Origin of the sequence: Micromonospora sp. NPDC048868 (genome assembly GCF_043198195.1) — a bacterium.
GTDB lineage: Bacteria > Actinomycetota > Actinomycetes > Mycobacteriales > Micromonosporaceae > Micromonospora > Micromonospora reichwaldensis.
This window is the reverse complement of record NZ_JBICUN010000002.1, coordinates 209,083-322,981: the sequence shown is the minus strand read 5'-3', so window position 1 is coordinate 322,981 and position 113,899 is coordinate 209,083. Positions and strand designations below refer to the sequence as shown.

The window sequence follows — 113,899 nt, the reverse complement described above, 5'->3', positions numbered from 1 at the left end:
ACCGTCACGTCCGCCCCGGCCAGCGGGCTGCCGCCGGAGGTGACCCGACCGCCCAGCGCGCCGAGGGCGCCCCGGGGGGTGGCGTCGACCGCCGCGTACGCGTCGAGCCGGCCCTCGCCGAAGACGTTGTTGTCGTCGACGGTGCCGCCGCAGGTGAGCGCGTCGACGTCGATCGCGGTGTCGTCGAGGATGCGCTTGGTCTCGGCGACGTCGCCCTGCAGGGCCGGCGAGGCCGACCACATCAGGGCCACGGTCGCCGCGGTGTGCGGGGAGGCCATCGACGTGCCGCTGAGCGCCGAGTAGCCGCCCGGCACCGAGGAGCGGACGTTGGCGCCCGGCGCGGCGATGTTCGGCTTGATGTCGCCGTTCTCGCCGGTGCCCCGGCTGGAGAAGCTGGCGATCGCGTTGTTCACGTCGAAGGCGCCGGAGCTGTAGCTGATCGTGTACGACCCGGGGCTGCCCGAGGTGTTGCAGCTCGGGCCGCTGTTGCCGTTGGAGAAGGCCGGGAAGATGCCGGCGGCCACCCACGACGAGACGATCTCGGTGTACCACGGGTCGTAGGCGCTGGAGCCCCAGGAGTTGTTCACGACGTCCGGGGCGAGGTCCGGGCGCGGGTTGGCGCCGTTGAGGTCGGTGGGGGCGACGATCCACTGGCCGGAGGCGAGCAGCGACGCCCGCGAGCAGCCGCTGGTCTCGCAGCCCTTGGCGGCGATCCACCGGGCGCCCGGGGCCACGCCGATCACGTTGGCGCCGTCCGAGCCGACCATCGTGCCCATGGTGTGCGTGCCGTGGTTGTTGTTGTCGCACGGGGCGTCGGTGGGGCAGATGTCGGCCGGGTCGAACCAGTTGTAGTTGTGGTCGAGGGTGCCGTCACCGTTGCGCCCCCGGTAGCTGGCCGCCACGGCGGGGTGGGTGACGTCGACGCCGCTGTCGATGTTGGCGACCACGATGCCCTCGCCACGTACGTTCAGCTCGTTCCAGACCCGCGGCGCGTTGATCCGGTCGATGTTCCACTCGGTGGCGTTGGTGGTGGGGACGGTCTCGCCGGGCAGCGGCTTCGGGATCTCGACCGGCTCGTCGGCGAGGATCTCGGCGACGTCGGTGCGCACGGCGAGGTCACCGAGCAACTCGGCGTCGCCGGTCACCCTGATCGCGTTGACCAGCCAGAACGGGGTGAAATCCGCGCCCTCGCGGGTCAGCATGGCGCGCAGGCCGGCCTGGCTGCGTTCGGCGTGGGCGGTCTTGGTGCCGTGGACGTGGGCGGCCTTCTCCGTCTTGCCGCGCAGGCTGGCCGCGCCGGACAGGTCGGCCTTGCTGTCCAGGAAGACCCAGTAGCTGGCACTGCCCTCGCGGGCGAGCCGGGTGGTGACCTTCCTGTCGACCTTCGCGGCCACCGCCCTGACCTTCGTGTCGGCGGAGTCCGGTTTGGCGGCGGCTGGCGCCGCGGCGCCGATCGGCAGGGTGAGGCCGACCGCCAGGCCGACCGCGGCCATTCGCCATCGTCGTGGTGACACTGTCCCGACGCTCCTTTTGGGGTGAGGCGACACTGTGGACGCCCGTGTCCGGGCGCCTGGGAGCATCCTGGTGACGAAGGATCTCTTCATCAAGACATGCGTAAATAGAGAAATCTGTCAATCGACCATTCGTGTCACCCGGTGGCGTCAGGGCTACGCAGTGGAGTCGAGGGCGGCTGCGCCGAGTGGGGCCGGGCGCGGCCGGCGGACCGCGCATCCGCTGCACCCGGGCGTTCCCGACCCGTGTCGACCGGGAAGAATGACGGGCGGACCGCCCCCTTTGCGCGCAGACGGAGGACGCATGGCCTGGCACGTACGCGGCGTGGTGCTGCCCGACGACGAGGTCCGTGACCTGTGGCTGGTCGGCGACCGGGTCACCTTCACCCCGGTCCCCGGCGCGGAGACCATCGCCGACGGCGGGTTCGTGCTGCCCGGCCTGATCGACGCGCACTGCCACATCGGCATCGCCCGCGGCGGCGCCCCCGTCACCTCCCTCGACCAGGCCCGCGAGCTGGCCCGCGTCGATCGGGACGCCGGGGTCCTCGCCATCCGCGACGCCGGGTCGCCGTACCCGTACCCCGAACTCGACGACGAGCCCGACCTGCCGCGGCTGGCGCGCGCCGGCCGGCACGTCGCGCCGCCGAAGCGCTACCTGCGCGACATCGGCGTCGAGGTGGGGGCTGCGGAGGTGGCGGCGACGGTGGCCGCGCAGGCGCGCGCCGGCAACGGTTGGGTGAAGCTGGTCGGCGACTGGATCGACCGGGGGGTCGGCGACCTGGCCCCGGCGTGGGACGCCGACACCATGACGGCCGCCGTCCAGGCCGCGCACGCCGCCGGCGTACGCGCCGCCGTGCACACCTTCTCCGAGTCGGCCGTGGAGATCATGGTGCGCGCCGGGGTGGACTCGGTGGAGCACGGCACCGGCCTCAGCCTGGACCTGATCGACGAGATGGCCCGCCGGGGCACCGCCCTCGTCCCCACGATGATCAACATCCGGACGTTCGGCGGGATCGCCGAGCAGGCCCGGGAGAAGTTCCCCGGCTACGCCGAGCACATGCTCGCCCTGCGCGACCGGTTCCCCGAGGTGGTCCGTTCGGCGCACGAGGCCGGCGTGCCGATCTTCGTGGGCACCGACGCCGGCGGCGGCATCGACCACGGCCTCGCCGCGGAGGAGATGCTGCTGCTGCACGAGCAGGCCGGCATGTCCACCACGGAGGTGCTCGCCGCCGCGTCCTGGCGGGCCCGCGAGTGGCTCGGCTTCCCCGGGCTGGTCGAGGGCGGCCTGGCGGACCTCGTGGTCTACGCCGAGGATCCGCGCGCCGACCTGCGCGCCGTACGCAGCCCTGCCCGCATCGTGCTGCGCGGCCGCGTCGTGCGCTGACCCGGCGGCCGGTCAGCCGGTCCCGTCGCCCCGGGTGAGCGCGTGCGCGAGCAGGAACACCGCCAGGTCGGCGAGGGCGGCGGCGGTCTGCGCGACGGGGGCGCCGGGCAGGACGATGTGGCTGATCACCAACCGGACGACCGAGTCCGTGGCGAACGCGACGGCGTCGCGGTCGGCGCCCGGCAGCACGCCGTCGGCCCACTCCAGCAGCACCTCGGTGGCCTCGGTCAGGACCAGCTCCGACCGGGTGGTGAGGTAGGGCAGCAGGTCGTCCGAGCCGCCCCGGGAGCTGGTCAGGACGGCCTTGATCAGCGGGTCGTCGGCCGCCTGCGTGAGGGTGTGCGAGATGGTGGCGTGCGCGGCGGCCCGCACGTCGTCGCCGTGGGCGCGCAGCAGGGCACGTACGTCGCCGACGAACCGGTCGACCTCCCGCCGGGCGAGCGCCTCGGCCAGCCCCGCCTTGGTGCCGAACTCGTTGTAGACCGTCTGCCGGCTGACCCCCGCAGTGCGCGCGACGGCACCCATCCGGACGCCGTCCCAGCCGGTCGCGATGGTCAATGCCCGGGCGGCCTCGACGATCGCGTCCCGGGAACGGGTGCCGTCCCTCACCTCACCCATGGTGGTCGAATCCTAGCCCGGCCGCACCGACCGGCACGGCGGAGACCGCCGACGTCGCGCCCGATGACGTCGTCCCTTCGGCCGACGCATAGGATGTGCGGTCATGGCACGCGTGCTCACTCCCCGTGCGGAGGACTTTCCCCGCTGGTACCAGGACCTGATCGCCAAGGCGAAGCTGGCCGACAACGGCCCGGTCCGGGGGACCATGGTCATCCGCCCGGCCGGCTACGCCATCTGGGAGCGGATGCAGGCCGAGATGGACGCCCGGATCAAGGCGGCGGGCGCGGAGAACGCGTACTTCCCGCTCTTCATTCCGGAGAGCTACCTCAAGCGCGAGGCCGAGCACGTCGAGGGCTTCTCGCCGGAGCTGGCGGTGGTCACCCACGGCGGTGGCAAGCAGCTCGCCGAGCCGGTGGTGGTGCGCCCCACCAGCGAGACCGTCATCGGCGAGTTCATGGCCAAGTGGATCGACTCCTACCGGGACCTGCCGCTGCTGCTCAACCAGTGGGCCAACGTGGTCCGCTGGGAGCTGCGCCCCCGGATCTTCCTGCGCACCAGCGAGTTCCTCTGGCAGGAGGGGCACACCGCGCACGCGACCCGCGAGGACGCCCGCGCCTACGCCCGCCGGATCCTGCACGAGGCGTACGAGGACCTGATGGTCAACGTGCTCGGCATCCCGGTGGTCGTCGGCCTGAAGACGGCCCGCGAGCGCTTCGCCGGCGCCACCGCCACCTACACCTGCGAAGGCATGATGGGTGACGGCAAGGCCCTCCAGCTCGGCACCAGCCACGAGCTGGGGCAGAACTTCGCCAAGGCCTTCGACATCAGCTACTCGTCGGCCGAGGGCGGCCGGGAGCACGCCTGGACGACCTCCTGGGGCACCTCGACCCGGATGCTCGGCGGCCTGATCATGTGCCACGGCGACGACAACGGCCTGCGCGTGCCGCCGAAGCTGGCGCCCGTGCAGGCGTACGTCATGGTGGTCAAGGACGGCGAGGGCGTCGGTGAGGCGGCGGCCAAGCTGCGCGACGCGTTGCGCGACGCGGGCGTCCGGGTCGCGCTCGACGACCGCACCGACACCCCGTTCGGCCGCCGGGCCGTCGACGCCGAGCTGCGCGGCTATCCCGTACGCGTCGAGGTCGGCCCCCGCGACCTGGCCGCCGGCAACGCGGTCGTGGTCCGGCGCACGGACGGCTCGAAGTCCCCGACGCCGGTGGCCGACGTGGTGACCGCCGTGCTGGCCGCCCTCGACGCCGACCAGCGGGCCCTGCACGACCAGGCGCTGGCCCACCGGAAGTCCCGCACGGTCGAGGTGTCGACCCTCGCCGAGGCGATCGAGGCGGCGGCCACCGGCTGGGCCATGGTGCCGTGGTCGGCGGTCGGCGTGCAGGGCGAGGCGGAGGCGAACGGCCAGGGCGTCACCGTGCGCTGCCTGCTGCGCGCCGACGGCTCGGTGCCCGACTCCGAGGACGAGCCCGACCTGGTCGCCATCCTGGCCCGCGCGTACTGAGTCCCGTCGCACCCCTCAGGTGTCGCGGCAGCTCGCTCAGGCGTCAGGAAGGGACCCTTCCTGACGCCTGAGGTAGCGGAAGGGTCCCTTCCTCGCACCTCGGAGCGGTGGGCGGGAGCGGGGGGCCTGGGCCGGTAGGGTCGGTCCGTGAGATTCGAACCTGGGCGGCTGATCGTGCACCGCAACGTGCGCCGGGGCCGGATCGGCTGGGTACGCACCGCGCGGGTGGTCAGCGACGACGACCGGGGCCTGCTGCTCTGGGTGCCCCGCGACTCCCCGGTCGCGAGCGAGGTCACCGAGGCCGGGCTGGGCATGCGGGCGGTGCCGTTCAGCGAGTGGATCTCCTCGTCGTACCGCCTGGCCACCGGCCGGTGGGACGGCCCCTCCGTGCTCAAGTTCCTGCCCACCGGGGCGGCCCACTCCGTGTGGTGGTTCCGCGACGCGCACGACCGCTTCGCCACCTGGTACGTCAACCTGGAGGAGCCCGGGGTGCGCTGGGACGACGGCACGCTCGCCGGCGTCGACATGGTGGACCAGGACCTCGACGTGGTCGTCCGCCCCGACCTGGGCTGGGAGTGGAAGGACGAGGGGGAGTTCGCCGAGCGGCTCGCCTTCCCCGACCACTACTGGGTGACCGACGCCGACGCGGTCCGCGCCGAGGGGAAGCGGGTGATCGCGCTGGCCGAGGCGGGGGAGTTCCCGTTCGACGGCACCTGGTGCGACTTCACCCCGCCGCCCGACTGGACCGTCCCCGACGGGTTGCCGCCCGGCTGGGACCGCCCCCCGGTGCGCTGACCCGGCCCGACCGGCCCGCGTACCGCCCCCGACCGGCGGGGCCGGCCGCCGGCCGGCGACTGTGCTTTCGGTCACTTCTGCCGCCCGGCGGGTGACCGAGGGTGGTCCGGTGTGAGCGATCGGGGCCCGATCTGGCAGAATGGCTGGCTGGTATCCGGCGCGCGTCCGGCGCCCTCTAACCCGGGCACGTCGCCAGTCCACCGAGCAGTCTCCGGCCCAACCCCACTGTGCCGGTCGACACTCACCCGTGCACCGCCCGTACCGGGCAGGTGAGATCGCAACAGGAGCGAAACAACTGTGGCCGTAAAGATCCGGCTCCTGCGGATGGGCAAGATCCGCAACCCGCAGTACCGCATCGTCATCGCCGACTCGCGCACCAAGCGCGACGGCCGGGCGATCGAGTTCGTCGGGGTCTACCAGCCGAAGGAAGACCCTTCGGTGATCGAGGTCAAGTCGGAGCGGGTCCAGTACTGGCTGTCCGTCGGCGCCCAGCCGAGCGAGGCGGTGCAGCGGCTGCTGGAGCTGACCGGTGACTGGCAGAAGTTCAAGGGCCTGCCGGCCCCGCCGCCGCTGAAGGTCGCCCCGGAGCGGGTCAACCGCACCGCGGCGTACGAGGCCGAGGCGAAGGCCGCCGCCGGGCTGGCCGAGGCGCCGGCGAAGCCGGCCAAGAAGGCCGCCAAGGCTGAGGCTCCGGCCGAGGCGCCGAAGACCGAGGCTCCGGCCGAGGCCCCGGCTGCCGCTGCCGACGCCGGTGAGCAGGCCTGACATGCCTCTGCGTCCGGCGTTGGAGCACCTGGTCAAGGGCATCGTCGACCACCCCGATGACGTACGCGTCCGGATGGTCGACTCCCGTCGGGGCAAGCGGCTGGAAGTCCGCGTGCACCCGGAGGACCTCGGCACGGTGATCGGGCGGTCCGGCCGGACCGCCAAGGCGCTGCGCCAGGTGATCGGCTCCATCGGCGGGCGCGGCGTACGCGTCGACATCGTCGACTCGTACTGATGCTGCTCGTCGTCGGCAGGGTCGGCAAGCCGCACGGCATCCGCGGTGAGGTCACCGTGGAGGTGCGGACCGACGAGCCCGAAGCGCGGTTCGCCCCCGGCATGGTGCTGCGCACCATGCCGGGGGTGACGCCCCGGGCGCGGCACACCGAGCCCGGGGCGCCGCAGCCGTCGCCGGCCGCGCCCGAGCAGGGGGTGGCCTTCCAGGTGCCCGCCGAACTGGTCGTGGAGTCCGCCCGCTGGCACCAGGGGCGGATGCTCGTCGCGTTCGAGGGCATCGCGGACCGGGACGTCGCCGAGGCGCTGCGCGGCACCCTGCTCGCGGTCGACAGCGCCGACGTCGCCGCGCCGGAGGACCCGGAGGAGTTCCACGACCACCAGCTCGTCGGGCTGGCCGTGGTCACCCCGGCCGGCGACCGGCTGGGCGAGGTGGCCCGAATCGACCACGCCCCCGCCTCCGACCTGCTGGTGCTGCGCCGTCCCGAGGGCGGCACCGCGCTCATCCCGTTCGTCAAGGCGATCGTCCCCGAGGTTGACCTCGCCGGCGGTCGCGTCGTCGTCGACCCGCCGGCCGGTCTGCTCGATCTGTAGAACCGCTGGAGCACCCCCGCATGCGCGTCGACATCGTGTCGATCTTCCCGGAGTACTTCGCCCCGCTGGACCTGTCGTTGATCGGCAGGGCCCGGGCGAACGGCACGCTGCGGCTGGCCGTACACGATCTGCGGATCTGGACCCACGACGTGCACCGCACGGTCGACGACACGCCCTACGGCGGCGGGCCCGGCATGGTGATGCGGCCGGAGCCGTGGGGCGAGGCGCTCGACGCCCTCGCCCCGGCGGAGGTGACCGCGCCCCGGCTGGTGGTGCCGGCCCCGACCGGCGCCCCCTTCACCCAGGCGATGGCGCACGAGCTGGCCGCCGAGCCGCACCTGCTCTTCGCCTGCGGCCGGTACGAGGGCATCGACCAGCGGGTGCTCGACCACGCCGCGACCCGGATGCCGGTCACCGAGGTCTCCCTCGGCGACTACGTCCTCTTCGGCGGCGAGGTGGCGGTGCTGGTGATCCTGGAGGCGGTCACCCGGCTGCTGCCCGGCGTGCTCGGCAACGCGGGTTCGCTGGCCGAGGAGTCGCACGCCCACGGGCTGCTGGAGGCCCCCATGTACACGAAGCCGGCGACCTGGCGGGGGCTGGAGGTGCCGGAGGTGCTCCGCTCCGGCGACCACGGCAGGATCGCCCGCTGGCGGCGGGACGAGGCGCTGACCCGCACCGCGACGCGTCGTCCCGACATGCTCGCCGCGGTGGACCCGCAGCGCCTGGACAAACGGGACGTCGCCGCGCTGGACCGGGCCGGATTTCAGGTGCCGCCGGGGGATGTGGCAAAGTAGGGGGGTTGCCGCAACCGGCCGCGCCGCGGCCGGCTGCGAGGATCCTCGACCGGGGTCGGGTCACCGACCACCATCCGGGGATCAGAATCACCCACCCGCGCACCGATTGACGGTGCGCCGTGAGCCTCACGAGGACGCAGCGATGAACATCCTGGACGCCCTTGACGCCCAGTCGAAGCGCACCGACCTCCCCGACTTCCGTGCCGGTGACACCGTCAAGGTGCACGCCCGGGTCGTCGAGGGCAACCGGTCCCGTGTCCAGATCTTCCAGGGCGTCGTCATCCGCCGCCAGGGTGACGGTCTGCGCGAGACCTTCTCGGTCCGCAAGATCAGCTTCGGCGTCGGTGTCGAGCGCACCTACCCGATCAACAGCCCGGGTATCGACCGGATCGAGGTCGTGACCCGCGGTGACGTCCGCCGCGCCAAGCTCTACTACCTGCGCGAGCTGCGGGGCAAGAAGGCCAAGATCAAGGAGAAGCGCGAGAAGCAGCCGAGCTGACCTCGCGCTCGCCACGCCGCCCGAGCTGCGCGTATGTCGTACCGACCGGACCGCACTACCCTGGTCGCTACGGGCGCAGCCGGGCGACGTCCCGCCACGACGGCGGAGCGACGACCACTACCGCCCGGGGAGCCCCGACAGGGTTCCCGGGCGGTAGTGTCATTTCTGCTGACCGGAGAGTGGCGTGGTGCAGACGCTTGACGAGGACGGCGCCCTCGACCCCTGGCGACGGCGCGCCCGCCGCCCCCGCCGACAGATGCCGCTCTGGCAGGAGCTGCCGCTGCTGCTGGTCGTCGCGTTCTGCCTCGCGGTGCTGATCCGCACCTTCCTGCTCCAGGCGTTCTTCATCCCCTCCGGCTCGATGGAGGACACCCTCCTCGTCGGCGACCGGGTCCTGGTCAACAAGGTCGTCTACGACGTGCGCGACCCGGTGCGGGGCGAGGTCGTCGTCTTCCGGGGCACCGACCGCTGGGCCCCGCAGGTCGCCGAGGGGCCGGAGCCCGGGTTCGCGGGCAAGCTCAGCCGGACCGTCGGCGACCTGGTCGGCGTCAGCCGCCCCGGCGAGAAGGACTTCATCAAGCGGGTCATCGGCCTGCCCGGCGACCGGGTGAAGTGCTGCGACGCCGAGGGGCGGGTGCTGGTCAACGGCACGCCGCTCGACGAGTCGTCGTACGTCCTGCGCGACTCGCCGCTCGACATCCCGCCCAACCCCCGCGAGTGCCGGTCCCGGCGCTTCGACGAGGTCGTGGTCCCGCCCGGGCAGATCTTCGTCATGGGCGACCACCGGATGGTCTCCCAGGACGCCCGCTGCCAGGGCCCGGTGCCGATCGAGAACGTGGTGGGCCGGGCGTTCACCGTGGTCTGGCCGTCGTCGCGCTGGAGCGCCCTGTCGGTGCCCGCGACCTTCGACGACGTCGCCGACCCGCCGGCCGCCTCCACCGGCGCCCCGCCCCCGGTCCGCCCCACGCCGGACGGGGATCTGGTGCTGTTCGCCCCGACCGCTGTCGCGCTCGCCGTTCTCGCGCGTTCCGGACGGTGGCGCTGGGCCGGGCAACGTAGGCTCGTGCCGTGATTGACGAGCAGACCGACAAGCCGCGCAGTTCCTTCTGGAAGGAGCTGCCCATCCTCCTGGGTGTGGCGATCCTGGTCGCGGTGCTGGTGCGCGCCTTCGTGCTGCAGACCTTCTTCATCCCCTCCCCGTCGATGGAGAACACCCTCCAGATCGACGATCGGGTGCTGGTCAACAAGCTGGTCTACGACTTCCGTTCCCCGCACCGGGGCGAGGTGATCGTCTTCAAGGCCCCCATGGAGTGGAGCGCCAACCCCGACGGCGAGGACTTCATCAAGCGCGTCATCGGTGTCGGCGGCGACCACGTGGTCTGCTGCGACGCGCAGGACCGGCTGGTGATCAACGGCAAGTCGCTGGACGAGCCCTACATCTACCCCGGCGACAAGACCGCCGAGGAGTTCGACATCACCGTCCCGAAGGGCCGGCTCTGGGTGATGGGCGACCACCGCGAGGCGTCGGGCGACTCGCTGGAGCACTGGCAGCAGTCCGGTCAGGACATCACCGTCGCCACGATTCCCGAGGGCGAGGTCGTGGGGCGGGCCTTCACCGTCTTCTGGCCGTTCGGCCGGGCCACCTGGCTGAGCGTCCCGAAGCCGTACGAGGCCATCCCCGAGCCGTAGGGGCCGCCGGGCGTGTGCGTTGTCGGCGGCGTCTGGCAGGCTGGTGCGGTGACCGTCTACACCCCCCGGCGTGCGGCGCGCGTCCTGCTCGTCGACGCGGCGGGTCGGGTGCTGCTCTTCTGCGGCTCCGACCCGGCCCGCCCCGAGCACGGGCGCTGGTGGTTCACCCCCGGCGGCGGCTTGGACGAGGGGGAGAGCTACCCCGAGTGCGCGGCGCGGGAGCTGGCCGAGGAGACCGGGCTGCGGCTGCCGGCCCCGGCGTTCGGGGCGCCCGTGCACCGCGACGTGACGGAGTTCCCCTTCGACGGCGTGTGGTACCGGCAGGAGCAGGAGTTCTTCCTGGTGCGGGTGGCGGGCCACGAGGTCGACACGGCCGGCTTCAGCGAGATCGAGCGGGCCACCGTCGCCGCGCACCGGTGGTGGTCGCCGGACGAGCTGACCGCCAGCGGCGAGCGGTACTACCCGCCGGACCTGACGACGGTGCTGGCCCGGGCGCTGGCCGCCGCGCCCGCGCCCACGGCCGGGCAGGACGCGCCGTGCTGACGCCCCCGCGCACGGTGGTGCGCCGCGAGGGTGGGCTCTACGCGCTGGAGCGCGCGTTGCAGCGGCGCGGCTTCCGGCACGTCGCCGGGGCCGACGAGGCGGGTCGCGGCGCCTGCGCCGGGCCGCTGGTCGCCGCCGCCGCGATCCTGCCCGAGGGCCGCCGCGGCGAGATCGACGGGCTGGCCGACTCCAAGCTGCTCACCCCCGCCAGCCGGGAGCGGATCCACGACGAGGTCGTGGCCCGCGCGCTGGCGTACGCCGTGGTGGTGATCCCGGCCGAGGAGGTCGACGAGCGGGGCCTGCACGTGAGCAACCTGGCCGCTATGCGTCGCGCGCTGGCGTCGCTGACGACCCACCCCGACTACGTGCTGACCGACGGCTTCGGCGTGGACGGCCTCGACGTGCCGGGGCTGGCCGTGTGGAAGGGCGACCGGGTGGCCGCCTGCGTCGCGGCGGCGAGCGTACTCGCCAAGGTCACCCGGGACCGGATGATGGTCGAGCTCGACGGGGCGTTCCCGGGCTACGGGTTCGCCGAACACAAGGGTTACATCACCGCGGAACACACCGCGGCGCTGCGGGACCGGGGGCCGTGCCGGGAGCACCGGTTCTCGTACGTCAACGTGGCGACGGTGTCCGGTCGCGACGGCGCCCCGCCCCGGGCGCGTCGGCCGGCGGACGCGAGGCGGGACGAGCCGATGGAGCGCTCCTGCCCGCCAGGGGGTACCGTCGGCGTGGCGTTGGGCGAGCAGCCTCAGCCTCCGGCGTCGGTGGGGGAAGATGTGGTCATGGAAGGCGGAGTGCGATGAGCGCGGAAGACCTCGAGAAGTACGAGACCGAGATGGAGCTCCAGCTCTACCGGGAGTACCGCGACATCGTCCGCCAGTTCTCCTACGTGGTGGAGACGGAGCGCCGGTTCTACCTGGCCAACCAGGTCGACCTGCACGTGCGCAACTCCGACGGCGAGGTCTACTTCGAGGTCGAGATGCACGACGCCTGGGTGTGGGACATGTACCGTCCCGCCCGGTTCGTGAAGAACGTCCGGGTGATGACCTTCAAGGACGTCAACGTCGAGGAGCTGGAGAAGCCCGACATCTCGCTGCCCGCCGACTCCGGCTTCGGCGGCTGACCCACCGCTCCGCCGCCCGGTGGCCCCACCGCCGGGCGTACGAGCCGTCTGCGCCCCCACCGCCGCGCGGCCGTCACTCCGCTTCTCCCCGGCAGCTTGGCTCATCCCGCCAGCACCACGACCTCGACCCGCTGGACGAGGTTGTTGGCGAAGCCGCCCCGGTTCCACGGCTGCTCGACCGGCTGGCTGCGCCCGGAGGCGTCGGTGGCGCGGGCCCCGAGGACGTGCCGCCCCGGCTCCGCCGTCCACTCGTGCCGCCACCGGCGCCAGGCGAACTCCCCGCCGACCTGCTCGTCCAGGATGGCCGGTCGCCAACTGGCCCCGCCGTCGGTGGTCACCTCCACCGAGACGACCGGGGCGTGGCCGGACCAGGCGCGTCCGTCCAGCGTGCACGGACCGGGCCGCAGCACCCGGGTGCGGGACATGAAGTCGGGGAAGCCGGGCGGCCGGACCAGCGCCCGCGGCTCGATCCGGGTCACCGGCACCCCGGGGTCGTCAGCGTCCCGCCGCAGCCGGTAGGCGACCGCGTTCTGGTAGCCGTCGAACGCCTCGGTGCGCACCTCGATCGCGCGCAGCCACTTGACGTGCGCCATGCCGTACCAGCCGGGCACGATCAGCCGCAGCGGGGCACCGTGCTGCGGCAGCAGCGGAGCGCCGTTCATCTCGTACGCCAGCAGCACCTCCTCGCGCAGCGCGTCGGCGGCCGGCAGCGCCCGCTGGTAGTCCTGCTCGACGCCGCGTTCCACGCCGTGGTCAGCGCCGGTGAAGACCACGTCCATGGCGTCGGCGGCGATCCCCGCCTCGCGCAGCAGCGGCGCCAGCGGGGTGCCGGTCCACTCCGCGTTGCCGACCGCCTCGACCAGCCACGGCTGGCTCACCGGCCGGGGGTGCAGCAGGGCGCGCCCGTTGCCGGCGCACTCCATCGTGACCCGGCGGGTGACGCGGGGCCGCTCGCGCAGCGCCGCGAGGCCGAGGGTCAGCGGCCGGTCCACCGCGCCGGCCACCGTCAGCGCGTGCGCGTCCGGGTCGAGGTCCGGGATGTCGTAGTGGATGAGCAGGTAGTGCAGGCCGGCCGGGGTCACGTCGTAGCGCAGCGCCTCCAGCGGGATGCCGTGGTTGCGGGCGGCGAGCTGCAACTCCTCGGCGGTGATGCCCTCGCCGGGTTCCGCCACGCGGGAGGGCCCGCTGGCATCGTGCACAGTGGTCATCGAGGACCTCCCCCGGCCGGACGGCGGCGGCTCCGCCGTTGCGCCCGTCCCAGCCTAGGGCCTCCCCGGCGCTGCCGGGCACGCCCAGGAACCAGCGCGCCTAGCAGATCGCCCGGCCCTCCGGGGGCCGTCCACAGGACGGCAGTCGTCCACAGGCGAGGGCGCCGGGGGTGGCGGGGACGGGCGGGTGCCGCGCAGGCTGCGCCCATGCGACCTGCCGCCCGTACCGCCGTCGCGCTCTGCGCTGCCCTGCTGTCCCTCGGCCCCGCCGCGCCCGCCGCCCGGCCGGTCCCGGCGGCGGGGCGACCGTTCGCCCCGGCGGCACCGCCCGGGATCGCGCCGCCCGGAGTTGCGCCGGCCGCGGTCATGACGGCCGGGGTCGCACTGTCCGGGGTTGCACCGTCTGGGGTCGCGCCGGCCGGGGTCGCGCGGTTCCGGTGGCCGCTCGACGGCGTCCCGCGCCCGGTGCGCCGGTTCGACCCGCCGCCCCGGCCGTGGCTGCCCGGCCACCGGGGCGTCGACCTGGCCGCCGCGCCGGGCGCGACCGTGCGGGCCGCCGGCGTCGGCACGGTGCTCTTCGCCGGTCTGGTCGCCGGCCGTCCCGTCGTCACCGTCGGGCACGCCGACGGGCTGCGGACCACCCACGAGCCGGTGTCGCCGGCGGTCCGCCCCGGCGAGACACTGGCGGCCGGGGCGCCGCTGGGCACCCTCCTCGCGGGCCACCCGGGCTGCCCCGCCCCCGCCTGCCTGCACTGGGGGCTGCGGCGCGGCGCCGACTACCTGGATCCGCTGGCCCTGCTCGGCCTGGGACCCGTGCGGCTGTTGCCGCTCGACGGGGACGACCCCGCCCTCAGCGCTGGGCGAGCAGCGGGGGCAGCCGCACCGCGAGCCGCTCGTACTCGTCGGGGGTGTTGTAGACCTGGGCACAGAGCCGCAGCCAGCCGCGTCCGTTCCAGGCCATGACGGCGACCTCGGTGGCGAGCCGCTCGGCGATCCGTTCCCGCAGCGCCCGCGCCGCGTCGAGCGTGGTGCCCAGGCCTGCCGGCAGCGGCACGATCCGCATGGCGATCCCCGGCCCGCCGGGGTCCGGCAGGTCGACGGGGGCCACCCCGAGCGCGTCCCCGAGCAGCCGCTGGCCGTACGCCGCCAGCGCGGCGTTGTGCCCGCGTACCCGGTCCACGCCGAGGCTGCGCAGCGTGAACAGGCCCACCGGCGCGGCCAGCCAGCCCGTGTAGTCCTGCGTCGCCGACCACTCGACGCGGCGGGGGAACCCGGACTCCTGCTCCCAGGAGACGACCAGCGGCTCGATCCGTTCCCGCCACGGCGGAGCGACCGCCAGCACGGCGGTGCCGCGCGGCGCGTACGCCCACTTGTGCAGGTTGCCCACCCAGAAGTCGGCGCCGACGTCGCCCACCGGCGCCGGAAGCATGCCCGGGGCGTGTGCGGCGTCGACGAGGACCGGTATCCCGTACTCCCGTGCCACGCCGACGATCGCGGCGACGGGGAAGAGCCGGGCGGTGGCCGAGGTGAGCTGGTCCACGACGAGCAGCCGGGTCCGGCCGGGGCGCAGCCCGGCGCGGACGATCTGGACGATCTCCTCGCCCGAGGCGGCCAACGGGACGGGCAGGGTCCGGTTCACCGCCCCCGTACGCCGGCACTCCCGGGCGATGGAGAGGCCGACCGCGCCGTAGCCGTGGTCGGTGGTGAGCACCTCGTCGCCCGGACGCAGGCCGATCGACTGGAGCACCACCGCCACGCCGTTGGTGGCGTTCGGGACGAGGGCGGTGCCGTCCGGGTCGGCGCCCAGGAAGCCGGCCAGGTGCCGGCGGGTGTGGGCGATCCGGTCGACCAGGCCCTGCGTGAAGAAGCGCAGCGGGTTGGCCTCCATCTCGTCGCGCAGCCGCTGCTGGGCCCGCTGCACGGCGATCGGTACCGCGCCGAACGAACCGTGGTTCAGGTGGCTGACCGCCGGGTCGAGCGAGAAGAGCAGGCGGGCTGCCGCGATCGGCTCGGGCGGCTGCGGGAGGCTCACCCGGTGATCGTAGCGACCGGTCGATCCATCGCCGCCGTTCCGCGGGGTACGGTCCGTCGGGCGCCCGCCCGGGACGCGGGTGGCATCGAGCCCGTACCGGTCGACCGTCCTCGACCCCGGAGAATCGCTGGTCATGGACGTCGAACTGCGCTGGCCGACCGCCGCCGACCGGCAGCTGCGCGCCGAGGTGCACCGGGTGCTGCACGCCGTGGCCGAGCGGGGCGGCGCGATCGGGTACGCGGTCCCGCCCGGCCGCGCCGAGACCGACGCCTGGCTGGACGGGGTGCTCGGTCTCGTCGAGGCCGGCGACGCCGCGCTGGTCCTCGCCGTGCTCGACGACCGGGTGGTGGGCACCGGGTCGTGGCGGCGCGGTCCGAAGCCGATCTTCACCCACTACGCCGACCTGGAGAAGATCACCGCACATCCCGCCGCCCGTGGCCGCGGCATCGGTCGGCTCGTCACCGGCGCACTGATCGACGACGCCCGCAAGGCCGGCGTCGAGACCCTCGCGCTGGGAGTGCGCGGCAACAACCACGGTGCCATCGAGCTGTACGAGCGCCTCGGCTTCCGCGAGTGGGGTCGACTGCCGTACGTCATCGAGGTGGGCGACGAACGCTACGACGACGTGCGGATGTGCCTGGACCTCGGGCGCGAGCCGCACGTGGTGCTCCGGGGCTCTGCCCTCGACGGGCCGGGCTCGTCGCCGCGCCGGACCTGAGCACCCGCCCCTGCCTGCCCGTCAGCCCGGGCCCGGCTGCTCGTGCCCGGGCCGCGCGGGTCCCGGCTGCTCGGGTCCGGGCCGTTCGGGTCTGGACCGCTCGTGCCCGGCTGCTCGTGCCCGGCTGCTCGTCTGGGCCGCTCGTGCCTGGGCCGCTCGGGTCCGGGCCGTTCGGGTCCGGGGTGGCCTGCGACGGCGGGACTCAGGCGCGTGGGTGGGCCTGGCGGTAGGCGGCGCGGAGCCGCTCCACGGACACGTGTGTGTAGATCTGGGTGCTCGCCAGGGACGAGTGCCCCAGCAGCTCCTGCACCGCCCGCAGGTCGGCGCCGCCCTCCAGCAGGTGGGTGGCCGCCGAGTGACGCAGCCCGTGCGGGCTGATCGGAGGCAGGCCGGCGGCCTCCGCGTACCCGCCGACGATCCGCCGCGCCGTCGTCGGGTTGAGCCGTCCGCCGCGGGCGCCGAGCAGCAGCGCGTCGCGGGAGTGCGGTGCGGCCAGCGCCGGTCGGCCGTGGCGCAGCCACTCGTCGAGCGCCCGCTGCGCCGGCACCCCGTACGGCACGGCCCGTTCCCGGCCACCCTTGCCGAACACCCGCACGACCCGTCGCGCGTGGTCGACGTCGGCAAGGTCGAGGCCGCACGCCTCGCTGATCCGCACCCCCGTGCCGTAGAGCAGCTCCAGCAGCGCCCGGTCCCGCAGCAGTACCGCCTCGGCGACCTGGTCGGCCGCAGGGGGAGGACCCGACGACTCGGGCGACGCCGGTCGGGCGCCTTTCTCGTCGGGTGACGCTGGTCGGGAACCCTCCCCATCGGGCGGTGCTGGTCGGGAGCCAGCCCCGCCAGGTGACGACGGTGCCGAGTCGTCCTCGTCGGGTGACGGCGGTCGGGAGTCGTCCTCGGCGGGGGGTGGCGGCACGGCCGGGGCGAACCGGCCCGGCGCCTCGACCAGGGCGGCCGCCTGGTCGGCACGCAGCACGGTCGGCAGGTCCCGGTGGGCGCGCGGGCTGGACAGGGCGCCGGCCACGTCGGCGGGGAGCAGCCCGCAGCGGTGGGCCCACGCGCTGAACGTCCGCGCCGAGGCCGCCCGGCGCGCGAGCGACGTCCGTGCGGCCCCCATCGTCCGCTGCTTGGCCAGCCAGCTGCGTAGCACGGCGAGGTCCAGCTCCGGCAGTTCGGCGCAGCCCATCCGGTGGGCGTGGTCCAATAGCGACACCACGTCACCGACGTACGCCCGAACGGTGTGGGCGGACCGGTTGCGCACGGCGGCCAGGTACCCGGCGAAGTCGTCCACCGCCTCGCGCATCGCCGGTGGGAGCGCCTCGTGGGTCGCCCGGGTGCCGTTCGCCTCCCGGCTCACCGCGGTCCCCTCGCCGCCACCCGCCGGGCGCCCGGTGCGCCTCGCGTGCGCCTCCCTGCCCCGCCGTGCCGAGCTGCGGGCGCCGCCACGCCGGGCCGAGCTGCGGGCGTCGTGCGGCCGAACTGAGCTGCGGGCGCCGCCTGGCCGACCCGCCCGGGAGGCCGCACCCCTCGGTACACCTGGGTGCGGATTGAGGCCGTGGTGGCTATGGGCGGCGGATCCTCGGGCGGCACGGGACCAGCCTACGGTCGCCCGACGCCACCGGCAGGCCACCGGGCCGGGCACGGCACTGGCTGCCCGACGCCACCTCGCCGGGCAGCGCACCGGGCTTCCGGTCACCGGCAGACCACCGGGCCGGGCAGCGCACTGGGCTGCCGGCCACCGGCTGGGCACCGGGCCGACCGAGCGGCGAAGCGGTGGCCGGCCGTGCGGGCTCGCGGGTGCTCCCGGCGCAGACGCGCGGCCCGGGTGGTGGATTGCGTCGGCCGGTGCGCGCAGACTTGTCGTACCAACGGGTGTGGGCCCTGGCCGTGGTCGCCGTGCGACGGGACCAGGCTCGACGAAGGGGGACCGGGCATGGGGGTGGACGTCGTCCTCTACCGGGCGGTCGGGGTGGGCTCCGACCGGCGTCGCCTCGTACCGGCCGAGGTGCTGCCCGATCCCGACGACGTACTGCTGAACCTCGTCCGGCGCGTCCGTGGCACCGGGCGTACCCCTCTGCTCGACCGGGTGGATCCGGTCGGCGAGCTGGTGGTCCCTGCCGGCCAGGCGCCGCAGCTCCTCGCCGAGGTGCGCTGCCTCGCCGAGGTGTCCCGGTCGACGCCGGAGCTGACGCACGTGCGCCGGCTGGACCGGTTGGCGCGGCGCTGCCGGCAGGACCGCGCGATGGAGATCCGCTTCGAGGGTGACTGACGGCGGTGCACGGTTCCGTCCGGCGGTTCACGGTCTCTCCGGCGGTGCCGGTCGTCCGGCGGACGCGTTCCCGGCCGGCGGGGGCGCGAGGGCGTACCCGTCGTCGCGGCGGAGCACCAGGGCCAGTTCCTCGAGCAGCGACAGCTTCCGCAGCGCCGTACGGACGGGCACCCCGGCCCGCGCGGCGAGGACGTCCACACCGACCGCGCCCCGGCGGGGCAACGCCTCGACGACGGCCCGCGCGTCGTCGTCGAGCAGGTCGGCCGGCTGCTGCGGGCCGCGCGGTACGGGCGCCAGGTCGCCGATCCGCCCGACCTCCTCCAGCACCTGCGCGACGCCGGTCACCAGCCGGGCCCTCGGATACTCCCGCAGCGTCTCGTGCGCGCCGACGGACATCGCCGACGTGACCGGGCCGGGCACCACCATGCTGGGCTTGCCCAGGGCGAGCGCCCGGTGGGTGGTCTGGGTGGCGCCGCTGCGGGCGGCCGCCTCCACCAGCACCGTGCCGAGGGTGCCCGCCGCGATCACCCGGTTGCGGATGAGGAACCGGGGCCGCAGCGGATCGGCTCCCGGCATCCACTCGCTGACCAGCAGCCCGGTGTCGGCGATCCGGTCGAACAACGCCGCGTTGCCCATCGGGTACGGGCGGTCCACGCCGCAGGCGAGCACCGCCACGGTCAGACCACCGGCGTTGAGCGCGCCCCGGTGGGCCGCGGCGTCGATGCCGAAGGCTCCACCCGAGACGACGGTCCAGTCCCGGTCGGCCAGCCCGTAGCCGAGTTCCGTGGCGACGTGCGTGCCGTACCCGGTGGCGGCGCGGGCGCCGACGACCGCGACGGAGCGGTCGAACGCCTCTGCGAGCGGCCACGAGCCGCGTACCCAGAAGCAGAGCGGCGGGGCGGTCTCGATGTCCACCCGTCGGTAGGCGCCGGGCAGCCGGAGCCGGCGCAGGTCGCCGACCCGGACCGGCCACTCGTCGTCGCCGGGGACGACGATCCGGGCGCCGAGGCGGTCCGTGCGGTCCAGCGCGTCGGCCGCGACGGCCCGGGCGTTGCCGGCCGCGCAACGGGCCGCCACGGTGTTCCGCAGCGTCTCCTCCGGCGCGCCCCCGTCGAGCAGGAGGTCGAGCGCCGCCACCGGGCCGAGCCGGTCGACCAGCCGGTGCACCGACCAGGTGCCCGGCTCGGCGAGCCAGGTGAGCGCCACCCTGGCCAGGGTCTCCTCGTCGGTGCTCACGTCGCGTCCCCCGTCCTCAGTTGGATGGCCTCCCGGACGTCCTCCCGGTCAGGGCGGTCCCGACCGTCCAGGTCCGCGATCGTCCAGGCCAGGCGGATGATCCGGTCGAAGCCGCGGGCCGACAGCGATCCGGCGTCCAGCCGGACCCGCAGCTCGGCCGTGTCCGGCCCGGGCAACCGCCAGGGCGGTCGGCGCAGGTAGGGGCCGGGTATCTCGGCGTTGAGCCGGTGACCGAGCACTGCCCAGCGGGTGGCCGCCGCCTGCCGGGCCACCGCCACCCGCGCGGCGACGGTGGCGGAGGGCTCGCTGTCGACGGTGGCCTGCATCAGTTCGGCCGCGCGGACGGGCGGCAGCTTGACCTGCACGTCGATCCGGTCCAGCAACGGCCCGGAGAGCCGGCTGAGGTAGCGCCGCCGGGCCTGCGGCGGGCACTCGCAGTACGCGTCCCCGGCTGGCTTGGCGCACGGGCACGGGTTGGCCGCCAGCACCAGCTGCGTACGGGCCGGGTACTCGGCGCCGCCCCGGCTGCGGACCAGCCGGACCCGGCCGTTCTCCAGCGGTTGGCGCAGCGCCTCCAGCGCGCCCCGGCTGAACTCGGGCGCCTCGTCGAGGAAGAGCACGCCCCGGTGGGCGAGCGAGATCGCGCCGGGACGGGCCAGTCCGGAACCGCCGCCGACCAGCGACGGCACCGTCGCCGTGTGGTGCGGTGCCTGGAACGGCGGGCGGCGCAGCAACCGGCCGCCCGGTGGCAGCAGCCCGGCGATGGAGTGCAGCGCGGTGACCTCCAGCGCGGCCTCGTCGTCCAGCTCGGGCAGGATCGACGGGAGGCGCTCGGCGAGCATGGTCTTGCCGGCTCCCGGCGGCCCGACCAGCGCCAGGTGGTGCCCGCCCGCCGCGGCCACCTCCAGTGCCCGCCGGCCCAGTCCCTGCCCGGCGACCTCGGCCAGGTCGGGCCCGCCGCCGGCCGGCGACGGGCCGTCCGGCTCCGGCTCGATCAGGGGCGAGCCGTCGCGGATGAAGCTGACCAGCCGGTGCAGCGTGTCGACCGCCCGGACCCGGACCCCGGGGACGACCGCCGCCTCGGCGGCGTTGCCGGCCGGGACGATCACCTTCCCGACGCCGGCCCGGGCGGCCGCGGCGACCATCGGCAGCACACCGCGCACCGGGCGGACCGTGCCGTCGAGGCCCAGCTCGCCCAGGACCACCACGTGTTCCAGGGGCAGCAGCGGCAGCTCGCCGGAGCCGCCCAGCAGGGCCGCCGCGATCGCCAGGTCGAACGCGGAGCCGAACTTCGGCAGGTCGGCCGGCAGCAGGTTGAGGGTGATCCGCCGGTTGGGCCACCGCTGACCGGAGTTGACCACGGCCGCGCGGACCCGGTCCCGGGCCTCGTGCAGGGCGGTGTCCGGCAGCCCCGAGATGACCACCGCCGGCAGGCCGGCGGCCAAATCGGCCTCGACCTCCACCAGGTGCCCGGTGACGCCCACCAGGCCCACGCAGAGCACCTTCGCGTAGCTCACGACGCCACCCGCCGTCGCTCGACGCCACACCCGGTCCGGTCGGGTCCGCCCATCAGAACGCCCCCTTGAGGTGCTCGACCCGGGCGGCGCCGGCGCCGGTCAGGCGTACGGAGACGACGTCGAAGCGCACCTCGTCGGCGGTGGTGCCGGTGTCGGCGAGCCACCGGGCGGCGAGCCCGCGCAGCCGTCGCGCCTTGGCCGGTACGACCGCCTCCGCAGGCGGCCCGAACTCGTCGGTGCGGCGGGTCTTCACCTCGCAGAAGGCGAGCACCGGCCCGTCCCAGGCGATGATGTCGATCTCCCCGGCCGGGCAGCGCCAGTTCCGGGCCACCGGGCGCAGTCCCGCCCCGATCAGGTGCCGGACGGCGCACCGCTCCCCGTACGCGCCGACCGCCTGGTTCCGCTTCGTCATGTCCGGCACGGTGCACCCGGCGGGCGGGCAGCCGCCGCCCCGCGCCCCGGAAACTGTGGACGACGGGCGCACTGTGGACGAACGGACGATCATGCCCTCGTCGTGCTACGTGGCCCGCCTCGGTGGACCGCCGCCACGAGCCACGCGGTACGGCGCTGAGCTGGGCCGGCCCGCCCGCCGCCGTCCCCGCCACCGCCGTTCCCGACCAGCGGTGGGGGTGACCGGTGCTCCCGGTGGCGCGGATGTCCCGGGGGCGAATGGCGCCCGTGGAGCCGGTCGCATACCGTGCCGGACGTGGACGGACGACGGAACTTTGTCGAAGATCAGGAGTCGCGCTGGTATCCGGCCGACCGCGACCGTGACCGTGACCGCGAGAGCGGCTACGGGGAGGCGGACTGGCGCGGTCCGGCCGAGAGCCGGTACCGGGACGACGACCTGAACGCCCCCGAGCAGCGCCGGTCCGCCGAGGACGGCCGCTACGGCGACTCCACGGGGACCCGACGCGGCGAACCGGGACGCTTCGGCACGTCGGCGGAGCCCGACTCCGGGCGCTTCGCGGCCGTCGAGCCCGACTCGGGCCGGTTCGGCGCCGTCGAGCCCGACTCGGGGCGCTTCGCGGCCGTCGACACCGACCGGGGCCGCTTCGGCGGGCCGGAGGACTCGGGCCGGTTCGCGGCCACGGGACGGGAGGACCCGGGCCGGTTCACCGTGCCGGGACCGGAGGATTCCGGCCGGTTCGCCGTCACCGGCCCCGAGGACTCCGGCCGGTTCGCCGCCACGGGATCGGAGCCCGGAAGGTTCGGCGAGGCCGATTCGGGGCGCTTCGCGGCGGTGCCGCCGCTCGGGGACGCCCGGTCGGAGACCGAGGGATACCGGGCGAGCCGCTCGCGCCGGGCCGAGACGGACCCGGACGTCTCCGGGGAACTGCCCGCCGACCGCCCGGGCCGGCGCGCCGCCCGGGAGTCGAGGGATGCCCGCGACGCGCTGTCGACGTCGGGCGTCGACGCGCTGGGCGGGGCGGGACCTGTCGAGCGGACCGTGGAGCCGGCCCGCCCGGCCCCGCTGGGCGGCTACCCGATCGTCGCGCCCGGTCGGGTGGCCGAGGCCGCGAGCCCGGTGGAGACGCCGGTCGACGAGCCTGTCCGGCCGGTCGAGCCCCCGCACCCGCTGGAGATGCCGACCGGGCCGATGCCGCCGATCGCGCCCCGCGGCGACCTCGCGCCGGGGGAGCTGCCGGCGTACCCGCCGGTGGTCGCCCCGCATCCGGGAACGCCGGCGGGCGACGGGGTCTACCGGACGCGGCGGCCGGCGCTGGCCGCGCTCTTCACCCTGCTGGTCCTGGTGTTCGAGGTGCCCGCGATGCGGGTGCTGATCAACGGCGTGACCGGCGACCCGGTCTCGACGGCCGACGTCGTGGTGGGGATCTTCCTGGTCTGCGGCCTGCCGATCTTCGCGATCGGCCTGTACGGGCTGCGTACCGGCGGGCTGTCGCTCGCGGAGGGGAGCCGGGGGTGGCTGCGTCCGCCGACGGCGTACCTGACCGTGGGTCTGGTGCTCTTCGTCGCCGCCGCCCTCGCGGTCCGCTGACCCTCGACCGTCAGGACCGCCCTGCCTGACGGCTGGTTCCGGGCCGGGGCGGGCGCGCCGAGTGCCGGAAATGGGCGTTCCGACCCCTTCCCCGCACCCGAGGCATCGGGGGCGGGGAAGGGGCGTACACTGGTCGACTGGCGACCGCCTCGCGCGGTCGACCTCGCGCGCCCTCTCCACGAGTCGTCGTGGGGCGACGGCCTCCCTGGTCCCGATCTTGGTCGGGCCCGCCATGGCCGCCGACCGGGCGCCAGGACGCCCGGCCGCCTGGCCGGGCGGGACAACCAGGGACCACGAGGAGTACCCCACCATGGCCGTCGTGACCATGCGTCAGCTGCTGGAGAGCGGTGTCCACTTCGGGCACCAGACCCGGCGCTGGAACCCGAAGATGAAGCGTTTCATCTTCACCGAGCGCAACGGTATCTACATCATCGACCTGCGCCAGACCCTCGACTACATCGAGAAGGCCTACGCGTTCGTGCGCGGGACCGTCGCCGAGGGTGGCAGCATCCTCTTCGTCGGCACGAAGAAGCAGGCCCAGGAGGCCATCGCCGAGCAGGCGACCCGGGTCGGTCAGCCCTACGTCAACCACCGCTGGCTCGGCGGCATGCTGACGAACTTCCAGACGGTCTACAAGCGGCTCCAGCGGATGAAGGAGCTGGAGGCCCTGGGTGACCTGAGCGGCACCGCCGCCGGGTACACCAAGAAGGAGACCCTGCAGCTCTCCCGCGAGAAGATCAAGCTGACCCGCACGCTGGGCGGTCTGCGGGACATGCAGAAGCTCCCGGCCGCGATCTGGGTGGTCGACACCAAGAAGGAGCACATCGCCGTCGACGAGGCCCGCAAGCTGGGCATCCCGGTCATCGCGGTGCTCGACACCAACTGCGACCCGGACGAGGTCGACTTCCCGATCCCGGGCAACGACGACGCGATCCGCTCGGCCGAGCTGCTGACCAAGGTCGTGGCCGCCGCCGTCGCCGATGGCCTGATCGCCCGTTCCGGCCGTCGTCGCGGCAGCGACGAGAAGCCGGAGCCGGGCGTCGCCTCCGACGAGCCGCTGGCCGAGTGGGAGCGCGAGCTGCTCGAGGAGCCGAAGAAGGCCGACGAGCAGGCCCCGCAGGCTGAGCAGGCCCCGCAGGCCGACCAGGCCCCGCAGGCCCAGCCGGTCGAGCAGCCGGCGACCGCCGCCGCGGAGTGACCGCACCGCCGTCTCCCCGCCGCCCGGCCTCCCGGGCGGCGGGGAGCGGCAGGTACGCCGGGCACGTCGCGCCCGGATCCGGGTAACCGGCACCAGGACCAACCCACCCGCAGTCTCAACACCGAAGAGAGAGCCATGTCCAACTTCACCGCCGCGGACGTCAAGAAGCTCCGCGACCTCACCGGCGCCGGCATGATGGACTGCAAGAAGGCGCTGACCGAGGCCGAGGGCGACTTCGACAAGGCCGTCGAGATCCTGCGCGTCAAGGGCGCCAAGGACGTCGGCAAGCGGGCCGGCCGTACGGCCGCCAACGGTCTGATCGCCCACTCCGGCAAGGCGCTGCTCGAGCTCAACTGCGAGACCGACTTCGTCGCCAAGACCGACGCGTTCATCGAGCTGGCCCAGCAGCTGGTGGAGCACGGCGAGCGCAGCGGCGTCGGCACCGCCGAGGAACTGCTCGCCACCGAGCTGGACGGCAAGACCGTCGCCGACCTGGTGCAGGAGCAGTCCGCCAAGATCGGCGAGAAGCTCGTCCTGAACCGCTTCGCCAAGCTCGACGGCACCACCGCCGTCTACCTGCACCGCAAGAGCCAGGACCTGCCCCCGGCGGTCGGCGTGCTGGTGCAGTACACCAGCACGGCCGGCGACGAGGCGTCCGACTCGGACGCCCGGGGCGTGGCGATGCAGATCGCCGCGATGCGGCCGAAGTACCTCACCCGGGACGAGGTGCCGGCCGACATCGTCGACTCCGAGCGGCGCATCGCCGAGCAGACCGCCCGCGAGGAGAACAAGCCCGAGGCGGCCCTGCCGAAGATCGTCGAGGGTCGGGTGAACGCGTTCTTCAAGGACTACGTCCTGCTCGAGCAGGCGTCGGTCGCCGACAACAAGAAGTCGGTGAAGCAGCTGCTGGCCGATGCCGGCATCGAGGTCACCCGCTTCGTGCGGTTCGAGGTCGGCCAGGCCTGAGCCGCCCCGGGCGCTTTCGCGCCCCGCGGGCAGGGAAACGTCGACGAGGAGGCCGCCGGTGTACGTGACAGGCACCGCGGCCTCCTCGTCACATAAGGTCGGCTACGGCAGTTTCGCGGTACGCGGCGTACGGGACGTGCGCATGGGGAAGGGCGGGGCGGATGACGCAGGTTGTGAGTGACCGGAGTCTGGCGGCGGACGATCCGACGGCGCCGCCCCCCGGTCGGGCCCGCCGGGTGGTGCTGAAGCTCTCCGGTGAGGTGTTCGGCGGGGGCGCGATCGGGGTGGACCCGGACGTCGTGCAGGCCATCGCCCGGCAGATCGCCACCGTGGTCCGCCGCGGCGTGCAGGTCTCGGTGGTGGTCGGCGGCGGCAACTTCTTCCGGGGCGCGGAGTTGCAGAAGCGCGGCATGGACCGGGCCCGGGCCGACTACATGGGCATGCTCGGCACCGTGATGAACTGCCTCGCGTTGCAGGACTTCCTGGAGAAGGAGGGCATCGAGACGCGCGTGCAGAGCGCGATCACGATGGCCCAGGTCGCCGAGCCGTACATCCCGCTGCGCGCCATCCGGCACCTGGAGAAGGGCCGCGTGGTGATCTTCGGCGCGGGCGCCGGCATGCCGTACTTCTCCACCGACACCGTGGCTGCCCAGCGGGCCCTGGAGATCCGCGCCGACGTGGTGCTGATGAGCAAGAACGGCGTGGACGGCGTCTACACCGCCGACCCGCGGATCGACCCGACCGCCAGCAAGTTCGACGCGATCACCTTCTCCGAGGTGCTGCGGCGCAACCTGCGGGTCGCCGACGCCGCCGCGTTCAGCCTGTGCATGGAGAACGGCCTGCCGATGCTGGTCTTCGGCGCGCAGGGCGACGACACCATCATCCGGGCCGTGGGCGGCGACAAGATCGGCACCCTGATCACCGCCTGAGCGGCCCGACCCGACCTCAGCGGTCCCTCCGACACGACAAGCCCACGACGAGCACAGAAGGAGGCGAGGAGACCGGTGATCGACGACACCCTCCTCGAGGCCGAGGAGAAGATGGAGCGTGCGATCGAGCACGCCAAGGAGGAGTTCGGCGCGATCCGCACCGGTCGCGCCAACGCCGCCATGTTCTCCAAGATCATCATCGACTACTACGGCAGCCCCACGCCGCTGCCCCAGATGGCGTCCATCGGGGTTCCCGAGCCGCGCATGGTGATCATCAAGCCGTACGACAACTCGCAGATCAACGCCATGGAGAAGGCGATCCGCGACTCCGACCTCGGCGCCAACCCGAACAACGAGGGCAACCAGCTCCGCATCCTGCTCCCGCAGATGACCGAGGAGCGCCGCCGAGAGATGATCAAGGTCGCCCGGCACAAGGGTGAGGAGGCCAAGGTGGCCATCCGCAACATCCGCCGCAAGGGCAAGGAGGAGCTGGACCGGCTCGTCAAGGACGGCGAGGTCGGCGAGGACGACGGCCGCCGCGCCGAGAAGGAACTCGACGACCTGACCCAGCGCTTCGTCGCCGCCGTCGACGATCTGGTCAAGCACAAGGAGAGCGAGCTTCTCGAGGTGTGAACCGTGCGCCGGCACTCCGCCGGCGACGACGACGTCGTGGCACCGGCGCTCCACCGCCCGATCTCTGGCGGCGGGCCCCGGTGCCACCGTCGTCGGCGGGCCGGCACGGGGCCGGTCGGACGTGAGGGATCGGCGGGTGCAGTAGGCTCGGCAGGATTCCCGGCACCCTGCGGTGAACGGTGGGAATCGGCCGGCCGTCGGGCGGGTCAACCGGACGGAACAGTCGCGCGGGTAGGGGAATGGTTGTGGTTGTGCGTCATCTGGTGGATCTCGTACCGGTCCCGCTCGGTGCGTGATGTCCCACCTCGATCCCCACGGCAGCGCCGAGCCCCGCGGCTGGGACAGCCCCGACGCGCCCGCTCCCGCCCCGGTGCCCGCCCTCCCCTGGCCGGAGCCCGAGATCGATCCGGGCCGGTGGGACCGCCGTCCCGCAGCGCTCCCCGACGCGTACGCCGAGGTGCCGGCCCCCTCCCGCCCGCACGCCGACGTGGCGGCGGCCGGTGAACCGGCGGCGATGAACGGCCACCGCGATCCCGACGACTCCGAGTACCCGACCACCCAGCTCGAACCGGTCCGGGACGTCGAGCCGGAGCCGGAGCCGGAGCCCGCGCGGCCCCCGGGTCGCCGGCAGCGCGGTCGGCGCCGGGCCGGCGCCGACCGGCCCCCGACCCAGCAGCCCGTCCCGAGCCGGGCCGGGCGCAACCTGCCGGCGGCCATCGCCGTCGGCGTGGGCCTCGGCGCCCTGATCGTGGTGCCGCTGTTCTTCTACCGGACCGCCTTCCTGGTGGTGGTGGCCGCGGCGGTCGCCATCGGCATGTGGGAGATGGCCCGGGCGGTACGCCGCAGCGGCGCGCACCCGCCGCTGGTGCCGCTGATCGCCGGCGGGGTGCTCACCATCGGGCTGGCCTGGTTCTCCGGCCCCGACGCGCTAAGCCTCGGCCTGCTGGTGACCGTGCTGGGCACCATGGTCTGGCGGCTCGGCGACGGGCCGGGCGGCTTCCAGCGTGACCTGACCGCCGCCACCCTCATCGCCGTGTACGTGCCGTTCCTCGCCGGCTTCGCCGCGCTGCTGGCGGCGGTGCCCGAGGACGGCGACCTGCGGGTGCTGGTGACGCTGGCCGCGGTGGTCCTCTCCGACACGGGCGGGTACGCCGCCGGCGTCAGCTTCGGCAAGCATCCGATGGCCCCCTCGATCAGCCCGAAGAAGTCCTGGGAGGGCTTCGCCGGCTCGGTCACCGCCGCGGCGCTGGGCAGTGCCCTGCTGCTCTGGCTGCTCCTCGACGTGGCCCCGTGGTGGGGCGCGCTCTTCGGGTTGGCGGTCTCCGGCGCCGCCGTCCTCGGTGACCTCGCCGAGTCCATGATCAAGCGGGATCTCGGGGTGAAGGACATGAGCAACCTGCTCCCCGGGCACGGCGGCCTGATGGACCGGTTGGACTCGATCCTCTTCGCGCTGCCGACCGCGTACCTGCTCCTGGCGGTCTTCGTTCCGGTGCTGGAGTGAGGCGTGAATCACCCGTCGTCAGTGGTCCCGCCCGGGCGGCGGGGGGCGATTCGGCACCTCCGGACAGGTGTGTCGGCCGTCCGGCGTGACAGACTGGACGCGCCATGACGAGCTTGCCCCTGATCCCCGCAGACCCCGACGCCCCCGGGCGGCGGCCCGCGATGCCGCCCCGTCACCTCGCCGATCTCGACCTCGCCGGCCGCCGCGCCCTGGTCGCCGAGCTGGGGGAGCCGGCGTTCCGCGCCAAGCAGGTCTCCACCCACTACTTCGGTCGGCTGGTGCGTGACCCGGGGCAGATGACCGACCTGCCGGCCGCTACCCGGGAGAAGCTCGCCGACCAGCTCCTGCCCCGGCTGCTCACCCCGGTCCGCGAGCTGGCCTGCGACGACGGCGCGACCCGCAAGGCGCTCTGGCGGCTGCACGACGGCTCGCTGGTGGAGAGCGTGCTGATGGGCTACCCGGACCGCGTCACCGTCTGCATCTCCAGCCAGGCCGGCTGCGGCATGGCCTGCCCGTTCTGCGCCACCGGGCAGGCGGGGCTGACCCGCAACCTCTCCACCGCCGAGATCGTCGACCAGGCGGTCTACCTGGCCGGAGTGGCCGCCTCCGGGGCGGTGGCGGGTTCACCGCCGCGCCTGTCGCACGTGGTCTTCATGGGCATGGGCGAGCCGCTGGCCAACTACTCCCGGGTGGTCGCGGCGATCCGCCGGCTGGTCGCGCCGGCGCCCGAGGGGCTCGGGCTGTCGCAGCGCCACATCACGGTCTCCACGGTGGGCCTGGTCCCGGCCATCCGCCGACTGGCCAGCGAAGACCTCTCGGTGACCCTTGCGTTGTCGCTGCACGCCCCCGATGATGAGCTGCGCGACGAACTCGTGCCGGTCAACCAGCGCTGGAAGGTGTCCGAGGTGCTGGACGCGGCGTGGGACTACGCGGCCCGCACGGGGCGTCGGGTGTCGATCGAGTACGCCATGATCAGAGACGTGAACGACCAGCCGTGGAGAGCCGATCTGCTCGGGCGGCTGCTGGCCGGGAAGCTGACCCACGTGAACCTCATCCCCCTCAACCCGACTCCGGGCAGCCGTTGGGACGCCAGCCCCAAGCCGGTCGAGCGGGAGTTCGTCCGGCGGCTGCGCGAGGCCGGGGTGTCGACGACCGTGCGGGACACCCGGGGTCGCGAGATCGACGGAGCGTGCGGGCAGCTCGCCGCCGCCGAGGACATTGACACCGACCGGGCCAGGGAGAAGGCGTGACCGGGCGTAGCGAACGAGACCAGGAGACATAGTGGCGAGTCAGGGTCAGCGTTTCCGGCGTAAGGCGCTCCGCCGGGGATACAAGGTCGACGAGGTCGACGCCTTCCTGGACCGGGTCGAGGCGACGCTCGACGGCCGTCCGGTGGGCGCCCCCGTCGCCTCCCAGGAGGTCCACGACGTCGTCTTCCGGGTCCGCTTCAACGGCTACGACGAGTGGCAGGTCGACCTGCACCTCGACCGGGTCGAGCGGCAGTTGGCCGAGCTGGAGGAGCGCGGTGGTGCCGGCGGCCGCGGCGGCGACCCCCGCGACGCCGACCGCCTCGGTCCGCCCGACCGCCTGGGCGCCCCCGACCGCATGGGTCCGCCCGACCGGATGGGTCCCCCGGACCGCATGGGCCCGCCCGACCGCATGGGCCCCCCGGCGCGCGACGACCGCGGCATGTCGCCGGTCCCGCAGCCGATGCCGCCCCGGCCGATGCCGGCACAGGCCGGTCCGCCCGGCGACCGCTACGGCCGCTACGACGAGCCCACCGGTGCCTTCGCCGGTGGTTACGACGCCCCGCGGGGCGGCTACGAACCGCCGCGCGGTCCCGGCGGACCCGGCGGCCCCGGCCCGATGGGACCGGGCGCCCCGATGGGCCACGGCGCTCCGCCGCCGCGCGGCCTGCCCGCCGGCCCCAGCGGCTACGGCGACGGTCCCGGCAACTACGGCGACCGCCCCGGCAACTACGGTGACGGCCCCGGCGGTGGCTACGGCGACGGACCCGGCAAGTACGGCGACGGTCCGGGCGGTGGCTACGGCGACGGCCCCGGCGGTGGCTACGGCGACGGTCCGGGTGGCTACGGCGACGGTCCGGGCGGCTACGGCGATCGCCCCGGCGGTGGCTACGGCGACGGTCCCGGTGGCTACGGGGACGAGCCGCGTTTCGACGGGTTCGAGGCCGGCCGGCGCGCTCGCGCCGACATGACCGCCGAGATCCGGATGCCCGAGCGGGACCTGCGTGACCTGCGGGGCCGGGGCCCGGCCGGGCCGCCTCCGCAGCCGCAGCCCGGCTTCGGCGGCCCACCGCACGCCGGTCCGCCGGTCGGTGGTCCGCCGGTCGCTGGCCCACCCGTCGGTGGCCCACCCGTCGGCGGCCCGCCGCCGATGGCCGGCCCGCCGCCGATGGCCGGCCCGCCGATGGCCGGTCCCCCCGGCAGCGACCTCTACCGCGTCGACCAGATCCGTCGCAGCTTCCAGGTGCGCCGGTTCGGCAGCGGGTACGACCCCGACCAGGTCGACCGGTTCTTCGACACGCTGCTGGGCGGCATGCAGGGGCGCAACCCGATGCCGGTGAACCCGAAGGACCTGGACACGCTGCGCTTCGGGCTGGTGCCCGGCGGCTACTTCGAGGCCGAGGTCGACGCCGCGCTCAAGGACGTGCAGGACATCCTGTTCGGCCGCTGATCCGCGTACGGCGAGGGCCCGCTCCCCAGTCGGGGGCGGGCCCTCGTGCGTGTGGCCTCCGGCGCGCGGACCGGTGCGACGCCGGCTGACGCGGGTGCGGTCAGGACCGCAGGCCGTTGCGCCGCAGCACGGTGTCGCCGATGACGATGAGCAGCAGCAGCACGGCCAGGCCGATCAGCCAGATGTTCTCGACCCTGCCCTCGTGGTTGCCGCAGAGCATCGCCAGCAGGGCCAGCGCGGAGACCACCGCGCCGATCCGCCCGGACTTGCGGTGCCCGGGCTTGTGCTGGTCTGGCGACGTTACCGGCTCGCTTCCTGCCACTGTCGGTCCTTCCCTCGCGATCGGATCTCCGGTTAGTCTGGCACGCCTCGTGCCGGGCCCGGCGCTGGGTCCGACCGATGGGGCGGACCGCACGATCCGCACGGGCGCGGCGGGCGTCGGCCCGGGCCACGTACGAGGGCCGGCAGGGACGTCGGCACGGTGCCCGGCGTCGGGCAGGTGGCGGTCGCCGGCGTCGGGACCAAGGGCCCGGCTCCACCCGTGCGCATCGGCACTACCGGCGTCGCGGGTAGGTCGCCAGACTCCCTCCGGTAGCGTTTCTGGCGTACACCTTGTTTTGTCGTTTTGAGGGGGAACTGCGGTGCGAGTGACCGGTACGGGGCACGCCAGCATGCGGATCGACACGGCCGCGGGCAGCATCCTGTGCGACCCGTGGGTCAATCCGGCCTATTTCGCCTCATGGTTCCCTTTTCCGGACAACTCCCTGCTCGACTGGGAGGCCCTCGGCGACGTCGACTACCTCTACGTGTCGCACCTGCACCGGGACCACTTCGACGCGGCGCACCTGAAGCGCTTCGTGTCGAAGGACGCCACCGTGCTGCTGCCCGCGTTCCCCACCTCCGAGATGGAGGACGAGCTGCGGGAGCTGGGCTTCACCAAGTTCCTGAAGGCGCCGAACGAGCAGGTCGTGGAGCTGGACGGCGGCCTGAAGATCATGATCCAGGCGCTGACCAGCCCGACCGACGGCCCGATCGGCGATTCGTCCCTGTGGGTGGAGTACGACGGGGTCCGGCTGCTCAACCAGAACGACGCCCGCCCCACCGACCTGAGCGTCTTCGCCGAGCTGGGCCACGTGCACGCGCACATGCTCCAATTCTCCGGCGCGATCTGGTACCCGATGGTCTACGAGCTGCCGCAGGCGGCGAAGACGGCGTTCGGCAAGCAGAAGCGCGACCGGCAGTTCGACCGCACCTGGCGCTACATCGACGACCTGAAGGCCGACCACGTCTTCCCGATCGCCGGCCCGCCCTGCTTCCTCGACGACGAGCTGTGGCAGTTCAACGACATCCACGGCGACGAGGGCAACATCTTCCCCGACCAGTCGGTTTTCCTGAGCGAGTACGCCAAGGTCGGCGGCACCAACGGCGTCGTGCTGCTCCCGGGCAGCGTCGCGGAGATCACCACCTCCGACGCCAGCACGACGCACCCGGTGCCCGTGGAGGAGTTCTTCGCCAACAAGGTGGCCCACCTGGAGGAGATGCGCGAGCGCAAGCGGCCGGTCATCGAGGCCGAGAAGGCGTCCTGGCGGCACCCCGAGGTGGACGTGCTCAAGGAGATGCAGCGCCGGATCGAGCCCCTGCTGGAGGAGTCGATCTACCTGGCCAAGGGGGTCGGCGGCCCGGTCCGCTTCGACCTGGTCGGCTACGACGGCGAGAGCGTCGAATCCATCGTCGTGGACTTCCCGGGCAAGCAGGTCCGGCCGTACGCCGACGAGAAGGTCCGCTACCGGTTCCGCACCGAGCGGGCGTTGATCGAGCACCTGCTGCACATCGGCGAGGTGGACTGGGTCAACTCCCTCTTCCTCTCCTGCCGCTTCTCGGCGGCCCGGATCGGCCAGTACAACGAGTTCGTCTACGCCTTCTTCAAGTGCCTCTCCACCGAGCGCCTCCAGTACGCGGAGGGCTGGTACGACGAGCACGAGCGCTCCAGCGACGCCGAGGACATCACCCTCGGCGACTGGGTGGTGCAGCGGCGCTGCCCGCACCTGAAGGCCGACCTGACCCGGTTCGGCATCGTCGAGGGCGACCAGCTCACCTGCCAGCTGCACGGCTGGAAGTTCGACCTGGCCAGCGGTCGCTGCCTGACGAGCGTCGGCCACAAGGTCCGCGCCCACCGCGCAGACGCCAACCCCACCACCGCCTGACCCCCCTCCCGCCCTCCCGCGGCGTCGATCATGCAGTTGTGGCGGTCCGCATAACGGTGGTCACCGTCACGTATCGGGCACCACAACTGCATGATCGACGCTCAAGGCGGCGCCCCGGCGCGTGGGTGGGGCGGCGTGGGTGGGTCAGTGGGTGAGGTCGGTGAGGATGCGGCGGGCGGCGTTGTGGCCGGCCGCGCCGATGACGCTGCCGGCCGGGTGGCAGCCGGCGCTGCCCGCGTAGACGCCGTCGACGCCTGTGGCGTACGGCATCCGGTCGGTGAACGAGACGGTGTTGTCGACGTGGTGGATGTGCCCGCCGGTGATGCCGAAGTGCGCCTCGATGCCGGGCGGCGGCAGCGGCACCGCGTCGGCGATCAGGTCACCGGTGCCGGGGGCGTACCGCTCGCAGATGCCGATCAGGCGGTCGACGTAGCCGGGCAGCGCCTCGTCCCAGGTGGTGCCGGCCAGCTCGTACGGCACCGACTGCACGAAGAGCGCCGACGAGTGGTGTCCACGGCCGTCCGACAGTGAGGGGTCGACGGTGGTGTGCAGGTACCACTCGATGGTCGGCTCGGCGGGCAGCCGCCCCGCCTGCACGTCCGCCCACATGGCGCGCAGCGCCGCCATCGGCGACTCGCCGCCGCCACCGGTCAGGGACTCCGAGCCGGGCAGCAGGTGGATGGTCGAGCCGAACGGGCTCGGGGAGCCCTGGGGCAGGCAGGAGAAGCGGGGCAGACCGGTCAGCGCCAGGTTGAGCTTGAGCGTGGTGCCGGGGCGGCGGACCGCCGCCATCCGCTCGGCCAGCGGCGCCGGGAGCGCGCAGTCGGGCAGCAGGTCCATCAGGCGGTACGGGTCGCACGCGCCGAGCACCACCCGCGCGCCGATCTCCCGCCCGTCGGCGAGCACGACCCCGCTGGCCGCGCCGCCGTCCAGGGTGATCGCGCTGACCGGCGTGCCGGTGCGGATCGTCGCGCCGGCGGCCCGGGCGGCGTCGGCGAACGTACGCGACACGGTGCCCATCCCACCCTCGGCGATCATCCACGTGCCGTCGGAGCCGGGCAGCCGGCACATGTTGTGCACGAGGAAGTTGTGCCCGGTGCCCGGGTCGTCGGGGCCGGCGTTGAGCCCGGAGAGGCCGTCGGTGACCGCGTACATGCTCATCAGGAGCTCGGAGCGGAAGTCGAAGCGGGCCAGGTGGTCGGCGACCGAGCCGCGGACCAGGTCGACGAAGACCTGCCGCAGCGCCGGCCGGACGTACCGCTCGGCGGTCTCCTCGACGGGCAGCGGCTCGGCCAGCCAGGCCGGGGCGAGGTCGTCGCGCAGCGCGGCCAGCTCGGCCTGGAGGGCGTCGTCGGCGGCCACGTCGGCGGGGGAGAAGAACTCGGCGAGCTGCGCGCGGGTCGCCGCCGTGTCGCTGCCGAAGAGCAGGTACGGCGAGCCGGGGCCGCCCGGGGTGGGCAGGAAGTAGTGCGGGTCGCGGCGCAGCACGGGGATGCGCACGTCCAGCGTGGCGAGCAGCTCCGGCGGCATCAGCCCGAGCAGGTACGACCCGGTGGAGTGGCGCAGCCCCGGCACCTTCGGGAACGGCGCCTCGGTGCGGGTGGCCCCGCCGATGACGTCCGCCGCCTCCAGCACCAGCACGTCGAGCCCGGCGCGGGCGAGCAGGATCGCGGACACCAGACCGTTGTGCCCGGCGCCGACGATCACCACGTCGGCCCGGGGCGGCAGCTCGTCACCCATGCCGGTGGAGCCTAGCGCCCACAGGTCCCGCCGGTCAGCCCTTCCGCCGCCGGTCGGCCTAGGCTTGCCTGCCATGGCAGCACCCTTCAGCGCGCCCACCCCCGCCCCGGACGCCACGGTGCTACCCACCGGACGGCGCCGTGCCCGGGTCGGCCTGCCGCTCTCCCTGTTCCTCGTCCTGGCCGGGGTCGGCGGCCTCGTCGCGGCTGTCGCGGTCGTCGGCGGAAGCCATCAGCCACGGTCACCTGTGGCGGGGCTCGTCGCGGCGGGCACCCTGGCGGCGCTCGGTGTGCCGGGTCCGCCACCACGCGCCGCACCTCTGGCTCGGTGAGTCCCGACGCGAGGGCAGCCACATCGGGCGCCCCGACCGTGCCGGGCACCGGGAGCGGACCCGGGCGCGGGGGCGGTAGCCGGACGCCACCGAGGTCAGGACGGCGGGCTGTCGTCCGGGGGCGGGCCGGCCAGCAGTTGGGCGGCGAACGTCTCCAGTTCCAGCTCGAACAGCGCCTCGGCCTCGGTGACCGCCCAGTCGAACTGGTGGAAGACCTCCATGGCGACCAGCCCGTAGAGGCGGGTCCAGCCCGAGAGGAAGGCGTACGCGACCTCGATCGGCACCTCGCCGTGGCTGAGCCGCAGCGGCTCCAGCCGCCCGTCCAGGTGCCGCCGGAGCAGTTCGCCGGGCGGGGTGCGGAAGGGGGAGCGGCGCCACAGGTCGAGGATCGGCTGGATGAAGACGGCGCCGAGGCGGGCGCCGGGATGGTCCTGGGTGGCGCGGCCGTCGACGAAGGCGGTCCGCCCCGGGACGGGGGCGCCGAAGATCAGCCCGAACTCGGCGGGGTGCGCCATCGACCAGGCGCGGAACGCCCGGGACATGGCCAGCAACCGTGCGACCGGCTCGCCCCCGGCGTCGTCCCGGGCCGCCTCCAGCCGCACCCGTAGCTCGTTGTAGAAATCGGCGGCGAGGGCCGCGACCAGCGCCTCCAGGCTCGGGAAGTAGCGGTAGATGGCCGGCGCCGTCATGCCCATGTCGCGGGCGATGGCCCGCAGCGAGATCGCGTCGACCCCGCCCGTCACCAGCAGCCGGCGTGCCCCGTCCTTGATCTCGGCGACGGTCGCCGTGCGCAGGCGTTCCCGCCGAGTGGGTGCGGCCATCGACAACCACCTTGACCAGAGGAAACACCGTTGCGATAGTTAACGGCGTTCACTGAAATTAGCGATGGTAGCAGCTTAGCCATCTGTGGAGGGAGAGGCGAATGTTCGCCTGGTGGGGACACATGGTGGTGCGGCTACGCTGGGCGGTGCTGGCCGCCGCCCTGGTGCTGGTCGCTGTCGGATCGACCTGGGGGGCGGGTGTCTTCGGGCAACTGACCGGGGGTGGCTTCGACGACCCGGCCAGCGAGTCCAGCTGGGCCGCCGAACGGATCGACCGCGAGCTGGGGCCGCAGGGCGCAGACCTGGTGGTGCTCTGGTCCAGCGACACGGCGTCCGTCGACCAGCCGGCCTTCCGCGACCCGGTCACGGCCACCGTCACGGGGCTGCGCGCGCGTCCCGAGATCACCAGCGTCACCACCTGGTACGACACGCAGGCCCCCGCGCTGCTCTCCACCGACCGCCGGGCCACCTACGCGCTGATCCAGCTCCGGGCCGCCGACAAGGACGACAAGACCGCCGCGTACGAGGAGCTGCGGCCGGCCCTCGACGCGCCCGGCGTACGGACCGAGGTCGGCGGCGCGACGGCTGCCCTGCAGGAGTCGAACACCCAGACCACCAAGGACATCACCCGCGCGGAACTGCTCTCCATGCCGGTGCTGCTGGTGCTGCTCGTGCTGATCTTCGGCGGGCTGGTGGCCGCGTCGACGCCCCTGCTGATCGGCGGGCTGGCCATCCTCGGCGCGTTCGTCACCGTCCGGCTGGTCACCCTGGTCACCGACGTGTCGGTCTTCGCCATCAACGTCATCACCCTGATCGGCCTGGGCATGGCGGTCGACTACTCCCTCTTCGTGGTCAGCCGGTTCCGCGAGGAGCTGGCGGCCGGCCACGACACCCCCGCCGCGATCCGGCGCACCATGCTCACGGCGGGGCGTACGGTGCTGGTCTCCGGGCTCACCATCGCGCTCGCCATGGCCAGCCTGCTGATCTTCCCCCAGGCGTTCCTGCGCTCGATGGGCCTCGGCGGGATCGCCGCCGTGCTGGTCGCCATGCTGGCGGCGCTGACCGTGCTGCCGGCCCTGCTCGCGGTGCTCGGCCGCCGGATCGACGCGCTGCGCGTACCGCTGCCGTGGCGGCGTGGGGCGCGCGGCGGGCGGCCGGCGGTGGGGGAGTCGGGCGGCGCCTGGGCCCGCATCGCGCACAGCGTGATGCGCCGTCCGGTGCGCTACCTGGTCGGGGTGACCGTGCTGCTCGCGGTGCTGGCCGCGCCGTTCCTGGGGGTCTCCTTCGGCGGGTTCGACGACCGGGTGCTGCCCCCGGACGCCGAGCCCCGGGTGGTCTCCGAGCGGGTCGCCGCGGAGTTCTCCGGCGGCACGATCTCGCCGATCGACGTGCTGGTCTCCGGGGCGTCCCCGGAGCAGGCGCAGCCCTTCGCCGACCGGGTGGCCGCCGTGCCCGGCGTGACCGGGGTGCAGGTGGCGGCCAACCGGGGCACGTCGACGCTGCTGACCGTGACCTACCCGGGCGAGCCGGCCGGCGACACCGCGCAGGACGTGGTCCGGGCGCTGCGCGACCTGCCCGCGCCGGACGGCGCCGAGGTGCTCGTCGGCGGTCGTCCCGCCGTCGACCTGGACCTGATCGACGGTCTCGGCGACCGGCTGCCTTGGATGGCCCTGCTGATGGCCGCCGCGACCCTGGTGCTGCTCTTCCTCGCCTTCGGCTCGCTGGTGCTGCCGGTCAAGGCGGTGCTGATGAACCTGGTGTCGATCGGCGCGTCGTTCGGGGTGGTGGTCTGGATCTTCCAGGACGGTCACTTCGCGGACCTGCTCGGCTTCACCCCGACCGGGTTCATCGAGCCCAGCAACCCGATCCTCATGCTCGCCGTGCTCTTCGGGCTGGCCACCGACTACGAGGTGTTCCTGCTCTCCCGGGTGCGCGAGGAGTGGGACCGCACGGGCGACAACACCGCCTCGGTGGCGGCCGGGCTCCAGCACACCGGGCGGATCATCACCGCCGCCGCGCTCCTGCTGATCATCGTGGTGGCCGGTTTCGCCACCGGCGAGATGGCCTACATCAAGCTCATCGGGATCGGCATGATCGTGGCGATCGTGGTGGACGCGACGCTGGTGCGGGCGCTGCTGGTGCCGGCCACGATGCGGCTGCTCGGCCACTGGAACTGGTGGGCGCCCGCCCCGCTCGCCCGCTTCCACCGCCGCTTCGGCCTGCACGAGTCCGCCGAGCCTGAGCCGGCGGCCCCGGAGACCCGTCACGCCGAGTTCATCAAATAGAGGCTTCCATCGATTCCCCGTCGGCCCTGGCGTCGACGGGGCATCGGACCTGCCGGACCGACGAGTCGCTGGTGCCGGCGGGCGCCGCGCCGCTGACCGGGGTGGACAACATCACCGGCACGTCCGGCGGAGACCTCTACGTCGCCGAGGACGGTGGCAACATGGAGATCAACGTGATCACCCCGGCCGGGGTGGTCAGCCCGTTCCTGCGGCTGCTCGGCCAGTCCGGCTCGGAGCTCACCGGCCCGGCGTTCTCCCCCGACGGGTCGCCTCTCTACTTCTCCTCCCAGCGCGGGGCCTCGGGCAACTTCACCGGCAGAGACGGGATCACCTACGAGGTCTCCGGTCCCTTTCGGCCCCGATCGGCCGCCCGGTCGGCGGGCGGCGCGGCGGCGCGGCGGGCGCGCCAGGCGGACAGCGCGAGGGTGGCGGAGTAGCCGGCCAGCACGATCACGTGGAAGAGGTAGAGCCAGAGCAGGACCGCCACCCCAGCGCCGATCTCGTCGAAGCCCCCGAACGGCACCCCCAGGTCGATCGGGAGCGAGGCGAAGAGCACGAAGCCGTGCAGGAAGCCGGAGAGGTTCGCCGCGGTGAACGAGCCGACGGCCAGCGCGGAGAGCCAGTCCGGCGACGCCGGGCCGACCACCCGGAACACCCAGAGCAGCACCGGGGTGAGCACCAGCCAGACCGCCAGGAAAGACAGCACGACCCCCAGCGCGCCGGTCCAGCCGCCCTGCCGGACCAGTCCGGTGGTCGTGGGCAGCGCGAGCAGGATCGACAGCAGCAGGGCCGGGGCCGGCGCCAGCAGCGGCAGCAGCAGCAACCGGCCCCGCCAGCCGACCAGCGACTCCTCGCTGCGCGGCACGGCGACCGAGACGAAGGCGCGGCGCAGCCCCTCGCCGTAGAGCGACGCCGGCAGCAGCGACGCCAGCGCCAGCAGCGGGGTGAGGCCCACGCCGGCCTCGACGAGCGCCTGCACCGCGTGGGGCGCGCCGATCGCGTCCGGCAGCGTGTCCACGGCGTGCGAGGTGAGCCGGCGTACGCGCTCGGCGCCCGCCAGCAGCGAGGTCAGCCAGATCGCCAGCAGGGCCACCGGCACCACGGCGATCGCCCCGTAGAAGGTGATGGCGGCGGCGTGCAGGGACAGGTCCCGGCCCCGCAGCGGGCGGAACGCCGCACTGGTGACCCGCTTCGCCCGTTGCCATCCGCCGCCCATCGCGGCTTCTTTCCCCGTACCGCCTCGCGTCACTCATTAGGATCACGGGCCATGATCGTTCTCACCACCCGGCGCCTGGTGCTGCGGGAGTGGACCGTCGACCCGGCCGACCTGGCCCGGATCTTCGACATCTACTCCCGGCCCGAGGTCACCCGCTGGCTGGGCGCGCCCGGCCTGCCACTGACCGACCCGGCGCAGGCCGTCGACCGGCTCGCGATGTGGCGGGAGCGGCACGCGGGGCACGGCGGCCGCTACGGCACCTGGGCGATCGAGGTCCGCGACACCGGCGTGGTGGCCGGCTCGGTGCTGCTCAAGCCGCTGCCCGGGCGGGACGAGGGCACGCTGACCGAGGACATCGAGGTGGGCTGGCACCTGCACCCCGACTCGTGGGGCCACGGGTACGCCACCGAGGCGGCCCGGGCGGCGGTGGAACGGGAGATGGCCGCCGGCACCCGGGAGGTCCACGCCGTCGTGGCCCCCGGCAACGAGGCGTCGATGGCGGTGGCCCGCCGCCTCGGCATGACCCACGTGGGCCGCCGCTCGGACTGGTACGGCGGCGAGGAACTGGAGACCTTCGTGCTGACCGGCTCCGCTGAGGGGCCGACTATGCGGTGAGCCGGCCGTCCCCTCCCGAGATCTTGGCAAGAAGGCGCCCCTCCAAGGGCAGTTTCTCGCCAAGATCTCGGGCCGGACGGGCGGTTACGCCACCTCGACGAAGTCGAGTTCCGCCCAGCGGCTCAGATGGGTGAACCGGAGCGTGTTGAAGCCCGCGTTGAGCGTGACGTCGACGCCCGCCTGCCGCCAGACGTCCCAGCCCGTGTTGGGGTAGGTGACGACCTTCGGGTTCGCGCCGTTGACCGTCAGCGTGTGCTGGGCGTCGCCGTAGCCGGCCGCGTAGGCCACGTGGGCGCGGTACCCGCCGGCCCGGGGCGCGAAGACGGTCACCTCGACCCAGCTGTCCGCGTAGTCGATGTACGCCACCACCTGGCCCTGCGACGTGTTCGGGGCGGCGCGCACCCCGCAGTGGCTGAGCGTGCCGCGCTCGGCCTCGTAGCGCACCCGGCTGCCCCGCACCACGGGGTTCCCGCCGGCCCAGCCCAGCGCCGCCACGTACATGCCACGGGCGGAGTAGTTGTTGATCCAGCCGTGGAACACGATGTGGTCGCCGCCGGCCTCGCGGACCACGTCCGCGCCGCCCGGCCCCCGCACCGCCGAGTCCAGCGACGCCGTGGTCATCAGCGAGCGGTACGCCTTCGTGTACGGGCCGGTCAGCGAGGTCGAGGTGGCGTAGCTGGTCTGGTAGCCGTCGCCGCCGTAACCGCCGAGGGAGTAGAACAGCACGTACTGCGCGCCGACCTTGGTCAGCACCGGCGCCTCGATGATGCCCGCCTCCTCGGCGCGCCCGCTGCGCAGCAGCTCCACCCGGGCGCCCTGGAGGGTCACCCCGTCGGCCGCGACCTGTTGCAACCAGAGGCTCGTCGGCTGGCCGATCGCGTTGCCGTCGTCCTTGTAGAGCAGGTAGCGCAGGCCGGTGCTGTCGGTGAAGCTCGCCGCGTCGATGTCGCCGCCCTCGCCGGCGTTGCAGACCAGCGGTCCGGTGCCGACGGAGGTGAACGGCCCGAGCGGCGAGGTGGCCAGCGCGGCGCCGAGGCACTGCCGGCCGGTGGCCCGGCTGCGGGCGGTGTAGTAGAGCAGGTAGCGCCCGTCGGCCCGCTGCGACACGTCGGGCGCCCAGGTCAGGCCCCCGTTGGCCCAGGCGCCGAGGGTCGGCATCGCGTCGGCCCGCCTGGTCCACGCTCCGGTCAGCGAGCTGGCCGTGGCGACCGGGACGTTGCCGTGGCCGTTGTTCGTCGAGTACGCGTAGTAGGTGCTGCCGAACTTGACGACGTCGGGGTCGGGGAAGTCGCTGGCGATGACCAGCGAGGGGGTGGTGGTGGCAGCCTGGGCCACGCCCGGGCTGACGAGCAGTGGAGCGGCGACCAGCAGGGCCGCCAGCCAGACGAGACCTCTTCGCATGTCGAAATTCAACCACGATGATCGATGTAATGAAAGAAAGCTGCGCGCGCCGGACCGGGGGCCAGCCGGCGTCGGACCCGGTGTGCGATCCCGTGCGGCGGGGGCTGCGGCGGCTAGGCTGACCTGAGCAGAATGTCCGCTGAGGGGGTGAGCCCGGATGGCCCAGGCAGCTTTCGCGCCCGAGCCGGCGCCGCAGCAGGCCGAACCCGCGTCGCAGCCCACCGAGCCGTCGTTCGACGTGCTGCGGTGGCGCGACGAGCCGTGGACCGCCCAGCTCGCCCTCGACCTGTTGCCGGAGACCAACGGCCCCAAGGTTGAGGTCCTGAGCGGAAGCGTGATCGTGACCCCGCACGCCGGAATCGACCACCAGTCGGTGGAACGTGAGTTGCCCTATCTGCTGCACCGTGCCGCCCGCAGGGCGGGCCTGTGGGTCTACCCCGAGATCAACGTGGTCTCGGGCAAGGACCTCTTCATTCCCGACGTCGCCGTGCTCCGGTCCTCGGGCGGCGGCCGACCGGCCGTCGACATCGGCCAGGCCGTTCTGCTGGGCGAAATCGTGTCACCGGGTAACCGGCGTAAGGACGTGATCGACCGGCCGCGGGAGTACGCCGCCGCTGGTGTGCCGTTCTTCCTCCGGGTCGATCTGCGAAACCGGGTGCCGACCATGGCCCTGTTCAAGCTGACCGAGGGGGAGTACACGCCGCTGAGCGCGGCGGCGGCCGGCAGCACCTTCACCATGATCGAGCCGTTCGCGTTCGCCGTCGACCCGGCCGACCTCCTCGACGAGGAGGCACCCGAGGGAGACGAGGAAGCGCCGGAGGGGCAGGCCGACGCCGAGGGTTGAGGCTCCCAGCGGGGGCACAGCGACGGTGGGGAAGAATGGCCCGGTGACTTCGCCCCGGGAACTCGTCCTGCTCGGCTCCACCGGTTCGATCGGCACACAGGCCATCGACATCGTGCGGCGCAACCCGGACCGGTTCCGGGTGGTGGCGCTCGGCGCCGGTGGCGGCAACGTCGAGCTGCTCGCCGCCCAGGCCCTCGAAATGCGCGTCGACGCGGTCGGCGTGGCGAAGGCGTCCGCCGCGCAGGACCTCCAGCTCGCCTTCTACGCCGAGGCGAGCCGGCGCGGCTGGGCCACCGGCGACTTCAAGCTGCCCAAGATCGTGGCCGGCCCGGACGCGATGACCGAGCTGGCGCAGTGGCCCTGCGACGTCGTGCTCAACGGGGTGGTCGGCTCGCTCGGGCTCGCGCCGACGCTGGCCGCGCTGCGCGCCGGGCGTACGCTCGCGCTCGCCAACAAGGAGTCGCTCGTGGCCGGCGGCTCGCTGGTCAGGGCGGCGGTGACGCGGCCGGATCAGCTCGTCCCCGTCGACTCCGAGCACACCGCGCTCGCCCAGTGCCTGCGCTCCGGCGCCCGGGGTGAGGTGCGGCGGCTGATCGTCACCGCCAGCGGCGGCCCGTTCCGGGGCCGGCGCCGCGACGAGTTGACGCAGGTCACGCCCGAGCAGGCGCTCGCCCACCCGACCTGGAACATGGGCCAGGTCATCACGATCAACTCCGCCACGATGGTCAACAAGGCGCTGGAGGTGATCGAGGCGCACGAGCTGTTCGACGTGCCGTACGCCGACATCACGGTGACCGTGCACCCGACCTCGGTGATCCACTCGATGGTCGAGTTCGTCGACGGCTCCACCATCGCCCAGGCCAGCCCGCCCGACATGCGGCTGCCGATCGCGGTCGCCCTCGGCTGGCCCGACCGGGTGCCCGACGCCGCCGCCGCCGTCGACTGGACGAAGGCCCACACCTGGGAGTTCGCGCCGCTGGACGACGAGGCGTTCCCGGCCGTCGCGCTGGCCAAGGCCGCTGGCGAGGCCGGCCGCTGCCGGCCGGCGATCTACAACGCGGCGAACGAGGAGTGCGTGGCCGCCTTCGTGGCCGGCCGGCTGCCCTTCCTCGGCATCGTCGACACCCTCCGGCGGGTGCTGGACGACGCTCCCGACTTCGACGAACCAGGTACCGTCGAGGACGTGCTCGCGGCGGAGTCGTGGGCGCGCGCGCACGCGCAGGAGATCATCATCGCGGGTTCGGTGGAAGGAGCTTGATGGCGTACCTGCTCGGGGTGGTGCTCTTCGCCCTCGCGATCCTCATCTCGGTGAGCCTGCACGAGGCGGGGCACCTGCTCACCGCCAAGGCGTTCGGGATGAAGGTCACCAAGTACTTCGTCGGATTCGGCCCCACCCTCTGGTCCTTCAAGCGGGGCGAGACCGAGTACGGGGTCAAGGGCATCCCGCTCGGCGGCTTCTGCAAGATCGTCGGGATGACCCCCCAGGACGACGACGTCGACCCGGCCGACGAGCCGCGCGCGATGTGGCGGTTCCCGGTGTGGAAGCGGACGATCGTGATGTCCGCCGGCTCGATCACCCACTTCGCCCTCGCCCTGATCGCCCTCTGGATCATCGCGGTGAGCGCCGGGCTGCCCAACCCGCAGTTCCCCAGCACCGAGGCCGAGATCCGCAAGGAGCCGGCGGTCATCCAGCTGTCGAAGTGCGTGGTCCCGGAGAACACCCTGCGCGAGTGCACCACCGCCGATCCCGCCAGCCCCGCCGCCCAGGCGCAGCTGCGCGACGGCGACCGGATCACCGGGATCAACGGCACGCCGATCAACGACTACGGGCAGCTGCTCACCACCCTGCGCGCCCTCAAGCCGGGCGACACGGCGCAGATCGCCTACGTCCGCGACGGCCAGCCGGCCACGACCAGCACGGTGCTCGCGCAGACCCAGCGGCCCCCGCTCGACGACCCGAAGGGCCAGGTCGCCGCGGTCGCCGCGCTCGGCGTCGGCCTCGTGCCCAGCACCCCGACCCGGGTGACGTACGGGCCGGTCGGGGCGTTCGGCGCGACCGCCGACTTCACCGGCGACATGGCGGTGAACACCTTCGAGGCGATGAAGCGCATCCCGCAGAAGGTCCCCGCGCTGTGGGCGGCGATCACCGGCGAAGAGCGGGACATCGACACCCCGATCAGCGTGGTCGGCGCCAGCCGGCTCGGCGGCGAGGCCGTCGAGAACGACGCCTGGCTGCTGTTCTTCATGCTCTTCGTCTCGCTGAACTTCTTCATCGGCGTGTTCAACCTGCTGCCGCTGCTGCCCCTCGACGGCGGGCACATCGCCATCGCCTGGTTCGAGCGGGCCCGCTCCTGGCTCTACGCCCGCATCGGCCGCGCCGACCCCGGGCGCGTCGACTACCTCAAGCTCATGCCCCTCACGTACGCGGTGATCCTGATCGGTGGCGTGTTCACGCTGCTGACCATCACCGCGGACGTCGTCAACCCGATCACGCTCTTCTCAAGGTGAGTGCCTGAAGTGACCGCTGTCAGTCTCGGTATCCCCGCCGTACCGCCCCCGCCGCTCGCCCCGCGCCGGGTCAGCCGCCAGATCATGGTCGGCTCGGTCCCGGTCGGTGGGGGCGCGCCGGTGTCGGTGCAGTCGATGACCACCACCCTCACCTCCGACGTCAACGCCACACTCCAGCAGATCGCCGAGCTGACCGCGTCCGGCTGCCAGATCGTCCGGGTCGCCGTGCCCAGCCAGGACGACGTGGAGGCGCTGCCCGCGATCGCGAGGAAGTCGCAGATCCCGGTGATCGCCGACATCCACTTCCAGCCGAAGTACGTCTTCGCCGCCATCGACGCCGGCTGCGCGGCGGTCCGGGTCAACCCGGGCAACATCCGCCAGTTCGACGACAAGGTCAAGGAGATCGCCAAGGCGGCCGGCGACGCGGGCGTGCCCATCCGGATCGGCGTCAACGCCGGCTCGCTGGACAAGCGGCTGCTCGCCAAGTACGGCAAGGCCACCGCCGAGGCGCTCGTCGAGTCGGCCCTGTGGGAGTGCTCGCTGTTCGAGGAGCACGGCTTCCGCGACATCAAGATCTCGGTCAAGCACAACGACCCGGTGGTGATGATCCGGGCGTACCGCCAGCTCGCCGAGAAGTGCGACTACCCGCTGCACCTCGGCGTCACCGAGGCCGGCCCGGCCTTCCAGGGCACCATCAAGTCGGCGGTCGCCTTCGGCGCGCTGCTGGCCGAGGGGATCGGCGACACGATCCGGGTCTCGCTGTCGGCCCCGCCGGTGGAGGAGATCAAGGTCGGCAACCAGATCCTGGAGTCGCTCGGGCTGCGCGAGCGGGGTCTGGAGATCGTCTCCTGCCCGTCCTGCGGCCGGGCCCAGGTCGACGTCTACAAGCTGGCCGAGGAGGTCACCGCCGGCCTGGAGGGGCTGCCGGTGCCGCTGCGGGTGGCCGTGATGGGCTGCGTCGTGAACGGCCCGGGCGAGGCCCGCGAGGCCGACCTCGGGGTGGCCTCCGGCAACGGCAAGGGCCAGATCTTCGTCAAGGGCAAGGTCGTCAAGACCGTGCCCGAGGCGCAGATCGTGGAGACCCTGATCGAGGAGGCGCTGCGCATCGCCGACGAGATGGGCGCCGAGCTGCCCGAGGAGCTGCGCGGTCTGCTCCCCGGCGCCACCGTCAGCGTGCACTGACCCACCGCGCCGTCGCGGGGGGGGCCCCCCCCCCCCCCCCCCCGGCCCGGGCGGGGGGGGGGGCCCCCGGGGGGGCGCCCCCCGCCCCCGCCCGGGGGGGCGGCCCCCCCGGGCCCCCCCCCCCGGGCGCCCCCCCCCCCCCCGCGGCGCCCCGCCGCCCCCCCCCCCCCCCGCCGGCGGCCGGGGCCGGCCCGCTTCCGCCGGGCGTACGCTCCGCGTCCCGTCACGGTGCAGGCGTCCCACTGGTCACTCGACCGGCGCGGCACCCGGCGGATCTGGCAGGCTGGTAGCCGTGCTGACGGTGCCGGTACGCCAACTGGGGGAGTCGGAGCGCCGCGCGGTCGAGCGGCTGCTCGACCTCGACCCGTTCGCGGGCGCGCAGGTCGCCGAGCGGATCACGGCGCGTGGCCTGGCCTGGTGGCGCGCCGAGGGACGGGTGCTGGGCTACGGCAGCCGCCGCAACCTGGAGTCGATCTGCTGGCTGGGCGGCAACCTGACCCCCGTGCTCGCCACCGAGCCGGCCGTCGCCGCCTACGCCGACCTGCTTGCCGGCGAGGAGCGGCTCTGCTCGTCGATCGTGGGCCGGGCCGACGCCGTGCTCGGCCTCTGGGACCGCCTCTCCGCCGTCTGGGGGCCGGCCCGGGACGTACGCCCCAACCAGCCGTTGCTGGCGACCGACGCGCTGCCGGCGCTGCGGGCGGACCCGGAGGTGCGGCGGGTGCGCGCCAGCGAGGTCGACCGGCTCTTCCCGGCGGCGGTGGCGATGTACACCGAGGAGGTCGGCGTCTCGCCGCTCGCCGACGACGGCGGGCGCGGCTACCGGCGGCGGGTCACCGACCTGGTCCGGACCGGGCGGGCGTACGCCCGGTTCGTCGACGGCCGGGTGGTGTTCAAGGCCGAGCTGGCGGTGGTGACCCGCCGGACCGCCCAGGTGCAGGGCGTCTGGGTGGCCCCCGAGTGGCGGGGCCGGGGCATCGCGTCGGCGGCCATGGCGGCGGTGGTGCGCGACGCGCTGCTGCGGGTCGCCCCGACCGTCAGCCTCTACGTCAACGACTTCAACCTGCCGGCCCGCCGGGTCTACGAGCGCTGCGGATTCCGCCCGGTCGGCACGCTCGCCACCGTGCTCTTCTGAGCCGCCCTTCGCGGCGTCCGCTCTGAGCCGCCCTTCGCGGCGTCCGCGCGGGCGGCTCCCGGCCGGCGCGGCCCACGCACCGGGCTCCGGCCAGGTGAACGGCCGGTAAATGCGTTGAGCCGGCCGGCTCCACCGACCAGGCTGGATACTCCGCCCCGGTCTGCGGAGAAGGGACTCCGTCATGCGTCTGCTCCGGGACCTGTGGGCCACCTCGCCCCGCCGAATGGCGATCGTGACCTGCCTGATCGTGCTCGGCGCCGGGGGCCAGGCCGCCGCCGCCGCGCTGGCCGGACCCGTCCTGGTGCACCGCGCCGCCGGGTTCTTCGCGCTGCTCGCCGTGGCGCTGGTCGCCGCCGTCCTCACCGACCTCGCGGTGAGCCTGCTGATGGCCGGGCTGACCGCCGACTGGTCCGCCGACGTGCGGCGCCGGCTGTGCCGGGTCGCGCTCGGGCAGGACCTGCCGACCCTGGAGACCACCCCGGTCGGCGAGCTGCTCGACCGCATCGACGGCGACGTCTACCAGGTCGCCGCCGCGGTGCGCAACCAGGGCGTACGGATCGCGCAGGGCCTCGCCGCGGGCGTGCTGTCGACCGTCGTCGCCCTCGCGGTGTGGTGGCCGGCCGGCCTCGGGATGCTGCTGCTGACCGTGCTGCTGGCCGTCGGCCTGCGCAAGCCCACCGCGCGGATCGGCCCGGCCCGGATGGCCGAGGAGGAGGCCTGGTCCGACCTCGCCGCGGTGATGGAGGAGGCCATCCACGGCCAGGACGACGTACGCACCAGCCTGGCCCGGCCGTACGTGCTGCGCCTCTACGCCCGGCGGGCCGCCGAGGTGCTCAGTCGCGGAGTGCGCGTGTGGCGGATGTCCGCCCAGGTCACCACCGTGGCCGCCGGCGTCATCCGGGCCGGGATCGCGGCCGTGGTGCTCGGCGGCGCGTGGGCGCTGGTCACCGGCCGGGTCGACGGCGCCCGGCTCACCGCGATCTGGCTGCTGGCCATCGGCTTCGGGATGACCGTCGAGCACGTCAGCCGGATGGTCCCCGAACTCCAGTACGCCCTCGGCGCCTGGGGGCGGGTGCAGCTGCTGGCGGCCTCCCGGCAGGAGCCCGTGGGCGGGGCCGCCCCGAACGAGGGCGACCTGGTGGTGCGGGGCCTCACCTTCCGCTACGGGGGTGCCGACGACGGGCGCGGCCCCGCGCTGCACGACGTCGACCTGACCTTCACCCGGGGCCGCTCGTACGCGCTGGTCGGCCGGACCGGCTCCGGCAAGTCCACCCTGGCGAAGGTGCTCACCCGGGCCGTCGACGTGCCGCCCGGCACGGTCTTCCTGGCCGGCGACGACGTGTGCGACCTCGACGTCGAGGCGCTGCGCCGGTGGATCGCCGTGGTGCCGCAGCGCACCGAGATCCTCGCCGGGACCCTGGCCGAGAACGTCGCGTTGTTCGATCCGGACCTGCTCGACGCCGCCGCCCGGGCGCTGCGCGAGCTGGGGCTCGACGGCTGGATCGCCGAGCTGCCCGCCGGGCTGCGGACCCGGCTGGGCGACGGCGGGCACGTGCTCTCGGCGGGCCAGGAGCAGCTGGTCGCCTTCGCCCGGATCCTGGTGCGCGACCCGCACGTGGTGATCCTCGACGAGGCCACCGCCCGCCTCGACCCGGTGACCGAGGCGCGGGTGCAGCAGGCCACCGAGCGGTTGCTGCGGGACCGGATCGGCATCGTCATCGCCCACCGCCTCTCCTCCGTACGCCGCTGCGACGAGGTGGTGGTGATGGCCGACGGCGCGGTCGTGGAGGCCGGGCCGCTGGACTCCTCGGAACGCTTCGCCGAACTGCTCGCCACCAGCCACGCCACCGCGTACGCCCACGCGGCGCCGGGCGGTCGTTCCGGCGGGGTCGACCTGCTGACCGGCCCGTCGGACCCGTGGCCGACCACCGGCCCGGACGAGGCCCTCCCACCGGCGACGCCCCCGGTCGGCCCGCCGGCCGTCCCGTCGGCCACGCCCCCGGCCGCGCCGCCGGTCGGGGGGTCGGCCGCGCCGCCGGTCGGGGCGGTCCCCGCGACCCCGACGGAGTCGGTCGGGTCGGCCGACGGCCGGGCGGGTGGGGGTGGGTCCGCAGCCCCCGGGGAGCCGGAGACGACGTCCCCGAGAGGGCTGCGCGGACTGCGGGAGATCCTGCGGCTGTGCCTCAACGACGCGCGCTACGGGCTGGCCTCGCTGGCGTTGTTCCTGCTGGTCGTGCTCCTCGGGCTGGACGGGCCGGTGCTGCCGTGGCTCTGGGCCGACCTGGTCGACGGCACCGGCGACCCGTGGAAGCCGGCGCTGGGGATCGTCGCCGGCCTGCTGGTGACCCTGCCGGTGCCGTACCTCACCGGCGTGCGGTTTCCGCAGTGGTGGGTCCGGCAGATGCTGCGGATCAGTCTGCGCCTGGTGCACGGCCAGACCGGGCCCCGCCGGGTCAGCGGGCACACGCCGGCCGAGGTGGTGGCCCAGGGCGGCGACACCGAGCGGGTGGTGCAGCTCGCCGACAACGTGATGGACCAGGGGATCTCGCTGCTGCTTCTGGTGACCATGACCGCCGTCACCGGCAGCGTGGTGCCGGGGCTCTTCTTCGCGGGCACGATGCTCGTCTCCGGGCTGGCCGCGACGCTGTTCGGCCCCCACCTGGAACGGTCGGCGCGGGCCACCGTCGCGGCGCGGGCCGCGTTCGCCACCGCGCTGGTCTCCTCGCTGTCGGCCGCCCGTACGGTCAAACTCGCCGGAGCCACCCGCCCGGTGCTGGCCCACCTGTCCGACCTCGACGTGGTGCGCAGCGACCGGCAACGCCGGGAGATCTCCGTGCAGGTCTGGTCCCGTTCGACCCCGTCGCTGGTCAGCGGCCTGCTGCCGATCGGCGCGTGGGCGCTCTTCCTGGCCGGGCAGCTCTCGGCCGGCGCCACCCTGGTCGCGGTCGCCACCCTGGCCGCCGCCCGCTGGTTCGCGTGGACGACGGCCTCGCTGATCTCGCAGATCCCGTCGGCGCGGGTGTGGACCCGGCGGACGGTGGCGATGACCGGCGTGGAGGCGTACTCGGCGGCGGTGCCGGGGGTGGACCTCGGCGCGGGGACCGCCCCGGCGCCCGTCGTGCCACCCCGGCACCCGCTGCGCCGGCTGGAGCTGACCGGCTTCGGCGTCCGGCACACCGACGGGACGGTGGCCGTACGCGACGTCGACCTGACGGTGGAACGCGGGCAGCTGGTGCTGGTCGTCGGCCCGGTCGGCTCGGGCAAGTCGTCACTGCTGCGGGCGCTGGCCGGCATCGCCCCGCACACCGGGCGGCTGACCTGGAACGGCGACCCCGTCACCGAGCCGGAGCTGTTCCTGCGCCCCCACCAGGTGGGCTACGTCGGCCAGTTGCCGCGGGTGCTCTCCGGCACGGTGGCCGACAACATCACCCTCGGCCACCAGGTGGACGCCGCGGCGGCGGTGTCGACCGCCCAGCTCGACCACGACCTGGCGGCGGCCGGTGGCGGGCTCGGGCTGCTGATCGGGCACAAGGGCACCCGGCTCTCGGGCGGGCAGTTGCAGCGCCTCGCGCTGGCCCGGGCGCTCGCCCCCCGTACCGAGCTGCTGGTGGCCGACGACGTGTCCTCGGCGCTGGACGTCACCACCGAGCTGGCGCTGTGGCAGGCGCTACGCGAGCACGGCGTGACCGTGGTGGGTTCGACCTCGAAGCGCGCCGCCCTGGTCCGGGCCGACCACGTCGTGGTCCTCCGCTCCGGCACGGTTGCCGCCCAGGGCCCCTGGCGCGACCTGGAGCCCCACTGGTCCCACCTGGCCGGCTGACCCACCCCACCCCACCCCACCCCACCCCCACCCCCGGCCCCCGGCCCCGGCTGCGTTGATCATGAGGTTGACGGCACTCATGGAGATCGACATCGCCGTCAACCTCATGATCGACGCAACCAGGGCGGGGGCGGGGGTGGGTCAGGTGGCGCGGGCGTACTGGGCGGGCCAGGTGGGGGTGGCGCCGAGCTTGGCGGCGGCCCGGTGCGGCCAGTACGGGTCCCGCAGGAGTTCCCGCCCGAGCAGGACCAGGTCGGCGTCGCCGGACGCGACGATCTCCTCGGCCTGCTCCGGCTCGACGATCAGGCCGACCGCGCCGGTGGCCACGCCCGCCTCCCGGCGTACCCGGGCGGCCAGCGGCACCTGGTAGCCCGGGCCGACCGGGATGGTCGCGGTGGCCGACGCGCCGCCCGAGGAACAGTCGACCAGATCCACCCCGGCGGCGGCCAGTTCGCCGGCGAGTACCACGCTGTCCTCGGCCGTCCAGCCCGTCGGCTCCCAGTCGGTGGCCGAGATGCGGGTCAGTACGGGCACGTCCTCGCCGACCGCCGCACGGACCGCCCGCGCCACCTCCAGGGTGAGCCGCATCCGGCCGGAGCGGTCCCCGCCCCAGCCGTCGTCGCGGTGGTTCGTCAGCGGGGAGAGGAACTCGTGCAGCAGGTAGCCGTGCGCGGCGTGGATCTCCACTGCCGCGAACCCGGCGTCGACCGCCCGGGCGGCCCCCGCCGCGAACGCCTCGACGACGTTGGCGATGCCCGCCTCGTCCAGCGCGGTCGGCACCCGGTAGTCGGGCACGAACGGCGCGGACCCCGGGCCGACCGGGGTCCAGCCGCCCTCGGCGTCGGGCACCCCGCCCCGCCGGGACGCCCACGGGCGGTACGTCGAGGCCTTGAACCCGGCGTGCGCGAGCTGCACGACCGGCACCGCGCCGTGCGCGGCGACGAAGGCGGTCACCGGCCGCCAGGCGTCGACGTGCGCCCCGGACCAGAGCCCGGTGTCCTGGGGGCTGATCCGCCCCTCGGGCAGCACGGCGGTGGCCTCGGTCATCACCAGGCCCGCGCCGCCGACCGCCCGGGCGCCCAGGTGCACGAGGTGCCAGTCGGTGGGCAGGCCGTCCGGGCCGGCGGTGTACTGGCACATCGGGGCCAGGGCGATCCGGTTGGGCAGGGTCACGCTGCGCAGGGTCAGCGGGGTGAACAGGACACTCATGCGGTCATCCTCTCGGACGCGGGGAGGACCCCGGGGCGGGGTCCTCCCCGACTCGTCGGGTCGCGCCGGGCCCCGGGCACGACGGTCGGTGCGGGCGCGGGCGGCGGCTCGGGCGCGGCTCGGGCCCGCCGCGAGCGCCCCGGGCGGCTCGGACCGCCCGGGGCGCGCCGGGGTGGCTCAGGCCGGGACGGGGCTCAGCTCCTCAGCGCGGCGCGGGCCGTCGCCGTCGGCGTCCGCCGGGGCGAGCGGCGACCGCCGGCCCGCCGAGTCGTACGCGGCCCGGTCCAGGGTGCCCTCGCGGGCGGCGACGATCGTCGGCACCAGTGCCTGGCCGGCGACGTTGGTGGCGGTGCGGATCATGTCCAGGATCGGGTCGATCGCCAGCAGCAGACCGGCGCCGGCCAGCGGCAGGCCCAGCGTGCTCAGCGTCAGGGTGAGCATCACGATCGCACCGGTCAGGCCGGCGGTGGCCGCCGAACCGACCACCGAGACGAAGGCGATCAGCAGGTAGTCGGTGACGCCGAGGTCCACCCCGAAGACCTGGGCGACGAAGATCGCGGCCAGCGCCGGGTAGATCGCCGCGCAGCCGTCCATCTTCGTGGTGGCGCCGAACGGCACCGCGAAGGAGGCGTACTCGCGGGGGACGCCGAGGCGCTCGACCGAGCGCTGGGTCACCGGCATCGTGCCCACCGAGGAGCGGGAGACGAAGGCCAGCTCGATCGCGGGCCAGGCGCCGGCGAAGAAGCGCACCGGGTTGAGCCGTCCGGCGCCCACCAGCAGCAGCGGGTAGACCACGAAGAGCACGATCGCGCAGCCGACGTAGACGGCGGTGGTGAACTTGGCGAGCGGGGCCACCAGGTCCCAGCCGTACGAGGCGACGGCGTTGCCGATGAGGCCGAGGGTGCCGATCGGGGCGAGCCGGATGACCCACCACAGGGCCTTCTGGACGATCTCCAGCAGCGCGCGGTTGATCGCCACGAACGGCTCCGCGGGCTCGCCGACCAGCAGCGCCGCCGCGCCGGCGACGAGGGCAAGGAAGACGATCTGGAGCACGTTGCCGTCGACGAACGCGCCTACCGGGTTGGTCGGCACGATGCCGGTGAGGAAGTCGGTCCACGAGCCGGTCCGCGTGGGCGCGGTGGCGCCGGCGGTGTCGAGGGTGACGCCGCGGCCCGGGTCGGTGAGCAGGCCGAGGCCGATGCCGACGCCCACCGCGATCAGCGCGGTGACGCCGAACCAGAGCAGGGTCTTCAGGGCCAGCCGGGCGGCGTTGGCCACCCCGCGCAGGCTGACCACGCTGACCACGATGGCGGTGAAGACCAGCGGCGGCACGGCCAGCTTGAGCAGCTGGACGAAGAGACCGCCGACGGTGTCGAGGGTGCTGGTGAGCCAGCTCAGGTCGTTGGCGCGGGCGAGGAAGCCGAGCGCCACGCCGAGGACGAGGCCGAGCAGGATCTGCACGGAGAAGGGGATCTTGCGCAGGGCGGAAGCCATGAGGGTGTGTCCCAGGGTCTGGAGGTCGGAACGGGGCAGCGTCAGGAGAGCGGCTGCGCCGGACAGACGCCGCTGGCCTGCAGTCGGAGGTCGACATACAGGCGCACGGTCAGGTGCCAGACGTTGGTCATCGCCGCCGAGGATAACGCCGGCCGTCGATGCTGCGGAAGGAGTCCCCGCGGTGACGCTCCTTACAACAGGTGCACGAAGGGACCGATGCCCCATCTCCGGCGTCCCGAGGTGCCCCGGCTCACCGGCGGAGGGCGACGGCGGTCGCGGCGGCCGTGCCCCACAGGACGGCCACCAGCAGCAGCAGCCGCTCCAGGACGGCGATCAGGCCGCCGCGCCCCACGAAGAGCATGGCCACGGCGGTCGCGCCCGCCAGCGGCAGGGCCGCCGCCAGGGCCACCGCGGCCAGCCGGCGCAGCGCCGACGGCGCGGCCCGGGTGAGCATGACCGCCAGCATGGCGAGGACCACCGCGGCCACCGCGAGGATGCTCGCCGCGCCGTGCACCAGGTCCGCCGTGGTCGCCCGCTCGAACGGCGGCAGCGGGCAGCCGGCGCTGCACGTCACCGCCCCGGAGACCAGCGCGAAGACGCTCCCGGCCGCGAGCAGCCCGGCCGCCGCCCGCAGCACCGGGGACAGCGCCGCCGCGAGCAGCAGCAAGCCGGCCGCCAGGGCGAAGACCCCGATCCGGTACGCCGGGGCGTACGCGCTGTCGGTGACGCCCGCCTCGCTGACGTACCCGGTCAGGCCCGGCCCTGGACCGGCGACCACGGCGACGGTCACCGCGACCGCGCCCGCGACGACGCAGGCGGCGGCGGCCGACGCGGCGGCGGCCCGGGGCGGGGCGGTACGCGGGTCGGCCCGGCGCGGCTCAGCCACGCCCGTGCGGCGTGGTCCAGCCGGAGGTGTCGGGGCCGAGCGGGACGATCCCCGTCGGGTTGATCGCCGCGTGGGTGCCGTAGTAGTGCCGCTTGATGTGGTCGAAGTCGACCGTCTCGCCGAAGCCCGGCGTCTGGAACAGGTCCCGCGCGTACGCCCAGAGCACCGGCAGTTCGGTGAGCTTCTGCCGGTTGCACTTGAAGTGCCCGTGGTATGCCACGTCGAAGCGGACCAGGGTGGTGAAGAGCCGCACGTCGGCCTCGGTGATCGCGTCGCCCATCAGGTAGCGCCGGCCCGCCAGCCGCTCGGAGAGCGCGTCGAGCCGGGCGAACAGCGCCGTGAACGCCTCGTCGTACGCGGCCTGCGAGGTGGCGAAGCCGCACCGGTAGACCCCGTTGTTGACGTCCCGGTGGATCTCCGCCATCAGCGCGTCGATCTCCGGGCGGAGTTCGACCGGGTAGAGGTCCGGCGCCCCCGGCCCGTGCAGGCCCCGCCACTCGGTGGACAGGTCCAGGGTGAGCTGCGGATAGTCGTTCGTGACCACCCGGCCGGTGCGGGTGTCGACAAGCGCCGGCACCGTGACCCGTCCGGTGTAGTCGGGGTCCGTGGCCAGGTACGCCTCGGAGAGGAAGCCGATGCCGAGCACCGGGTCGAACCCGTCCGGGTCGAGGGCGAACCGCCAGCCCCGCTCGTCGCGGATCGGATCGACCGTGCCGAGGGAGATCGCGTCCTGGAGGCCGAGCAGGCCGCGTACGATCCGGGCCCGGTGCGCCCACGGGCAGGCCCGGCACCAGATCAGCCGGTAGCGGCCCGCCTCCAGCGGCCACCGGCCCTGCGCGTCCGGCCCGCCACCGGGCGGGGAGTCGGAGTCCGGGGTGACCCGACCGGTGAACCGGTTGGGCTGGCGGACGAACTCGCCACCGCCACTGGTCTCTGCGCTGAACTGGGCCCGGGCCATGCCGCCAACCTATCCGCTGCGCGCGCGGATATCCTGGCGGCCGGGCGTCCCCGCGACCCGGAACCGCCCGCCCCCGCCCCTTCCCACCCCCCGAAGGATCGCGCTGATGACCGTGGCATACCTGGTGGCCGGTGTCCGCACCCCGATCGGCCGCTACGCCGGCGCCCTCGCCGGCGTCCGCCCCGACGACCTGGCCGCGCACGTGATCCGCGAGCTGGTCGCCCGACACCCGTCGGTGGACTGGGCGCGGGTGGACGACGTGATCCTGGGCTGCGCCAACCAGGCCGGCGAGGACAACCGCAACGTGGCCCGGATGGCGGCGCTGCTCGGCGGGCTGCCCGAGGAGGTGCCCGGCAGCACGGTCAACCGGCTCTGCGGCTCCGGCCTGGACGCCCTCGCCACCGCGGCCCGCTCCGTCGTGGCCGGCGAGGCGGACCTCGTGGTGGCCGGCGGGGTGGAGAGCATGAGCCGCGCCCCGTTCGTGATGCCGAAGGCGGCCACCCCGTTCTCCCGCACCGCCGAGGTCTACGACACCACAATCGGCTGGCGGCTGGTCAACCCGCTGATGGAGAAGCACTGGGGCATCGACTCCATGCCGGAGACGGCGGAGAACGTCGCCGCCGCGTACGGCGTCGGCCGCGCCGAGCAGGACGAGTTCGCGTACCGGTCGCAGCAGCGGGCCGCGAAGGCGCAGGCCGACGGCCGCTTCGCCGAGGAGATCGTCGGAGTGACCGTCCCGGCGGGGCGGCGCGAGACCAAGCTCGTCGAGGTCGACGAGCACCCCCGGGAGACCTCGCTGGAGAAGCTCGCCGCGCTGCCCACCCCGTTCCGCGAGGGCGGCACGGTGACCGCCGGCAACTCCTCGGGCGTCAACGACGGCGCGGTGGCGCTGCTGGTCGCCTCCGAGGCCGCCGTGGCCCGCTACGGCCTGACCCCGCTGGCCCGGGTCGCCGGCGCCGCCGCGGCCGGCGTACCGCCGCGGGTGATGGGCGTCGGGCCGGTGCCGGCCACCCGGAAGCTGCTCGACCGACTCGGCCTCGGCCTCGACGCGGTCGACGTGATCGAGCTGAACGAGGCGTTCGCCGCGCAGTCCGTCGCGGTGCTGCGCGAGCTGGGCCTGCCGACCGACGCCGAGCACGTCAACCCGAACGGCGGGGCGATCGCGCTCGGGCACCCGCTCGGCGCCAGCGGCGCCCGGCTGGCGCTGACGGCCGCGCTGGAGCTGCGCCGCCGGGGCGGCCGGCGGGCGCTGGCCACCATGTGCGTCGGCGTGGGGCAGGGCATCTCGCTGCTGCTGGAGTCCGCCGGCTGACCCGGGGGCCGGCCAGCGCTGCCGCCGCCGTCCGCCCGGTCCGGGGCTCCCATGCCGTGGGCGACGAAGGCCCTCACCGACGAAGGCTCGTCACCGGCGGGGGCGGAGCCGTGCCGGCGGGCGGGTCCGTGACGGACATCCGACGGGCCGACGAAGTGGGTCATGGGACCTCCCGGAGCCGGCAGTACGCGGCCTAGAGTGGTGAGCACCACACGACCCGCGGGTCGGCCGGTGCCTCGCGTACCCCCACGTGACCGCGGCACCGGCTCCCTCCCGCACCGCGGCGACGACCATGAGGTGCAGCAGTGCAGATGCCGGACGGACTTCCCGCCGAGATCGACCTCACCCGGCCGAGCGCGGCCCGGGTGTACGACTACTTCCTCGGCGGGGCGCACAACTTCGAGATCGACCGGCAGCTCGCCGAGCAGATCGCCGCCATGACCCCGAACCTGGCGGCGACCATGCGCGCCGGCCGGGAGTTCCTGCGTCGCGCCGTACGCACGCTGCTCGACGCCGGCATCGACCAGTTCCTCGACATCGGCTCCGGCATCCCCACCGTGGGCAACGTGCACGAGGTCGCCCAGACGGCCAATCCGAAGGCCCGGGTGGTCTACGTGGACATCGACCCGGTCGCGGTGGCGCACAGCCGGGAGCTGCTCGCCGGCGACGAGCTGACCGGGGTGATCCACGGCGACCTGCGGGAGCCGGAGCGGATCCTGGCCGCAGCCCGTGACCTCGGGCTGCTCGACTTCAGCCGGCCGCTGGGCATCCTGCTCGCCGGGGTGGTGCACTTCGTCCGGGACGCCGACCGCCCCGGCGAGATCCTGGCCACCCTCCGGGCCGCCGCGGCCCCGGGCAGCCACCTGGTCGTCTCACACTCCACGTTCGAGGACCAGCCGCAGGAGATGCTCGACGCGCAGCGCCTCTCGGCGCGTACCGACACCGAGATCACGCTGCGCTCCCGGGCCGAGGTGACGAGCTTCTTCGGCGACTGGACGCTCCTGGAGCCGGGTGTGGTGCACATGCCGCTGTGGCGCCCCGACTCGCCCTCCGACGTCGACGAGCACCCGGAGCGGTTCGGCGCCTTCGGCGGCGTCGCCCGGTACGACCAGCCCACCACCTGAGCCCATGGCCGCCGTCCCGGAGCCCGGCGGCGACGACCTCAGCCGGTCGGGCGCCCAGTGGTACGCGGCCGAGTGGGCCAGGGCGGTGCGCCGGCTCGGTTTCGTGCCGCTCAGCGCGGCGGAGACCGAGCGCCTGCTGCACCTGCACACGGTCCGGCTGGCCCAGGCCCTGCTCGCCGAGCCCTTCTCGCCCCTGCCGGCCGAGGAGGTCGGGCGCGCGCTGGTCGAGGAGCACCTGACCGAGCCCCGGGTGCTCGACTGGTCGGTGCGGGCCCTCGGCGACCGGTTCGCCGCCCGGGTGGTGCCGGGCCGGGCCGACCGGGACGGGACGACGCAACGGGTCGCGGCGTTGCAGGGCGGACTCGCCGCCGGCTTCGCCCGTGCCCTGCGCGACCGCACCTTCGCGCAGCAGGAGCGGATCGCCCGCTCGGCGTGGCAGGCCCGCGACGACGTGGAGCAGGCCCTGCGCGACAGCGAGGCCCGGTTCCGGGCCGTCTTCGTGGGGGCGGCCACGGGGATCGGCATCGCCGGTGTCGACGGCCAGATCATCGACGTCAACCAGGCGTTCGCGGACATGCTCGGCTACTCCATCGAGGAGCTGCGCGAGACCAACGTGGCCGCGCTGTTCCACGCCGACGACGCGGCCGGGATGTGGGAGCTCTACCAGGAGCTGATCGAGGGCAAGCAGGACCGGGCCCGGGTGGAGAAGCGCTACTACCGCAAGGACGGCAGCGTGGTCTGGACGGACCTGTCCGTCTCGCTGATCCGCCACGACGACGGCCGGCCCCGGTTCACCGTCGCGATGATCGAGGACATCACCGAGCGGCACGAACTCCAGCAGCGGCTGCGCTTCCAGGCGCTGCACGACCCGCTCACCGGCCTGCCCAACCGGACCCTGTTCTTCGAGACGCTGGGCCGGGTCTTCGACGTCGCCGACGCGGCCCGACGGGTCGGGGTCTGCTTCCTCGACCTGGACGGCTTCAAGGCGATCAACGACAGCCTCGGCCACGACCTCGGCGACCGGCTGCTCGTGGTGATCGCCAAGCGGCTGGCCGACTGCGTCGCGGGCCGCGGCCACCTCGTCGCCCGGATGGGCGGGGACGAGTTCGTCATCCTGGTCGACGACGGCGCCGGGATCGACGACGCGGTGGGTGTCGCCGAGCTGGCCCTGGCGGCGGTCTCCGCCCCGGTCCGCATCGGCGAGCAGCAGCTCGCGGTGTCGGCGAGCGTCGGGATCGTCGAGTGCCCGGTCGGCGGGACGAGCGCCTCGGAGCTGATGAAGGCCGCCGACACCACGCTCTACTGGGCGAAGGCGGAGGGCCGGGGCCGGTGGGCGGTCTACGACCCGGAGCGCGGCGCCCGGGACATCGCCCGTTCCGCCCTGGCCGCCGGGCTGCCGGCGGCGCTGGACCGGGGCGAGTTCGTCGTGCACTACCAGCCGATCGTGTCCCTGGTCGAGGGCTCGATGCTGGCCGTGGAGGCGCTGGTCCGGTGGCAGCACCCGGAGCTGGGGCTGATCGGGCCGGACCGGTTCATCGGGCTCGCCGAGGAGACCGGCCTCATCGTCCGGCTCGGCGAGTGGGTGCTGCGGCAGGCCTGCCGGGACGCGGAGGCGTGGCGGCGCGAGTTCCCCCGGGCGCAGCTGGTGGTCAGCGTCAACCTGGCCGCCCGGCAGGCCGACGACCCGGGGATCGTGGACACCGTGGCCGACGCGCTGGCCTCCACCGGGCTGCCGGCGGATCTGCTGCAACTGGAGCTGACGGAGAGCGCGGTGATGGGCACCGCCGGGGAGCCGCTGCGGTCGCTGCACCGGCTGGCCGCCCTCGGCGTACGGATGGCGATCGACGACTTCGGCACCGGCTACTCCAACCTGGCGTACCTGCGCCGGCTGCCCATCCACTGCCTCAAGCTGGCCGGGCCGTTCGTCGAGGGCATCCGGGGTGAGGACGTCGAGGCGGTGCCCGACCACCGGGACGAACGGATCGTGGACGCGTTGGTGCGGCTGGCGCACGCGCTGGAGCTGTGGGTGACCGCCGAGGCGGTGGAGACCGGGGTACAGGCCGAGCGGCTGCGCGCGCTGCGCTGCGACACCGGGCAGGGCCGGTTCTTCGGCCCGCCCGCACCGGCGGCGGAGATCACCGCCCGGCTACGCGACGACGACCGGGGAGCGACGGCATGAGCCTGACGGACAGCGAGGCGGCGGTCGCCGTACTCGCCGGGTTGGCGATCCTCGCCGGGCTCGCCGGGGTGGTGGTGCCCGGCCTGCCGGCGCTGCCGCTGTGCTGGGGCGGGGTGCTGGTCTGGGCGATCTTCGGCGGCGCCGGGCCCGGCCGCTGGGCGGTGCTCGCCGCCGCGACCGTGGTCGCCGCGGGTGGCACCGTCGTCAAGTACGCCTGGCCGGGGCGGAACCTGAAACGCACGGGGGTGCCCACCTCGTCGCTGCTCGCCGGTGGGCTGCTGGGCCTGGTCGGCTTCTTCGTGGTCCCGGTGATCGGGCTGGTGCTCGGCTTCGTCGGCGGGGTGTGGGCGGCGGAGCGGCTGCGGCTGGGCGACTCCCGGCTGGCCTGGCCGGCGACGAAGCAGGCGGTCGCGGCGGCCGGCCTGTCCATGCTCGTCGAGTTCCTCGCCGGCCTGCTCGTCGCCGCGCTCTGGGTCGCCGGGCTGCTGCTCACCTGAGCAGACGCGGGCGGCCGCGCCGGATCGGACCGGTGCGTGCCGCTTGCTCCGACGGAATCGGTGCGGTGCAGTGCGGATCGGACCGGTGCGGGCCGGGCCGGTCGCTCGGTTCGAGCCGATGCGGGTGCGGTGCGGGCGGCGCGGGGCGGGCGTCGGGTACGGCGCAGCGCCGTACGGTGAGAGAGAGGTGACGTGCCCCGCGCCGCCGCGTGCCGGGCGGTCCGAGCGCCCGGCGGTGGCCCGTCGCGATCGGGCCTGGTCACGGGCTCAAGCATGCGGTCCACGAGCCGGCGCGGCAAGGTAATTTGCCCGGCTCGGCCGGCCTGCCCACCCGCAGCGCCGGCCTGCCGGCCGGGGCCGCCGTGTGCCGTCTGGCACCCTGTCGAGCTGCCCCACCGCACGGGGCAGCTCGACAGGGGGCCGGTCGGACAGGGCGGGCGGCAAGGGCGGACGGACAGAGGCAGGGCGCAAGGGCGGGCGCTGCGAGGCGGGCCCGGGTGCGTTCCGGGGCGGTTGCCGGGATGCCGGGCGGGGCATTGACGGTCGACCGGTTCAGCCAGTAGACCTTGGTGATGGAGGCCCGCCGATGAGGAAAGCTCCGCTCACGTTGGAACAGCTGCGGGTCGCCGTCGCAGAGGGCGAGATCGACACCGTGGTGCTGGCCCTGGTCGACATGCAGGGCCGGTTGCAGGGCAAGCGGTTCCACGCGCCCTACTTCCTCGACCAGGTGGCCGCGCACGGCAGCGAGGGGTGCAACTACCTGCTCGCCGTCGACGTCGACATGAACACCGTAGACGGGTACGCGATGTCGAGCTGGGAACGCGGCTACGGCGACTTCGCCATGGTGCCGGACTTCGACACCCTGCGCCGGGTGCCCTGGCAGCCGGGCAGCGCGCTGCTCCTGGCCGACCTGGCCTGGCTGGACGGGGCCCCGGTGGTCGCCTCGCCCCGGCAGATCCTGCGCCGGCAGCTCGACCGGCTGGCCGCGCACGGGCTGACCGCGTACGCCGGCACCGAGCTGGAGTTCGTGCTGTTCCGGGACTCGTACGAGGAAGCCTGGCAGCGCGGCTACCGGGACCTGACCCCGGCCAACCAGTACAACGTGGACTACTCCCTGCTCGGCACCGCCCGGGTGGAGCCGCTGCTGCGCCGCATCCGGCGGGAGATGGCCGGGGCGGGGCTCACCCCGGAGAGCGCGAAGGGGGAGTGCAACCTCGGCCAGCACGAGATCGCCTTCCGCTACGACGAGGCGGTGGCCTGCGCCGACCACCACGTGATCTACAAGAACGGGGCGAAGGAGATCGCCGCCCAGGAGGGCATGTCGATCACCTTCATGGCCAAGCCGAACGCGCGCGAGGGCAACTCCTGCCACATCCACTTCTCGCTGCGCGACGCCGACGGCCGCTCGGCGATGCTCGGCGACGGGCCGGCGCACCTGTCGACGACCGGGCAGCGGGTGCTGGCCGGGCTGCTGGCCACGATGCGCGAGTTCAGCCTCCTGTTCGCCCCGAACATCAACTCGTACAAGCGCTACCAGCCCGGGTCGTTCGCCCCCACCGCGCTGCGCTGGGGCACGGACAACCGCACCTGCGCGTTGCGGCTGGTCGGGCACGGCCAGGGCATGCGGGTGGAGAACCGGGTGCCGGGGGCGGACGTGAACCCGTACCTGGCGATCGCGGCCCTCGTCGCCGGCGCGGTGCACGGCATCGAGCGCGAGCTGGAACTGGGCGAGGAGTGCACCGGCAACGCGTACGACGATCCGGCCGCCGAACGGGTCCCCGGCACGCTCCGCGACGCCCTGGCCCTGTGGGAGGGCTCGACGGTGGCCGCCGAGGCGTTCGGTGACGAGGTGACGGCCCACTACGCCAACCAGGCGCGCATCGAGCTGACGGCCTTCGACGCCGCCGTGACGGACTGGGAGCTGATCCGTGGCTTCGAACGCCTCTGACGCAGGGGAGGGGCCGGGCTTGAGTGAGGTGGTGGATCCGGCCACCGGGGAGGTCGTCGGGTTCGTGCCCGCCACGTCGGTCGGGGAGGCCGACGCGGCGATCGCGCGGGCGGACGCGGCCTTCCGGCGCTGGCGGGCGGTGGCGCCGGGGGAGCGGGCGCGGGTGTTGCGGCGGTTCGCGGCGGTGGTCGACGCGCACCTGGAGGAGCTGGCGCGGCTGGAGGTGCGCAACTCCGGGCACACCATCGGCAACGCGCGGTGGGAGGCGGGCAACGTCCGCGACGTCCTCGACTACTACGCGGGCGCGCCCGAGCGGCTGACCGGGCGGCAGATCCCGGTGCCGGGCGGGCTGGACGTGACGTTCCACGAGCCGCTCGGCGTGGTCGGGGTGATCGTGCCGTGGAACTTCCCGATGCCCATCGCCGCCTGGGGCTTCGCGCCGGCGCTCGCGGCCGGCAACACCGTGGTGCTCAAGCCCGCCGAGCTGACCCCGCTGACGGCGCTGCGCCTGGCCGAGCTGGCGCGCGAGGCGGGCGTGCCCGACGACGTGTTCACCGTGCTGCCGGGCGCCGGGTCGGTGGTGGGGGAGCGGTTCGTCACCCATCCCGCCGTCCGCAAGGTCTGCTTCACCGGTTCCACGGAGGTCGGCACCCGGATCATGGCCGGCTGCGCCGCGCAGGTGAAGCGGCTGACCCTGGAGCTGGGCGGCAAGAGCGCCAACCTCGTCTTCGCCGACGCGGACCTGGAGCGGGCGGCGGCCACCGCCCCGTACGCCGTCTTCGACAACGCCGGCCAGGACTGCTGCGCCCGGTCGCGGATCCTGGTCCAGCGGCCGGTGTACGACCGGTTCCTGGAGCTGCTCGAACCGGCGGTGCGCGCGCTGCGGGTGGAGGACCCGGCCCGGGACACGGCCGAGATGGGCCCGTTGATCTCCGCCGCCCAGCGCGACCGGGTGGCCGGCTACGTCGACGGGGCGAAGGTCGCCTTCACCGGCTCCCGCCCCGACGGCCCCGGCTTCTGGTACGCCCCGACGGTGCTGCTCGCCGACTCGCCCGCGGACCGGCACTGGCGGGAGGAGATCTTCGGCCCGGTCGTCTCGGTGCTCCCGTTCGACGACGAGGCCGACGCGATCCGGCTCGCCAACGACACCGAGTACGGCCTCTCCGGCTCGGTCTGGACCCGGGACGTGGGCCGGGCGGTGCGGGTGGCGCGGGCCGTGGAGGCGGGCAACCTCAGCGTCAATTCGCACTCCTCGGTGCGCTACTGGACGCCGTTCGGCGGGATGAAGCGTTCCGGGCTGGGCCGCGAGCTGGGCCCCGACGCGCTGCACGCCTTCACGGACGTCAAGAACGTGTTCATCGCGACGGAGGAGTGATCAGGTGCGGGGTCGACTTGAGGGCCGGGTGGCCGTGGTCACCGGGGCGGGCAGCGGGATCGGGCTGGCCACCGTGCGGCGCTTCGCCGCCGAGGGGGCCCGGGTGGTCTGCGTGGACGTCGACGCGGAGGCGGGTGGGCGGGCCGCCGAGGAGGTCGGCGGCGAGTTCGTCGCCACGGACGTCGCCGACGAGGCGGCCGTACGGGACCTCTTCGACGGCGTGGCCGAGCGGCACGGACGCATCGACGTGGCGTTCAACAACGCCGGCATCTCCCCGCCGGAGGACGACTCCATCCTGACCACGGGGCTGGACGCCTGGGAGCGCGTGCTGCGGGTCAACACCACGAGCGTCTACCTCTGCTGCAAGCACGTCATCCCGCACATGCGCAGGCAGGGCAAGGGCTCGATCATCAACACCGCGTCGTTCGTGGCCCTGATGGGGGCGGCCACCTCGCAGATCGCGTACACGGCGAGCAAGGGCGGGGTGCTGGCGATGACCAGGGAGCTGGGCGTGCAGTTCGCCCGGGAGGGCATCCGCGTCAACGCGCTCTGCCCCGGCCCGGTCGCCACCCCGCTGCTGCTGGAGCTCTTCGCCGCCGATCCGGAGCGGGCCGCCCGCCGGCTGGTGCACGTGCCGATGGGGCGGTTCGGCGAGCCGGAGGAGATCGCCGCCGCGGTGGCGTTCCTGGCCAGCGACGACTCGTCCTTCATGACCGCCGCGCAGTTCGTCGTGGACGGCGGCATCACCGGCGCGTACGTCACCCCGCTGTGAACCGGCCACTGATCGGGATCACCGCGTACGTCGAGCCGGTCGGTTGGGGGGTGTGGCGGGACGTGCCGGCGGTGCTGCTGCCCGAGGCGTACGTCCGGGCGGTCACCGCGGCCGGGGGCCGGGCGGTGGTGCTGCCCCCGGACGACCGCGACGCGGACGTGCTGCGGGTGCTCGACGGGCTGGTCCTGGCCGGCGGCGCGGACGTCGACCCGGCCCGGTACGGCCAGCCGCCGGCGCCCCGTACCGAGAGCCGGCCCGGCCGCGACGCGGGCGAGCTGGCCCTGCTCACCGCGGCGCTCGACACCGACCTGCCGGTCCTCGGGGTCTGCCGGGGGATGCAACTGCTCGCCGTCGCCGCCGGTGGGGCGCTGCACCAGCACCTGCCGGACCTGATGGGGCACGACCTGCACCGCCCCGCCCCCGGCGTCTACGGCGGGCACGGCGTGCGGTTCGCCCCGGCCAGCCTGGCCGCGACGGTGATGGCCGGGGTGGACCGGGTCAACTCCTACCACCACCAGGCGGTGGCCGACCCGGGTCGGCTGGCGGTGACCGGCTGGTCCGACGACGGGGTGGTCGAGGCGGTCGAGGACCCGCACCGGCCCTTCCTGCTCGGCGTGCAGTGGCACCCGGAGAACGAGCCCGATCCGCGACCGATCGCCGCACTGGTGCGGGCCGCCCGGGAAGGCCGGGTCGGCCCGGCGCGCCGGTGACACACTCCCCGCCACCGCTGCGGCGGGCGGCTGGGGGTGTCGCACATCACAGTCGCCTCCCGGGGTGGCTCCCACCCGGGGCCGTATCGTCCCGTGCACGGGACTGACATGCGGCGCTGGTCCAGATTCGGGTGACCAGCCGTCCTGTGTGGACCCGGCCCCGCGACGCCGCGGTCGGGGGGTGCCGGCCCGGTGCGGCGGACGTGAACAGCGCACGCCGGGCGGTATGCGTTACGTTGCTCGTCCGTCGGGGTACCAAGCGGGGCACGGCCGGTCGGATCACCGGGCCGAGGCGGTGACGGCCGGAGCGGGAGGAACTATGAGCTCGGCCCAGGGGGGCATGGACGAGGGTTGCCCGTCCGAGGTGGGCCAGGAGGTTGATCTTCCCCCGTTGCTGGCTGCCGCCTTCGCCGGTGGCGGCGAGATGGGCGGGTTGATGGGCAGCCTCGACTGGTCCGCCCACCCGCTCGGCACCCCCGACCGGTGGCCGCCGGCGCTCTGCTCGGCGATCGGCCTGATGCTCGCCTCCAGCGCGCAGATCGTCATGTTCTGGGGCGAGGACGAGCTCGCCTTCTACAACGACGCCTACCGCCCCACGATCGGTGGCAAGCACCCGGACGTGCTGGGCCAGCCGGCCCGCGAGCACTGGGCGGAGACCTGGAGCGTGCTCGGGCCGCTGCTGGAGGGCGTCCGGCGGGACAGCCGGTCGTACCGCGCGCAGGACCACCCCTTCCCGCTCGACCGGCGCGGCTTCCTGGAGGAGACGTACTTCGACGTCTCCTACGACCCGATCCTGGCCGCCGACGGCACCGTCGCCGGCGTCTTCTGCATCGTCAACGAGACCACGGGCCGGGTGGTCGGGGAGCGCCGGCTGCGGCTGCTGGCCGAGCTGGGCACCGACCTGGCCGAGGTGGACAGCCGGCCCGAGCTGGGCAGGGTCGCGGCGGCGGTGCTCAACCGGCACCGGCCGGACGTGCCGTTCTCGCTGGTGTACCTGCCCGACGAGGCCGGGAACCTGGTCCTGACCGGGTGCGGCGGCGTCGGCCCACGGGCGGTCGCCACGCCCCCGCCGGCGCGGCTCGCCGAGGTCACCGTCGCCGGCACCGCCGCCACCGTCGCCGTCACGGACCTGCTCACCGAGGTTCCGGCCGACGCGACCGGTGAGGCGCTGGTGCTGCCGGTCACCGCCGGGAACGAGACAGTGGGCGCGCTGGCCGTCGGCGTCGCCCGCCGACAGCCGCTCACCGACGAGTACCGGGACTTCTTCGACCTGGTCGCCGCGCAGCTCTCCCGGGCCGTCGGGCGGCAGCAGGCGTACGAGCAGGAACGCACCCGCGCCGCCGAGCTGACCGCCCTGGACCGGGCCAAGACCAACTTCTTCGCCAACGTCAGCCACGAGTTCCGCACCCCGCTGACCCTGGTGCTCGGCCCGCTGGAGGACCTGCTGGCCGACCCGGCGCTGCCGGAGGCGTACACCGAACGGCTCACCACCATGCACCGCAACGCGCTGCGGCTGCTCAAGCTGGTCAACACGGTGCTCGACTTCTCCCGGCTGGAGTCCGGGCGGCTGGCCGCCCGCTACCAGCCCACCGACCTCGCCGACTACACCGCCCGCCTGGCCAGCACGTTCCGGTCGGCCACCCAGCGGACCGGGCTGCGCCTGGTCGTGGACTGCCCGCCGCTGCCGGCGCCGGTCTTCGTGGACCGGGACATGTGGGAGAAGGTCGTCCTCAACCTGGTCTCGAACGCGGTGAAGTTCACCTTCGACGGCGAGATCCGGGTGCGGATCCGCGCCGTCGACGGGGCCGCCCGACTGGAGGTCACCGACACCGGCGTCGGCATCGTGCCGGAGGAACTGCCGCAGATCTTCGAGCGCTTCCACCGGGTGCCCGGGGTGCGTTCGCGCAGCCACGAGGGCACCGGGATCGGCCTGGCACTGGTCCGCGAGCTGGTCGAGATGCACGGCGGCGAGGTGGCCGTGCGCAGCCGCGTCGACGAGGGCAGCACGTTCACCGTGACCGTTCCGTTCGGCGCCGGGCACCTGCCGGTCGAGCGGGTCGTCGACGCCGGCCCTCCGGCGCAGGTCGAGCTGGCGCGGGCCGACCTCTACGTCGCGGAGACGGCGCTCTGGACGGGCGTCGCCGGGGCGGCCGACGGTGCCGGCTCGGCCCGGGGGACCGGCGCCGCCGGCCGGATCCTGGTCGCCGACGACAACGCCGACCTGCGTGAGCACGTCACCCGGCTGCTCTCCCCGTCCTGGGAGGTGGTCGCGGTCACCGACGGCGTGGAGGCGCTGCGGCACGCCGTCGACGGCTCGTTCGACCTGGTGCTGACCGACGTGATGATGCCCCGGCTCGACGGGTTCGGGCTGGTGGCCGCGTTGCGCGCGGATCCGCGTACCCGGCACCTGCCGATCGTGCTGCTCTCCGCCCGGGCCGGCTCCGCCGAGGAGGTCGCCGGGCTCGCGGTCGGCGCCGACGACTACCTCACCAAGCCCTTCTCCGGCCAGGAGCTGACCGCCCGGGTACGGGCCAACGTCGAGCTGGGCCAGCTCCGCGGCCAGATCATCCGTGGGCTGAGGGCCCTGGCCGACGCGGCGGTCGCGGTCAACACCGCCCGCTCCACGGCCGACGTGCTCCAGGTCGCCGCGCGGCACGCCCTGAGCCTCGCCGAGGCCGCCCGGGTGGTGGTCTCCGCCACCGGGATGCGCTTCGAGGCCGACGGCGGCGGGCTGGCCTCGATCGAGCCGTCCTTCGTGCTGCCGCTGACCGGCACCACCGGCGAGCGGCTCGGCGAGCTGCGGGTCTGGCGTCCGGACGGCGACGGGACCCACACCGACGAGGCCGCGCTCACCCAGCTCGCCCGGCTGGTCGGCGTGCGGCTGGAGAACGCCCAGCTCTACGAAGCCGAGCACCGCATCGCCACCACGCTCCAGCACAGCCTGTTGCCCCGGTCGCTGCCGCAGCTGCCGGGCGCCCTGGTGGCCAGCCGCTACCTGCCGGGCAGCGCCGACGCGGAGGTCGGCGGGGACTGGTACGACGTCGTCGCGCTCGGCGACGACGAGCTGGTGCTGGCGATCGGCGACGTGGTCGGCAAGGGCGTGCGGGCGGCCGCCGCGATGGGCCAGCTCCGCAACGCGCTGCGGGCGTACGTCCTGGAGGGCTTCGGTCCCGGCGATTCGCTGACCCGGCTCAACCGGCTCGTCGGCACCAACGAGGGCCGCTCCTTCGCGACGGTGTTCTGCCTGTGGTTCAGCCCCCGTACCAGCCGGATGCGGTACGCCAGCGCCGGTCACCCGTCCCCGCTGCTGATCCGGGGAGACGACGTGGCGTTCCTGCACGACCGGGCGCTCGGGCCGCCGGTCGGGGCGATCCCCGACACGGCCTACCGGACGGTCGAGGGGGAGCTGGCCGCCGGGAGCCGGCTGCTGCTCTACACCGACGGGCTGATCGAGGACCGGCAGCTCGGCATCGACGCCGCGCTGGCCACCCTGCGGCAGGACGCGGCCACCCCCGGCGAGCACGTGACCGACCTGATCGACGCCGTGGTGGAGCGGGTCGCCGGGCGGCCGTTGCGCGACGACGTCGCGGTGCTCGCCCTGGAGGCCGCGGAACTCAACCGGTTCGCGCTGCGGCTGCCGGCCGATCCCACCCGGCTCAGCGTGCTGCGCAAGCGGCTGGAGGACTTCCTCGTCGCGCACAAGGTCAGCGAGACGGACCTGTTCGACCTGACCGTCGCCGTCTCCGAGGCGGCCGCCAACGCCATCGAGCACCCGGTCGACCCGGTCGAGCCGACGATCGGCGTCGAGGTGACCATCTCCGACCGGACGGTGGTCGCCACGGTGCGCGACAGCGGCCGGTGGCGGGAGTCGACCGGATCGGGCTTCCGGGGGCGGGGGCTGTCCCTCATCGAGGCGCTGGGGGAGCTGTCGGTGCACCGTACCGCCGAGGGGACCGAGGTGACGCTGCGCCGGCGGCTGGCGGACTGAGCGCGGCCGGCGGTGCTCCGGCGCGCGACCGGCCGTGCGGCGCGGGGCGTGGGGGTTCAGGCCGGGCGGAGCCAGGCCTGGTCGGCCAGGCCGGAGATGTCCAGCACCCGGTGGACCTGCCGCGACGGCAGCACGGTGAGCGCGCCGGGGAGGTGCTGGGCCAGCCGGACCACGGCGTGGATGGCCGCCGAGTCGAAGAAGGTGACCGCCCGCAGGTCGAGCGTCACCCGCTCGGCCGGCTCCCGCAGCGCGGTCTGGAACATGACGTCGGCGGTGGCCATGTCGACCTCGCCGGTGACCAGGACGCGGAGGTGGTCACCGTCGATCTCCGCGCTGGCGGAGAAGACGGGAGACGTGCCGCCCCCTTGATCCACGGAGCCACAATCGCACAGCGGACCGGGCACGGCAACAACCGCTCCGGGCGGGCGGTGGCGGGGGTCACCACCGGGCGCGGCGATAAACTCGCGTCATGACCGTCCGTGCGCCGCTGACCCCCGGCACGCTCACCCCGTTGCGGCCCGTGCCCGCCCACATCGTCCGCCCGGAGTACGTGGGCAAGAAGCGTCCCCTCCAGTGGCGCGGCTCGCACGTGCAGACCCCGGAGACCATCGAGAAGATGCGGGTCGCCGGTCGGCTCGCGGCGCAGGCCACCCAGCTCGCCGGCGAACACTGCAAGCCGGGCGTGAGCACCGACGAGATCGACCGGGTCGTGCACGAGTTCCTCTGCGACCACGGCGCCTACCCGTCGACGCTGGGCTACCGGGGCTTCCCGAAGTCCTGCTGCACCAGCCTCAACGAGGTGATCTGCCACGGCATCCCCGACTCCACCGTGCTCGCCGACGGCGACATCATCAACGTCGACGTGACCGCGTACCTCGACGGGGTGCACGGCGACACGGACGCCACCTTCTGCGTGGGCGAGGTCGACGAGGAGGCCCGGCTGCTGGTCGAGCGCACCCACGAGGCGATGATGCGCGGCATCCGCGCCGTCGCCCCGGGCCGCCAGATCAACGTGATCGGCCGGGTCATCGAGTCGTACGCGAAGCGCTTCGGCTACGGCGTGGTGCGCGACTTCACCGGCCACGGCATCGGCGAGGCGTTCCACAGCGGGCTCTACGTGCCGCACTACGACAGCCCCCGCCCCACGGACGTGATGGAGCCGGGGATGACCTTCACCATCGAGCCGATGATCACCCTCGGCACCCACGAGTACGACATGTGGGACGACGGCTGGACCGTGGTGACGAAGGACCGCAGGTGGACGGCCCAGTTCGAGCACACCATCGTGGTGACCGAGGACGGCCACGAGATCCTCACGCTGCCGTGACGGAGACCCCGGCGGCGCTACGTGAGGCGCACCACGCGGACGTCTCCGGCGGTTGGCTGCGCCCCGCCGTCTTCGGGGCGATGGACGGGTTGGTCACCAACATCGCCCTGATCGCCGGGGTGGCGGGCGGCGGGGTGTCGCCGCGCAGCGTCGTGCTCACCGGCGTGGCCGGCCTGGTGGCCGGCGCCATCTCGATGGGGCTGGGGGAGTACACCAGCGTCCGATCGGCGAACGAGCAGGTCGCGGCCGAGGTCGCCAAGGAGCGTCGCGAGCTGGAGCGGCACCCTGAGGCGGAGGCGCGCGAGCTGGCCGAGGCGTGGGTCGCCCGGGGACTGCCGCCCGACCTGGCCATGGAGGTCGCCCAGGCCGTCCGGCGCAACCCGGAGGAGGCGCTGCGGGTGCACGTCCGGGAGGAGCTCGGCGTCGACCCGGACGAGCAGCCCAGCCCCTGGGCCGCCGCGATCTCGTCGTTCCTGTTCTTCTCGGTCGGGGCGCTGGTGCCGCTGCTGACGTACCTGTTCGGCGCGACGAGCCTGGGGCTGGCGCTCGCGGTCGGCGGGCTCGGGCTCTTCGTGGCCGGGGCGGTGGTCGCCCGGTTCACCGCCCGGCCCTGGTGGTCCGGCGGTCTGCGTCAGCTCCTGCTCGGCGCGGCGGCGGCCGGCGCCACGTATCTCGTCGGCACCCTCATCGGCGTGCAGGGCGGGCTCGGCTGACCGTCCCGCGCCGGCTCTCCCGCCACCGACGGGCGCCGTCGGGCGCGGTGTCAGCCGTCGAGAAGGTCGTCGACCGTGCCGTCGACGGGGCGGCCCCGGGCTGCCAGCTCGTCCGCCTGGCGGGTCAGGACGACGCCCACCTCGGTCATGTCCGCGCCCGCCAGTCCCGTTCGACGCACCGCGTCGCCCGGGTCGCGGAAGTAGGTGCGGCTGAGCAGGCCGGCGACCGTGGCCGCCGCCAGCCGCGCCTCGCCGAGCATCAGCAGCGCCTGGTCGGTCTCGTACCACTCGGCCAGCCGGGCGGCCCGGGCGTGCGCCGCGCCGCCCCGGTACCAGGCCCGGCGGGCCGCCGTGCTGAACTCGGCCGGCCGGGCCCGGGCCAGCCGGCCCAGGTGCTCGTCGCGCAGCGTGCGCAGCCAGCCGGTGGGGTCGTGCAGCGCCCGGGTGCTGACGTAGCGGTCGGCGGTCAACGGCCAGAGCGGGGAGATCACCCGGGCCTGGCACAGGTAGTCGTCGGCGCCGGCCACGGTCAGGTCGACAAGCACGCCGTCGACCCGCCGGGTCGCCGGGGACGGCCCGCCGCCGGGCCGGTACGTCACCACCAGCAGCCCGACCTCGCCGTCCCCACCGCCGTCGTCGTCGCCGTGGGCGAGCGGGCCGTGCACCGCGACCGCCAGCACGTCGGCCGGGAACCGTCGACGCACGGCGTCGGCGACCCGTTCGGCCACCGCCCACCGTGGATCGTCGGGGTGGGGTTCGCCGTCGGCGCCGGTCACCGCACCAGCCTATTCGCGGGCGGTCGACCCGCCCGGCACGCCGCGCCCGGTGGGCACCAGCCGGAAGACCATGATCTCCCGGCCGCCGGCCCGCTGGGCGTACGCGCGGTAGGCGGGCCACTCGGTGACCAGCAGCGTCCAGAGGCGGTCCCGTTCGGCGCCGGTGGCCACCTCGGCGCGCACCGGGACGCGGCGGCCCTTGACGGCCACCTCGGCGGCCGGATCGGCGCGCAGGTTCATCGCCCAGCCGGGCTGGTGGGTCTGGCCGAAGTTGGAGCCGACCACCACGTACGCGTCGCCGTCGGGCACGTAGAGCAGCGGATTGCTGCGCGGCTTGCCGGAGCGGCGGCCGGTGGTCGTGATGACCAGCGACGGGATGAGCCCGAGCGCGACCACCCGCCCCCGGGTGAGCCGCCCCACCATCCGGTCGGCGGGGACGAGCAGGCGGACGGCGGCGCCGAACCAGCGGTGGTGACCGACACGGCGGGTCAGGGCTCCCAGTACGGGCACGGCGACCAGTGTGCCCCTTCGCGGCCCGTCAGTCGAGACGTCGCTCGACCGGCAGCCGGGACCGGGTGAAGAAGCCCGCGCCGAGCATCGCGACCAGCGGCACCACCACCAGGACGCCGAGCGTGGTCCAGGGGACCACCACCGGGTACGGCTCCGTGACCGGCCACAGCGCGGCGTACCGGCGGTTGAGGGCGGTCAGGATGATCGACGCGGAGCCGAGCCCGGCGACGATGCCGAGCGCGGAGCCCAGTACGGCGATCACCCCGGACTGGCAGAGCGAGAGCAGCCGGCGCAGTCCCGGGCCGGCGCCGACCGCCGCGAGGGTGGACAGGTCGGCCCGCCCCTCGGCCGCCGCCAGCCCGGTGGCGATGGCGGCGGCGCCCAGGGTGATCACCCCGGCGGCGGCGGCCAGCAGGAGCAGCAGCGGCCGCCCCGCGTCGCCCTGCGTGCCCCGGTCGATCTCGACCTGCGCGTGCAGCGGGCGTACGGCGGCGACGAACCGGTCCTGCCGGTCCTCGTCGGGCACGCCGTCGGCGGCGATCGCCCAACCGAGCGGGTGGACGTTCAGGCCGAGCCGCCCGGCGGCCGCCGGGGAGAGCAGCAGCCGCTCCGCCCCCAGCGCGGTGGGCAGCGGGTACCCGGCGACGGTGGTGACGGCCCGGGGGTCGGGCCGGGCCTGCCCGGCGCGGGTCACCCGCACGTCGACCCGCCCGTCGCGCACGTAGCGCGGATCGGTCACGACCGCGCCGCCGGCCCGCAGCACGGCGGTGGCGGCGGCCACGTCGGCGGGGGCGGCTCCGGTGAGCGCCGGCAGGGCCGTGCCGTCGTCCACCAGGACGTGGAAGTACCGGCCGAGGTGGTCCTCGGGTTCCGCGCAGCGGGCGTCGGCGCGGGCGCGGCGCTGCTGCTCCGGGGTGAGCCTGTCGCCCGGCGTCCACGGGCAGACGCGCTCGGCGGGCAGCACCGGCGAGACCACGCACAGGTCGGTGGCCGTCCCGCACCGGGGCTCCGCCAGCGGCGCCACCGTCCGGACCCCCAGGTGGGCGCGCGCGGCCTCGCTGACCCCGGGCAGGTCGGGCAGGGTCTCCCCGTCCGACCCGGTGACCAGCACCGTGGTGGCCGGCAGGGCCGGCAGGTACATCGTGGCCGACCGGGCGTCGTCGCTGGCCAGGTACACCCCGATGGCGACGCTGCCGGCGACCGCGGCCATCACGGCGGAGATCGCGGGCGCGGTCGACGACCGGTTGCGGCTGGCGTCGCGCAGCGCGATCCGGGGCGCCAGCGGCAGCGACCGCCCGAGGCGGGCGAGCAGGCCGACAAGCGTCGGGGTGGCGAAGACCAGGCCCAGCTCGCCGAGGACGAGGCCGGCCAGGATGACCGCCGGCGCCGTCCGGGCCGCCCCGAACGCGGCCACCGCGGCCCCGGCGGCGGCCAGGACCGCCCCGACGGTCAACCAACGTCGCCGGTGCGCCGGCGGGGTGCGCCGGCCGGCCAGCCCCGCCACCACGTCCTGCCGGGCGGCCGTCCAGGCCGGGGCCAGCGCGGCCAGCACCCCGGCCAGCACCGCGACGGCGGCGATCGCCGCGAGCGCCTCCGGCCAGCAGCGGTACGCGCCGAAGCGCGCGCCGAAGAGGTGCTGCTCCACCAGGGAGCGGCCGGCGAACGCGGCGGCGACGCCCAGCGCGACCCCGAGGGCGGCGCCGACGGCACCCAGCACCACGCCGTCGGCCAGCACGATGCGGCGCAGGTGGGCGTCGTCCCCGCCCGCCACGGCGACCAGCGCGAGGTCCCGGCGCCGTCGCCGTACGCCGACCGCGAAGGCCGGTCCGACGAGCAGCACCACCTCCAGCAGCCCCAGCCCGCCGACGAGCACCGAGACGCTCATCCCCTCCACGTCCATGGCGGAGCGGCCGTACGGCGCGAACGTGACGGTGTCCGACGCCGGTGCGGGGACCCGGGCGTGCACCACGACGCCGTGGGCGTTGAGTCGGCGGAACAGCTCCTCGTCGGGGTCGCCGGGCAGGTCGACCAGCCAGCTCGTGCCCGGCTCGGCCTCCATCCGTCCCTCCGACGGGTGCAGCGTCACCACCGGGCCCAGGTCGTCGGGGTACTCGGCCACCCCGACCACCCGCCAGGAGCGGGCGCCGTCGCCGGAGGTGACGGTGCCGCCGAGGCGGGCGTCGAGGCGGCGCAGGGCCGCCGGGCTGACCACGATCTCGTCCGGCCCGGCCGGCGCCCGCCCCGAGTGGAACCGGACCAGCCCCCGCCCGAGCGGGTCGGTGAGGTCCACGGCGCGGCCCGTGAGCGTGTCGTCGACCCGCTCGCCGACCAGGGCGTCGAACGACACCCAGCGGCGCAGCGGGACCACCCGGCTCCCGGCCGGCAACAGGGCGGCCACCTGCCCGGCGGTGACGGGCCCGGCCGAGGGGCCGTCGTCCGGGTCGGTACGCCAGGTCTCGGCCCAGGTGCTCTGCGCGAGGGGGGTCCGCGTCACCCAGCTCAGCTCCGCGTCGGCCGTGCCGAGCTGGCGGTCGGCCCGCTCCACCGGGGTCAGCTCGGACATCCGCCAGCTCACCGCGGTGAAGCTCAGCACCAGCACCGGCAGCGCGATCATCGCGAGCACCAGCGCCGTACGCCCCCGGGCCCGCCGGGCCTCCCGCCGGGCGATCCGCAGCGCGGCCCACCAGGAACCGGCGGCCCGGGCGAGCCGGCCGCCCCGGCCCGGGCTCACCGACCGCTGCCGCTCAGCAGCTGCTCCACGCTGCCCAGCGGGGCCGTCGTGTCGACAAGCACCCCGTCGCGCAGGAAGACCACCCGGTCGGCCCAGGCGGCGTGGCGCGCCTCGTGGGTGACCAGCACGGCGGCGGCCCCGGCGTCGACGCGCCGGCGCAGCAGGTGCAGCACCGCCTCGCCGGTCTGCGAGTCCAGCGCGCCGGTCGGCTCGTCGGCGAGCACCAGCCGGCGCTCCCCGACGAGCGCGCGGGCGATGGCCACCCGCTGCTGCTGCCCGCCGGAGAGCTGGTCGGGGAACCGGTCGCCCAGCTCGGGCAGGCCCACCTCGGCCAGCGCGTCCAGCGCGAGGCGGCGGGCCCGGCGTACGCCCGTGCCGTCGAGTTCGAGGGGGAGGGCGACGTTCTCCACGGCGCTGAGGCTGCCGAGCAGGTTGAGGTCCTGGAAGACGTAGCCGATGCGGCGGCGCCGCACCTGGGCCAGCCGCCGCCGGTCGAGGGCGCCGAGCGGCTCGCCCTCCACGTACACCTCGCCCGCGGTCGGGCCGTCCAGCCCGCCGGCCAGGGCGAGCAGGGTCGACTTCCCCGAGCCGGAGGGTCCCATCACGGCGACGAGTTCCCCCGCGCGCACGGCGAGGCTCACCCCACGCAGCGCGTGCACGGCCGCCGCGCCGGCGCCGTGGGTGCGATGCACGTCACGCACGTCCAGCACCGGCGTGGTCGGGCTCCCGTCCGCCGGCCGGTTCCCCGTGCTCACCGTCGCGCCTCCTCGTCCGCCCGGTCCACCGCCTCGGCAGGCGTCGTCGGGACGCGGCCGGGCTCCGCCGGACGGTAGCGCACGAGGCTGGTCTCGCAGTGGTCCAGCCAGCGCACCTCGGCCTCGGCCTGGAAGACCATGGCGTCCAGCACCAGCCGCCACGGCAGGTCCTCGGGGCGGTCGCTGGCGTACTTCAACCGGGTCAACTCCTGCAACGTCCGCATGGTCGCGCTGCGCTGGGTCTGCACCACCGACCGGACGTCCACCCCGGGGGTGGTCAGCGCGAGGGCGAGCTTGATCGCCAACTCGTCCCGGGGCCGGTCGGTGCGGCTGATCGGAGTGGCGAACCACAGGGCCAGGTCCGTCCGCCCGGCGTCGGTGATCGCGTACGGGCGCTGCCCCGTCTCGCTCTCGGGCAGCGACCGGACCAGCCCGTCCCGCTCCAGCCGGGACAGGGTGGTGTAGACCTGCCCGATGTTCAGCGGCCAGGTCGAGCCGGTCGACTCCTCGAACGCGGCGCGCAGCTGGTAGCCGTACATCTGGCCGCGTTCGAGGAGGGCGAGCAGCCCGTGACGGATGGACATGGCAACGGAGTATGCATACCTGGTATGCGACCCGCAACCGGAGTGGGCGTCGAGGGCCGTCCGGTCAGGCGGGTCGGCCCGGGAACGGCACCGTCAGCGGGGTGATCCCGGCCGTCCGTCGCCAGCGGGTGGCCCGTACGGCGTACTCGACCAGGGCGGCCAGGGCCCTGTCCCGGTCGGCGCCGCTGGTGACCGGCACCACCGCCCGCCAGAACGCGGCCGTGCGCTCCTCCACCTCGGCGGCCAGCCGCAGCGCGCTCGCCCGGTCGGCGACCGGGAACGGCAGCGTGTAGCCGGCCCGGTCCGGCGGGACGTTCCCGCCACCGGCGCTCAACTGCACGATCAGGTCGTCGCGGCGGCGCCGGTGCGCGGCCTCCGCCTCCTTCGCGGCGGTCCGGGCGGCGCCGGTGAGGCGTACCCCGATGGGCCCGTAGGCCCAGATCGCGGCGTACTCGGCGGAGAGCGCCGCACCCAGCGCCCCGGCCGGCCCCGGCGGTGTCGGCGCGGTCACCTCAGCGCCTCCACGTGCGTGGCCCGGGCGGCGGCGATCGAGGCGAGCAGCGCGGCCCGCTCCGCCGGCGCCGTCGCGCAGGCCCGGGTCGCCGCCTCCCGGGCGGCGCGTTCGTCCTCGCGCAGCGCGGCCCGCGCCGCCGCCGGATCGCCCGGCGCGGCGGGCGTGGCCGCGGCGGAGGCCGAGGGCAGCGGTACGCCGATGAGCCGGGCCAGTTCGGTCGCGTGCGCGCGGTGCGCCTCGGCGATCGGCGTGAGCAGGCCGGCGAGCGTGGGGTGCGCGGCGGCGGCGTCCCGGTGCCCGGCGGCGAGCCGGAGCGACTCGTCGAGCAGCGGCGTGAGCGGATCCGGCCCGGGGGCGGGGTCGTCGTCGCGGCTCAGGAGGCCGCAGCCGGTCAGCGGCGCCGCCGCTCCGCCGAGCGCCAGGAGCATCCCGGCGCGCAGCACCTTTCGCCGGGAATGCCCGGTTGCCTCGCCGCGTCGTGTCGTTCTGCCCGTCGCCACCGGACAAGTCAACACCATCACCGGCCGTACGTGGGCGACCGGCGTCGGTGCGCCGCCCGGCCCGACGCGCGGCAGGCGCGTTACGCTCTGCGCAGCCGCCGGCGCGTCAGCTCCGGTGGCGTGCCGGCATGGCGGCCGACCGGGTGCCGTCGATCAGCAGGAGGGTGCGGAGATGACGCAGCGTGGCCGTGCCACGAGGTCGACGGGTCCGGCGGGGAGACCCCGACGCGCCGACGCCCCACGGGGCGGGGAGCGTGCCGGCGGCCCGCGCGGCGACCTCGCCGCCCGGCGGGCCCGGCTGCGCGAGGTGATCGAGCCGGTGATCATCGGCGCCGGTTACGACCTGGAGGAGCTCTCCGTCTCCCGGGCCGGCCGGCGGCACGTGGTGCGGGTGATCGTGGACGCCGACGGCGGGATCAACCTGGATGCCGTCGCCGAGGTCTCCCGGGCCGTCTCCGCGGCCCTCGACGCGGCCGAGGAGGCCTCCGGTGACCTCGTCGCCGGGGAGTACCAGCTGGAGGTCAGCTCCCCCGGCGTGGACCGGCCGCTCACCCTGCCCCGGCACTGGCGGCGCAACGTCGGCCGGCTGGTGAAGGTGACCGCCCGCGGCGCGGGCGCCCCGTCCGGCCAGGGGGCCGGGCAGCCCACCGGCGACCGGCAGGTCACCGGCCGGGTGGTCGAGGCCGACGACGAGCGCGTGGTGCTGGAGACCGACGCCGGCCGCGCCGCGTGGACGTACGCAGAGCTCGGCCCCGGCCGGGTACAGGTCGAGTTCCACCGCCTCGACGAGATCGAGGAGACGGACGAACCCGACGACATGGACGACACCGACGACTTCGACGACGAAGATGATGTGGAGGACGAGGAGAGGTGAACATCGACCTCGCGGCGCTGCGCGCACTCGAGCGCGAGCGGGAGATCCCGTTCGACACGATCCTCGCGGCGATCGAGACCGCGCTGCTGACCGCCTACCGGCACACCGAGGGGGCGGAGTCGCACGCCCGGGTGGAGATCGACCGCAAGTCCGGCGCGGCCCTGGTCTACGCGCAGGAGCTGGACGACGACGGCACCGTCGTACGGGAGTGGGACGACACCCCGCACGACTTCGGGCGGATCGCCGCCATGACGGCCAAGCAGGTGATCCTCCAGCGACTGCGGGAGGCCACCGACGAGGTGCACTTCGGCGAGTACGTGGGCCGCGACGGTGACCTGGTCACCGGCGTGGTGCAGGCGCACGAGGCGCGCAGCGAGAAGGGCATCGTCAGCGTCGACCTCGGCAAGCTGGAGGGCGTCCTGCCGCAGTCCGAGCAGGTGCCCGGCGAGCGCTACGCGCACGGCGAGCGGATCCGCTGCGTGGTGGTGCACGTGGCCAAGGGGATGCGCGGGCCGCAGATCACCCTCTCCCGGTCGCACCCGGCGCTGGTCAAGAAGCTCTTCGCGCTCGAGGTGCCGGAGATCGCCGACGGCACGGTCGAGATCGGCGCGATCGCACGTGAGGCGGGTCACCGTACGAAGATCGCGGTCCGCTCCACGACCCAGGGGGTCAACCCCAAGGGCGCCTGCATCGGTCCGATGGGGCAGCGGGTACGGGCCGTCATGAGCGAGCTGCACGGCGAGAAGATCGACATCATCGACTGGTCGGACGACCCGGCGACGTTCGTCGGCAACGCCCTGTCGCCGGCCAAGGCCCTGCGGGTCGAGGTGGTCGACCTGGCCACCCGCACCGCCCGGGTCACCGTCCCGGACTTCCAGCTCTCCCTCGCCATCGGCCGGGAGGGGCAGAACGCCCGACTTGCTGCCCGGTTGACCGGTTGGCGGATCGACATCCGGTCCGACGCCGAGCAGTCCGGTGCCGCCGGCCGGGGCGGAGCTGATCACGTCCCGGAGCCGGGCGGCGCGATCTCGGGCTCCTAGGGGTAGACTTTCTCCAGTGGTACGACGCGCGCTGCCGGAACGCACCTGTGTGGGTTGCCGACGACGTGCGCCGGCCAGCGAATTGCTGCGGATCGTCGCGGTTGGCGACGAGGCTGGTCACAGCCTCCGGCCCGACCCGGCCCGCAGGCTGCCGGGTCGGGGAGCGAACATGCACCCGGATCCGGCCTGCTTCGCGCAAGCGGTGCGGCGACGCGCTTTCGGGCGTGCGCTGCGCCTCACCGGGGTCCCTGACCACGGTGAGCTTGCGGAGCACGTCGATGCGCCAACCACTACGTCCGGTCAGCCCGACCGGGCGAGGGTCGCTAGCAGGGTAGGACGACCGACATGAGCACACGATGAAGTCCCTGAAATGACCAGGCTTCAAGTGCACGAGTGAGGTCGCTGCGGGTGCTGCCCGCACGACCTCGGAGTGAGGAGTGCAGTGGCAGGTAAGGCCCGCGTACACGAGCTTGCAAAAGAGCTCGGGGTCGAAAGCAAGACCGTTCTCGCCAAGCTCAAGGAGATGGGCGAGTTCGTGAAGTCCGCGTCCAGCACCGTCGAGGCGCCCGTCGCCCGACGGCTGCGTAGCGCATTCGTCGCCGGCGCCGGTTCTCCGGCACCGGCCGCCCCACCGGCGGCCGCCCCGGCGCCGACCCCGACCCCGACGACGCCCTCCCCGGCCCCCGGTGGGCCCCGGGTCTCGGCCAAGCCGATGCCGCCCCGGCGGCCGGCCGCGCCGGCACCCGGTCCGAAGCCCAAGGGCCCGGTGCCCGGTCCGCCGCAGCCCGCGGCCCCGGTCGCCAAGCCGGCGAGTGCCCACGACATCGAGGTGGCGGCCGCCGAAGCGCGTGCCGCCGCGCTGAAGGCCGAGCAGGAGGCGGCGGTCAAGGCCGCCCAGGCCGCTCGGCAGCAGCAGCGTGAGAACGTCCGCCGGGAGCCCCCGGCGGACGGTGGCAACCGTCCCGGTCCCCGACCGGGTCCGGGTGCCATGCCGCCCCGCCCGGGTTCCCCGGCCGCCGGTCGTCCCGGCACGCCGGCACCGGGCCCGGGTGGTCGTCCGGGCGGGCGTCCGCCGGCGCGCGGCGCCGGTAACAACCCGTTCGGCATCCAGGGCAGCCAGCAGCAGCAGCGGCCTCCGGCCGCCGGTCCGGGTGGCCCCCGGCCCAGCCCGGCCGGCATGCCGCCGCGTCCGAGCCCGGCCTCCATGCCGCCCCGTCCGAGCCCGGCCTCCATGCCGAGCCAGCGTCCCGCTACCGGTCGCCCCGGCCCCGGTGGCGCCGGTCGCGGTCCCGGTGGCGGCGCGGGTCGTCCCGGTGGCGGCGGCGGTGGCGGTGGCTTCCGCGGCGGTCCCGGTGGCGGCGGCGGTGGCGGTGGCTTCCGCGGCGGTCCCGGTGGCGGCGGCGGTGGCGGTGGCTACCGTGGCGGTCCCGGTGGCGGCGGCGGTGCGCCGGGCGGCGGTTTCCGTCCGGGTGCTCCGGCCGGCGGCGGCGGTCGTCCGGGTGGTGGCGGTCGTGGCCGTGGCGGCGGCGCCGCGGGTGCCTTCGGGCGTCCGGGTGGCCGGCCGACGCGCGGTCGCAAGTCCAAGAAGCAGCGCAGACAGGAGTTCGACAACCTGTCGGCCCCGACCATGAGCTCGGGTGCCCCCCGGGGTCAGGGTCAGGTCGTCCGGCTCTCCCGTGGCGCCTCGCTGTCGGACTTCGCCGACAAGATCAACGCCAACCCGGGTTCGCTGGTCCAGGAGATGTTCAACCTGGGCGAGATGGTCACGGCGACCCAGTCGTGCTCCGACGACACCCTGCTCCTGCTGGGTGAGCACCTCGGCTTCAACGTGCAGATCGTCAGCCCGGAGGACGAGGACCGCGAGCTGCTCGCGCAGTTCAACATCGACCTCGACGCCGAGGTCGCGGAGGACCGCCTGGTCGACCGCGCGCCGGTCGTGACCGTCATGGGTCACGTCGACCACGGTAAGACCAAGCTGCTCGACGCGATCCGCAAGGCGAACGTCGTGGCCGGCGAGGCGGGTGGCATCACCCAGCACATCGGTGCCTACCAGGTCCACGTGCCGCACGAGGGCGAGGACCGCGCGGTGACCTTCATCGACACCCCGGGTCACGAGGCGTTCACCGCCATGCGTGCCCGTGGTGCCCAGGTCACCGACATCGTGGTGCTCGTCGTCGCGGCCGACGACGGTGTCATGCCGCAGACGATCGAGGCGTTGAACCACGCCAAGGCGGCCGACGTGCCGATCGTGGTGGCGGTCAACAAGGTCGACAAGCCGGAGGCGAACCCGGACAAGGTCCGCCAGCAGCTGACCGAGTACGGCCTGGTCGCCGAGGAGTACGGCGGCGACACCATGTTCGTCAACGTGGCGGCGAAGCCGGGCATCGGCATCGACGAGCTGCTCGAGGCGGTCCTGCTGACCGCCGACGCGTCGCTGGAGCTGACCGCTCCGATCGACGGGCCGGCGCAGGGTGTGGCCATCGAGGCGCACCTGGACAAGGGCCGCGGTGCGGTGGCGACGGTGCTGGTGCAGAAGGGCACCCTGCGGGCGGGCGACTCCATCGTCGCCGGTGGGGCGCACGGCCGGGTCCGGGCGATGCTCGACGAGAACGGCAACCAGGTCGCCGAGGCGGGTCCGGCCCGTCCGGTCCTGGTGCTCGGTCTGACCGCGGTGCCCGGTGCCGGCGACACGTTCCTGGCGGCCGAGGACGACCGCACGGTGCGCCAGATCGCCGAGCAGCGGCAGGCACGGCGGCGGGCGGCGTCGTTCGCCAACTCCCGCGGCCGGGCCACCCTCGAGACGCTCATGGAGCAGCTCAAGGAGGGCGAGAAGACCTCGCTCAACCTGGTGCTCAAGGGCGACGTCTCCGGTTCCGTGGAGGCCCTCGAGGACGCGCTGTTCAACCTCGACATCCCGGAGGAGGTCCAGCTCAGGATCATCCACCGGGGCGTGGGCGCGATCACCGAGAGCGACGTCATGCTCGCGAGCGCGTCGTCCGAGCCGGTCACGATCATCGGTTTCAACGTGCGGGCCGCCAACAAGGTCCGCGAGATCGCCGACCGCGAGGCTGTGGAGATCCGGTACTACACCGTGATCTACCAGGCCATCGAGGAGATCGAGGCCGCGCTCAAGGGCCTGCTCAAGCCGGAGTACGAGGAGGTCGAGCTGGGCACCGCGGAGATCCGCGACGTCTTCCGCTCGTCCAAGATCGGCAACATCTCCGGTTGCATCGTCCGGTCGGGCATCATCCGGCGCAACGCCAAGGCGCGCCTGCTGCGGGACGGGTCGGTGGTGGCGGACAACCTCACCGTCAGCTCGCTCAAGCGGTTCAAGGACGACGCCACGGAGGTGCGCGAGGGCTTCGAGTGTGGTCTGACCCTGGGTGGTTACAACAACGTCCAGGTCGGCGACGTCATCGAGACCTTCGAGATGCGGGAGAAGGTTCGCGCCTGATCCGCTGAACCACTGATCGAGGGGTTTGCGCCGAAAGGCGTAAACCCCTTGATCATGTGGGGGGTCGTGCGGGTATCGTCCGGGGCGATGTTCACCGGAACCGCGGTCTTCGACCTGCTGCTGCCGGGCGACTCCAGGTCGCTCAAGGCCAAGAGATCATACGTGCGGCCGATCGTGGCGGCGCTGCGCCGTTTCGAGGTGTCGGCCGCCGAAGTGGGAGCGCTCGACCTGCACGGTCGGGCCGAGATCGCCGTGGCCGTGGTGGCCGCTGAGGCGTCGCACGTCCGCGAGGTGCTGGACTCCTGCGAGCGCCTGGTGGCCGGCCGGCCGGAGACCGAGTTGCTCTCGGTGCGCCGGCGGCTGTACGGCGAAGAGGACTGACCCGGCGGCGCCCGTCCGCCGGGTGGCCGGGAGGGTGCCGGCGGCGCGCGGTGCGGGTGGCCGCGCGGGTAGTGTTCGAGTTGTTGGGCCGTCGGCTCCGGGGCGCTCCGCGTCGCCGGACGGCGGCCGGGAGCGGTACGCCGTGGAGGTGGCGAAGATGTCGGATCCGGCCAAGGTACGCCGGCACGCGGAGCGGGTGCGTGAACTGGTGGCGTCGGTGGTGCGCAGCCAGATCAAGGATCCCCGGCTCGGCATGATCACCATCACCGACGCCCGGATCACCGCCGACCTGCGCGACGCGACCGTCTTCTACACGGTGCTCGGCGACGCGGCGGCCCAGGCGGGCACGGCGGCGGCGCTGGAGAGCGCCAAGGGCATGCTGCGCAGCACCGTCGGCAAGGCGCTCGGGCTGCGGCACTCGCCGACGCTGACCTTCGTCCTGGACGACGTGCAGGATCAGGTCAAGCACATCGACGACCTGCTCGCCCAGGCCCGCAACGCCGACGCCGAGGTGCAGCGCATCGCCGCCCGGGCCGAGTACGCGGGCGAGCCCCAGCCGTACCGGCTGGACGAGGACGAGGACGCCGACGAGGCGCGCGACGCCGACGAGGACGCCGACGAGACCCCGCCCCGGGGCGGGGACCCGCGGTGACCGAGCCCTCCGGCGGCACGACCGGTGGCGCCCTCGCCGAGGCGCCGCCACCGGTCGACTCCGGCCCGACCGAGGCGGACTGGGCCGCCGCCGTCGCGGCCGTGCGGGGCCTGCCGCCGGACGGGCGGGTGCTGTTGATCTGCCACGTCAACCCGGACGGGGACGCGCTGGGCAGCATGCTCGGCTTCGGGCTCGGGCTGCGTCGGCTGGGTGTGCGGCGGATGCAGGCGACCTTCCCCGGCCCGCCGGAGGTGCCGGAGCCGTTCCGGGGGCTGCCCGGGCTCGACCTGCTGGTGCCGGCGACCGAGGCGTACCCGGACCCGGACCTGGTGATCTGCTTCGACGCGGCCAGCGAGTCGCGCCTCGGCGACCTGGTCGACCGGCTGGAGACCGCCGGCGCGGCGCTGGTGCTCGACCATCACGCGTCGAACACCCGTTTCGGCCGGATCAACCTGGTGGACCCGCACGCGGCGGCCACCTCGGTGGTCGCCGAGGGCCTGCTCGCCCGGCTCGGCGTCCCGCTGGACGCCGGGATCGCGGAGTGTCTCTACGTCGCGCTGAGCACCGACACCGGCTCGTTCCGGTTCGAGGCGACCACCCCGGCGGTGCACCAGTTGGCGGCCCGCCTGCTGGCGACCGGCATCCGGCCCGGTGACATCTCCCGCCGGATCTTCGACACCCGGCCGTTCGGCGCCGTCCGCCTCTTCGGCGAGGTGCTCGGCCGGGCCCGTCTGGAACCCGCCGGGGCCGCCGGGCACGGTCTGGTGTGGACGTACGCGACCCAGGACGACCTGGCCCGGCACGACCAGCGCCCGTACGTGCTGGAGGCGCTGATCGACTCGGTCCGGTGCACCGCCGAGGCCGATGTGAGCTGCGTGGTCAAGCAGACGCCGACCGGCGACTGGGCGGTGTCGATGCGCAGCAAGGGCGCGGTCGACGTCAGCCGGGTGGCGGTCGCGCTGGGCGGCGGTGGGCACCGCTTCGCCGCCGGCTTCACCGGTTCGGGGACCGTCGACGAGGTCGTCGACCGGATCCGCGCGGAGCTCGACGGCGCGCTGACCGGCCCCGGCCGGCGCTGATCGGAAGGGCCCGGCACTCCGAAGATCAGGGAGAGCTCGGGGAGTGTCCGTCTTCCCGGTTGCGGCGAGTACGGGGAGAATCGCGGGATGGAACAGCCCCACGACCTCACCGTCGAGGCGCCACGCGCCTGGGACCGTCCCGCCGTCACCGTGCCGGTGCTCGTCTGCCTCTCGCTGGTCGGCGGCCGGTTCCCGTCCTTCTCGACCGAGGCCAACCTCTGGACCCTCGGCACCGGCGGGGTGTTGATCTGGCTGGGCCTGAGCAACCGGGTGCCCCGGCGGCCCGCGCCACGCCGGCTGGGCACCCCGGCGGCCTGGTGGGCCCTGCCGGTGGTGGTCTTCGGGGTCTTCGAGGGGACCACGTTCGTGCTTGCGGCGGGGGACGACTTTCCCACCTTCTCGCGGCTGGCCGATCCGCTGCTGGAGGACCAGCTGGTCCGCTCGGCGGTCTGGCTGGGCTGGCTGTCGGCGTTCTGGGGGCTGGTGCGGCGATGATGCGGATGCTGGCCATCGGGGGCTTCGTGTCCTCCCTGGTGCTCTTCGCCGCCGTCGAGTGGGCGGCCCGCCGCGAGGGCTCGCGGATCCCCACGATCGGCGAGGTCTGCGCCTACGTGATGCGCTACGAGGTGGGCCCGGTGCCGGTCGGCCGGATCGGCCTGTTCGGCTTCTGGTGGTGGCTGGGCTGGCACTTCCTGGCCCGTTGACCGCGCGCACCGCATCCCGTCGGGGACCATGCCGCGCGCCGGCTCCGGACGAACGTGAGTCCAAATCGCGGGAACACCGGGCAGCATGTGGAACTGAACGATAGCTTGGGAATCGGCCGGCGTCGTGTGGCGGCGCTGGCCGTGGGCGGTGTCGCCGCACCCGGTGGCGCCTCCCTCCAGGGTCGGACCGACCCGGGCTCTCGCTGCCCACAGCCGCTCCGGTGACCCCGGACCGCTGCCGGGCGCGCAGCACGACCGCCCGTGAGGGCTGCCGCCGGTCGGCGGCCCACGCCCTGGAAGGGGACCACCATGCCGAGCAAGCCCAAGCCGCAGACCACCGACGAGGCCCGCGAGCAGATGCGCCGCGCGCTGCAGACCTCCATGGACACCCGTCAGTGACCGAAGCCGACCGGCGGTGACGCCGCCGGCGTACCGCGCCGACAGCGTCACCGCCCATCCGGCTCCGGGCGCGGCCGTCCGCCGCCCCCGCCCGTGCGCGGCTCTCCGCCCGGACCACCGGTAGGTCGGACAACTTCGCCGGTGGGCCCGCCGGCCGGTCGGCCCCGGGGGTCGCGCACTCAGCCGGGACGGTTCCCGCGTGCGCCGGGTCCCCGTCGTCGGCAACGCGGGCCCGGTAGGAGCACCCTGTCCCGTGAGGTCGCCTGCCGGCTCGGCCTTCCACTGATCCACCTGGGCCGGCAGTGCTGGCAGCCCGGCCGGGTAACCCCGGGCGACGCCCGCTGGCGGACCACGGTCGCCGATCCACCTGGATCGGCAGTACCGGCAGCCCGGCTGGGTAACCCCGGACGACGCCCGCTGGCGGGCCACGGTCGCCGACCCGCCGATCGGCCGGCCTGGGTGCTGGACTGCAACCAAGGGGCACGCCCGGCCTCCACCTGCCCCGTGTCGCCCCCTCGTCTTCCGCGACCTGGCCGGCTGTTCTGCCTCGGATGGCGGCTGCGCCGCCGCTGGGCGCACCGCGCCACGCCCGTCCCGACCTCCCGCCTGGGCTGCCCGGAGACGATCGACGCCGAGTTCCTCCGGTACGTGCGGCGCTGTCCAGGCCGGTCCCGTCCGTGGCTGCTCACCGCGATCGCCACACACTCGCCACACACTCGCCGGCGCTCCCGGCGGCCCGGCGCTCCCGGCTCCGCACCCGCGCCGAGGCGCGCCGCTGGCTCGACTCCCTGTCAGGCCTGAGCGTCCGCGTCTCCGGCGTGGTCGTCCAGTCTCCCGGCCCGCTCCGGCCCGAGCGTCTGCGTCTCCCGGCCCGAGCGTTCGCGTCTTCCGGCCTGAGGGTCCGGGTCTCCCGGCCGGCGTCAGTCGCAGAGCTGTGCGCGCAGCGTGTCGTGGGCCCACTGCTGCCAGCGTTCCGGCGTCCATCCCCGGTCGCGGACGAAGAGGAGATACAGCTCGGGACTCAGCAGCCCGAAGAGCACGTCGGCGGCGTCCTCGACGGAAAGCTGCGCCCGGGCGCCGGGTTTGGCCAGGAGGCTGCGCGCCGCGGCGGTCTGGACCTCGAGGCGCGGATCGCTGTCCTGCTGCCACAGGCCGGCCAGGCTCGGGTCCTGCCCGCCGGCGGCACGCAGGACGTCCATGATCGGCGCGACCCGCTGGAGCACCTCGCACGTGCCGCGCACGTGCGCCCGTAGCTGCGCCTCCGCGGTGTCGGCCGCGACGGCGTCGAGGAACCAGGCTCGCTGCAACGTGGGAACCGGCTCGTCGTCGCCGGCGATGGTGACGTCGACCAGCTCCTTGAGCAGCGAGGGCTTGTTGCCGAAGGCGAAGTAGATGGTCTGCACGGAGACGCCGGCGCGCTCGGCGACGCCCTGCAGGGTCGTCGCCCCGTAACCCTGGTCGACGAACAGTTCGTACGCCGCCTGGAGGATTCGTCGCCGGGTCTGCCGCGACCGCTCGCCCTTCTTGCCGGCGCTCTTGACCAGTTGCATGGCCTTACTGTAACACTAGAGTCACACTCTAAAAACAAACTCTAGAGGAAGGCTCAACAACATGACTCTCATCCGGACGACCAGGTTCACGGCCGAGCAGGCCGATGCCGACACCGTGCTGGAGCGGCGCGCGAAGCTCCTCGAGGCGATCCGGGCGGCGTACGACGGCCCGACCGAGACCCGACTGGTCCGCGTCGACGAGCGGACCTGGGTGGACATGTGGCGGTGGGACTCGCCCGAGACCCTGCGGGCGGCGCTCGCGGGCGCCCCGGGCCTGCCGGAGGCCGCTGCGGCGTTCGCCGTCGCCCGCGACGTCACCGCCGAGCAGGGCGACCTGGTCGACGAGGACGTCTGGGCCCGATGACGCCCTCCAGCCACCTGGCCGTCGAAGCCTCGGGCCTGGTGAAGACCTTCGGCGCGACGCGGGCCGTCGACGGCATCGACCTGAGCATCCCCGCCGGCTCGGTGTACGGGTTCCTCGGGCCCAACGGTGCCGGCAAGACGACCACCATCCGCATGCTGGCCACGCTGCTGCGCCCCGACGCGGGCACCGCATCGGTGTTCGGCCACGACGTGGTCCGCGACGCCGTCGCGGTACGCGACCGGATCGGCCTGACCGGCCAGTACGCCTCGCTCGACGAGGGCCTCACCGCCCGCGAGAACCTCGTCCTGCTCGGCCGGCTGCACGGCCACCGCCCGGGGGACGCCGCGAGCCGGGCCGAGGAACTGCTGGCCGCGTTCGCCCTGGCCGGGGCGGCCGACCGGCTGGTCAGGACGTACTCCGGCGGCATGCGGCGCCGGCTGGACATCGCCGCCGGCCTCGTCGTGACGCCCGACCTGCTGTTCCTGGACGAACCCACCACCGGGCTCGACCCGCGCAGCCGCAGCGACGTGTGGGGGGTCGTCCGGGCGCTCGTCGCCGAGGGCACCACGGTCCTGCTGACCACCCAGTACCTCGACGAGGCGGACCAGTTGGCCGACCGCATCGCCGTCATCGACCACGGCGCCGTCGTCGCCGAGGGCGCCAGCAGCGAACTCAAGGCGTCGGTCGGCGGCGGGACGCTGCATGTCCGGCTGGCCGACCCGGACGACCGGGCCACCGCCGACCGGCTGCTGACCGAGGCGCTCGGCGGGCCCGTGACGCCGGCCCCCGATCTCGCGGCCCTGACCGTCCAGGTGCCGACGGACACCGGTGCGGCGCTACGCGCGCTGACGGAGCTGGCACGGGCCCGGATCGCGGTCACCGAGTTCGGCCTCGGGCAGCCGAGCCTGGACGAGGTGTTCCTGGCGCTGACGGGCCACCCGAGCACCGTGGACGCCACCGCGAGGGGGAAGACCGGATGACCGCGCTCGACGCCGTCGCCGCCACTCGGCCGTCGCCCGGGGCGCTCGCCAGGCGTCCACGTCCTGCCCGGGCGGGCACGCTGAGCGCCTGCCTGACGTTCGGCCGACGGGCCCTGCTGAGGATCAGGCGTACCCCTGTCCAGCTCTTCGACGTCGCCGTCCATCCGGTGGTGTTCACCGTGATGTTCACGTACCTCTTCGGCGGCGCGGTCGGCGGCTCGACCGGCAGGTACGTCGGCTACCTGGTCCCGGGGATCCTCGTCATGACGCTCCTGGTGACCACCGCCACCACCGGCGCCGCCCTGAGCGTCGACGTCGCCAGCGGCGTCTACGACCGGTTCCGTACGCTCTCGATCCGGCCCGTCGCCCCGCTCGTCGGGGCCCTCCTCGGCGACATGGTGCGCTACCTGCTCGCCTCGGCGGTGGTCGTGGGGCTCGGCCTCGCGCTCGGCCTCCGCCCGGGAGGTGGCGTGGTCGGTGTGGCCGCCGCCGTGCTGCTCGTCGTGGCCTTCAGCGTGAGCCTGTCCTGGGTGTGGACGGCGCTGGCGCTGCTCATGCGCTCGCCGGGTGCCGTGCTCGGGGTGACCCAGGCCGTGCTGTATCCGCTCTCCTTCTTCAGCAACGTCTTCATCACCCCGGCGACCCTGCCCGGGCCGCTGCGCGCCTTCGTCGACGTCAACCCGGTCACCCACCTGGTCACCGCCGCCCGGGAACTCATGGCGGGGGCCCTGCCCGGCCGGCAGATCGGCTGGATCCTCGTCGCCTGCGTCGCCCTGACGGCGGTCTTCGCGCCGCTGTCGGTACGCCTGCTCCGCACCAGATGATCCGGCGCGGGCGAGGGGTCGTGCTTCCCACGACACCCCTCGCCCGCGCCACCTGTGAACGAAGGGAATCCGATGACCGACCCGAGGAAGACCGACGAGTGCCTCGCGACCGGGGCGACGATCACCGTGACCCCGATCGGTCGGGTTCACAACGGGCGGGTGGACCCGGGCGAGTCGGACCACTGGGGCGACGTGGTGAGCACCATCGTGGTCGAGCCGCGCTTCGGGGAGGCATGTCTCACCGGGCTCGCCGACTTCTCCCACGTGGAGGTGGTCTTCTTCTTCGACCGCCTCGCCGAGCGGCAGGACTACCGGCCGCCGTCGCGGCCCCGGGGCCGGGCCGACCTGCCCGAGGTCGGGGTGTTCGCCGACCGCGGGCCGCGACGGCCCAACCGGATCGGCTGCACCGTCTGCGAAGTCGTCTCGGCACGCGGCCGAAAGCTGCGGGTACGCGGGCTGGACGCGGTCGACGGCACCCCGGTCCTCGACGTCAAGCCGGTGATGCGGCAGTTCCTCCCGGAAGGTGTCCGGCAACCGGAGTGGGTCGACCGCCTGATGGCGGAGTACTTCGACGGCCAGCCCGAGCCGCCGACGGGCACCGAAATCCCGGGGCACGCCGGGACGGTGCTGCGCTAGGGTGCGGGCATGAGGCCGTTCCAGGGCGTTCTGCCCCCGCCGCGCTCCTGACCGGAGCGCCCCACCACCGGTCGCGTCCCCGCGTGCGGCGACTGCGGCCGGTCCTCCGCACGGCGGCCCGCCTGACCGGGGCCGCAGAACCCAGGTGGTAACGCCCGCCTCTTCGTCGTGCGTGCGCTCCGACAGACGTCGTCCCCTGTCAGCGTCTCGATCCGCACTGGAGCGCACCTGTGTCCCGAACGTCCCTGTCTGGCCCCTCCACGTCCCCGTCCATTCCGCACCCGCGCCGCGGCCCGGCCGGCGGCGTACGCCGAGGGCTGCTGTACGTCACCGGCGCCGCCGTGCTCTGGGGCACCACCGGCGTCGCCGTGCAGCTCGTCCGCGAGTCCACCACGCTCACCCCGACGGCCATCGGGTTCCACCGTCTCGCCATCGGCGCGCTGGTGCTGGTCGCCCTGCTCGCGCGCCGCCTCGGGCCGGTGCTCGCGGCGCTGCGGTCGGAACCGGTCGCCCTCGTCGGCGTCGGGATCGGGCTCGGGGGCTACCAGGCGTTGTACTTCCTCGCCGTCGCGTCGGGCGGCGTCGGGGTGGCCACCGTGGTCAGCCTGGGGCTCGCCCCGGTCCTCATCTTCGGCTGGGAGTCGCTGCGCGCGCGGCGGCTGCCCGGGCGGACGATGCTGGGTGCCCTGGTGGCGGGCGTCATCGGCCTCGTGCTGATCACGGTGTCGGTCGGGGAGCCGGGCACGACCGCGCCGCGCCCGCTGCTCGGGCTGCTCGCGGCGTTCGGCTCGGGGGTGGGCTACGCCGCCAGCACGGTGCTGAGCCGGCACGCCGCACAGCGCGTCGCGCCGATGACACTCACCACCGTGTCGGCGGCGGTCGGCGCGTTGGCGCTGGCCCCGATCGCGCTGGCCGAGGGGATCGGCGTCCCGGCCCGGCTCGCGCCGATCGGCCTGCTGCTCCACCTCGGGGTGGTCACCACGGCGGTGGCGTACGCCCTGTTCTACGCCGGGTTGCGCAGCATCACCGGCAGCGCCGCCGCGCTGGCCACCCTGGCGGAGCCGCTCACCGCCGTGCTGCTCGCGGGCTGGATCGTGGGTGAGTCGCTGCCCGTGCCGGTGCTCGTCGGGGGAGTGCTCCTGCTCGGTGCGGTGACCGTCGTCCACCTCTCTCCTGGTAAGTAACCATGCCGCTTGCGATCCTTACCTGACCGTGCCAGGATCGGCGGCGATGAGCCAGTCCGTCGCCTTCGAACCCCGCGCCGTCGCGCCCCGCCGGATCGCCGCGCTGGCCCTTCCGGCGCTGGTGGTGCTGGCCGCCGAACCGATCTACGTGCTCGTGGACACGGCGGTGGTGGGGCACCTCGGCCGGGTGCCGCTGGCCGCCCTCGCCGTCGGCGGCACGGTGCTGACGCTCATCGCCTGGCTCGGCACCGTGGTCGCGTACGGCACCACGGGGCGGTCGGCCCGGCGGTTCGGGGCGGGCGACCGGGCGTCCGCCGTCGCCGAGGGCGTGCAGGCGTCGTGGTTGGCCCTCGGGGTGGGGGTGCTGGTCGCGCTCGGCATGCAGATCGGCGGCGGGGCGTTGGCGCGTACCCTCGCCGGAGGCCCCGGCGAGGTGGCCGACGCCGCCGCGCAGTGGCTGCGGGTCGCGGCGCTCGGCGCGCCCGGGCTGCTGCTCGCCGCCGCCGGCAACGGCTGGCTGCGCGGCGTGCAGGACATGCGCCGCCCGCTGATGTTCGTGCTCGGCCCGAACGTGCTCTCCGCCGTGCTCTGCCCGCTGCTGGTCTATCCGGCCGGGCTCGGACTGGTCGGCTCCGCCGTGGCCAACGTGATCGCGCAGACCATCGGCGGGGTGCTCTTCGCCGAGGCGCTGGTCGCCGAACGGGTCTCGCTGCGCCCCCGCCCGAGGCTGATCGGGCAGCAGTTGGCGCTCAGCCGGGACCTGCTGATCCGGGGCGTCGCGTTCCAGGCCAGCTTCCTCTCCGCCACCGCCGTCGCCGCCCGCTTCGGGGCCGCCGCCGTCGGCGCGCACCAGATCGCCCTGCAACTGTGGTTCTTCACCGCTCTGGTGCTCGACGCGCTCGCCATCGCCGCCCAGTCCCTCATCGGCGCCGCCCTCGGGGCCGGCGAGGACGCCGCGGCCCGGCACCTGGCCCGCCGGATCGCGCTGCTCGGCGGCGCCTGCGGCGTGGCGTTCGCCGTGCTCGTCGCCGCCGGCGCCGGTGTGGTCCCCGGCTGGTTCAGCTCCGATCCGCAGGTACGCGAGCAGGCCATGCTCGCCTGGCCGTGGTTCGTGGCGATGCTGCCGCTGGCCGGCGTCGTGTTCGCCCTCGACGGGGTGCTGATCGGCGCGGGCGACGTCCGCTACCTGCGCAACCTCACCCTCCTGGCCGCGCTCGGCGGCTTCCTGCCCGCCATCTGGCTGGCGTACGGGCTCGACCTCGGCCTCGGCGGCATCTGGGCGGGCCTCACGCTCTTCGTGGTGCTCCGGCTGATCGCCCTGCTGCTGCGGCTGCGCTCCGGGGCCTGGGCCGTGGTCGGCGCGGTGCGCTGAGCCTCAGCACCGCCTGGTGACCGGTCGGGGCGCATCCAGGTCGAAGAGGTCGACCCGGGCGTGGTGGTCGTGCGCGGCTCAGCAGGTGTCTGCGACGTCCAGCGAACGATCGGGGTCGAACACCGCGTCCGGGTCCTCCGTGTCGACCGGAAGGCCATAGCTCGGGGCGCCGAGATCCAGCAGACCCTTGTCGAACTTCGCGCAGTCCATGTTCGAGGCGTACGAGTCCGCCTTCCAGAGCCAGAGCCCGACGCCCGCCTTCGTGACGTCGTCGGGATGCGGCACATGCCAGACGACGGTGTCGTGGACGACCACCACACCGGCGCCCGGAGTGGGGTCGAGGGTGTGGAACGCGTACGCCCAGACGAAGTTGGTGGTGATCTCCAGCACCCGGATGTCGTCGCTGTCCCGGGTCGCCCGGTAGGTGACCCGTCCCTTGACCCGGGGCTGGTCGGCGGTCAGCCGGGCGCCCGGGGCCAGCCGGGTCGCGTACGTGGCGAAGGAGTCGGTGCGGAAGTCGGCTCGCATGCTCGACCGGATATCCGGAGCGAACATCCGCACGAACCGGTCCAGCTCCCCACCGGCCAGGAACTTCCGGTCCAGCCGTGCGAGCAGCAGCACCGCGCGGACGTCGGCGAGGGCCGCCGCCACCTCGGTGGCGCTGAACACACCCGTGCGCCGGGCGGGCGGCAGCGTGATCCCGGCCGCCCCCTTGGCGAAGGCCGCCGCCGGGGTGCCCGCGAAGCTGTCGGCGGGCGACGCGGGCGGTGCGGGCGATGCGGCGCTCGTCGCGGAGACGCCCGGCGGCGGGCTGGTCGTCGGGTAGCCGCGCGGCGGCTCCCCGGCCCGCCGCCACAGGTCGAACCACCCCACGCCGAGCAGGAGTACGAGGACCAGTCCGCCCCCGACCACGGCGGTGACCGCCCGGGTGTGCTCCTCCCAGAACAGGCGGAGCCGTTCCAGGGCGCCGACCGGATGCTCCTCGGCCGGCTGGCGCAGCCACTCCGGAACCTGCCCCGGCTCGTCGCCGGACGCCGGGGGAGCCGGCCGGCTCGGCGGGGACGGCTCGTCCACCGGTGGGGGACTGGTCATCGGCATGTCCTTGGTGAATGGTCCGTCGAGGGCGCATGATCTTCGCACCCGGCCGCCCGGGACGTGATCCCGTACGCCCCCGCCGCCGTGATCCCGCCCGAGTGGCTGACGGTACATCGGCCGACCATCGGAGGCGGCCTCCGCCGCCGCGCGGGCGGCGAGCGGCTCCGGTGCCGCCGCGGACGTACGGCGGCGGCGGGGCGTCCGGCCCGGTCTGGCAGGCTTGGGTGTCGTGAGCACAGACGGTCTGATCGTGGTCGACAAGCCCGGCGGCATGACGTCGCACGACGTGGTGGCGCGCATCCGCCGGTTGGCGCGCACCCGCCGGGTGGGACACGGCGGCACCCTCGACCCGATGGCCACCGGCGTCCTGGTGATCGGGGTCGGCCGGGCCACCCGCCTGCTCACCTACGTGATCGGCGCGCACAAGAGCTACACCGCCACCGTCCGGCTCGGCCAGGCCACCGTCACCGACGACGCCGAGGGCGACGTGATCGCCACCACCCCGGCCGGGCAGGTCACCGACGAGGCGGTCCGGGCGGCCCTGGCCGCGCTGACCGGGGAGATCGACCAGGTGCCGAGCGCCGTCAGCGCCATCAAGGTCGACGGGCAGCGGGCGTACAAGCGGGTGCGCGAGGGGGAGAGCGTCGAGCTGCCCGCCCGCCGGGTCACCGTGTCCCGGCTGGAGCTGCTGGCGGTACGCCGCGACGCGCCCGACGTCGTCGACGTGGACATCGACGTGACCTGCTCCTCCGGCACGTACATCCGGGCGATCGCCCGGGACGCGGGCCTGGCGCTCGGGGTGGGCGGGCACCTGACGGCGCTGCGCCGTACCGCCGTCGGGAACTTCGCCCTCGCGGAGGCCGCCACCCTCGACGAGCTGGAGCAGCGCGCCCCCGAGGTGGTGAACCTGCCGCTGGCGGCGGCGGCCGACCGGTTCTTCCCGCGCCGCGACGCCGGCGCCGACGAGGCGAAGGTGCTCTCCCACGGTGGGCCGCTCGACCCGGTGGGAATCGCCGGCCCCTACGCGGTCTTCGGCCCCGACGGCGGGCTGATCGCTATCGTCAGCGAGCGGGACGGCCGGGCCCGCGCGGAGATCGTGCTCGCCCCCGCCTGACGGGGGCGGGGGACGGCGGCCGGTGCGGGCCGCCGCGGAAGGCAGGGGAGGAGCGGCATGCAGCGGTGGCGGGGGTACGACGCGGCGCCCGGCGGCTGGGGGCGGTCGGTCGTCACCATCGGCGTCTTCGACGGTGTGCACAAGGGACACCAGGCGACCATCGGGCACGCCGTGTCCCGGGCCCGCGAGCTGGGCGTGCAGTCGGTGGTGGTCACCTTCGACCCGCACCCGGCCGAGGTGGTGCGCCCCGGTTCGCACCCGGCGGTGCTCACCGAGACCGCCCGCAAGGCCGAGCTGATCGAGGCGCTCGGCGTGGACGTGCTCTGCGTGGTGCCGTTCACCCCGGAGTTCTCCCGGCTGCCCGCCGAGGCGTTCGTGCACGACATCCTGGTCGAGCACCTGCACGCCACGCTTGTCGTGGTCGGCGACAACTTCCGCTTCGGGCACAAGGCCGCCGGCGACGTGGCGCTGCTGGAGCGGCTCGGGCGCACCTTCGGCTTCGCCGTGGAGGGCGCCCCGCTGGTCGCCGAGGCGGGCACGGTCTACTCCTCCACGTACATCCGCTCCTGCGTCGACGCGGGGGACGTGACGGCGGCGGCCGTCGCGCTCGGCCGCCCGCACCGGGTCGAGGGCGTGGTGGTGCGCGGCGACCAGCGCGGCCGCGAGCTGGGCTTCCCCACCGCCAACCTGCTCTGCCACCGGTACGCGGCGGTGCCCGCCGACGGCGTCTACGCCGCCCGGCTGGTGCGCCGGGGCCACGCCGAGCCCCTGGCGGCGGCGGTGTCGGTGGGCACCAACCCGACCTTCTCCGGCCGGGAGCGGCGGGTGGAGGCGTACGTGCTCGACTTCACCGGCGACCTCTACGGCGAGCGGCTGGCGCTGGACTTCGTGGCGCACCTGCGCGGGCAGATCCGCTACGACGCGATCGAGCCGTTGATCGCCCAGATGAACCAGGACGTCGAGCGGACCCGGCGCGTGCTCGGCTGACCGCGTCGCGCCCCTTGACAGGCCGCCGCCCGGCAGGGCTGGTAGTCTGGCGGGGACGTCGGCTGACCGACGTGGGGCCTCGCGTGCCTGCACGACGCCGCGGGTGCGAGGTACCGGTCCGTTTCCGGTCCACTGACCGATCCGACGGACATCATCGAACAACCCACGAAACAGGGAGAACATGGCGCTCGACCAGGAAGCCAAGGCCAAGATCCGCGCGGAGTACGCGACCGCCGACGGCGACACCGGTTCGCCGGAGGTGCAGGTCGCGGTCCTCACCAAGCGGATCGCCGAGCTGACGGAGCACCTGAAGGTGCACAAGCACGACCACCACAGCCGCCGTGGGCTGCTGCTGCTGGTCGGCCGCCGCCGTCGGCTGCTCAACTACGTCCACAAGAAGGACATCAACCGCTACCGGTCGCTCATCGAGCGGCTCGGTCTGCGCCGGTGACGTGACGGGGGAGTGGCCCGACCGGGCCGCTCCCCCGCTTCGCCGCCACACGAAAACCGGGCCGCGCGACCACCTGAAAAGGGAGCCGGTCAGCGTACCGGTCTCCGGTAGTGGCCCCCGGGCACCCCGGCCTCGCGCCGGCCACCCGGGCGCTTCGATCGAAGACCGGCCGTCTGAGCAGCTCCCCGCGTCGTGGGCCCCCGATGCGAAGGAGCACGACAGCACCATGACCGAGACCAACCTCGGCACCGAATCCCGCACCGCCGTGATCGACAACGGGTCCTTCGGCACCCGTGAGATCACCTTCTCCACCGGCCGGCTGGCCCGTCAGGCCGCCGGCTCCGTCGTCGCCCAGCTCGGCGAGACGGTCGTCCTCTCCGCCACCACCGCCGGCAAGCAGCCGAAGGAGCAGTTCGACTTCTTCCCGCTGACCGTCGACGTCGAGGAGCGGATGTACGCCGCGGGCCGCATCCCCGGCTCGTTCTTCCGCCGCGAGGGCCGCCCCAGCGAGGACGCGATCCTCACCTGCCGGTTGATCGACCGGCCGCTGCGCCCGTCCTTCGTCAAGGGCCTGCGCAACGAGGTCCAGGTCGTCGAGACCATCCTCGCGCTCGACCCGCAGCACCCCTACGACGTCGTGGCGATCAACGCCGCCTCGATGTCGACCAAGCTCTCCGGCCTGCCGTTCTCCGGCCCGATCGGGGCGACCCGGGTCGCGCACATCGACGGCCAGTGGGTCGCCTTCCCGACCCTCGAGGAGCTGGCCCGGGCCACCTTCGACATGGTCGTGGCCGGCCGCTCGCTGCCGGACGGCGACGTCGCGATCATGATGGTCGAGGCCGAGGCGACGCCGCACGCCGTGACCCTGATCGCGGGCGGCGCGACCGCGCCGACCGAGGAGATCGTGGCCAGCGGCCTGGAGGCCGCGAAGCCGGCGATCCGCGAGCTGTGCCGCGCGCAGGCCGAGCTGGCCGAGGTGGCCGCCAAGCCCGTCGCCGAGTTCCCCGTGTTCCTGGACTACCAGGACGACGTCTACGCGGCGGTGGCCGACCTGGCCCGCGCCGAGGTCGCCGAGGCCCTCCAGATCGCCGGCAAGGCCGACCGCGAGGAGGCCCTCGACCGCATCAAGGCCAAGGTCGCCGAGGAGCTCGGCGGTCGCTTCGAGGGCCGGGAGAAGGAGCTCAGCGCCGCCTTCCGGTCGCTCACCAAGTCCGAGGTGCGCAACCGGGTGCTGCGCGAGCAGGTCCGCATCGACGGCCGCGGCCCGCGCGACATCCGTCCGCTGACCGCCGAGGTCGGCGTCCTGCCCCGGGTGCACGGCTCGGCGCTGTTCGAGCGTGGCGAGACCCAGATCCTGGGCGTCACCACGCTGAACATGCTGCGCATGGAGCAGATGGTGGACACGCTGTCCCCGGAGAACCGCAAGCGCTACATGCACAACTACAACTTCCCGCCGTACTCGACCGGTGAGACCGGCCGGGTCGGCTCGCCGAAGCGGCGCGAGATCGGCCACGGCGCGCTCGCCGAGCGGGCGCTGATCCCGGTGCTGCCGTCGCGCGAGGAGTTCCCCTACGCCATCCGGCAGGTCTCCGAGGCGCTCGGCTCCAACGGCTCCACCTCGATGGGCTCGGTCTGCGCCTCCACGCTGGGCCTGCTCTCCGCCGGTGTGCCGCTGAAGGCGCCGGTGGCCGGCATCGCCATGGGGCTCATCTCGGACGAGGTGGACGGCAAGACCGAGTACGTGACGCTCACCGACATCCTCGGCGCCGAGGACGCGTTCGGCGACATGGACTTCAAGGTCGCCGGCACGCCCGAGTTCGTCACCGCGCTCCAGCTCGACACCAAGCTCAACGGCATCCCGTCGGACGTGCTGGCCGCCGCGCTGCAGCAGGCGTACGAGGCCCGGCAGACCATCCTCGACGTGATGCAGGCGGCGATCGAGGCCCCGGCCGAGATGTCGGAGTACGCCCCGCGGGTCACCACCGTCAAGATCCCGGTCGACAAGATCGGCATGGTGATCGGCCCGAAGGGGCAGACCATCAACGCGATCCAGGACGAGACCGGCGCCGAGATCTCCATCGAGGACGACGGCACGATCTACGTCGGCGCCACCAACGGCCCGTCGGCTCAGGCGGCGGTGGACCGGATCAACGGCATCGCCAACCCGACGCTGCCGAAGGCCGGGGAGCGCTTCCTCGGCACGGTGGTCAAGACCGCCGCGTTCGGCGCGTTCATCTCGCTGCTGCCGGGCCGCGACGGCCTGCTGCACATCTCCAAGGTGGGCGACGGCAAGCGGGTCGAGAAGGTCGAGGACTTCCTCAACGTCGGCGACCGGGTCGAGGTCGAGATCGCGGACATCGACGCCCGCGGCAAGATCTACCTGGACAAGGTCCGCCCGGAGGGCGCCGAGGCGCCGGCCGCCGGCGAGGCCGCTGGCGGCGAGCGTCCGGCCGGCCGGGACCGGGACGACCGGGCTCCGCGCGACCGGGGCGACCGTGAGCGCGGCGGCGACCGGGGCGGTCGTGGACCGGGCGGCGGCGAGCGCGGCGAAGGCGGCGGCGAGGGTGGCGAGGGCGGCGAGCGTCCGCGTCGCCGCACCCGGCGCAGCTGACGCACCGCACCATCGCATCACCCCACCCCTCGTCGATCTGGGAGCAACACGTGAGTCGGGCCGTCAGCGCGCCGTTTCCGCCGGATCGACGGGGGGTGGCGTCCGTCCCGGGCCCCGCGGGGGCCCCGCACCGCAGCACCGGGACGGCCCGCTCCGGCGGCGCCTCCCGGGCGGTGACCCGCACCATCAGCGACGACCCGCTGGGCGGCACGGTACGCCGTACCGTGCTGCCCAGCGGGCTGCGCGTGCTCACCGAGGCGATCCCGGCGATGCGCAGCGTCTCGTTCGGCGTCTGGGTCGCGGTCGGCTCGCGCGACGAGACCGGCCCGCAGGCCGGCGCGGCGCACTTCCTGGAGCACCTGCTCTTCAAGGGCACCAACAAGCGCAGCGCGCTGGAGATCTCCGCGGAGATCGAGGCGGTGGGCGGCGAGACCAACGCCTTCACCACCAAGGAATACACCTGCTACTACGCCCGCGTGCTGGACGAGGACCTGCCGCTGGCCATCGACGTCATGTGCGACGCGGTCGCCGACTCGCTGTTGGAGCCGGCCGACGTGGAGACCGAGCGGGGCGTGATCCTCGAAGAGATCGCCATGCACGACGACGAGCCCGGCGACGAGGTGCACGACCTCTTCGCCCGGGCCGCCTACGGCGACCACCCGCTGGGCCGGCTGATCTCCGGCACCGAGGAGACCGTCACGCCGATGACCCGGCGGCAGATCCAGGGCTTCTACCGCCGCCACTACACCCCGCCGCGGATCGTCGTCGCCGCCGCCGGCAACCTCGACCACGCCACGGTGGTCAAGCTGGTCCGCCAGGCGCTGCGCGGCACCCCGCTGGACACCGACCCGGCGACGCCCGCGCCGCACCGGTCGGCCACCCCGGCCGTACGCACGAAGCCCGCCACCACCCTGGTGGAGCCGAAGGAGACCGAGCAGGCGCACGTCATCCTCGGCTGCCCCGGCATCGACCGGCTCGACGAGCGGCGCTTCGCCCTCGGCGTGCTCAACAACATCCTCGGCGGCGGCATGTCGAGCCGGCTGTTCCAGGAGATCCGTGAGCGGCGCGGCCTGGCCTACTCGGTCTACTCCTACGCCAGCCAGTACGCCGACAGCGGCCTCTTCGCCGTCTACGCCGGCTGTGCCCCGGGCAAGGTCGACGAGGTGCTGGAGCTGACCCGGGCCGAACTGGCCCGGGTGGCCGCCGACGGCCTGACCGAGGCCGAGGTGGCCCGCGGCAAGGGGATGAGCAAGGGCTCGTTCGTGCTGGGGCTGGAGGACACGGGCTCGCGGATGAGCCGGCTGGCCAAGGGCGAGCTGCTCTACGGCCACCTGATGCCGGTCGACGAGCTGCTCGGCCGGGTCGACGCGGTCACCGTGGCCGACGTCAACACCCTGGCCGCCGAGCTGCTGAGCCGGCCGATGTCGCTGGCCGTGGTCGGCCCGTTCGGCGCGAACGACTTCGCCGCCCGCTGACCCGTCCCGCACTCCCGCCCGGGGCCCGCCCGCCCGGATGCCCGCGCCCCGGCGGCCGACGGTCCGCCCGGGATGTGCGTCCCGGCCGCTGACGGTCCGCCCGGATACGCGCGTCCCGATTGGGATAGGTTGTGCCCCGTGACTGACGAGCAGGAGAAGAGCCCGGACGAGCTGATCCGGGTCGGCGTGCTGGGCGCCAGGGGCCGGATGGGCGTCGAGGTGTGCCGGGCCGTGGACGCCGCCGCCGACATGGAGCTGGTGGCCATGGTCGACGAGGGCGACGGCCTGTTCGCCGCGTCCGACGCCGGGGCCGAGGTGGTCGTCGACTTCACCACCCCCGACGTCGTCATGGACCACCTGCACTGGTGCATCGACCAGGGCATCAACGCGGTGGTCGGCACCACGGGCTTCACCGAGCAGCGGCTGGAGCGGGTGCGCGGCTGGCTGGCACACAAGCCCGGGGTGGGTGTGGTGATCGCCCCCAACTTCGGCATCGGCGCGGTGCTGATGATGCAGTTCGCCGCCCGCGCCGCCCGACACTTCGAGTCGGTCGAGATCGTCGAGCAGCACCATCCCCGCAAGCTGGACGCCCCCAGCGGCACCGCCACGCACACCGCGCGGCTGGTCGCGGCCGCCCGCGCCGAGGCCGGGCTCGGCCCGGTGCCGGACGCCACCAAGGACGAGGTCGCGGGCGCCCGGGGCGCCGACATCGACGGGGTACGCGTGCACGCAGTGCGCGCCACCGGCCTCGTCGCCCACCAGGAGGTGCTCTTCGGCACCGTGGGGGAGACGCTGACCATCCGGCACGACTCGTACGACCGGGTCTCGTTCATGCCCGGCGTGCTGCTGGCAGTCCGCGCGGTCCGCACCCGGCCCGGGCTGACCGTCGGCCTGGACGCCCTGCTCGACTGACGGGCAATCCCGTGGCGGCGGCGCCCGGGCGGCCCCTAGGCTGCCCGGGTGATCGATTCTGGAATCTCCGACCGGGCCGGGCGCCGGGTGACCCTGCGCCCGGTCGACGACGACAACTGGCGGGCGGTGGCCGACGTCGCCCCGCGCGACGACCAGCGCGGGTGGGTGGCGGCGCTGGCCGCCCGCTACCTGCTGCTGACCATGCGCTCCGACGTGTGGACCTCACTGGCGGTGTACGCGGACGAGACCGTCGTCGGGCACGTGATGTGGGGCGTCGACGACGACGGGTCCCGCTGGATCGGTGGCATGGTGGTCGACGCGGCCGAACAGGACCGGGGCGTCGGTCGGGCGGCCGTGCGCACCCTGGCTGCGTGGCTGGGCGGCCAGGACGGCGGTCACCCCGTCCGGCTCTCCTACCACCCCGACAACGCCCAGGCCGCCCGCCTCTACACGAGCCTCGGCTTTGTGCCCACCGGGGCGATGGAGGACGACGAACTGGTCGTCGAACTCGTCGCGCCCACTGAGGGCTCGCCGCGCGCCTGACCGGGTCAGCCTTCCTCGATCACCGACATGATGTTGCCGGCCGGGTCGGTGAACCACGCGATCGTGGGCCCGTTGCCGCGCATGACGCCCTTGTCGTCCTGGGGCATCCCGGGGTAGTGCGCGAACCGCACCCCGCGCGCGGTCAGCTCGTCGACGGCCCGGTCGACGTCGTCGACGGGGAAGTTGAGCACCGTGTGGGCCGCGGGGGTGTGGTCCGCCTTCGGGTAGACCATCACGTCCCGGCCCCCGGCGAGGTGCAACGTCAGCAGGCCGCCCATGGCGTCGTCCCGCGACACCCGCAGGCCGAGCGTGTCGGCGTAGAACCGTTCGGCCCGGCCGGGGTCGTCCACCGAGAAACTGCTCCACGCCATCGTGTCCGCGAACATGCCCGATGCCTCCCTCTCGTGGACGTCGCCACCGCGACCATGGGGTCACGGTAGGCGACACCCCCGACAGTGTCCGGCGGATCGCCGGCACCGGCGGGCCGGGGAGCGCGGCCCGGTGCGATCCGGGCGCGGGGACGCCCGGCCCGGTGCGATCCGGGCGCGGGGACGCCCGGCCCGGTGCGATCCGGGTCCGGGGGACCCCCGGCCCGGTGCGGTCCGGGCCCCGGACCGCTCGGCCCGGTCAGTCCCCGGGCGTCGCCGGTGTCGGCGACGACGCACCCGGCGTCAGGTCCGGGAGCGTCGCCTCGGTGGGCGTCGCGTCCGCCGGATCCGCCTCTCCCGGCACCGCCACGTGCAGCCGCACCTGCGGGACGAGCATGTCCTCCACGTCCAGCGCGCGGGCCGCGCCGTCGGGCTCCCAGCCGGTGCTGGTGAGGAACTTGCGGGTCGCCGCGTCGCCGTCGAAGGCCCAGGCCAGCGCGCGGGTGAACCCGTCGGCACGCCACAGGTCGACGGTCGCGGCGAGCAGCCGGCTGCCGTGCCCCCGCCGGCCCCAGCGCGGCTCCACCAGCAGGTCCGTCACCGCGGCGACGTCCGGCCCGAGGACCTCCGCCGGCTCACCCGGGGCGAGCGCCTCGGCGTCGGCCGGACCGGAGGCGGCGAACCCCACCAGATAGGATTGCTCGGCCTGTTCGACGGCGACCAGCACCCGATGGGCGCCGGAGGGCGGCTCCTGCACGGCCGCGCTCCACCGCCTGGCGAGCCACGCCTCGTCCAGGTTGTCGAGCACGTGCCGGGGCAGGATCCGACGATAGGCGACCCGCCAGGTCGCGAGTTGGATGCGTGCGATCTCGCCGGCGTCTTCCGGACGCGCCGGGCGGACGTACCCGAGAGCCATGGGACGGAAGCCTACGCAGGGCGAGGGAGGCGATGGTGGCGCAGGGTCCCCCACGGACGATCCAGCAGGTCGTCGGCGTCGTCGCGCTCGCCCTCGCGGTGACCGCCTTCCTGTCCGTCGCGGCCGTCCGGCACGGCTTCTTCGACCTCAAGGTCTACTACGGCGCGCTGACCTGGTGGGTGCACGACGGCGGGGAGATCTACGACTTCCTCAAGCCCGGCACCCAGTACGGCTTCACGTACCCGCCCTTCGCCGCCCTGGTCATGCTGCCGATGGCGTACCTGCCGTGGTGGGCGGCGATCGCGGTGAGCGTGGCCGCCAGCGTGGTGGTCACCGCAGTGCTCTTCTGGTGGCTGATCGACCCGGTCTCCCGCCGCTCCGGCTGGACCCGCTGGTTCGCCCTCGCCGTGGCGCTCTGCCTGGCCGCCGCGTACGAGCCGATGCGCGAGACGGTCAACTTCGGCCAGGTCAACATGCTGCTGCTCTTCCTGGTCGCGATCGACCTGCTCCGGCTGCTGCCGGCCGGCAACCGCTGGGCGGGCGTGGGCATCGGGCTGGCCACCGCGATCAAGCTGACCCCGGGCATCTTCATCGTCTACCTGCTGGTCACCCGCCGCTGGCGGGCCGCGGTCACCTCGATGGCCACCGCGGCCAGTGTGACCCTGCTGGCCGCCGCGCTCTTCCCCGACGCCTCACGGGAGTTCTGGACGGAGGCGCTGTGGAACACCGGCCGGGTGGGTGAACTGGCGTTCGTCTCCAACCAGTCGCTGCGCGGCGTGGTCGCCCGGCTCAACCCGGAACACCCGAGCACCCTGGCCTGGCTGGCGCTGGTGCTCGCCACGCTGGCGCTGTGGGCCTGGCGCTCCCGCGCCGCCGTGGCCGCCGGCGACGAGGCGACCGGCCTGGCGCTGACGGGCGCGGTGATGTGCCTGGTCAGCCCGGTCACCTGGGTGCACCACCTGGTCTGGTTGCTGCCCGCGCTGATCCTGCTTGTCGACAACGGGATGGCCGCGCCCGCCGGCAGCCGCCGGCGCCGCGTCCTGCTGGGCGCCGCGATCGTCGGGTACGGCTTCCTGATCAGCCGGATCGTCTGGGCCTGGGAGAAGGACTTCACCGGGCTCGACGGCTTCCTCGGCAGCAACACCTACGTCTGGATCAGCCTGGCGCTGCTGGCGTTCCTGCCGGTCCGGCGGGTGGGCGACACCGACCCGGTCGACCGGCCCCGGGAGAGGCCGGCCGGGTCAACCGCCGAGGCGTCCGGCGTACCGCAGCTCGACCAGCCCGACCGGCGGGCGCCCGCCGGCCAGCGGCACCGGATAGGTCGACCGCTCACCGTCCGGTGACAGCCCGGCCCGCTCGTAGAACCGGCGGGCCCGGTGGTTGGCCTCCAGGACCCAGAGCCGGTAGTCCGACCAGCCCCGGGCGACCAGCCCGTCGCGCGCCGCGGCCAGCAGCGCCCGCGCCGTGCCGTCGCCCCAGCGGGCCGGCTCGACGTACATCGCCACCACCTCGCCGTGCGCGGCGTCGAGGTCGCCACGGTCCTGGTTGTTGCGGTACGGGCCGAACGTGGTGAACCCGGCCAGCGTCCCGTCGACCTCGGCGAGCAGGGTGGTGAACGGGTGTTCCGGGTCGGCGGTGCCGAGGTCCCGGCGGCGCTGCGCCCAGGCCGTGACGTTGAGCCGCCGCAGCACCTCCTCGGGCATGATCCCGGCGTAGCCGGCCTGCCAGCCGTGGATGTGCACCCGGGCGACCGCCTCGGCGTCGTCGGGCTCCTCGCGGCGGATCGTGAGCATGCGTCCGTTCTATGCCCCGGCGGGTGACGGGTCCAGCGTCCGCACCGGTGTCGTACCTGTGGATTAGGGTGCCCGACGATGGCCGCACCGGAATCGCTCTCGCTCGCCCAGGCACGCCGGGTGGCGCTCGCCGCCCAGGGCTTCGCCGACCCCGCGCCAACCGGCGCGCCCACCCGCCGGCACCTGCGCCGGGTGCTCGACCGGGTCGGGCTGATCCAGATGGACTCGGTGAACGTGCTGCAACGGGCGCACTACCTGCCGCTCTACAGCCGGCTCGGGCCCTACCCGACCGCGTTGCTCGACGCCGCCGCCTACCGCCGCCCACGGGAGCTGTTCGAATACTGGGGCCACGAGGCGTCGCTGGTGCCCGTCGGGCTGCATCCGGCGCTGCGCTGGCGGATGGCCCGGGCCCGCTCGGAGTCTTGGGGCGGGATGCGGCGGATCGCCCAGGAGCAGCCCGACCTGGTCGCCTGGGTCCGCGACGAGGTGGCCGCCCGGGGGCCGCTCACGGCCGCCGAGATCGAGCACGACGCGCCCCGGGAGACCGGCAACTGGGGGTGGAACTGGTCGGCGGTCAAGCGGGCGCTGGAGTTCCTGTTCTGGGCGGGGGAGGTGACGGCCGCCGACCGCACCACGTCGTTCGCCCGCCGCTACGACCTGCCGGAGCGGGTGCTGCCGGCCGCCGTGCTCGACGCGCCGACGCCGACCGACGCGGAGGCCCACCGCGCGCTGGTGGGCATCGCCGCGCGGTCGCTCGGGGTGGCCGCGGAGCCGGAGCTGCGCGACTACTTCCGGCTGCCGGTGGCCGGGGCCCGGCAGGCCATCGCCGAGCTGGTCGAGGCGGGCGAGCTGTTGCCGGTCGCCGTGCAGGGCTGGCAGCGGCCGGCATGGCTGCACGCCGGGGCGCGGCTGCCCCGCTGGGTGCGCGGCAACACCCTGGTCAGCCCGTTCGACCCGGTGGTCTGGGAGCGGGCCCGCGCCGAGCGGCTCTTCGACTTCAGCTACCGCATCGAGATCTACGTGCCGGCGCCGCAGCGGGTGCACGGCTACTACGTGCTGCCGTTCCTGCAGGGGGAGCGGTTCACCGCCCGGGTCGACCTGAAGGCCGACCGGAAGGCCCGCGTGCTGCTGGTGCCGGCCGCCTGGGGCGAGCCGGGCGTCGACCGGGGCGAGACCGCGCTGGCGCTGGCCGCCGAGCTGCACCGCCTCGCCGGCTGGCTGGGCCTGGACGCGGTGGCCCCGCCCGCGGCCGGCGACCTGGCCGTTCCGCTGGCCGCGGCGCTGGCGGGCGTGGCCGGTGTACGGTGAGCGACGTGACGAGCGTTGACGGACCGGCCTCCCCGCCGCATCCGCAGACGGGTGGGCTCGACGCCCCGCCCCAGGCGGGCCCGGCCGCACCGGCCGACGGACGGCCCACGGACCAGCCACCGCCCCACCCGGGGACGGCCTATCCGGGGGCCTATCCGGCGGCTCCCTATCCGGTGGCCGAGCCGGACCGGCTCACCCGCTTCGTCGTCCGCCTCTACGAGCGCTCCCCGCGCTGGGCGGTGCCGCTGGCCGCGCTCGGCTGCGTCGCCGCCGGCATCGGCTACGCGCTGATCAGCGACCCCACCCGCTCGGCGCCCGACGCCGCGCCGAGCTGCCTGCTCAAGCTCACCACGGGGCTGGACTGCCCGGGCTGCGGCGGCACCCGCGCGCTCTGGTACGTCCTGCACGCCGACCTGCCGGCCGCCGCCCGGCACCACTTCCTCTTCGTCTTCGCGCTGCCCTTCCTGGCCTACCTCTTCGTCGCCTGGGCCGGGAAGCAGGCGTTCGGCTGGCGGCTGCCCGAGCTGCGGATCAGTTCCCGGGCGATCGGCGTCTTCCTGGCCGCCTGGCTGGCCTTCACGATCCTGCGCAACCTGCCCTGGGCACCCTTCACCTCCCTCTACGTCTGACGGGTGCGCCACTGACGGGTGCGCCTACCGGCGTGCGCGCCGTCCGGGCTGCGGTCGTGTCGGACGGGGTCGTCCGGGTCGCGCGGAGCCGGAATGTCACGAGCTTCCTGGATCTCGTCTCGACCGGGCCGGTCACCCTGCCTGGACCAAGGGCCGGCCCTGACGGTGCGGGTGCCCGTGCCCTGTCGAGCTGAATCGTTTGCGACATCGCGCTCCCGATGCCTGTCCGCCCCGACGCACGCACCGACGGGCCGTCCGGCGCGCCGGCGGACGCGGGGACCCGGCTGAGCTGAGGGCACGGTGGCGGGCCGCCGAGCCGAGGACCCCGCCGCTCGCTGATGTCGTAGACGATTCAGTTCGACAGCGTGCGACAGCCGATGCGCCGGGCCGACCCCCGCCCCCCGTCGTGACGTCCGATGGGCCTCGTGCCGATGCTGGCCACATTCCTGCCGGGTCATGACTCCCGACGCGGCGGATGGAACGCGGCCGGCCCGCGGGCGACCGCGTCGTTTCGGTGACCGACGTTGCACTTGGGCGAGGCTGGCTTGGGCGGGCGGGGGCCACGGCACTACAGTCCCAGGAATGCCGGAGATGGTGCAGCCCCAGGTCAAGCTCGTCGCGTGGACGCACTTCGAGGCCCCCGACGACGTGCCGTGGTCGACCGACGCCGAGGGCGGCCAGGCGCTCGCGGAGTTCGCCGGCCGGGCCTGCTACCAGAGCTGGAAGAAGCCGAACCCTGCCACCGCCACCAACGCCGGTTACCTCGCGCACATCCTGGAGGTCGGCCACCTGAGTGTGCTGGAGCACGGCTCGGTCAGCTTCTACTTCAGCGGGGTCTCCCGCTCGTTCACCCACGAGCTGATCCGGCACCGGCACTTCTCGTACTCGCAGCTCTCCCAGCGGTACGTGCCGGAGCGCGACGCCGCCATGGTCGAGCCCTCGGTGATCGCCGACGACCCGGAGCTGCACAAGAAGTTCGTGGAGGCGGCCGAGGCGAGCGTGCGCGCGTACAACGAGCTGCTGGAGGGGCTGGAACGGCGCTTCGCCGACGTGGAGAACGCCACACTGCGGCGCAAGCAGGCCCGCCAGGCGGCCCGCGCCGTGCTGCCCAACGCCACCGAGACGCGCATCGTGGTCACCGGCAACTACCGGGCCTGGCGGCACTTCATCGCCATGCGCGCGACGGAGCACGCCGACGTGGAGATCCGCGAGCTGGCGGTGGAGTGCCTGCGGCAGCTCCAGGGCGTCGCCCCGAACGTCTTCGCCGATTTCGTCATCTCGGCCCTGCCCGACGGCACCGAGGTGGCGGCGAGCCCGCACGCCGAGCTGTCCTGAGGGCTTCCCCGGCGGGGCGCCGGTGGTCGTCCGCTAGGTTGGTGGCATGACGCACGACCACCCTGACACGCCCGCCCGGGCGGTGTCCCGCCCCTTCGGGCGAGTCCTTACGGCCATGGTGACCCCGTTCACCGCCGACGGCTCGCTCGACCTCGACGGCGCCGCGCAGCTCGCCAGCTACCTGGTCGACGAGCAGGGCAACGACGCGCTGGTGGTCAACGGCACCACCGGCGAGTCGCCGACCACCACCGAGGCCGAGAAGGAACAGCTGATCCGGGCCGTGGTGGAGGCCGTCGGTGACCGCGCCAAGGTCGTGGCCGGGGTCGGCACCAACGACACCCGGCACACCATCGAGCTCTCCACGGCCGCCGAGAAGGCGGGCGCGCACGGCCTGCTCGTGGTCACGCCCTACTACAACAAGCCGCCGCAGAGCGGCCTGCTGCGGCACTTCACCGCCGTCGCGGACGCCACCGGGCTGCCGGTGATGCTCTACGACATCCCACACCGGGCGGGCGTGCCGATCGACACCGAGACGATGGTGCGCCTGGCCGAACACGCCCGGATCGTCGCGGTGAAGGACGCCAAGGGCGACCTGACCGCCACGAGCTGGGTCACCAGCCGGACGAACCTCGCCTTCTACAGTGGCGAGGACGCGCTCACCCTGCCCGCGCTGGCCGTGGGCGGCGTGGGCGTGGTCGGCACCTCGACCCACTTCACCGGCGCGCTCACCAAGCAGATGATCGAGGCGTACGACGCGGGGGACACCGCCACCGCGCTGAGCCTGCACCGGCGACTGCTGCCGCTGTTCACCGGCATCTTCCGTACCCAGGGCGTGATCCTGGTGAAGGCGGGCCTGGCGGCCGCCGGGAAGCCCGCCGGGCCGGTGCGTCTGCCGCTGGTCGAGGCGACCGACGACGAGATCGCCCAGCTCCGCGCGGACAGCGCGGCGGCGGGCCTGGAACTGCCCGAATGACCGAACGACACGACGGACGCCGAGTGACGGCGTCGCAGAATGAGGTGGACGCGTGACCGAGGCGCACTTCGAGACGGAACTGCCCCCGCCGCTGCCGGAGGGTGGGCTGCGGATCATCCCGCTCGGCGGGCTCGGCGCCATCGGTCGCAACATGACCGTCTTCGAGTACGACGGCAAGCTGCTGGTGGTCGACTGCGGGGTCCTCTTCCCCGACGTGGAGCAGCCCGGGGTCGACCTGATCCTGCCCGACTTCGGTCCGATCCTGGACCGGCTCGACGACGTCCAGGCGATCGTGCTGACCCACGGCCACGAGGACCACATCGGCGCGGTGCCCTACCTGCTCGCGCACAAGCCCGACATCCCGCTGGTCGGCTCCCAGTTCACCCTCGCGCTGGTCGAGGCGAAGCTCGCCGAGCGGCGGATCCAGCCCTACACGCTTACCGTGCGGGAGGGCGGCCGGGAGCGGCTCGGCCCGTTCGAGTGCGAGTTCTTCGCGGTCAACCACTCGATCCCCGACGCGCTCGCGGTGGCCATCCGCACGCCGGCCGGCCTGGTGCTGCACACCGGCGACTTCAAGATGGACCAGCTCCCGCTGGACGGTCGGATCACCGACCTGGCCGGGTTCGCCCGGCTCGGCGCCGAGGGCGTGGACCTGCTGCTCTCGGACTCCACCAACGCGGAGATCCCCGGCTTCGTCACCCCCGAGCGGGAGATCGGGCCGGTGCTCGACTCGATCTTCGCGAAGGCCAAGGGGCGGATCATCGTCGCCTCCTTCGCCTCGCACGTGCACCGGGTGCAGCAGGTGTTCGACTCCGCCGCCGAGCACGGCCGCAAGGTCGCCCTCATCGGCCGGTCCATGGTCCGCAACATGGGCATCGCCCGCGACCTGGGGCTGCTCAACATCCCGGCCGGGCTGGTCGTCGGGCTGGAAGAGGCGACGAACATGCCGCCCGAGCAGATCGTGCTGATGTCCACCGGTTCGCAGGGCGAGCCGATGAGCGCCCTGGGCCGGATGGCCAGCGGCGACCACCGGCACATCACCATCGCCCCCGGCGACACCGTGGTGCTCGCCTCGTCGCTGGTGCCCGGCAACGAGACCTCGGTCTACCGGGTGATCAACCGGCTGGCCCGGGCCGGCGCCGTGGTGGTGCACAAGGACGTGGCCAAGGTGCACGTCTCGGGCCACGCCCCCGCCGGCGAGCTGCTCTACCTGCTCAACGTGGTCCGTCCCAGCAACCTGATGCCGGTGCACGGCGAGTGGCGGCACCTGCGCGCGCACGCCCGGCTCGGCATCGAGTCCGGCGTCGCCCCCGACCGGGTGGTGCTCTGCGAGGACGGCGACGTCGTCGACCTCGTCGAGGGCCGGGCCAGCCTGGTCGGGCACGTGAAGAGCCGCTACGTCTACGTCGACGGCCTCGCCGTCGGCGACGTCAGCGAGTCGCTGCTCACGGAGCGCCGGATCCTCGGCGACGGCGGGTTCATCGCCACCACCGTGGTGGTCGACTCGGTGACCGGCAAGGTGGTGGGCGGCCCGACCCTGTCGGCGAAGGGCTTCTCCGAGGACCCGGAGGCGTTCAGCCCGGTGATCCCGCTGGTCACCGAGGCCCTGAACCGGGCGGCCTCCGACGGCATCACCGATCCGCACCAGCTCCAGCAGATCGTCCGGCGCACCGTGGGACGGTGGGTGAACGACGCGTACCGCCGTCGGCCCATGATCGTCCCCACCGTGGTCGAGGTCTGACCCCGCACCGCCGCGACGCCCGCCCGCACCCCGTGTGCCGGCGGGCGTCGCCGTGCGGCGGGCCGGCCCGGCGGCTCACCCCGCGGCACCACGACCGGCCGGCCGCCGACATCCCCGTGCACGTCGGCGACCGACCCGGAGCCCGGCCTGGGGCCGGCCCCCGGCCAGCGGAACTCAGTGGCGGCCGAGCCGGCGGCGCAGCAGCAGCAGCAGACCGGCCCCGAGGGCCAGCAGCGCCGCACCGAACAGGGCGTACGTGGTGCCGGCCGGACCGGTGCGGGGCAACCCGGCCCCGTCCCCGGCGGGCGTCGTCGGAGTGGACGTGGTGCTCGGCGTCGACGTGGCGCTCGGGGTCGCCGCCGGCGGAGTCGTCGGGGCGCCGCCCCCCGTGCCGCCCGGCACGGGCACGGTGACCGAGGTGTCCTTGTTGGTGTACCGGTTGGTGGGCGCCAGATACAGGCGGATGCTCCCCGCCCTCTCGCTGACGGCGAGGCGGATGTGCACCGTGTCCGTGGCACCCGCCTTCAGCTCGCCGGACCGGATGATCTCGCAGCCCTTGCCGGCCATCCGACCGCTGTCCGAGCACAGCGGCCAGATCACCTGCACACCCTTCGGGGGGACGACGTTCAGCGAGTAGCCGCCGAGAGCGAAGGTGCCGGTGTTGCGTACCCGGGCCGTCACCCCCATCGACCCGTCGACGACCGGGCTGGCGGTGGCCCGCAGCCGCAGCGACGTCCGGTCCGGCCAGTTGACGCGGAAGTCGGTGGGGTCCTCCGTGCCACCGGCGGCGTCCCGGCCGGCGACGGACCCCCAGTTGCTCACGCCGAAGACCGGCTCGGCCGCCGTCGCCCGCAGCGCCAGCCGGTACACCTGCCGCCCACCGGCCGGCAGCTGCGTGCCACCGCAGAGCCAGGTCTGGGGCGACCCGGCGCCGCGGCAGTCGCCACCAGAGGTCACGGTCAGCCCGGACGGCAGACGTAGGACGAAGAAGCCCTTCGCCGCCGCCGTTCCGGCGTTGCTGACAAGGACCTCCAGGGGACCCGTCGGGTGCCACGGGTCGCCGCTGAGGAAGACCAGATCCGGGCGGGCGACGATGGTCGGCTCGGCGGCCGTGGTCGGGGTGGGTGTGGGGTCGTGGGCCGACGCGGGCGGGGCGGGGGCGACCAGCGCCAACAGGACGGGGGCCGCCAGGGCCAGCAGGGCGGTGGCCGCCACGGCGCCGGCGCGGAACGGATGCGTCATCGTGAACTCCCGGGATTCGGTGTGGGTGATGGAGAGACCACCCGGACTGACCTCCGGTTGCACGGTGTCGGAAGCCCGTCAGGCCAGCAGCGCGTTCAACTCGCCGTAGCCCATCGCACCGGCCAGCGAGTCGTACGACCCGGAGCGCAGCGCCTCCGTGGCGGCCCGGCGGACCAGCCCGTACGCGGCCTCGGCGAGCGCCGATCCGAGGCTGACCCGGGCCACCCCCAGCCCCGCCAGCGTGGCGACGGGGAGCCCACCCGGCCCGGTGAGCACGTTGACCGGCCCCTCGATGCCGGCGACCAGCGCGCCGATGGTCTCGGCGTCGGCCACGCCCGGCACGAAGATCCCGTCCGCGCCCGCCGCCCGGTACGCGACCGCGCGGCGCAGCGTCTCCGCCAGCCGGTCCGCCGGGTCGCCCACCGCCCGCAGGAACACGTCGGTGCGGGCGTTGACGAAGAGCCGTACCCCCGCCGCGTCCGCGGCCTGCCGGGCTGCCCCGATCCGGGCGCACTGCTCGTCGACCGGGCGCAGCGGGGACGTCCCGGCCGGCGCGGCGTCCTCGATGTTCACGCCGACCGCGCCGGCGGCCAGCACCCCGGTCACGGTGTGGGCGACCCCGGCCGGGTCGGCGGCGTACCCGCTCTCGATGTCCGCGGTGACCGGGACCGTGACGGCGGCGGCGACGCGGGCGACCACCGCCAGGGCGCGCTCGCGGTCCAGTTCGTCCCCGTCCGGGGCGCCCAGGCTCCACGAGACGCCGGCGCTGGTGGTGGCGACCGCCGCCGCGCCGCAGTCGGCCACGATCCGGGCGCTCGCCACGTCCCAGGCGTTGGGCAGGACGAGCGGGGAGCCGGGGCGGTGCAGGGAGTGCAGGAGCAGGGCGGTGCGCTGGTGGTGCGTCGTCGTCATGGGTGCCAGTCCAGCAGGGCGGCAGGAGATCGTCCGGCGGGTTTCGGACCTCACCGGTGGGCCGCCGCCCGGCCCGACAGG

At 74.3% G+C, this 113,899-nt stretch carries 103 protein-coding genes and 3 pseudogenes (1 of these 106 cut by a window edge); 74 read left to right on the top strand and 32 right to left on the bottom strand.

Translation table 11 applies throughout. From position 1 onward, the window contains the following. Nucleotides 1-1,493: the 5' portion of a S8 family serine peptidase gene (locus tag ACGFNF_RS04360; RefSeq protein WP_393165671.1), read on the bottom strand. The gene continues 2,056 nt to the left of window position 1, outside the view; only the first 1,493 of its 3,549 coding nucleotides appear in the window; it begins with the start codon at nt 1,491-1,493; its stop codon lies off the left edge, out of view. A 322-nt stretch (nt 1,494-1,815) separates the two neighbouring features. On the opposite strand from ACGFNF_RS04360, the gene ACGFNF_RS04355 reads away from it, so the two are divergent. After that, nucleotides 1,816-2,895 carry an amidohydrolase family protein gene (locus ACGFNF_RS04355; protein WP_101414575.1) on the top strand — a complete coding sequence of 360 codons (1,080 nt, stop codon included), beginning with the start codon at nt 1,816-1,818 and terminating at the stop codon, nt 2,893-2,895. A gap of 12 nt (nt 2,896-2,907) precedes the next feature. On the opposite strand, the gene ACGFNF_RS04350 is transcribed toward ACGFNF_RS04355, so the two are convergent. Further along, nucleotides 2,908-3,513 carry a TetR family transcriptional regulator gene (locus ACGFNF_RS04350; protein ID WP_357580793.1) on the bottom strand — a complete coding sequence of 202 codons (606 nt, stop codon included), beginning with the start codon at nt 3,511-3,513 and terminating at the stop codon, nt 2,908-2,910. A gap of 103 nt (nt 3,514-3,616) precedes the next feature. On the opposite strand from ACGFNF_RS04350, the gene proS reads away from it, so the two are divergent. From proS to ACGFNF_RS04290, 12 genes and pseudogenes are all read left to right on the top strand, one after another. Beyond that, nucleotides 3,617-5,023 carry a proline--tRNA ligase gene (proS, locus tag ACGFNF_RS04345; protein WP_357580792.1) on the top strand — a complete coding sequence of 469 codons (1,407 nt, stop codon included), beginning with the start codon at nt 3,617-3,619 and terminating at the stop codon, nt 5,021-5,023. A gap of 147 nt (nt 5,024-5,170) precedes the next feature. Continuing rightward, nucleotides 5,171-5,818: a DUF402 domain-containing protein gene (locus ACGFNF_RS04340; protein ID WP_311410949.1), complete on the top strand. Its 648-nt coding sequence runs from the start codon at nt 5,171-5,173 to the stop codon at nt 5,816-5,818. 297 nt (nt 5,819-6,115) lie between these two features. Beyond that, a complete protein-coding gene (gene rpsP, locus ACGFNF_RS04335; protein WP_121396105.1) occupies nt 6,116-6,583 on the top strand; it encodes a 30S ribosomal protein S16 in 468 nt (155 codons plus the stop codon). Then, complete coding sequence (locus tag ACGFNF_RS04330) at nt 6,558-6,818, top strand: RNA-binding protein (protein WP_172862164.1); 261 nt, start codon at nt 6,558-6,560, stop codon at nt 6,816-6,818. Before rpsP ends, ACGFNF_RS04330 begins: the two co-directional genes overlap by 26 nt. Nucleotides 6,819-6,820: 2 nt before the next feature. Further along, the gene (gene rimM / locus ACGFNF_RS04325) at nt 6,821-7,408 is read left to right on the top strand and encodes a ribosome maturation factor RimM (protein WP_393165867.1); all 588 of its coding nucleotides are present in this window, start codon (nt 6,821-6,823) and stop codon (nt 7,406-7,408) included. A 20-nt stretch (nt 7,409-7,428) separates the two neighbouring features. Beyond that, nucleotides 7,429-8,202, top strand: coding sequence for a tRNA (guanosine(37)-N1)-methyltransferase TrmD (trmD, locus tag ACGFNF_RS04320; RefSeq protein WP_327030771.1), 774 nt, complete (start codon nt 7,429-7,431; stop codon nt 8,200-8,202). A gap of 142 nt (nt 8,203-8,344) precedes the next feature. Further along, nucleotides 8,345-8,701, top strand: a complete 357-nt coding sequence (gene rplS / locus ACGFNF_RS04315; RefSeq protein ID WP_210836847.1) for a 50S ribosomal protein L19 — start codon at nt 8,345-8,347, stop codon at nt 8,699-8,701. A gap of 184 nt (nt 8,702-8,885) precedes the next feature. Beyond that, nucleotides 8,886-9,760 (top strand): annotated as a pseudogene (lepB, locus tag ACGFNF_RS04310) (signal peptidase I). A gap of 9 nt (nt 9,761-9,769) precedes the next feature. Further along, a complete protein-coding gene (gene lepB / locus ACGFNF_RS04305; RefSeq protein WP_151457074.1) occupies nt 9,770-10,390 on the top strand; it encodes a signal peptidase I in 621 nt (206 codons plus the stop codon). A gap of 48 nt (nt 10,391-10,438) precedes the next feature. Continuing rightward, nucleotides 10,439-10,933 carry an NUDIX domain-containing protein gene (locus ACGFNF_RS04300; RefSeq protein WP_132232686.1) on the top strand — a complete coding sequence of 165 codons (495 nt, stop codon included), beginning with the start codon at nt 10,439-10,441 and terminating at the stop codon, nt 10,931-10,933. After that, nucleotides 10,927-11,739 carry a ribonuclease HII gene (locus ACGFNF_RS04295; protein WP_393165667.1) on the top strand — a complete coding sequence of 271 codons (813 nt, stop codon included), beginning with the start codon at nt 10,927-10,929 and terminating at the stop codon, nt 11,737-11,739. Before ACGFNF_RS04300 ends, ACGFNF_RS04295 begins: the two co-directional genes overlap by 7 nt. Then, entirely contained in the window at nt 11,736-12,059 is a 324-nt protein-coding gene (locus ACGFNF_RS04290; protein ID WP_007075222.1) for a DUF2469 domain-containing protein, read from the top strand. The genes ACGFNF_RS04295 and ACGFNF_RS04290 overlap by 4 nt, the downstream gene beginning before the upstream one ends. Before the next feature lie 101 nt (nt 12,060-12,160). On the opposite strand, the gene ACGFNF_RS04285 is transcribed toward ACGFNF_RS04290, so the two are convergent. After that, entirely contained in the window at nt 12,161-13,267 is a 1,107-nt protein-coding gene (locus ACGFNF_RS04285) for a sulfite oxidase (RefSeq protein ID WP_357579666.1), read from the bottom strand. A 207-nt stretch (nt 13,268-13,474) separates the two neighbouring features. Between ACGFNF_RS04285 and ACGFNF_RS04280 the strand changes: the two genes are divergently transcribed. Further along, a complete protein-coding gene (locus ACGFNF_RS04280) occupies nt 13,475-14,230 on the top strand; it encodes a M23 family metallopeptidase (protein ID WP_357579665.1) in 756 nt (251 codons plus the stop codon). Here the strand turns inward: ACGFNF_RS04280 and ACGFNF_RS04275 are convergent. Then, nucleotides 14,118-15,299, bottom strand: coding sequence for an aminotransferase class V-fold PLP-dependent enzyme (locus ACGFNF_RS04275; protein ID WP_357579664.1), 1,182 nt, complete (start codon nt 15,297-15,299; stop codon nt 14,118-14,120). The two genes, ACGFNF_RS04280 and ACGFNF_RS04275, sit on opposite strands and share 113 nt — an antisense overlap. 133 nt (nt 15,300-15,432) lie before the next feature. Here ACGFNF_RS04275 and ACGFNF_RS04270 point away from each other — a divergent pair, with 133 nt between their 5' ends. Continuing rightward, nucleotides 15,433-16,017: a GNAT family N-acetyltransferase gene (locus ACGFNF_RS04270; protein ID WP_357579663.1), complete on the top strand. Its 585-nt coding sequence runs from the start codon at nt 15,433-15,435 to the stop codon at nt 16,015-16,017. A gap of 202 nt (nt 16,018-16,219) precedes the next feature. Here ACGFNF_RS04270 and ACGFNF_RS04265 read toward each other — a convergent pair whose 3' ends face one another. Further along, entirely contained in the window at nt 16,220-17,317 is a 1,098-nt protein-coding gene (locus ACGFNF_RS04265) for a tyrosine recombinase XerC (RefSeq protein ID WP_393165865.1), read from the bottom strand. 630 nt (nt 17,318-17,947) lie between these two features. On the opposite strand from ACGFNF_RS04265, the gene ACGFNF_RS04260 reads away from it, so the two are divergent. After that, nucleotides 17,948-18,283: a hypothetical protein gene (locus tag ACGFNF_RS04260; RefSeq protein ID WP_358117196.1), complete on the top strand. Its 336-nt coding sequence runs from the start codon at nt 17,948-17,950 to the stop codon at nt 18,281-18,283. Between the two features lie 27 nt (nt 18,284-18,310). Here ACGFNF_RS04260 and ACGFNF_RS04255 read toward each other — a convergent pair whose 3' ends face one another. From ACGFNF_RS04255 to ACGFNF_RS04245, 3 genes are read right to left on the bottom strand one after another with little or no spacing between them, the layout of a single operon-like run. Further along, nucleotides 18,311-19,519 carry a DNA-processing protein DprA gene (locus ACGFNF_RS04255; protein ID WP_393165664.1) on the bottom strand — a complete coding sequence of 403 codons (1,209 nt, stop codon included), beginning with the start codon at nt 19,517-19,519 and terminating at the stop codon, nt 18,311-18,313. After that, nucleotides 19,516-21,036: a YifB family Mg chelatase-like AAA ATPase gene (locus ACGFNF_RS04250; RefSeq protein WP_151456855.1), complete on the bottom strand. Its 1,521-nt coding sequence runs from the start codon at nt 21,034-21,036 to the stop codon at nt 19,516-19,518. Before ACGFNF_RS04250 ends, ACGFNF_RS04255 begins: the two co-directional genes overlap by 4 nt. Nucleotides 21,037-21,088: 52 nt before the next feature. Beyond that, nucleotides 21,089-21,448 (bottom strand): YraN family protein, encoded by a 360-nt coding sequence (locus ACGFNF_RS04245; protein ID WP_121396090.1) that lies wholly within the window; start codon nt 21,446-21,448, stop codon nt 21,089-21,091. Between the two features lie 285 nt (nt 21,449-21,733). On the opposite strand from ACGFNF_RS04245, the gene ACGFNF_RS04240 reads away from it, so the two are divergent. The 8 genes from ACGFNF_RS04240 (at nt 21,734) to ACGFNF_RS04205 (ending at nt 30,959) form a co-directional block, all read left to right on the top strand. After that, nucleotides 21,734-23,035 carry a hypothetical protein gene (locus ACGFNF_RS04240; protein WP_393165662.1) on the top strand — a complete coding sequence of 434 codons (1,302 nt, stop codon included), beginning with the start codon at nt 21,734-21,736 and terminating at the stop codon, nt 23,033-23,035. A gap of 310 nt (nt 23,036-23,345) precedes the next feature. Continuing rightward, entirely contained in the window at nt 23,346-24,233 is an 888-nt protein-coding gene (gene rpsB / locus ACGFNF_RS04235; RefSeq protein ID WP_393165660.1) for a 30S ribosomal protein S2, read from the top strand. 135 nt (nt 24,234-24,368) lie between these two features. Then, on the top strand, nt 24,369-25,199 hold the full coding sequence (gene tsf / locus ACGFNF_RS04230) for a translation elongation factor Ts (RefSeq protein ID WP_393165658.1): 831 nt from the start codon (nt 24,369-24,371) through the stop codon (nt 25,197-25,199). 161 nt (nt 25,200-25,360) lie between these two features. Next, entirely contained in the window at nt 25,361-26,128 is a 768-nt protein-coding gene (gene pyrH, locus ACGFNF_RS04225) for a UMP kinase (protein WP_357579658.1), read from the top strand. Nucleotides 26,129-26,203: 75 nt separating this feature from the next. Beyond that, nucleotides 26,204-26,761, top strand: a complete 558-nt coding sequence (frr, locus tag ACGFNF_RS04220; protein WP_151456851.1) for a ribosome recycling factor — start codon at nt 26,204-26,206, stop codon at nt 26,759-26,761. A 295-nt stretch (nt 26,762-27,056) separates the two neighbouring features. Continuing rightward, the gene (locus ACGFNF_RS04215) at nt 27,057-28,262 is read left to right on the top strand and encodes a phosphatidate cytidylyltransferase (protein ID WP_393165656.1); all 1,206 of its coding nucleotides are present in this window, start codon (nt 27,057-27,059) and stop codon (nt 28,260-28,262) included. Between the two features lie 104 nt (nt 28,263-28,366). Beyond that, the gene (rlmN, locus tag ACGFNF_RS04210; RefSeq protein WP_393165654.1) at nt 28,367-29,512 is read left to right on the top strand and encodes a 23S rRNA (adenine(2503)-C(2))-methyltransferase RlmN; all 1,146 of its coding nucleotides are present in this window, start codon (nt 28,367-28,369) and stop codon (nt 29,510-29,512) included. 31 nt (nt 29,513-29,543) lie between these two features. Next, nucleotides 29,544-30,959, top strand: coding sequence for a DivIVA domain-containing protein (locus ACGFNF_RS04205; RefSeq protein WP_393165652.1), 1,416 nt, complete (start codon nt 29,544-29,546; stop codon nt 30,957-30,959). A gap of 100 nt (nt 30,960-31,059) precedes the next feature. Here ACGFNF_RS04205 and ACGFNF_RS04200 read toward each other — a convergent pair whose 3' ends face one another. Beyond that, the gene (locus ACGFNF_RS04200) at nt 31,060-31,281 is read right to left on the bottom strand and encodes a DUF2631 domain-containing protein (RefSeq protein ID WP_121396083.1); all 222 of its coding nucleotides are present in this window, start codon (nt 31,279-31,281) and stop codon (nt 31,060-31,062) included. A gap of 319 nt (nt 31,282-31,600) precedes the next feature. On the opposite strand from ACGFNF_RS04200, the gene ACGFNF_RS04195 reads away from it, so the two are divergent. Next, nucleotides 31,601-33,163, top strand: coding sequence for a Rieske 2Fe-2S domain-containing protein (locus ACGFNF_RS04195; protein WP_393165650.1), 1,563 nt, complete (start codon nt 31,601-31,603; stop codon nt 33,161-33,163). Nucleotides 33,164-33,307: 144 nt separating this feature from the next. On the opposite strand, the gene ACGFNF_RS04190 is transcribed toward ACGFNF_RS04195, so the two are convergent. Then, entirely contained in the window at nt 33,308-34,903 is a 1,596-nt protein-coding gene (locus ACGFNF_RS04190) for a phytoene desaturase family protein (protein WP_393165648.1), read from the bottom strand. A gap of 73 nt (nt 34,904-34,976) precedes the next feature. On the opposite strand from ACGFNF_RS04190, the gene ACGFNF_RS04185 reads away from it, so the two are divergent. Continuing rightward, complete coding sequence (locus ACGFNF_RS04185) at nt 34,977-35,234, top strand: hypothetical protein (protein WP_393165646.1); 258 nt, start codon at nt 34,977-34,979, stop codon at nt 35,232-35,234. A 95-nt stretch (nt 35,235-35,329) separates the two neighbouring features. On the opposite strand, the gene ACGFNF_RS04180 is transcribed toward ACGFNF_RS04185, so the two are convergent. After that, on the bottom strand, nt 35,330-36,055 hold the full coding sequence (locus ACGFNF_RS04180; RefSeq protein ID WP_393165644.1) for a TetR/AcrR family transcriptional regulator: 726 nt from the start codon (nt 36,053-36,055) through the stop codon (nt 35,330-35,332). A gap of 101 nt (nt 36,056-36,156) precedes the next feature. Here ACGFNF_RS04180 and ACGFNF_RS04175 point away from each other — a divergent pair, with 101 nt between their 5' ends. Together ACGFNF_RS04175 and ACGFNF_RS04170 are read left to right on the top strand one after the other, a co-directional pair. Beyond that, nucleotides 36,157-38,340, top strand: coding sequence for an MMPL family transporter (locus tag ACGFNF_RS04175; protein ID WP_393165642.1), 2,184 nt, complete (start codon nt 36,157-36,159; stop codon nt 38,338-38,340). Between the two features lie 59 nt (nt 38,341-38,399). Next, a pseudogene (locus ACGFNF_RS04170) lies at nt 38,400-38,696 on the top strand (translocation protein TolB); the annotation flags it as partial. Here ACGFNF_RS04170 and ACGFNF_RS04165 read toward each other — a convergent pair. Continuing rightward, complete coding sequence (locus ACGFNF_RS04165; RefSeq protein ID WP_393165640.1) at nt 38,672-39,556, bottom strand: YhjD/YihY/BrkB family envelope integrity protein; 885 nt, start codon at nt 39,554-39,556, stop codon at nt 38,672-38,674. The pseudogene ACGFNF_RS04170 and the gene ACGFNF_RS04165 overlap by 25 nt on opposite strands. 51 nt (nt 39,557-39,607) lie before the next feature. Here ACGFNF_RS04165 and ACGFNF_RS04160 point away from each other — a divergent pair, with 51 nt between their 5' ends. After that, the gene (locus ACGFNF_RS04160) at nt 39,608-40,171 is read left to right on the top strand and encodes a GNAT family N-acetyltransferase (protein ID WP_393165638.1); all 564 of its coding nucleotides are present in this window, start codon (nt 39,608-39,610) and stop codon (nt 40,169-40,171) included. A gap of 84 nt (nt 40,172-40,255) precedes the next feature. On the opposite strand, the gene ACGFNF_RS04155 is transcribed toward ACGFNF_RS04160, so the two are convergent. Next, complete coding sequence (locus ACGFNF_RS04155) at nt 40,256-41,572, bottom strand: family 43 glycosylhydrolase (RefSeq protein ID WP_393165636.1); 1,317 nt, start codon at nt 41,570-41,572, stop codon at nt 40,256-40,258. Between the two features lie 157 nt (nt 41,573-41,729). On the opposite strand from ACGFNF_RS04155, the gene ACGFNF_RS04150 reads away from it, so the two are divergent. The 6 genes from ACGFNF_RS04150 to ACGFNF_RS04125 all read left to right on the top strand — a co-directional run bounded on the left by ACGFNF_RS04150 (nt 41,730) and on the right by ACGFNF_RS04125 (nt 51,058). Beyond that, the gene (locus tag ACGFNF_RS04150) at nt 41,730-42,416 is read left to right on the top strand and encodes a Uma2 family endonuclease (RefSeq protein ID WP_393165634.1); all 687 of its coding nucleotides are present in this window, start codon (nt 41,730-41,732) and stop codon (nt 42,414-42,416) included. Between the two features lie 43 nt (nt 42,417-42,459). Next, a complete protein-coding gene (dxr, locus tag ACGFNF_RS04145) occupies nt 42,460-43,674 on the top strand; it encodes a 1-deoxy-D-xylulose-5-phosphate reductoisomerase (protein WP_393165632.1) in 1,215 nt (404 codons plus the stop codon). Beyond that, nucleotides 43,674-44,924, top strand: coding sequence for a site-2 protease family protein (locus tag ACGFNF_RS04140; RefSeq protein WP_327030791.1), 1,251 nt, complete (start codon nt 43,674-43,676; stop codon nt 44,922-44,924). The genes dxr and ACGFNF_RS04140 overlap by 1 nt, the downstream gene beginning before the upstream one ends. A 9-nt stretch (nt 44,925-44,933) precedes the next feature. Next, nucleotides 44,934-46,106 carry a flavodoxin-dependent (E)-4-hydroxy-3-methylbut-2-enyl-diphosphate synthase gene (gene ispG / locus ACGFNF_RS04135; RefSeq protein WP_393165630.1) on the top strand — a complete coding sequence of 391 codons (1,173 nt, stop codon included), beginning with the start codon at nt 44,934-44,936 and terminating at the stop codon, nt 46,104-46,106. Between the two features lie 292 nt (nt 46,107-46,398). After that, nucleotides 46,399-47,238, top strand: a complete 840-nt coding sequence (locus tag ACGFNF_RS04130; protein WP_311410917.1) for a GNAT family N-acetyltransferase — start codon at nt 46,399-46,401, stop codon at nt 47,236-47,238. Between the two features lie 181 nt (nt 47,239-47,419). After that, nucleotides 47,420-51,058, top strand: a complete 3,639-nt coding sequence (locus ACGFNF_RS04125; protein WP_393165628.1) for an ATP-binding cassette domain-containing protein — start codon at nt 47,420-47,422, stop codon at nt 51,056-51,058. A gap of 141 nt (nt 51,059-51,199) precedes the next feature. On the opposite strand, the gene ACGFNF_RS04120 is transcribed toward ACGFNF_RS04125, so the two are convergent. From ACGFNF_RS04120 to ACGFNF_RS04105, 4 genes are all read right to left on the bottom strand, one after another. Beyond that, entirely contained in the window at nt 51,200-52,267 is a 1,068-nt protein-coding gene (locus ACGFNF_RS04120) for an NADH:flavin oxidoreductase/NADH oxidase (RefSeq protein ID WP_393165626.1), read from the bottom strand. A gap of 177 nt (nt 52,268-52,444) precedes the next feature. After that, on the bottom strand, nt 52,445-53,749 hold the full coding sequence (locus tag ACGFNF_RS04115; protein WP_393165863.1) for a dicarboxylate/amino acid:cation symporter: 1,305 nt from the start codon (nt 53,747-53,749) through the stop codon (nt 52,445-52,447). A 262-nt stretch (nt 53,750-54,011) separates the two neighbouring features. Further along, on the bottom strand, nt 54,012-54,647 hold the full coding sequence (locus ACGFNF_RS04110) for a DUF998 domain-containing protein (protein ID WP_393165624.1): 636 nt from the start codon (nt 54,645-54,647) through the stop codon (nt 54,012-54,014). Further along, a complete protein-coding gene (locus ACGFNF_RS04105; protein ID WP_393165622.1) occupies nt 54,640-55,605 on the bottom strand; it encodes a glutathione S-transferase family protein in 966 nt (321 codons plus the stop codon). The genes ACGFNF_RS04110 and ACGFNF_RS04105 overlap by 8 nt, the downstream gene beginning before the upstream one ends. Nucleotides 55,606-55,711: 106 nt before the next feature. Between ACGFNF_RS04105 and pcaF the strand changes: the two genes are divergently transcribed. The 9 genes from pcaF (at nt 55,712) to ACGFNF_RS04060 (ending at nt 69,510) form a co-directional block, all read left to right on the top strand. Further along, nucleotides 55,712-56,917: a 3-oxoadipyl-CoA thiolase gene (pcaF, locus tag ACGFNF_RS04100; protein ID WP_357577419.1), complete on the top strand. Its 1,206-nt coding sequence runs from the start codon at nt 55,712-55,714 to the stop codon at nt 56,915-56,917. Between the two features lie 305 nt (nt 56,918-57,222). Beyond that, a complete protein-coding gene (locus ACGFNF_RS04095) occupies nt 57,223-58,041 on the top strand; it encodes an SAM-dependent methyltransferase (protein ID WP_357577418.1) in 819 nt (272 codons plus the stop codon). 4 nt (nt 58,042-58,045) lie between these two features. Beyond that, entirely contained in the window at nt 58,046-60,220 is a 2,175-nt protein-coding gene (locus ACGFNF_RS04090) for an EAL domain-containing protein (RefSeq protein WP_357577417.1), read from the top strand. After that, nucleotides 60,217-60,717 (top strand): DUF456 domain-containing protein, encoded by a 501-nt coding sequence (locus tag ACGFNF_RS04085; RefSeq protein WP_151456927.1) that lies wholly within the window; start codon nt 60,217-60,219, stop codon nt 60,715-60,717. The genes ACGFNF_RS04090 and ACGFNF_RS04085 overlap by 4 nt, the downstream gene beginning before the upstream one ends. 586 nt (nt 60,718-61,303) lie before the next feature. Next, entirely contained in the window at nt 61,304-62,665 is a 1,362-nt protein-coding gene (locus tag ACGFNF_RS04080) for a glutamine synthetase family protein (protein WP_357577416.1), read from the top strand. Between the two features lie 19 nt (nt 62,666-62,684). Next, nucleotides 62,685-64,040 carry an aldehyde dehydrogenase family protein gene (locus ACGFNF_RS04075; RefSeq protein WP_393165619.1) on the top strand — a complete coding sequence of 452 codons (1,356 nt, stop codon included), beginning with the start codon at nt 62,685-62,687 and terminating at the stop codon, nt 64,038-64,040. Between the two features lie 4 nt (nt 64,041-64,044). Then, on the top strand, nt 64,045-64,812 hold the full coding sequence (locus ACGFNF_RS04070; protein WP_327030800.1) for a 3-oxoacyl-ACP reductase: 768 nt from the start codon (nt 64,045-64,047) through the stop codon (nt 64,810-64,812). Further along, nucleotides 64,809-65,522: a gamma-glutamyl-gamma-aminobutyrate hydrolase family protein gene (locus ACGFNF_RS04065; RefSeq protein ID WP_393165617.1), complete on the top strand. Its 714-nt coding sequence runs from the start codon at nt 64,809-64,811 to the stop codon at nt 65,520-65,522. Before ACGFNF_RS04070 ends, ACGFNF_RS04065 begins: the two co-directional genes overlap by 4 nt. Before the next feature lie 319 nt (nt 65,523-65,841). Then, complete coding sequence (locus tag ACGFNF_RS04060; RefSeq protein WP_393165615.1) at nt 65,842-69,510, top strand: SpoIIE family protein phosphatase; 3,669 nt, start codon at nt 65,842-65,844, stop codon at nt 69,508-69,510. Nucleotides 69,511-69,566: 56 nt separating this feature from the next. Here the strand turns inward: ACGFNF_RS04060 and ACGFNF_RS04055 are convergent, their stop codons facing one another. Next, on the bottom strand, nt 69,567-69,884 hold the full coding sequence (locus ACGFNF_RS04055; protein WP_357577412.1) for an STAS domain-containing protein: 318 nt from the start codon (nt 69,882-69,884) through the stop codon (nt 69,567-69,569). A gap of 95 nt (nt 69,885-69,979) precedes the next feature. Here ACGFNF_RS04055 and map point away from each other — a divergent pair, with 95 nt between their 5' ends. Next, on the top strand, nt 69,980-70,837 hold the full coding sequence (gene map / locus ACGFNF_RS04050) for a type I methionyl aminopeptidase (RefSeq protein WP_357577411.1): 858 nt from the start codon (nt 69,980-69,982) through the stop codon (nt 70,835-70,837). Beyond that, the gene (locus ACGFNF_RS04045; RefSeq protein WP_357577410.1) at nt 70,834-71,550 is read left to right on the top strand and encodes a VIT1/CCC1 transporter family protein; all 717 of its coding nucleotides are present in this window, start codon (nt 70,834-70,836) and stop codon (nt 71,548-71,550) included. The genes map and ACGFNF_RS04045 overlap by 4 nt, the downstream gene beginning before the upstream one ends. 50 nt (nt 71,551-71,600) lie before the next feature. On the opposite strand, the gene ACGFNF_RS04040 is transcribed toward ACGFNF_RS04045, so the two are convergent. The 7 genes from ACGFNF_RS04040 to ACGFNF_RS04010 form a co-directional block, all read right to left on the bottom strand. After that, a complete protein-coding gene (locus tag ACGFNF_RS04040) occupies nt 71,601-72,326 on the bottom strand; it encodes a nucleotidyltransferase domain-containing protein (RefSeq protein ID WP_393165612.1) in 726 nt (241 codons plus the stop codon). A gap of 9 nt (nt 72,327-72,335) precedes the next feature. Continuing rightward, on the bottom strand, nt 72,336-72,836 hold the full coding sequence (locus tag ACGFNF_RS04035; RefSeq protein ID WP_357577408.1) for a nitroreductase/quinone reductase family protein: 501 nt from the start codon (nt 72,834-72,836) through the stop codon (nt 72,336-72,338). Between the two features lie 28 nt (nt 72,837-72,864). After that, nucleotides 72,865-75,567 carry an FtsX-like permease family protein gene (locus ACGFNF_RS04030; protein ID WP_393165610.1) on the bottom strand — a complete coding sequence of 901 codons (2,703 nt, stop codon included), beginning with the start codon at nt 75,565-75,567 and terminating at the stop codon, nt 72,865-72,867. Beyond that, entirely contained in the window at nt 75,564-76,322 is a 759-nt protein-coding gene (locus tag ACGFNF_RS04025; RefSeq protein WP_357577406.1) for an ABC transporter ATP-binding protein, read from the bottom strand. Before ACGFNF_RS04025 ends, ACGFNF_RS04030 begins: the two co-directional genes overlap by 4 nt. After that, entirely contained in the window at nt 76,319-76,906 is a 588-nt protein-coding gene (locus ACGFNF_RS04020) for a PadR family transcriptional regulator (RefSeq protein ID WP_393165608.1), read from the bottom strand. Before ACGFNF_RS04020 ends, ACGFNF_RS04025 begins: the two co-directional genes overlap by 4 nt. Before the next feature lie 64 nt (nt 76,907-76,970). Beyond that, entirely contained in the window at nt 76,971-77,417 is a 447-nt protein-coding gene (locus tag ACGFNF_RS04015) for a ferritin-like domain-containing protein (protein ID WP_393165606.1), read from the bottom strand. Continuing rightward, nucleotides 77,414-77,863 (bottom strand): hypothetical protein, encoded by a 450-nt coding sequence (locus ACGFNF_RS04010; protein ID WP_357577426.1) that lies wholly within the window; start codon nt 77,861-77,863, stop codon nt 77,414-77,416. The genes ACGFNF_RS04015 and ACGFNF_RS04010 overlap by 4 nt, the downstream gene beginning before the upstream one ends. Nucleotides 77,864-78,092: 229 nt before the next feature. On the opposite strand from ACGFNF_RS04010, the gene rimP reads away from it, so the two are divergent. The 9 genes from rimP to ACGFNF_RS03965 all read left to right on the top strand — a co-directional run bounded on the left by rimP (nt 78,093) and on the right by ACGFNF_RS03965 (nt 86,104). Continuing rightward, nucleotides 78,093-78,794, top strand: a complete 702-nt coding sequence (rimP, locus tag ACGFNF_RS04005; RefSeq protein WP_357577404.1) for a ribosome maturation factor RimP — start codon at nt 78,093-78,095, stop codon at nt 78,792-78,794. Beyond that, on the top strand, nt 78,791-79,834 hold the full coding sequence (gene nusA, locus ACGFNF_RS04000; protein WP_357577403.1) for a transcription termination factor NusA: 1,044 nt from the start codon (nt 78,791-78,793) through the stop codon (nt 79,832-79,834). Before rimP ends, nusA begins: the two co-directional genes overlap by 4 nt. Before the next feature lie 16 nt (nt 79,835-79,850). Continuing rightward, entirely contained in the window at nt 79,851-80,183 is a 333-nt protein-coding gene (locus ACGFNF_RS03995) for a YlxR family protein (RefSeq protein ID WP_132232814.1), read from the top strand. A 93-nt stretch (nt 80,184-80,276) separates the two neighbouring features. Then, nucleotides 80,277-83,288 carry a translation initiation factor IF-2 gene (infB, locus tag ACGFNF_RS03990; protein WP_393165603.1) on the top strand — a complete coding sequence of 1,004 codons (3,012 nt, stop codon included), beginning with the start codon at nt 80,277-80,279 and terminating at the stop codon, nt 83,286-83,288. Between the two features lie 87 nt (nt 83,289-83,375). Next, entirely contained in the window at nt 83,376-83,669 is a 294-nt protein-coding gene (locus tag ACGFNF_RS03985) for a DUF503 domain-containing protein (RefSeq protein ID WP_101414636.1), read from the top strand. A gap of 157 nt (nt 83,670-83,826) precedes the next feature. Beyond that, nucleotides 83,827-84,321, top strand: a complete 495-nt coding sequence (rbfA, locus tag ACGFNF_RS03980) for a 30S ribosome-binding factor RbfA (protein ID WP_393165601.1) — start codon at nt 83,827-83,829, stop codon at nt 84,319-84,321. Between the two features lie 101 nt (nt 84,322-84,422). After that, nucleotides 84,423-85,400 (top strand): bifunctional oligoribonuclease/PAP phosphatase NrnA, encoded by a 978-nt coding sequence (locus ACGFNF_RS03975; RefSeq protein WP_393165861.1) that lies wholly within the window; start codon nt 84,423-84,425, stop codon nt 85,398-85,400. Nucleotides 85,401-85,487: 87 nt separating this feature from the next. Further along, nucleotides 85,488-85,895, top strand: coding sequence for a hypothetical protein (locus ACGFNF_RS03970; RefSeq protein WP_132232822.1), 408 nt, complete (start codon nt 85,488-85,490; stop codon nt 85,893-85,895). Further along, the gene (locus ACGFNF_RS03965) at nt 85,895-86,104 is read left to right on the top strand and encodes a DUF6186 family protein (RefSeq protein WP_393165859.1); all 210 of its coding nucleotides are present in this window, start codon (nt 85,895-85,897) and stop codon (nt 86,102-86,104) included. The genes ACGFNF_RS03970 and ACGFNF_RS03965 overlap by 1 nt, the downstream gene beginning before the upstream one ends. Nucleotides 86,105-87,423: 1,319 nt before the next feature. Here ACGFNF_RS03965 and ACGFNF_RS03960 read toward each other — a convergent pair. Beyond that, nucleotides 87,424-88,053, bottom strand: coding sequence for a TetR/AcrR family transcriptional regulator (locus ACGFNF_RS03960; RefSeq protein ID WP_357577400.1), 630 nt, complete (start codon nt 88,051-88,053; stop codon nt 87,424-87,426). A 61-nt stretch (nt 88,054-88,114) separates the two neighbouring features. Here ACGFNF_RS03960 and ACGFNF_RS03955 point away from each other — a divergent pair, with 61 nt between their 5' ends. From ACGFNF_RS03955 to ACGFNF_RS03930, 6 genes are all read left to right on the top strand, one after another. Then, complete coding sequence (locus ACGFNF_RS03955) at nt 88,115-88,417, top strand: hypothetical protein (RefSeq protein WP_393165598.1); 303 nt, start codon at nt 88,115-88,117, stop codon at nt 88,415-88,417. Further along, nucleotides 88,414-89,397: an ATP-binding cassette domain-containing protein gene (locus tag ACGFNF_RS03950; protein ID WP_393165596.1), complete on the top strand. Its 984-nt coding sequence runs from the start codon at nt 88,414-88,416 to the stop codon at nt 89,395-89,397. Before ACGFNF_RS03955 ends, ACGFNF_RS03950 begins: the two co-directional genes overlap by 4 nt. Beyond that, complete coding sequence (locus ACGFNF_RS03945) at nt 89,394-90,221, top strand: ABC transporter permease (RefSeq protein WP_393165594.1); 828 nt, start codon at nt 89,394-89,396, stop codon at nt 90,219-90,221. Before ACGFNF_RS03950 ends, ACGFNF_RS03945 begins: the two co-directional genes overlap by 4 nt. 72 nt (nt 90,222-90,293) lie before the next feature. After that, on the top strand, nt 90,294-90,857 hold the full coding sequence (locus tag ACGFNF_RS03940) for an SAM-dependent methyltransferase (RefSeq protein ID WP_393165592.1): 564 nt from the start codon (nt 90,294-90,296) through the stop codon (nt 90,855-90,857). Nucleotides 90,858-91,087: 230 nt separating this feature from the next. Then, a complete protein-coding gene (locus tag ACGFNF_RS03935; RefSeq protein WP_393165590.1) occupies nt 91,088-92,041 on the top strand; it encodes a DMT family transporter in 954 nt (317 codons plus the stop codon). A 46-nt stretch (nt 92,042-92,087) separates the two neighbouring features. Further along, entirely contained in the window at nt 92,088-93,413 is a 1,326-nt protein-coding gene (locus ACGFNF_RS03930; RefSeq protein WP_393165588.1) for an MATE family efflux transporter, read from the top strand. Between the two features lie 78 nt (nt 93,414-93,491). On the opposite strand, the gene ACGFNF_RS03925 is transcribed toward ACGFNF_RS03930, so the two are convergent. Next, a complete protein-coding gene (locus ACGFNF_RS03925; protein ID WP_393165586.1) occupies nt 93,492-94,505 on the bottom strand; it encodes a hypothetical protein in 1,014 nt (337 codons plus the stop codon). A 232-nt stretch (nt 94,506-94,737) separates the two neighbouring features. On the opposite strand from ACGFNF_RS03925, the gene truB reads away from it, so the two are divergent. The 7 genes from truB to ACGFNF_RS03890 all read left to right on the top strand — a co-directional run bounded on the left by truB (nt 94,738) and on the right by ACGFNF_RS03890 (nt 102,601). Further along, nucleotides 94,738-95,622, top strand: a complete 885-nt coding sequence (gene truB / locus ACGFNF_RS03920) for a tRNA pseudouridine(55) synthase TruB (protein ID WP_132232838.1) — start codon at nt 94,738-94,740, stop codon at nt 95,620-95,622. Nucleotides 95,623-95,679: 57 nt separating this feature from the next. After that, nucleotides 95,680-96,609, top strand: a complete 930-nt coding sequence (locus tag ACGFNF_RS03915) for a bifunctional riboflavin kinase/FAD synthetase (protein ID WP_393165584.1) — start codon at nt 95,680-95,682, stop codon at nt 96,607-96,609. 181 nt (nt 96,610-96,790) lie between these two features. Beyond that, entirely contained in the window at nt 96,791-97,060 is a 270-nt protein-coding gene (rpsO, locus tag ACGFNF_RS03910) for a 30S ribosomal protein S15 (RefSeq protein ID WP_357577390.1), read from the top strand. Between the two features lie 226 nt (nt 97,061-97,286). Continuing rightward, on the top strand, nt 97,287-99,671 hold the full coding sequence (locus tag ACGFNF_RS03905) for a polyribonucleotide nucleotidyltransferase (protein WP_393165582.1): 2,385 nt from the start codon (nt 97,287-97,289) through the stop codon (nt 99,669-99,671). A gap of 50 nt (nt 99,672-99,721) precedes the next feature. Continuing rightward, nucleotides 99,722-101,146, top strand: coding sequence for a M16 family metallopeptidase (locus ACGFNF_RS03900; protein WP_393165580.1), 1,425 nt, complete (start codon nt 99,722-99,724; stop codon nt 101,144-101,146). Between the two features lie 138 nt (nt 101,147-101,284). Continuing rightward, nucleotides 101,285-102,058: a 4-hydroxy-tetrahydrodipicolinate reductase gene (gene dapB / locus ACGFNF_RS03895; RefSeq protein ID WP_151454661.1), complete on the top strand. Its 774-nt coding sequence runs from the start codon at nt 101,285-101,287 to the stop codon at nt 102,056-102,058. 48 nt (nt 102,059-102,106) lie between these two features. After that, nucleotides 102,107-102,601: a GNAT family N-acetyltransferase gene (locus tag ACGFNF_RS03890; RefSeq protein WP_393165578.1), complete on the top strand. Its 495-nt coding sequence runs from the start codon at nt 102,107-102,109 to the stop codon at nt 102,599-102,601. 5 nt (nt 102,602-102,606) lie between these two features. Here ACGFNF_RS03890 and ACGFNF_RS03885 read toward each other — a convergent pair whose 3' ends face one another. Further along, nucleotides 102,607-102,987, bottom strand: coding sequence for a VOC family protein (locus ACGFNF_RS03885; protein WP_357577385.1), 381 nt, complete (start codon nt 102,985-102,987; stop codon nt 102,607-102,609). Between the two features lie 325 nt (nt 102,988-103,312). Continuing rightward, nucleotides 103,313-103,885 (bottom strand): annotated as a pseudogene (locus ACGFNF_RS03880) (GNAT family N-acetyltransferase); the annotation flags it as partial. Between the two features lie 35 nt (nt 103,886-103,920). On the opposite strand from ACGFNF_RS03880, the gene ACGFNF_RS03875 reads away from it, so the two are divergent. Beyond that, complete coding sequence (locus tag ACGFNF_RS03875; RefSeq protein ID WP_393165576.1) at nt 103,921-105,228, top strand: glycosyltransferase 87 family protein; 1,308 nt, start codon at nt 103,921-103,923, stop codon at nt 105,226-105,228. Here the strand turns inward: ACGFNF_RS03875 and ACGFNF_RS03870 are convergent. After that, nucleotides 105,127-105,678, bottom strand: a complete 552-nt coding sequence (locus ACGFNF_RS03870; RefSeq protein WP_357577383.1) for a GNAT family N-acetyltransferase — start codon at nt 105,676-105,678, stop codon at nt 105,127-105,129. The two genes, ACGFNF_RS03875 and ACGFNF_RS03870, sit on opposite strands and share 102 nt — an antisense overlap. Nucleotides 105,679-105,756: 78 nt before the next feature. On the opposite strand from ACGFNF_RS03870, the gene ACGFNF_RS03865 reads away from it, so the two are divergent. The 5 genes from ACGFNF_RS03865 (at nt 105,757) to ACGFNF_RS03845 (ending at nt 111,664) form a co-directional block, all read left to right on the top strand. Further along, nucleotides 105,757-106,986: a winged helix-turn-helix domain-containing protein gene (locus ACGFNF_RS03865; protein ID WP_393165574.1), complete on the top strand. Its 1,230-nt coding sequence runs from the start codon at nt 105,757-105,759 to the stop codon at nt 106,984-106,986. Further along, nucleotides 106,983-107,615: a DUF2752 domain-containing protein gene (locus ACGFNF_RS03860; RefSeq protein ID WP_393165572.1), complete on the top strand. Its 633-nt coding sequence runs from the start codon at nt 106,983-106,985 to the stop codon at nt 107,613-107,615. Before ACGFNF_RS03865 ends, ACGFNF_RS03860 begins: the two co-directional genes overlap by 4 nt. 591 nt (nt 107,616-108,206) lie before the next feature. Then, complete coding sequence (thyX, locus tag ACGFNF_RS03855; RefSeq protein WP_151457408.1) at nt 108,207-108,950, top strand: FAD-dependent thymidylate synthase; 744 nt, start codon at nt 108,207-108,209, stop codon at nt 108,948-108,950. A gap of 46 nt (nt 108,951-108,996) precedes the next feature. Next, nucleotides 108,997-109,923, top strand: coding sequence for a 4-hydroxy-tetrahydrodipicolinate synthase (dapA, locus tag ACGFNF_RS03850; RefSeq protein ID WP_393165570.1), 927 nt, complete (start codon nt 108,997-108,999; stop codon nt 109,921-109,923). Nucleotides 109,924-109,975: 52 nt separating this feature from the next. Continuing rightward, entirely contained in the window at nt 109,976-111,664 is a 1,689-nt protein-coding gene (locus tag ACGFNF_RS03845; RefSeq protein ID WP_089001472.1) for a ribonuclease J, read from the top strand. A gap of 174 nt (nt 111,665-111,838) precedes the next feature. On the opposite strand, the gene ACGFNF_RS03840 is transcribed toward ACGFNF_RS03845, so the two are convergent. Both ACGFNF_RS03840 and ACGFNF_RS03835 read right to left on the bottom strand, forming a co-directional pair. After that, the gene (locus ACGFNF_RS03840; RefSeq protein ID WP_393165568.1) at nt 111,839-112,906 is read right to left on the bottom strand and encodes a hypothetical protein; all 1,068 of its coding nucleotides are present in this window, start codon (nt 112,904-112,906) and stop codon (nt 111,839-111,841) included. 78 nt (nt 112,907-112,984) lie between these two features. Beyond that, on the bottom strand, nt 112,985-113,818 hold the full coding sequence (locus tag ACGFNF_RS03835; protein ID WP_393165566.1) for an isocitrate lyase/phosphoenolpyruvate mutase family protein: 834 nt from the start codon (nt 113,816-113,818) through the stop codon (nt 112,985-112,987). Nucleotides 113,819-113,899 lie beyond the last annotated feature (81 nt).

What these genes read in the sequence shown, in the direction of transcription:
- ACGFNF_RS04215 (WP_393165656.1), top strand. Translation starts at nt 27,057, where the DNA reads ATGTCCCACCTCGATCCCCACGGCAGCGCCGAGCCCCGCGGCTGGGAC.
- ACGFNF_RS03870 (WP_357577383.1), bottom strand. Translation starts at nt 105,678, where the DNA reads ATGCTCACGATCCGCCGCGAGGAGCCCGACGACGCCGAGGCGGTCGCC.
- ACGFNF_RS03835 (WP_393165566.1), bottom strand. Translation starts at nt 113,818, where the DNA reads ATGACGACGACGCACCACCAGCGCACCGCCCTGCTCCTGCACTCCCTG.
- ACGFNF_RS04290 (WP_007075222.1), top strand. Translation starts at nt 11,736, where the DNA reads ATGAGCGCGGAAGACCTCGAGAAGTACGAGACCGAGATGGAGCTCCAG.
- ACGFNF_RS03905 (WP_393165582.1), top strand. Translation starts at nt 97,287, where the DNA reads ATGACCGAGACCAACCTCGGCACCGAATCCCGCACCGCCGTGATCGAC.
- proS (WP_357580792.1), top strand. Translation starts at nt 3,617, where the DNA reads ATGGCACGCGTGCTCACTCCCCGTGCGGAGGACTTTCCCCGCTGGTAC.
- tsf (WP_393165658.1), top strand. Translation starts at nt 24,369, where the DNA reads ATGTCCAACTTCACCGCCGCGGACGTCAAGAAGCTCCGCGACCTCACC.
- rplS (WP_210836847.1), top strand. Translation starts at nt 8,345, where the DNA reads ATGAACATCCTGGACGCCCTTGACGCCCAGTCGAAGCGCACCGACCTC.
- ACGFNF_RS04105 (WP_393165622.1), bottom strand. Translation starts at nt 55,605, where the DNA reads ATGGCCCGGGCCCAGTTCAGCGCAGAGACCAGTGGCGGTGGCGAGTTC.
- ACGFNF_RS04155 (WP_393165636.1), bottom strand. Translation starts at nt 41,572, where the DNA reads ATGCGAAGAGGTCTCGTCTGGCTGGCGGCCCTGCTGGTCGCCGCTCCA.
- ACGFNF_RS03960 (WP_357577400.1), bottom strand. Translation starts at nt 88,053, where the DNA reads ATGCAACTGGTCAAGAGCGCCGGCAAGAAGGGCGAGCGGTCGCGGCAG.
- ACGFNF_RS04190 (WP_393165648.1), bottom strand. Translation starts at nt 34,903, where the DNA reads ATGGGTGACGAGCTGCCGCCCCGGGCCGACGTGGTGATCGTCGGCGCC.
- ACGFNF_RS03955 (WP_393165598.1), top strand. Translation starts at nt 88,115, where the DNA reads ATGACTCTCATCCGGACGACCAGGTTCACGGCCGAGCAGGCCGATGCC.
- ACGFNF_RS04265 (WP_393165865.1), bottom strand. Translation starts at nt 17,317, where the DNA reads ATGCGCGAGGCGGTGGACGACTTCGCCGGGTACCTGGCCGCCGTGCGC.
- ACGFNF_RS04140 (WP_327030791.1), top strand. Translation starts at nt 43,674, where the DNA reads ATGGCGTACCTGCTCGGGGTGGTGCTCTTCGCCCTCGCGATCCTCATC.
- ACGFNF_RS04245 (WP_121396090.1), bottom strand. Translation starts at nt 21,448, where the DNA reads ATGACGAAGCGGAACCAGGCGGTCGGCGCGTACGGGGAGCGGTGCGCC.
- ACGFNF_RS04280 (WP_357579665.1), top strand. Translation starts at nt 13,475, where the DNA reads ATGCGACCTGCCGCCCGTACCGCCGTCGCGCTCTGCGCTGCCCTGCTG.
- ACGFNF_RS04355 (WP_101414575.1), top strand. Translation starts at nt 1,816, where the DNA reads ATGGCCTGGCACGTACGCGGCGTGGTGCTGCCCGACGACGAGGTCCGT.
- ACGFNF_RS04125 (WP_393165628.1), top strand. Translation starts at nt 47,420, where the DNA reads ATGCGTCTGCTCCGGGACCTGTGGGCCACCTCGCCCCGCCGAATGGCG.
- ACGFNF_RS03950 (WP_393165596.1), top strand. Translation starts at nt 88,414, where the DNA reads ATGACGCCCTCCAGCCACCTGGCCGTCGAAGCCTCGGGCCTGGTGAAG.
- thyX (WP_151457408.1), top strand. Translation starts at nt 108,207, where the DNA reads ATGGTGCAGCCCCAGGTCAAGCTCGTCGCGTGGACGCACTTCGAGGCC.
- ACGFNF_RS04285 (WP_357579666.1), bottom strand. Translation starts at nt 13,267, where the DNA reads ATGACCACTGTGCACGATGCCAGCGGGCCCTCCCGCGTGGCGGAACCC.
- pcaF (WP_357577419.1), top strand. Translation starts at nt 55,712, where the DNA reads ATGACCGTGGCATACCTGGTGGCCGGTGTCCGCACCCCGATCGGCCGC.
- ACGFNF_RS03885 (WP_357577385.1), bottom strand. Translation starts at nt 102,987, where the DNA reads ATGTTCGCGGACACGATGGCGTGGAGCAGTTTCTCGGTGGACGACCCC.
- map (WP_357577411.1), top strand. Translation starts at nt 69,980, where the DNA reads ATGACCGTCCGTGCGCCGCTGACCCCCGGCACGCTCACCCCGTTGCGG.
- rimP (WP_357577404.1), top strand. Translation starts at nt 78,093, where the DNA reads ATGACGCAGCGTGGCCGTGCCACGAGGTCGACGGGTCCGGCGGGGAGA.
- ACGFNF_RS04160 (WP_393165638.1), top strand. Translation starts at nt 39,608, where the DNA reads ATGATCGTTCTCACCACCCGGCGCCTGGTGCTGCGGGAGTGGACCGTC.
- ACGFNF_RS03965 (WP_393165859.1), top strand. Translation starts at nt 85,895, where the DNA reads ATGCGGATGCTGGCCATCGGGGGCTTCGTGTCCTCCCTGGTGCTCTTC.
- ACGFNF_RS04120 (WP_393165626.1), bottom strand. Translation starts at nt 52,267, where the DNA reads ATGAGTGTCCTGTTCACCCCGCTGACCCTGCGCAGCGTGACCCTGCCC.
- ACGFNF_RS04180 (WP_393165644.1), bottom strand. Translation starts at nt 36,055, where the DNA reads ATGGCCGCACCCACTCGGCGGGAACGCCTGCGCACGGCGACCGTCGCC.
- ACGFNF_RS03840 (WP_393165568.1), bottom strand. Translation starts at nt 112,906, where the DNA reads ATGACGCATCCGTTCCGCGCCGGCGCCGTGGCGGCCACCGCCCTGCTG.
- ACGFNF_RS04260 (WP_358117196.1), top strand. Translation starts at nt 17,948, where the DNA reads ATGGGGGTGGACGTCGTCCTCTACCGGGCGGTCGGGGTGGGCTCCGAC.
- rlmN (WP_393165654.1), top strand. Translation starts at nt 28,367, where the DNA reads ATGACGAGCTTGCCCCTGATCCCCGCAGACCCCGACGCCCCCGGGCGG.
- ACGFNF_RS04150 (WP_393165634.1), top strand. Translation starts at nt 41,730, where the DNA reads ATGGCCCAGGCAGCTTTCGCGCCCGAGCCGGCGCCGCAGCAGGCCGAA.
- pyrH (WP_357579658.1), top strand. Translation starts at nt 25,361, where the DNA reads ATGACGCAGGTTGTGAGTGACCGGAGTCTGGCGGCGGACGATCCGACG.
- ACGFNF_RS03945 (WP_393165594.1), top strand. Translation starts at nt 89,394, where the DNA reads ATGACCGCGCTCGACGCCGTCGCCGCCACTCGGCCGTCGCCCGGGGCG.
- rbfA (WP_393165601.1), top strand. Translation starts at nt 83,827, where the DNA reads ATGTCGGATCCGGCCAAGGTACGCCGGCACGCGGAGCGGGTGCGTGAA.
- ACGFNF_RS04350 (WP_357580793.1), bottom strand. Translation starts at nt 3,513, where the DNA reads ATGGGTGAGGTGAGGGACGGCACCCGTTCCCGGGACGCGATCGTCGAG.
- dapA (WP_393165570.1), top strand. Translation starts at nt 108,997, where the DNA reads ATGACGCACGACCACCCTGACACGCCCGCCCGGGCGGTGTCCCGCCCC.
- ACGFNF_RS03865 (WP_393165574.1), top strand. Translation starts at nt 105,757, where the DNA reads ATGGCCGCACCGGAATCGCTCTCGCTCGCCCAGGCACGCCGGGTGGCG.
- ACGFNF_RS03915 (WP_393165584.1), top strand. Translation starts at nt 95,680, where the DNA reads ATGCAGCGGTGGCGGGGGTACGACGCGGCGCCCGGCGGCTGGGGGCGG.
- trmD (WP_327030771.1), top strand. Translation starts at nt 7,429, where the DNA reads ATGCGCGTCGACATCGTGTCGATCTTCCCGGAGTACTTCGCCCCGCTG.
- ACGFNF_RS04165 (WP_393165640.1), bottom strand. Translation starts at nt 39,556, where the DNA reads ATGGGCGGCGGATGGCAACGGGCGAAGCGGGTCACCAGTGCGGCGTTC.
- ACGFNF_RS04060 (WP_393165615.1), top strand. Translation starts at nt 65,842, where the DNA reads ATGAGCTCGGCCCAGGGGGGCATGGACGAGGGTTGCCCGTCCGAGGTG.
- ACGFNF_RS04020 (WP_393165608.1), bottom strand. Translation starts at nt 76,906, where the DNA reads ATGTCCATCCGTCACGGGCTGCTCGCCCTCCTCGAACGCGGCCAGATG.
- ACGFNF_RS04185 (WP_393165646.1), top strand. Translation starts at nt 34,977, where the DNA reads ATGGCAGCACCCTTCAGCGCGCCCACCCCCGCCCCGGACGCCACGGTG.
- ACGFNF_RS04270 (WP_357579663.1), top strand. Translation starts at nt 15,433, where the DNA reads ATGGACGTCGAACTGCGCTGGCCGACCGCCGCCGACCGGCAGCTGCGC.
- ACGFNF_RS03925 (WP_393165586.1), bottom strand. Translation starts at nt 94,505, where the DNA reads ATGACCAGTCCCCCACCGGTGGACGAGCCGTCCCCGCCGAGCCGGCCG.
- rpsO (WP_357577390.1), top strand. Translation starts at nt 96,791, where the DNA reads ATGGCGCTCGACCAGGAAGCCAAGGCCAAGATCCGCGCGGAGTACGCG.
- ACGFNF_RS03940 (WP_393165592.1), top strand. Translation starts at nt 90,294, where the DNA reads ATGACCGACCCGAGGAAGACCGACGAGTGCCTCGCGACCGGGGCGACG.
- ACGFNF_RS04085 (WP_151456927.1), top strand. Translation starts at nt 60,217, where the DNA reads ATGAGCCTGACGGACAGCGAGGCGGCGGTCGCCGTACTCGCCGGGTTG.
- ACGFNF_RS04175 (WP_393165642.1), top strand. Translation starts at nt 36,157, where the DNA reads ATGTTCGCCTGGTGGGGACACATGGTGGTGCGGCTACGCTGGGCGGTG.
- ACGFNF_RS04090 (WP_357577417.1), top strand. Translation starts at nt 58,046, where the DNA reads ATGGCCGCCGTCCCGGAGCCCGGCGGCGACGACCTCAGCCGGTCGGGC.
- ACGFNF_RS03970 (WP_132232822.1), top strand. Translation starts at nt 85,488, where the DNA reads ATGGAACAGCCCCACGACCTCACCGTCGAGGCGCCACGCGCCTGGGAC.
- ACGFNF_RS03985 (WP_101414636.1), top strand. Translation starts at nt 83,376, where the DNA reads ATGTTCACCGGAACCGCGGTCTTCGACCTGCTGCTGCCGGGCGACTCC.
- ACGFNF_RS03930 (WP_393165588.1), top strand. Translation starts at nt 92,088, where the DNA reads ATGAGCCAGTCCGTCGCCTTCGAACCCCGCGCCGTCGCGCCCCGCCGG.
- ACGFNF_RS04080 (WP_357577416.1), top strand. Translation starts at nt 61,304, where the DNA reads ATGAGGAAAGCTCCGCTCACGTTGGAACAGCTGCGGGTCGCCGTCGCA.
- rpsB (WP_393165660.1), top strand. Translation starts at nt 23,346, where the DNA reads ATGGCCGTCGTGACCATGCGTCAGCTGCTGGAGAGCGGTGTCCACTTC.